This is a genomic window from Kribbella deserti (assembly GCF_042434725.1).
Lineage (GTDB): Bacteria > Actinomycetota > Actinomycetes > Propionibacteriales > Kribbellaceae > Kribbella > Kribbella deserti.
This window is the reverse complement of sequence record NZ_JBHLTC010000018.1, coordinates 796101-901584: the sequence shown is the minus strand read 5'-3', so window position 1 is coordinate 901584 and position 105484 is coordinate 796101. Positions and strand designations below refer to the sequence as shown.

95 protein-coding genes, 1 tRNA gene, 1 pseudogene and 1 riboswitch (1 of these 98 running past the window's edge) are annotated in these 105484 nt (G+C 67.7%); of the genes and pseudogenes, 60 read left to right on the top strand and 37 right to left on the bottom strand.

What is annotated here, in order from left to right; all coding sequences use genetic code 11:
- The first annotated feature begins 671 nt into the window (after positions 1–671).
- The 5 genes from ACFFGN_RS17505 (at position 672) to ACFFGN_RS17485 (ending at position 6680) form a co-directional block, all read left to right on the top strand.
- Positions 672–1667, top strand: coding sequence for an ABC transporter permease (locus tag ACFFGN_RS17505; RefSeq protein ID WP_380048724.1), 996 nt, complete (start codon positions 672–674; stop codon positions 1665–1667).
- Positions 1668–1721: 54 nt separating this feature from the next.
- The gene (locus ACFFGN_RS17500) at positions 1722–3479 is read left to right on the top strand and encodes an ABC transporter substrate-binding protein (RefSeq protein WP_380048722.1); all 1758 of its coding nucleotides are present in this window, start codon (positions 1722–1724) and stop codon (positions 3477–3479) included.
- A gap of 98 nt (positions 3480–3577) precedes the next feature.
- Positions 3578–4591, top strand: coding sequence for an ABC transporter permease (locus tag ACFFGN_RS17495; RefSeq protein ID WP_380048720.1), 1014 nt, complete (start codon positions 3578–3580; stop codon positions 4589–4591).
- Positions 4588–5616 (top strand): ABC transporter ATP-binding protein, encoded by a 1029-nt coding sequence (locus tag ACFFGN_RS17490; protein ID WP_380048718.1) that lies wholly within the window; start codon positions 4588–4590, stop codon positions 5614–5616. Before ACFFGN_RS17495 ends, ACFFGN_RS17490 begins: the two co-directional genes overlap by 4 nt.
- Positions 5617–5630: 14 nt before the next feature.
- A complete protein-coding gene (locus ACFFGN_RS17485; protein ID WP_380048716.1) occupies positions 5631–6680 on the top strand; it encodes an ABC transporter ATP-binding protein in 1050 nt (349 codons plus the stop codon).
- A 66-nt stretch (positions 6681–6746) separates the two neighbouring features.
- Here ACFFGN_RS17485 and ACFFGN_RS17480 read toward each other — a convergent pair whose 3' ends face one another.
- Positions 6747–7385, bottom strand: a complete 639-nt coding sequence (locus ACFFGN_RS17480; protein ID WP_380048714.1) for a hypothetical protein — start codon at positions 7383–7385, stop codon at positions 6747–6749.
- Between the two features lie 171 nt (positions 7386–7556).
- Here ACFFGN_RS17480 and ACFFGN_RS17475 point away from each other — a divergent pair, with 171 nt between their 5' ends.
- From ACFFGN_RS17475 to ACFFGN_RS17460, 4 genes are all read left to right on the top strand, one after another.
- Complete coding sequence (locus ACFFGN_RS17475) at positions 7557–8390, top strand: MIP/aquaporin family protein (protein WP_380048712.1); 834 nt, start codon at positions 7557–7559, stop codon at positions 8388–8390.
- 30 nt (positions 8391–8420) lie between these two features.
- Positions 8421–9938: a glycerol kinase GlpK gene (gene glpK / locus ACFFGN_RS17470; RefSeq protein ID WP_380048710.1), complete on the top strand. Its 1518-nt coding sequence runs from the start codon at positions 8421–8423 to the stop codon at positions 9936–9938.
- A gap of 52 nt (positions 9939–9990) precedes the next feature.
- Positions 9991–11703, top strand: coding sequence for a glycerol-3-phosphate dehydrogenase/oxidase (locus ACFFGN_RS17465; protein ID WP_380048708.1), 1713 nt, complete (start codon positions 9991–9993; stop codon positions 11701–11703).
- A 181-nt stretch (positions 11704–11884) separates the two neighbouring features.
- A complete protein-coding gene (locus ACFFGN_RS17460; protein ID WP_380048706.1) occupies positions 11885–12019 on the top strand; it encodes a hypothetical protein in 135 nt (44 codons plus the stop codon).
- Here the strand turns inward: ACFFGN_RS17460 and glpK (ACFFGN_RS17455) are convergent.
- The 4 genes from glpK (ACFFGN_RS17455) to ACFFGN_RS17440 are packed head-to-tail and all read right to left on the bottom strand — an operon-like array spanning position 12016 to position 17597.
- Positions 12016–13518, bottom strand: coding sequence for a glycerol kinase GlpK (gene glpK, locus ACFFGN_RS17455; RefSeq protein WP_446685201.1), 1503 nt, complete (start codon positions 13516–13518; stop codon positions 12016–12018). The genes ACFFGN_RS17460 and glpK (ACFFGN_RS17455) overlap by 4 nt on opposite strands.
- Positions 13518–14276, bottom strand: a complete 759-nt coding sequence (locus ACFFGN_RS17450; protein ID WP_380048704.1) for an IclR family transcriptional regulator — start codon at positions 14274–14276, stop codon at positions 13518–13520. Before ACFFGN_RS17450 ends, glpK (ACFFGN_RS17455) begins: the two co-directional genes overlap by 1 nt.
- A gap of 37 nt (positions 14277–14313) precedes the next feature.
- Positions 14314–16854, bottom strand: coding sequence for an ABC transporter permease (locus ACFFGN_RS17445; RefSeq protein ID WP_380048703.1), 2541 nt, complete (start codon positions 16852–16854; stop codon positions 14314–14316).
- Positions 16854–17597 (bottom strand): ABC transporter ATP-binding protein, encoded by a 744-nt coding sequence (locus ACFFGN_RS17440; protein ID WP_380048701.1) that lies wholly within the window; start codon positions 17595–17597, stop codon positions 16854–16856. Before ACFFGN_RS17440 ends, ACFFGN_RS17445 begins: the two co-directional genes overlap by 1 nt.
- A gap of 57 nt (positions 17598–17654) precedes the next feature.
- Here ACFFGN_RS17440 and ACFFGN_RS17435 point away from each other — a divergent pair, with 57 nt between their 5' ends.
- On the top strand, positions 17655–18467 hold the full coding sequence (locus ACFFGN_RS17435; protein WP_380048699.1) for a sugar nucleotide-binding protein: 813 nt from the start codon (positions 17655–17657) through the stop codon (positions 18465–18467).
- 14 nt (positions 18468–18481) lie between these two features.
- Here the strand turns inward: ACFFGN_RS17435 and ACFFGN_RS17430 are convergent, their stop codons facing one another.
- Positions 18482–19369, bottom strand: coding sequence for a RecB family exonuclease (locus ACFFGN_RS17430; protein WP_380048697.1), 888 nt, complete (start codon positions 19367–19369; stop codon positions 18482–18484).
- Between the two features lie 162 nt (positions 19370–19531).
- Here ACFFGN_RS17430 and ACFFGN_RS17425 point away from each other — a divergent pair, with 162 nt between their 5' ends.
- The 6 genes from ACFFGN_RS17425 to ACFFGN_RS17400 all read left to right on the top strand — a co-directional run bounded on the left by ACFFGN_RS17425 (position 19532) and on the right by ACFFGN_RS17400 (position 25466).
- Positions 19532–20335, top strand: coding sequence for an intradiol ring-cleavage dioxygenase (locus tag ACFFGN_RS17425; RefSeq protein WP_380048695.1), 804 nt, complete (start codon positions 19532–19534; stop codon positions 20333–20335).
- 45 nt (positions 20336–20380) lie between these two features.
- The gene (locus ACFFGN_RS17420) at positions 20381–21535 is read left to right on the top strand and encodes a site-2 protease family protein (protein WP_380048693.1); all 1155 of its coding nucleotides are present in this window, start codon (positions 20381–20383) and stop codon (positions 21533–21535) included.
- A 12-nt stretch (positions 21536–21547) separates the two neighbouring features.
- Positions 21548–22510 (top strand): tRNA (adenine-N1)-methyltransferase, encoded by a 963-nt coding sequence (locus ACFFGN_RS17415; RefSeq protein WP_380048691.1) that lies wholly within the window; start codon positions 21548–21550, stop codon positions 22508–22510.
- Positions 22511–22579: 69 nt separating this feature from the next.
- Positions 22580–24322 (top strand): proteasome ATPase, encoded by a 1743-nt coding sequence (gene arc / locus ACFFGN_RS17410; protein WP_380048689.1) that lies wholly within the window; start codon positions 22580–22582, stop codon positions 24320–24322.
- Between the two features lie 151 nt (positions 24323–24473).
- Entirely contained in the window at positions 24474–25010 is a 537-nt protein-coding gene (locus ACFFGN_RS17405; RefSeq protein WP_380048687.1) for a class I SAM-dependent methyltransferase, read from the top strand.
- A 117-nt stretch (positions 25011–25127) separates the two neighbouring features.
- On the top strand, positions 25128–25466 hold the full coding sequence (locus tag ACFFGN_RS17400) for a hypothetical protein (RefSeq protein WP_380048685.1): 339 nt from the start codon (positions 25128–25130) through the stop codon (positions 25464–25466).
- Between the two features lie 41 nt (positions 25467–25507).
- Here ACFFGN_RS17400 and ACFFGN_RS17395 read toward each other — a convergent pair whose 3' ends face one another.
- The 3 genes from ACFFGN_RS17395 to ACFFGN_RS17385 form a co-directional block, all read right to left on the bottom strand.
- The gene (locus ACFFGN_RS17395; RefSeq protein WP_380048683.1) at positions 25508–25801 is read right to left on the bottom strand and encodes an RNA polymerase sigma factor; all 294 of its coding nucleotides are present in this window, start codon (positions 25799–25801) and stop codon (positions 25508–25510) included.
- Positions 25802–25888: 87 nt separating this feature from the next.
- A complete protein-coding gene (locus ACFFGN_RS17390; RefSeq protein WP_380048681.1) occupies positions 25889–26626 on the bottom strand; it encodes a phosphotransferase in 738 nt (245 codons plus the stop codon).
- Between the two features lie 3 nt (positions 26627–26629).
- Entirely contained in the window at positions 26630–27130 is a 501-nt protein-coding gene (locus ACFFGN_RS17385; protein ID WP_380048679.1) for an NUDIX hydrolase, read from the bottom strand.
- Positions 27131–27203: 73 nt separating this feature from the next.
- Here ACFFGN_RS17385 and dop point away from each other — a divergent pair, with 73 nt between their 5' ends.
- The 12 genes from dop to ACFFGN_RS17325 all read left to right on the top strand — a co-directional run bounded on the left by dop (position 27204) and on the right by ACFFGN_RS17325 (position 36772).
- Positions 27204–28724: a depupylase/deamidase Dop gene (gene dop / locus ACFFGN_RS17380; RefSeq protein ID WP_380048677.1), complete on the top strand. Its 1521-nt coding sequence runs from the start codon at positions 27204–27206 to the stop codon at positions 28722–28724.
- Between the two features lie 55 nt (positions 28725–28779).
- Positions 28780–28989, top strand: a complete 210-nt coding sequence (locus ACFFGN_RS17375) for a ubiquitin-like protein Pup (protein ID WP_328993805.1) — start codon at positions 28780–28782, stop codon at positions 28987–28989.
- An 8-nt stretch (positions 28990–28997) separates the two neighbouring features.
- Positions 28998–29837: a proteasome subunit beta gene (gene prcB / locus ACFFGN_RS17370; RefSeq protein WP_380048674.1), complete on the top strand. Its 840-nt coding sequence runs from the start codon at positions 28998–29000 to the stop codon at positions 29835–29837.
- A gap of 70 nt (positions 29838–29907) precedes the next feature.
- Positions 29908–30759: a proteasome subunit alpha gene (gene prcA / locus ACFFGN_RS17365; protein WP_380048672.1), complete on the top strand. Its 852-nt coding sequence runs from the start codon at positions 29908–29910 to the stop codon at positions 30757–30759.
- Positions 30756–31307, top strand: a complete 552-nt coding sequence (locus ACFFGN_RS17360) for an NUDIX hydrolase (RefSeq protein WP_380048670.1) — start codon at positions 30756–30758, stop codon at positions 31305–31307. Before prcA ends, ACFFGN_RS17360 begins: the two co-directional genes overlap by 4 nt.
- A gap of 17 nt (positions 31308–31324) precedes the next feature.
- A riboswitch (ZMP/ZTP riboswitch) is annotated at positions 31325–31430 on the top strand.
- 28 nt (positions 31431–31458) lie between these two features.
- Complete coding sequence (locus ACFFGN_RS17355) at positions 31459–32349, top strand: bifunctional 5,10-methylenetetrahydrofolate dehydrogenase/5,10-methenyltetrahydrofolate cyclohydrolase (protein ID WP_380048668.1); 891 nt, start codon at positions 31459–31461, stop codon at positions 32347–32349.
- Positions 32350–32377: 28 nt separating this feature from the next.
- Positions 32378–32761 carry a chorismate mutase gene (gene aroH / locus ACFFGN_RS17350; RefSeq protein ID WP_380048666.1) on the top strand — a complete coding sequence of 128 codons (384 nt, stop codon included), beginning with the start codon at positions 32378–32380 and terminating at the stop codon, positions 32759–32761.
- A 34-nt stretch (positions 32762–32795) separates the two neighbouring features.
- A complete protein-coding gene (locus ACFFGN_RS17345; protein ID WP_380048664.1) occupies positions 32796–33863 on the top strand; it encodes a prephenate dehydrogenase in 1068 nt (355 codons plus the stop codon).
- Between the two features lie 19 nt (positions 33864–33882).
- Positions 33883–34572 (top strand): (d)CMP kinase, encoded by a 690-nt coding sequence (gene cmk / locus ACFFGN_RS17340; RefSeq protein WP_380048662.1) that lies wholly within the window; start codon positions 33883–33885, stop codon positions 34570–34572.
- The gene (locus ACFFGN_RS17335) at positions 34569–35288 is read left to right on the top strand and encodes a lysophospholipid acyltransferase family protein (RefSeq protein WP_380048660.1); all 720 of its coding nucleotides are present in this window, start codon (positions 34569–34571) and stop codon (positions 35286–35288) included. The genes cmk and ACFFGN_RS17335 overlap by 4 nt, the downstream gene beginning before the upstream one ends.
- Positions 35288–36658: a ribosome biogenesis GTPase Der gene (gene der, locus ACFFGN_RS17330; RefSeq protein WP_380048658.1), complete on the top strand. Its 1371-nt coding sequence runs from the start codon at positions 35288–35290 to the stop codon at positions 36656–36658. The genes ACFFGN_RS17335 and der overlap by 1 nt, the downstream gene beginning before the upstream one ends.
- Positions 36659–36698: 40 nt before the next feature.
- Positions 36699–36772 (top strand) — tRNA-Pro (locus ACFFGN_RS17325).
- A 187-nt stretch (positions 36773–36959) separates the two neighbouring features.
- Here ACFFGN_RS17325 and ACFFGN_RS17320 read toward each other — a convergent pair.
- Positions 36960–37142 (bottom strand): annotated as a pseudogene (locus ACFFGN_RS17320) (NAD(P)H-binding protein); the annotation flags it as partial.
- 373 nt (positions 37143–37515) lie between these two features.
- Positions 37516–38415, bottom strand: coding sequence for a KPN_02809 family neutral zinc metallopeptidase (gene ypfJ / locus ACFFGN_RS17315; RefSeq protein WP_380048656.1), 900 nt, complete (start codon positions 38413–38415; stop codon positions 37516–37518).
- 23 nt (positions 38416–38438) lie between these two features.
- Between ypfJ and ACFFGN_RS17310 the strand changes: the two genes are divergently transcribed.
- The 6 genes from ACFFGN_RS17310 to ACFFGN_RS17285 all read left to right on the top strand — a co-directional run bounded on the left by ACFFGN_RS17310 (position 38439) and on the right by ACFFGN_RS17285 (position 50786).
- Positions 38439–40037, top strand: a complete 1599-nt coding sequence (locus ACFFGN_RS17310) for an ABC-F family ATP-binding cassette domain-containing protein (protein WP_380048654.1) — start codon at positions 38439–38441, stop codon at positions 40035–40037.
- 143 nt (positions 40038–40180) lie between these two features.
- A complete protein-coding gene (locus ACFFGN_RS17305) occupies positions 40181–46381 on the top strand; it encodes an RHS repeat-associated core domain-containing protein (RefSeq protein WP_380048652.1) in 6201 nt (2066 codons plus the stop codon).
- 4 nt (positions 46382–46385) lie between these two features.
- Positions 46386–46865, top strand: a complete 480-nt coding sequence (locus ACFFGN_RS17300) for a hypothetical protein (protein WP_380048650.1) — start codon at positions 46386–46388, stop codon at positions 46863–46865.
- A gap of 39 nt (positions 46866–46904) precedes the next feature.
- Positions 46905–47675, top strand: coding sequence for an enoyl-CoA hydratase/isomerase family protein (locus ACFFGN_RS17295; RefSeq protein ID WP_380048648.1), 771 nt, complete (start codon positions 46905–46907; stop codon positions 47673–47675).
- A 21-nt stretch (positions 47676–47696) separates the two neighbouring features.
- Positions 47697–49577 carry an ABC transporter ATP-binding protein gene (locus ACFFGN_RS17290; protein WP_380048646.1) on the top strand — a complete coding sequence of 627 codons (1881 nt, stop codon included), beginning with the start codon at positions 47697–47699 and terminating at the stop codon, positions 49575–49577.
- Positions 49578–49823: 246 nt separating this feature from the next.
- Positions 49824–50786 carry a trypsin-like serine peptidase gene (locus ACFFGN_RS17285; protein ID WP_380048644.1) on the top strand — a complete coding sequence of 321 codons (963 nt, stop codon included), beginning with the start codon at positions 49824–49826 and terminating at the stop codon, positions 50784–50786.
- 51 nt (positions 50787–50837) lie between these two features.
- Here ACFFGN_RS17285 and ACFFGN_RS17280 read toward each other — a convergent pair whose 3' ends face one another.
- Positions 50838–51344 carry a hypothetical protein gene (locus tag ACFFGN_RS17280; RefSeq protein WP_380048642.1) on the bottom strand — a complete coding sequence of 169 codons (507 nt, stop codon included), beginning with the start codon at positions 51342–51344 and terminating at the stop codon, positions 50838–50840.
- 109 nt (positions 51345–51453) lie between these two features.
- Here ACFFGN_RS17280 and ACFFGN_RS17275 point away from each other — a divergent pair, with 109 nt between their 5' ends.
- Positions 51454–52530, top strand: a complete 1077-nt coding sequence (locus ACFFGN_RS17275; RefSeq protein ID WP_380048640.1) for an ATP-dependent DNA ligase — start codon at positions 51454–51456, stop codon at positions 52528–52530.
- On the opposite strand, the gene ACFFGN_RS17270 is transcribed toward ACFFGN_RS17275, so the two are convergent.
- Positions 52511–53527: an RNA polymerase subunit sigma-70 gene (locus ACFFGN_RS17270; protein WP_380048756.1), complete on the bottom strand. Its 1017-nt coding sequence runs from the start codon at positions 53525–53527 to the stop codon at positions 52511–52513. The two genes, ACFFGN_RS17275 and ACFFGN_RS17270, sit on opposite strands and share 20 nt — an antisense overlap.
- Positions 53528–53582: 55 nt before the next feature.
- On the opposite strand from ACFFGN_RS17270, the gene ACFFGN_RS17265 reads away from it, so the two are divergent.
- Complete coding sequence (locus ACFFGN_RS17265) at positions 53583–54371, top strand: ArsR/SmtB family transcription factor (RefSeq protein ID WP_380048638.1); 789 nt, start codon at positions 53583–53585, stop codon at positions 54369–54371.
- Here the strand turns inward: ACFFGN_RS17265 and ACFFGN_RS17260 are convergent.
- Positions 54368–55351 (bottom strand): zinc-binding dehydrogenase, encoded by a 984-nt coding sequence (locus ACFFGN_RS17260; protein ID WP_380048636.1) that lies wholly within the window; start codon positions 55349–55351, stop codon positions 54368–54370. The genes ACFFGN_RS17265 and ACFFGN_RS17260 overlap by 4 nt on opposite strands.
- 86 nt (positions 55352–55437) lie before the next feature.
- Here ACFFGN_RS17260 and zapE point away from each other — a divergent pair, with 86 nt between their 5' ends.
- Positions 55438–56484, top strand: a complete 1047-nt coding sequence (gene zapE / locus ACFFGN_RS17255; RefSeq protein WP_380048634.1) for a cell division protein ZapE — start codon at positions 55438–55440, stop codon at positions 56482–56484.
- Positions 56459–57325: a polyphosphate kinase 2 family protein gene (locus tag ACFFGN_RS17250; RefSeq protein ID WP_380048632.1), complete on the top strand. Its 867-nt coding sequence runs from the start codon at positions 56459–56461 to the stop codon at positions 57323–57325. Before zapE ends, ACFFGN_RS17250 begins: the two co-directional genes overlap by 26 nt.
- 38 nt (positions 57326–57363) lie before the next feature.
- On the opposite strand, the gene ACFFGN_RS17245 is transcribed toward ACFFGN_RS17250, so the two are convergent.
- Positions 57364–58329 carry a GlxA family transcriptional regulator gene (locus tag ACFFGN_RS17245; RefSeq protein ID WP_380048630.1) on the bottom strand — a complete coding sequence of 322 codons (966 nt, stop codon included), beginning with the start codon at positions 58327–58329 and terminating at the stop codon, positions 57364–57366.
- Between the two features lie 70 nt (positions 58330–58399).
- Between ACFFGN_RS17245 and ACFFGN_RS17240 the strand changes: the two genes are divergently transcribed.
- The 3 genes from ACFFGN_RS17240 (at position 58400) to ACFFGN_RS17230 (ending at position 62417) form a co-directional block, all read left to right on the top strand.
- Positions 58400–59674: an MFS transporter gene (locus ACFFGN_RS17240; protein ID WP_380048628.1), complete on the top strand. Its 1275-nt coding sequence runs from the start codon at positions 58400–58402 to the stop codon at positions 59672–59674.
- A gap of 86 nt (positions 59675–59760) precedes the next feature.
- Positions 59761–60207, top strand: a complete 447-nt coding sequence (soxR, locus tag ACFFGN_RS17235; protein ID WP_380048626.1) for a redox-sensitive transcriptional activator SoxR — start codon at positions 59761–59763, stop codon at positions 60205–60207.
- Positions 60208–60290: 83 nt separating this feature from the next.
- Positions 60291–62417, top strand: coding sequence for a RecQ family ATP-dependent DNA helicase (locus ACFFGN_RS17230; protein WP_380048624.1), 2127 nt, complete (start codon positions 60291–60293; stop codon positions 62415–62417).
- Here ACFFGN_RS17230 and ACFFGN_RS17225 read toward each other — a convergent pair.
- The 7 genes from ACFFGN_RS17225 to ACFFGN_RS17195 are packed head-to-tail and all read right to left on the bottom strand — an operon-like array spanning position 62388 to position 68979.
- Positions 62388–63677, bottom strand: coding sequence for an erythromycin esterase family protein (locus ACFFGN_RS17225; protein ID WP_380048622.1), 1290 nt, complete (start codon positions 63675–63677; stop codon positions 62388–62390). The genes ACFFGN_RS17230 and ACFFGN_RS17225 overlap by 30 nt on opposite strands.
- The gene (locus tag ACFFGN_RS17220; protein WP_380048620.1) at positions 63674–64336 is read right to left on the bottom strand and encodes a sigma-70 family RNA polymerase sigma factor; all 663 of its coding nucleotides are present in this window, start codon (positions 64334–64336) and stop codon (positions 63674–63676) included. The genes ACFFGN_RS17225 and ACFFGN_RS17220 overlap by 4 nt, the downstream gene beginning before the upstream one ends.
- Entirely contained in the window at positions 64333–65595 is a 1263-nt protein-coding gene (locus ACFFGN_RS17215; protein ID WP_380048618.1) for a sensor histidine kinase, read from the bottom strand. Before ACFFGN_RS17215 ends, ACFFGN_RS17220 begins: the two co-directional genes overlap by 4 nt.
- The gene (locus tag ACFFGN_RS17210; protein WP_380048616.1) at positions 65544–66110 is read right to left on the bottom strand and encodes a hypothetical protein; all 567 of its coding nucleotides are present in this window, start codon (positions 66108–66110) and stop codon (positions 65544–65546) included. Before ACFFGN_RS17210 ends, ACFFGN_RS17215 begins: the two co-directional genes overlap by 52 nt.
- 1 nt (position 66111) lies before the next feature.
- A complete protein-coding gene (locus ACFFGN_RS17205; RefSeq protein WP_380048614.1) occupies positions 66112–67170 on the bottom strand; it encodes a hypothetical protein in 1059 nt (352 codons plus the stop codon).
- Between the two features lie 10 nt (positions 67171–67180).
- Positions 67181–67618, bottom strand: a complete 438-nt coding sequence (locus ACFFGN_RS17200) for a hypothetical protein (protein ID WP_380048612.1) — start codon at positions 67616–67618, stop codon at positions 67181–67183.
- Positions 67615–68979, bottom strand: coding sequence for a DUF8832 domain-containing protein (locus ACFFGN_RS17195; protein WP_380048610.1), 1365 nt, complete (start codon positions 68977–68979; stop codon positions 67615–67617). The genes ACFFGN_RS17200 and ACFFGN_RS17195 overlap by 4 nt, the downstream gene beginning before the upstream one ends.
- Before the next feature lie 229 nt (positions 68980–69208).
- On the opposite strand from ACFFGN_RS17195, the gene ACFFGN_RS17190 reads away from it, so the two are divergent.
- The 3 genes from ACFFGN_RS17190 (at position 69209) to ACFFGN_RS17180 (ending at position 72848) form a co-directional block, all read left to right on the top strand.
- Entirely contained in the window at positions 69209–70696 is a 1488-nt protein-coding gene (locus ACFFGN_RS17190; RefSeq protein WP_380048608.1) for an SDR family oxidoreductase, read from the top strand.
- 105 nt (positions 70697–70801) lie between these two features.
- Complete coding sequence (locus tag ACFFGN_RS17185) at positions 70802–72214, top strand: APC family permease (protein WP_380048606.1); 1413 nt, start codon at positions 70802–70804, stop codon at positions 72212–72214.
- Between the two features lie 31 nt (positions 72215–72245).
- Positions 72246–72848: a rhomboid family intramembrane serine protease gene (locus ACFFGN_RS17180; RefSeq protein WP_380048604.1), complete on the top strand. Its 603-nt coding sequence runs from the start codon at positions 72246–72248 to the stop codon at positions 72846–72848.
- Here the strand turns inward: ACFFGN_RS17180 and ACFFGN_RS17175 are convergent.
- Positions 72845–73765 (bottom strand): threonine/serine dehydratase, encoded by a 921-nt coding sequence (locus ACFFGN_RS17175; protein ID WP_380048602.1) that lies wholly within the window; start codon positions 73763–73765, stop codon positions 72845–72847. The two genes, ACFFGN_RS17180 and ACFFGN_RS17175, sit on opposite strands and share 4 nt — an antisense overlap.
- A gap of 75 nt (positions 73766–73840) precedes the next feature.
- On the opposite strand from ACFFGN_RS17175, the gene ACFFGN_RS17170 reads away from it, so the two are divergent.
- The 4 genes from ACFFGN_RS17170 to ACFFGN_RS17155 are packed head-to-tail and all read left to right on the top strand — an operon-like array spanning position 73841 to position 77152.
- Positions 73841–75712: a propionyl-CoA synthetase gene (locus tag ACFFGN_RS17170; protein ID WP_380048600.1), complete on the top strand. Its 1872-nt coding sequence runs from the start codon at positions 73841–73843 to the stop codon at positions 75710–75712.
- Positions 75713–75757: 45 nt separating this feature from the next.
- Positions 75758–76408 carry an NAD(P)H-binding protein gene (locus tag ACFFGN_RS17165; RefSeq protein ID WP_380048598.1) on the top strand — a complete coding sequence of 217 codons (651 nt, stop codon included), beginning with the start codon at positions 75758–75760 and terminating at the stop codon, positions 76406–76408.
- Positions 76409–76448: 40 nt separating this feature from the next.
- Complete coding sequence (locus tag ACFFGN_RS17160; RefSeq protein WP_380048596.1) at positions 76449–76871, top strand: OsmC family protein; 423 nt, start codon at positions 76449–76451, stop codon at positions 76869–76871.
- Positions 76868–77152: a GNAT family N-acetyltransferase gene (locus ACFFGN_RS17155; RefSeq protein WP_380048594.1), complete on the top strand. Its 285-nt coding sequence runs from the start codon at positions 76868–76870 to the stop codon at positions 77150–77152. Before ACFFGN_RS17160 ends, ACFFGN_RS17155 begins: the two co-directional genes overlap by 4 nt.
- A 24-nt stretch (positions 77153–77176) precedes the next feature.
- Here ACFFGN_RS17155 and ACFFGN_RS17150 read toward each other — a convergent pair whose 3' ends face one another.
- Complete coding sequence (locus tag ACFFGN_RS17150; RefSeq protein WP_380048592.1) at positions 77177–79792, bottom strand: GNAT family N-acetyltransferase; 2616 nt, start codon at positions 79790–79792, stop codon at positions 77177–77179.
- 114 nt (positions 79793–79906) lie between these two features.
- Between ACFFGN_RS17150 and ACFFGN_RS17145 the strand changes: the two genes are divergently transcribed.
- Positions 79907–80626, top strand: a complete 720-nt coding sequence (locus ACFFGN_RS17145) for a siderophore-interacting protein (protein ID WP_380048590.1) — start codon at positions 79907–79909, stop codon at positions 80624–80626.
- 1 nt (position 80627) lies between these two features.
- On the opposite strand, the gene ACFFGN_RS17140 is transcribed toward ACFFGN_RS17145, so the two are convergent.
- The 3 genes from ACFFGN_RS17140 to ACFFGN_RS17130 all read right to left on the bottom strand — a co-directional run bounded on the left by ACFFGN_RS17140 (position 80628) and on the right by ACFFGN_RS17130 (position 82286).
- Entirely contained in the window at positions 80628–80789 is a 162-nt protein-coding gene (locus tag ACFFGN_RS17140; protein WP_380048588.1) for a hypothetical protein, read from the bottom strand.
- Positions 80790–80795: 6 nt separating this feature from the next.
- A complete protein-coding gene (locus tag ACFFGN_RS17135; protein WP_380048754.1) occupies positions 80796–81203 on the bottom strand; it encodes a YciI family protein in 408 nt (135 codons plus the stop codon).
- 96 nt (positions 81204–81299) lie between these two features.
- Positions 81300–82286, bottom strand: a complete 987-nt coding sequence (locus ACFFGN_RS17130; protein WP_380048586.1) for a helix-turn-helix transcriptional regulator — start codon at positions 82284–82286, stop codon at positions 81300–81302.
- A gap of 84 nt (positions 82287–82370) precedes the next feature.
- Between ACFFGN_RS17130 and ACFFGN_RS17125 the strand changes: the two genes are divergently transcribed.
- On the top strand, positions 82371–83000 hold the full coding sequence (locus tag ACFFGN_RS17125; protein WP_380048584.1) for a class I SAM-dependent methyltransferase: 630 nt from the start codon (positions 82371–82373) through the stop codon (positions 82998–83000).
- Between the two features lie 6 nt (positions 83001–83006).
- Here the strand turns inward: ACFFGN_RS17125 and ACFFGN_RS17120 are convergent, their stop codons facing one another.
- Positions 83007–83549: a P-loop nucleotide/nucleoside kinase family protein gene (locus ACFFGN_RS17120; protein ID WP_380048582.1), complete on the bottom strand. Its 543-nt coding sequence runs from the start codon at positions 83547–83549 to the stop codon at positions 83007–83009.
- A gap of 81 nt (positions 83550–83630) precedes the next feature.
- On the opposite strand from ACFFGN_RS17120, the gene ACFFGN_RS17115 reads away from it, so the two are divergent.
- Positions 83631–84128 carry an SRPBCC family protein gene (locus ACFFGN_RS17115; RefSeq protein ID WP_380048580.1) on the top strand — a complete coding sequence of 166 codons (498 nt, stop codon included), beginning with the start codon at positions 83631–83633 and terminating at the stop codon, positions 84126–84128.
- Positions 84125–84466, top strand: a complete 342-nt coding sequence (locus tag ACFFGN_RS17110) for an ArsR/SmtB family transcription factor (protein WP_380048578.1) — start codon at positions 84125–84127, stop codon at positions 84464–84466. Before ACFFGN_RS17115 ends, ACFFGN_RS17110 begins: the two co-directional genes overlap by 4 nt.
- Here the strand turns inward: ACFFGN_RS17110 and cpt are convergent.
- Positions 84459–84992 (bottom strand): chloramphenicol phosphotransferase CPT, encoded by a 534-nt coding sequence (gene cpt / locus ACFFGN_RS17105; protein ID WP_380048576.1) that lies wholly within the window; start codon positions 84990–84992, stop codon positions 84459–84461. The genes ACFFGN_RS17110 and cpt overlap by 8 nt on opposite strands.
- A gap of 12 nt (positions 84993–85004) precedes the next feature.
- Positions 85005–85901, bottom strand: a complete 897-nt coding sequence (locus ACFFGN_RS17100; protein WP_380048574.1) for an RNA polymerase sigma-70 factor — start codon at positions 85899–85901, stop codon at positions 85005–85007.
- Positions 85902–86081: 180 nt separating this feature from the next.
- Between ACFFGN_RS17100 and ACFFGN_RS17095 the strand changes: the two genes are divergently transcribed.
- Positions 86082–86471 (top strand): DoxX family protein, encoded by a 390-nt coding sequence (locus ACFFGN_RS17095; protein ID WP_380048572.1) that lies wholly within the window; start codon positions 86082–86084, stop codon positions 86469–86471.
- On the opposite strand, the gene ACFFGN_RS17090 is transcribed toward ACFFGN_RS17095, so the two are convergent.
- A complete protein-coding gene (locus ACFFGN_RS17090; protein ID WP_380048570.1) occupies positions 86408–88873 on the bottom strand; it encodes an ABC transporter permease in 2466 nt (821 codons plus the stop codon). The two genes, ACFFGN_RS17095 and ACFFGN_RS17090, sit on opposite strands and share 64 nt — an antisense overlap.
- 50 nt (positions 88874–88923) lie before the next feature.
- The gene (locus ACFFGN_RS17085) at positions 88924–89697 is read right to left on the bottom strand and encodes an ABC transporter ATP-binding protein (RefSeq protein ID WP_380048568.1); all 774 of its coding nucleotides are present in this window, start codon (positions 89695–89697) and stop codon (positions 88924–88926) included.
- Between the two features lie 131 nt (positions 89698–89828).
- On the opposite strand from ACFFGN_RS17085, the gene ACFFGN_RS17080 reads away from it, so the two are divergent.
- Positions 89829–91088, top strand: coding sequence for a sensor histidine kinase (locus ACFFGN_RS17080; RefSeq protein WP_380048566.1), 1260 nt, complete (start codon positions 89829–89831; stop codon positions 91086–91088).
- Positions 91076–91717 carry a response regulator transcription factor gene (locus ACFFGN_RS17075; RefSeq protein ID WP_380048564.1) on the top strand — a complete coding sequence of 214 codons (642 nt, stop codon included), beginning with the start codon at positions 91076–91078 and terminating at the stop codon, positions 91715–91717. The genes ACFFGN_RS17080 and ACFFGN_RS17075 overlap by 13 nt, the downstream gene beginning before the upstream one ends.
- 3 nt (positions 91718–91720) lie before the next feature.
- Here ACFFGN_RS17075 and ACFFGN_RS17070 read toward each other — a convergent pair whose 3' ends face one another.
- A complete protein-coding gene (locus ACFFGN_RS17070; RefSeq protein ID WP_380048562.1) occupies positions 91721–92707 on the bottom strand; it encodes a phosphotransferase enzyme family protein in 987 nt (328 codons plus the stop codon).
- A gap of 280 nt (positions 92708–92987) precedes the next feature.
- Here ACFFGN_RS17070 and ACFFGN_RS17065 point away from each other — a divergent pair, with 280 nt between their 5' ends.
- Together ACFFGN_RS17065 and ACFFGN_RS17060 are read left to right on the top strand one after the other, a co-directional pair.
- The gene (locus ACFFGN_RS17065; RefSeq protein ID WP_380048560.1) at positions 92988–93743 is read left to right on the top strand and encodes a class I SAM-dependent methyltransferase; all 756 of its coding nucleotides are present in this window, start codon (positions 92988–92990) and stop codon (positions 93741–93743) included.
- A gap of 849 nt (positions 93744–94592) precedes the next feature.
- A complete protein-coding gene (locus ACFFGN_RS17060; protein ID WP_380048558.1) occupies positions 94593–95561 on the top strand; it encodes a tyrosine-type recombinase/integrase in 969 nt (322 codons plus the stop codon).
- Between the two features lie 126 nt (positions 95562–95687).
- Here the strand turns inward: ACFFGN_RS17060 and ACFFGN_RS17055 are convergent, their stop codons facing one another.
- Positions 95688–96698 (bottom strand): quinone oxidoreductase family protein, encoded by a 1011-nt coding sequence (locus ACFFGN_RS17055; RefSeq protein ID WP_380048556.1) that lies wholly within the window; start codon positions 96696–96698, stop codon positions 95688–95690.
- Between the two features lie 258 nt (positions 96699–96956).
- On the opposite strand from ACFFGN_RS17055, the gene ACFFGN_RS17050 reads away from it, so the two are divergent.
- Together ACFFGN_RS17050 and helR are read left to right on the top strand one after the other, a co-directional pair.
- Positions 96957–98864, top strand: a complete 1908-nt coding sequence (locus tag ACFFGN_RS17050) for a protein-arginine deiminase family protein (RefSeq protein ID WP_380048554.1) — start codon at positions 96957–96959, stop codon at positions 98862–98864.
- A gap of 267 nt (positions 98865–99131) precedes the next feature.
- On the top strand, positions 99132–101312 hold the full coding sequence (helR, locus tag ACFFGN_RS17045) for an RNA polymerase recycling motor ATPase HelR (RefSeq protein WP_380048552.1): 2181 nt from the start codon (positions 99132–99134) through the stop codon (positions 101310–101312).
- Between the two features lie 18 nt (positions 101313–101330).
- Here the strand turns inward: helR and ACFFGN_RS17040 are convergent, their stop codons facing one another.
- Entirely contained in the window at positions 101331–102119 is a 789-nt protein-coding gene (locus ACFFGN_RS17040; protein ID WP_380048550.1) for a DUF899 family protein, read from the bottom strand.
- A gap of 106 nt (positions 102120–102225) precedes the next feature.
- Between ACFFGN_RS17040 and ACFFGN_RS17035 the strand changes: the two genes are divergently transcribed.
- Complete coding sequence (locus ACFFGN_RS17035; protein ID WP_380048548.1) at positions 102226–102597, top strand: HNH endonuclease; 372 nt, start codon at positions 102226–102228, stop codon at positions 102595–102597.
- On the opposite strand, the gene ACFFGN_RS17030 is transcribed toward ACFFGN_RS17035, so the two are convergent.
- Together ACFFGN_RS17030 and ACFFGN_RS17025 are read right to left on the bottom strand one after the other, a co-directional pair.
- The gene (locus tag ACFFGN_RS17030; RefSeq protein ID WP_380048546.1) at positions 102594–104984 is read right to left on the bottom strand and encodes an ATP-binding cassette domain-containing protein; all 2391 of its coding nucleotides are present in this window, start codon (positions 104982–104984) and stop codon (positions 102594–102596) included. The genes ACFFGN_RS17035 and ACFFGN_RS17030 overlap by 4 nt on opposite strands.
- A gap of 159 nt (positions 104985–105143) precedes the next feature.
- Positions 105144–105484: the 3' portion of a VOC family protein gene (locus ACFFGN_RS17025; RefSeq protein ID WP_380048544.1), read on the bottom strand. The gene runs 70 nt beyond the window's last position; only the last 341 of its 411 coding nucleotides appear in the window; the start codon falls outside the window, past its right edge — the gene reads right to left on this strand; its stop codon occupies positions 105144–105146.

Below are 105484 nucleotides of genomic sequence, written 5' to 3'. Positions count from 1 at the left end.
CACACCCAAAACGCAACAGGCTCTGCAACCGGGTAGCGGTCAAACAACTCGGCAGCGGGCCCACCACAAACCGCTAGCCGTGCGAAAACCCGGTACCGGGCCCACCACAAACCGCGAGCCGTGCGAAAACCCCGGCACGGGCCATGTGAAGCCGCCGAGTTGTCGGGTTGAGCGGTGGCTGGTCCCTCGAATGGCGGCCTCAGCGACACCTGTGCTGGTTGGCCTCCGGATGGCGGGTTGGAGCGGCCCTCTGGGAGTGGCTGGCCCTTCGGATGGTGGGTTACCACCTCGGAATCCCAGGTGGTAACCCACCGTCCGAGTGGCCAGCCACTCTCCCGCGCGGTCTTCGGGGGCCGTTGGCCAGGACCATGTCCGCTCGGGCCCGTTGGCCGCTCCCTGTTCGGCGTCGGTCGTGGGCGGCGCGGGGGTCGCCAGTCGGGCCCTCTCGGGGGTTTGGGCGGGGGTGGTGGGCGCGGCGTTGTTGCGGTGTGTGAAGGGGGTGCGACGCTGTGTGGAGGGGTTGATGGAGAAGCGATACCAGGAAGATTTCCCGCGTATCACGATCGGGCAACGCACTCTTCCGGCGTTTGACGCGGGCATCGTCGGGGCGGCAGGTTAAGGCGGCAGCAATCGGCGAGGTTCGATGACGAACAGGCAGGGGTGTCCATCGCGTGACCACACCACTCGAGGTCGAACCCGGGGCGGCAGCGGCAGATCCCGAAGCCGTCCTGAAGGGCGTCGGCAAGATCGAGGGCCGCTCACTCGGGCAGATCGCCTGGATCAGGCTGAAGCGGGACAAGATCGCGATCGCTGGAGCGGTCGTGGTGGTGCTGCTGATCCTGATGGCCGTGTTCGCGCCGTGGATCGTGAAGCTGCTGGGTTCGCCGCCGAACGAGTTCCACCAGGACTTGATCGACACCAAGGGTGGCACGCTCGCTCCGCTGGGCAAGTTCGGCGGCATGAGCAGCGAGCACCTGATGGGCATCGAGCCGCTGAACGGCCGTGACATCTTCAGCCGGGTGGTTTACGGCTCGCGGATCTCGCTGCTGATCGCGTTCTTCGCGACCCTGCTGTCGGTCGTGATCGGTACGACGATGGGCATCATCGCCGGGTTCTTCGGCGGCTGGGTGGACGCTTTCATCAGCCGCTTGATGGACGTCTTCCTTGCCTTCCCGCTGCTGGTCTTCGCGATCGCGCTGGCCGGCGTGGTTCCGGACGACGCCTTCGGGCTGGGCGGTGACACGCTGCGCATCTCCGTGCTGGTGTTCGTGATCGGGTTCTTCAACTGGCCGTATATCGGCCGGATCATTCGCGGTCAGACGCTGTCCCTGCGCGAACGCGAGTTCGTGGACGCGTCCCGCAGCCTCGGCGCGCGCAAGCCGTACATCCTGATCACCGAACTGCTGCCGAACCTGATGGGTCCGATCCTCGTCTACGCGACGCTGCTGATCCCGACCAACATCTTGTTCGAGGCGGCGCTGTCCTTCCTCGGTGTCGGCGTCCGGCCGCCGACCGCGACCTGGGGCGGCATGCTGTCCGACGCGGTGGCGTACTACACGATGCCGCACTTCATGTTCTGGCCCGGCATGGCGATTTTCATCACCGTGCTGGCGTTCAATCTGTTCGGCGACGGGCTGCGTGATGCGCTCGATCCCCGAGCTCGGTAGCTCGCACGCACTGCTGCTGTTGTAGCTCGTTACTAGAAGGGGTGTACCCGCACAATGACGAAGAAGCGATTGAGACTCGCGGTGGCTGCCAGCGCAGCTCTCGCGCTGGTCCTTTCGGCCTGTGGTGGCGGAACGGACACGAACAACAACGGAAGCGGTGGTGCGACCGAGGAGTTCAACGCGGCGCTCACCAAGGTGTTCAACCCTTCTGACAAGAAGGGGGGCATCATGAAGTTCGCCCACTCCGACCAGCTCGACACGGTCGACCCGGGTGAGACGTACTACGGCGTCTCGTGGAACTTCCTGCGCACCTACGGCCGCGCCCTGCTCATGTACAAGCCCGTACCGGGTGCCGAGGGCAACGAACTGACCGGTGACCTCGCCGAGGGCCTGGGCGTTCCGTCCGACGGTGGTAAGACCTGGACCTACAAGCTGCGCGCGGGCGTGAAGTTCGAGGACGGCACTCCGGTGACCTCCAAGGACGTCAAGTACGCCGTACTGCGGTCCACCGACAAGGAGACCTTCCCGAACGGTCCGGCGTACTTCGAGCAGTTCCTGAACCTGCCGGCCGGCTACAAGGGTGTCTACAAGTCCAAGGGCGTCAACACCGACTCGGCGATCAGCACGCCGGACGACCAGACCATCGTCTTCCACCTGAAGCAGGCCTTCGGTGGATTCGACTACATGGCCGCGCTGCCGCAGACCGTTCCGGTCCCGGCGGCCAAGGACACGGGCGCGAAGTACAAGGAGCACGTGGTCAGCTCCGGCCCGTACATGTTCGACAAGGTCGAAGAGGGCAAGGGCTACACGCTCAAGCGGAACCCGAACTGGGACCCGGCGACCGACCCGAACCGCAAGGCGCTGCCGGACGGTTACGACGTTCGCCTCAAGGTCGAGGGCAATGACCTCGACAACCGGCTGATCTCGGGCGACCTGCACATCGACCTGACCGGTACCGGCGTTCAGTCGGCCGCGCAGGGCAAGGTGCTGAGCGACCCGGAGCTGAAGAAGCGTTCGGACAACCCGACCGTCGCGCGGCTTTGGTACACCTCGATCAACCCGCAGGTGAAGCCGTTCGACAACATCGACTGCCGTAAGGCCGTCATGTACGCGATCGATCAGACCGGTTACCAGACCGCTTACGGCGGCGAGTTCGCCGGTGGCGAGATGGCCACCACGATCATGCCGCCGATGATCGCCGGCTACCAGAAGTTCGACCTGTACCCGAACGGCGACGACAGCAAGGGTGACACCGCCAAGGCCAAGGAGCACCTGGCCGCGTGCGGTCAGCCGAACGGCTTCACCGCGAACATGGTCTACCGTTCGGACCGGGTCAAGGAGAAGGCGGCCGCCGAGTCGATCCAGCAGTCGCTGCTGCGTGTCGGTATCAAGCTGACCCTGAAGGGTTACCCGTCGGGTGACTACTTCTCGCAGTACGCCGGCAACCCGCCGTTCATGCGCAAGAACAACATCGGCCTGGCCACCAACGGCTGGGGCGCGGACTGGAACTCCGGTTTCGGTTACCTGTCGCAGATCGTTGACAGCCGCGTGATCCGCGAGACCGGTGGATCCTCCAACATCAGCGTGCGGATCCCTGAGGTCGACAAGATGCTGGATGAGGCCGTCGCGGAGACCGACAAGGCCAAGGCCGAGGCGGCCTGGGGCGCGATCGACAAGCGCGTGATGGAAGAGGCCGTGATCTACCCGGGCGTTTACGCCAAGAGCCTGGTGCTGCGCGGTAAGGGCGTTACGAACGTCTTCTACAACGAGGCGTTCGGCCAGTACGACTTCATGGCCATGGGCCTGCAGTAGTTCGCAAACCCTTCCACCGCATCGATCCGTTAGGCAGGTGAAGGTGCACGGCGCCCGGTCCGGGATGATCCCCGGGCCGGGCGCCGACGCCAGCCATTGTGGTCACTTACATCTTGCGACGGTTGCTGGCCGCTGTCGGTCTGCTCTTCGTCATCAGCGTCATTACGTTCTCGATCTTCTACCTGGTGCCGCGTATCGCGGGGTCGACCCCCGAGACGATGGCGACCCGGTACGTCGGTCGTGCCGCCACTGAGGAGACCGTCAAGCTCACCGCGGAGAAGCTCGGCTTCTACGATCCGATCGCGGTCCAGTACTGGAACTGGGCGCAGGGCATCGTGGTGGGTAAGGACTACGACTACGGCGCCGGCATCGAGCGCTGCCCGGCGCCCTGTGTCGGGTACTCCTTCATCACCAAGCAGGCGGTCTGGCCCGAGTTGCTGGATCGAATACCGGTGACCTTGTCGCTGGCCGTCGGCGCCGCCGTGATCTGGGTCGTGTTCGGCGTCGCGATCGGGGTGCTGTCCGCGCTGAGACGCGGCAGCCTGTGGGACCGCGCGGCGATGACTGTGGCGCTGGCCGGCGTGTCTTTGCCGATCTTCTTCACCGGACTGATCTCGCTGGCCTTCTTCAGCTATCAGCTGGGCTGGACCAAACCCGGCGGCAGTTTCACGCCGTTCACCGAGAATCCGGTCATCTGGGCGCAATCGCTGACCCTGCCGTGGATCACGCTGGCCTTCCTGTTCTCCGCGCAGTACGCCCGGATGACGCGGGCCGGCATGCTCGAAACGATGAACGAGGACTACATCCGGACCGCGCGTGCCAAGGGTCTGCCCGAACGCACGGTGGTGGTGAGCCATGGACTGCGAGCCGCGCTCACGCCGATTTTGACCATCTTCGGTCTGGACGTCGGTCTGCTGCTCGGTGGTGCCGTGCTGACCGAGAAGACCTTCTCGCTGAACGGTCTGGGCAAGTACGCCGTGGACGCCATCATCGCCAACGACCTGCCGAAGATCCTGGGTGTCACCTTGGTGGCCGCCTGCTTCGTCGTCATCGCCAACCTGATCGTCGACCTGCTGTACGCCGTGGTCGACCCGAGAGTGCGGGCCTCATGAGCGAATCCTCAGCCTTTCTCGATGTTCGCGACCTGAAGGTCCACTTCAAGACCGACGACGGCATCGTCAAGTCGGTCGACGGGCTGTCGTTCCAGCTCGAGCGCGGCAAGACCCTCGGCATCGTGGGGGAGTCCGGCTCCGGCAAGAGTGTCACCAGCCTGTCGATCATGGGCCTGCACAAGGCCGGTTCCGCCCAGATCACCGGTGAAGTGCTGCTCGACGGCATGGATCTGATCAGCGCCAGCCCGGAAGAGGTCCGCCTGCTGCGCGGTAAGCGAATGGCGATGATCTTCCAGGACCCGCTGTCGGCGATGCACCCGTACTACACGGTCGGCCACCAGATCATCGAGGCCTACCGGGTGCACAACAAGGTGACCAAGCAGGTCGCCCGCAAGCACGCGATCGAGATGCTCGACCGGGTCGGTATCCCGCAGCCCGACAAGCGCGTGGACGCGTACCCGCACCAGTTCTCTGGTGGTATGCGGCAGCGCGCGATGATCGCGATGGCGCTGTCGTGTGACCCGGAGCTGCTGATCGCGGACGAGCCGACCACGGCGCTCGACGTCACCGTACAGGCGCAGATTCTGGACCTGATCCGGGACCTGCAGCAGGAGTTCAACTCGGCCGTCATCATCATCACCCACGACCTGGGCGTGGTGGCGGAGCTGGCCGACGACATCCAGGTGATGTACGCCGGCCGCGCGATCGAGTACGGCACGGCCGAGGACATCTTCGACCGGCCGCAGCATCCCTACACCTGGGGTCTGCTCGGTTCGATGCCGCGGATCGACCGGGAGCGGACCGAGCGGCTGATTCCGATCAAGGGCACGCCGCCGAGCCTGATCAACGTGCCGTCGGGTTGCGCGTTCAACCCGCGCTGCAACTATTCCGAGCTGAATGGCGGCGCGAGCGAGACGGACCGACCCGAACTGCTGGACATCGGCGCCGGGCACAAGGTGGCGTGCCACCTGAGCTCCGAGCAACGCCAGCAGATCTGGGAAACCGACATCCTGCCGAAGTTGTGAGCGACGGAGCCACTGTGACGACTGCCAACACCGAACCGGCCCCGGCGCCCACGCAGGATCGCGAAGACCTGCTGACGGTCAGCGGACTGGTCAAGCACTTCCCGATCCGCAAGGGCCTGCTGCAGCGCCAGACCGGCGCCGTCCAGGCCGTTGACGGACTCGACTTCAGCGTGGCCAAGGGCGAGACGCTGTCACTGGTGGGAGAGTCCGGCTGCGGTAAGACGACCACCGGCAGGTTGCTCACCCGCCTGCTGGAGCCGACGGCCGGCAAGATCGTGTTCGACGGCCGGGACATCTCGCACCTGTCCGACGGCAAGATGCGCCCGCTGCGCCGCGACATCCAGATGATCTTCCAGGACCCGTACGGTTCGCTGAATCCGCGGCACACCGTCGGCAAGATCGTCGGCGCACCGTACCGGCTGCAGAACGTGAAGACCGAGGGCGGTACGAAGAAGGCCGTCCAGGAACTGCTCGAGCTGGTCGGTCTGAGTCCGGAACACTACAACCGCTATCCGCATGAGTTCTCGGGTGGTCAGCGGCAGCGCATCGGTATCGCCCGCACGTTGGCGCTCCGGCCGAAGCTGATCGTGGCCGACGAGCCGGTATCGGCGCTGGACGTGTCGATCCAGGCGCAGGTGGTGAACCTGCTGGAGGACCTGCAGAACGAGTTCGATCTGACCTACGTGATGATCGCGCACGACCTGTCGGTGGTCCGGCACGTGTCGGACCGGGTGGCGGTGATGTACCTGGGCAAGATCGTGGAGATCGCCGACCGGGTCTCGCTGTACGAGAAGCCCATGCATCCGTACACCCTGGCGCTGCTGTCCGCCGTACCGATCCCGGACACCAAGCGCAAGGCCAAGCGGGAGCGCATCCGCCTCACCGGCGACGTGCCGAGCCCGATCAACCCGCCGCCCGCGTGCCGGTTCCACACCCGCTGCTGGAAGGCGCAGGACATCTGCAAAACGGTCGAGCCGCCGCTGCTGCAGCTTGCCCCGGGCCATCAGGCCGCGTGTCACTTCCCCGAGAACCAGCCCGGCGAAAAGCCCGTCGACGTAACCTGACAACGACAACGACAACGACAACGGCCCGCGGACAATCGTCCGCGGGCCGTCGTCGTCGGCGGGTTGTCAGCTCATCCGCTTGCCGGTGGGGAGCCGGAAACCGGTCTCGGCATCGGTTTTCGGGTAGGGCTGGACCTTCGGCAGGGTGACCTCGCATTTGAGGGTTGAGATCGAGCAGATCACCAGGTCGATCGGCTGCATGACGGGCTTGAGTTCGCTGTCACGAATGCCCACCGCGACGAACCGGTCGTTGTCGAGCCACTGGCTGATCACGATCAGCGGGTGATCGGCGTGCGCCAGCGGCAGCGGCGTGGTGGAGCCGGCCGCGTAGACCCGCGGGATATCGCCGCTCTCGGTGTACAGATGGCGGCCGTCCGGTGAGAGATCGGTGTGCCAGCCGTCGAACCGAGGCTTGTCGCTGCCGAAGTCAGGGCTGACGACGAGATGACCGCTCGGATTGTGTCGGGTGGTGGCGAAGACACCCGCGGCGACGTCCTGGAAGTTGTTGCCCAGCTGGATGTCGCGGTCACCGTAATGGATGACGTTCTCTTCGGCCGAGATGACCGTGCGGGTCACGAAGGGCGCGCCGGCGACCGGTGCCTCGTCGTTCGGCAGTGCGGTGAGAGCACCGGCGATCAGACCCGCCGCGAGCACCGCCACGCCGAGTCCACCGGCGGTACGGCGGCCGGCCGGATATGGCGTCACCCGCACAACGGGGCGGGTGCCGGCTGGGGTGGTCGGCCGGGGGAGTTCGACAATGTCGAACGGGGTGGATTGTGGGGGTGGCGGGGGCGGCTTAGGTTTTGCGCAGCCGTGGTCTCACGGCCCTCAGGACGTGACTGTGCAGAGGTGAGCACGTGGAAGGGAGACCAGTTCATGGCAACGACCGAAGCGGTCAAGGCGAAGACACTGCTGGGGGAGTGTTCCGCTGAGTTCGCGGGAACTTTCATCCTGATTCTGTTCGGCTGTGGTGTGGTGGCGCAGGTCGCCGCCGCGGGGATCGGGGATCACGACTCGATCGCGTGGGCGTGGGGTCTGGGCGTCACGCTCGGCATCTACACCGCCGGGCGGATGACCGGCGCACACCTGAACCCGGCGGTGACGATCGCCTTGGCGGCGTTCCGCGGGTTCTCCTGGAAGAAGGTGCTGCCGTACTCGGCGGCCCAGCTGCTCGGCGCGTTCATGGCGGCGCTCGTGGTTCGCTGGAACTACACCGAGGCGCTGCACAAGGCCGACCCGGGCCTGACCATCAAGACCCAGGGCGTGTTCTCCACCCTGCCCGGTAACGGCAGCATGGATCTCGGTGTCGACATGTGGGGCGGCTTCCGGGACCAGATCATCGGTACGGCGATCCTGATGTTCGTCATCTTGGCGATCACGGATCTGCGCAACACCTCGCCGGCGGCCAACCTGGCGCCGTTCCTCGTCGGCCTGCTGGTCGTCGCGATCGGCATGGCCTGGGGTACGAACGCCGGCTACGCGATCAACCCGGCGCGTGACTTCGGGCCGCGGCTCGCGTCGTTCTTCACGGGGTACGAAGGGGCCTTCAAGGATCAGTTCGGTGACCTGTATTTCTGGGTACCGATCGTGGCCCCGATCCTCGGCGCGCTTGTCGGTGCCTTCCTGTACGACTTGCTGGTCGGGCGGAACCTGCCGATCGCGGACGACGCGGAAGAGCCCGGCCGGATTCCCGAGGACAGCGCGGTATGACCACCGGTACTTCAGAAAGGACCAGCACACATGGCTGACTTCGTCGGCGCCGTCGACCAGGGCACCACCAGCACCCGGTTCATGATCTTCGACCACTCCGGTAACGAGGTGGGCAAGCACCAGCTCGAGCACCAGCAGATCCTGCCGCAGGCGGGCTGGGTCGAGCACAACCCGGTGGAGATCTGGGAGCGCACCAGCTCGGTCATCCGGACCGCGCTGAACAAGAACGGCCTGCACGCGAGCGACCTGGCGGCGCTCGGTATCACCAACCAGCGCGAGACGGCCGTGGTCTGGAACCGTAAGACCGGCCGGCCGTACTACAACGCGATCGTGTGGCAGGACACCCGTACGGACCGGATCGCCTCAGCGCTGGAGCGCGAGGGCAAGGGCGACATCATCCGGCAGAAGGCGGGCCTGCCGCCGGCGACGTACTTCTCGGCCGGCAAAGTGCAGTGGATCCTGGAAAACGTCGACGGGGTGCGGGAGGCCGCCGAGGCCGGTGACGCCATCTTCGGCAACACCGACACCTGGCTGCTGTGGAACCTCACCGGTGGTACGGACGGCGGCTCGCATGTCACCGACGTGACCAATGCCAGCCGGACCATGCTGATGAACCTGGAAACGCTGGACTGGGACGACGAGCTGATCTCGTTCTTCAACATCCCGCGCCAGATGCTGCCGGAGATCCGCCCGTCGTCGGACCCCAACACCTACGGCGAGACGCTGACCACCGGCCCGCTCGGTGGGCAGGTGCCGCTGACCGGTGACCTCGGCGACCAGCAGGCCGCCACGGTGGGACAGGTCTGCTTCAATCCCGGCGAGGCCAAGAACACCTACGGCACGGGCAACTTCATGCTGCTCAACACCGGTACCGAGCTGGTTCGCTCGAAGGCCGGTCTGCTCACCACGATGGCCTACAAGTTCGGCGATGACGCGCCGGTCTACGCGCTGGAGGGCTCGATCGCCGTCACCGGCTCGGCCGTGCAGTGGCTGCGCGACCAGCTCGGCATCATCTCGGGCGCGAGCGAGACCGAGACCCTGGCCCGCCAGGTCGCGGACAACGGCGGCGTGTACTTCGTACCGGCGTTCTCGGGTCTGTTCGCGCCGTACTGGCGGTCCGACGCCCGCGGCGCGATCGTCGGCTTGTCGCGCTTCAACACCAATGCCCACCTGGCGCGTGCGACCCTGGAAGCGATCTGTTACCAGAGCAAGGACGTGGCCGACGCGATGGAGAAGGACTCCGGCGTGAAGCTGGACGTGCTCAAGGTCGACGGTGGCGTGACGGCGAACGAGCTGTGCATGCAGATGCAGGCCGACATTCTCGGCGTACCGGTCAGCAAGCCGGTCGTCGCGGAGACCACGGCGCTCGGCGCGGCGTATGCGGCCGGTCTGGGCGTCGGTTTCTGGAACAGTACGGATGAGCTGCGGCAGAACTGGAACGAGGACAAGCGCTGGGAGCCGCAGTGGAACGATGAGCAGCGTGAGAAGGGGTATGCGGGTTGGCAGAAGGCCGTCCAGCGCACCCTCGATTGGGTAGACGTCGAGTAACCGCCCTCACCCGACGATCAGACGAGTAGCGAGTTCGGAAAGGAACATCACAGTGGGCGCAGTGGCTCTGTCACCACAAGCACGTGCGGAGGCCATCGACGCGATGGCCGATGGCCGCGAGTTGGACGTTCTGGTGATCGGCGGGGGAGTGGTCGGCACGGGCTCGGCCCTCGACGCCGCGACCCGGGGTCTGACCACCGGTCTGCTGGAGGCCCGCGATTTTGCCAGCGGTACCTCCAGCCGGTCCAGCAAGCTGGTGCACGGCGGGCTGCGTTACCTGGAGATGCTCGACTTCCGGCTGGTGCACGAGGCGTTGCAGGAGCGCGGTCTGCTGCTGCAACGCCTCGCACCCCATCTGGTCAAGCCGGTGCCGTTCCTCTACCCGCTGCAGCACCGCTGGTGGGAGCGCTTCTACGCCGGCGCCGGTGTCGCGCTGTACGACGCGATGGCGGTCAGCTCCGGCCTCGGCGCGGGCCTGCCGCTGCACAAGCACCTCACCCGGCGCGGCGCGATGCGGCTGGTGCCGAGCCTGAAGAAGTCGGCCCTGGTCGGCGCCTTGCAGTACTACGACGCCCAGGTCGACGACGCCCGCCACACGATGGAACTGGCCCGCACGGCCGCGTCGTACGGCGCGCACGTGGCGAACCGGGTGAAGGTGACCGGGTTCCTGCGCCAGGGCGAGCGGGTCACCGGGGTCCAGGCCAAGGACCTGGAGACCGGCCGCGAGTTCGAGGTGCGCGCGAAGCAGATCGTGAACGCGACCGGCGTGTGGACCGACGACACCCAGGCGATGGTCGGCGAGCGCGGCCAGTACCACGTGCGCGCCAGCAAGGGCATTCACCTGGTCGTGCCGAAGGACCGGATCCAGTCCACCAGCGGCATGATCCTGCGCACCGAGAAGTCCGTGCTGTTCGTGATTCCGTGGGGCCGGCACTGGCTGATCGGTACCACCGACACCGACTGGAACCTGGACAAGGCCCACCCGGCCGCGACCAGCAAGGACATCGACTACCTGCTGGACCACGTCAACGCCGTACTGAACACGCCGCTGACCCGCGAGGACGTCGAGGGGGTGTACGCCGGACTGCGGCCGCTGCTGGCGGGCGAGTCGGAGAGTACGTCGAAGTTGTCCCGCGAGCACGTTGTCGCCCACGCCGCGCCGGGTCTGGTGGTTGTTGCCGGCGGCAAGTACACGACGTACCGGGTGATGGCCAAGGACGCGATCGACGCGGTCGCGAACGCGCTCGACGGCCGGGTGCCGAAGTGCACCACCAAGAACATTCCGCTGGTCGGCGCCGACGGTTACCACGCCAAGTGGAACCAGCGGAAGCTGATTGCGGAGCAGTCCGGCCTGCACGTGGCCCGGATCGAGCACCTGCTCAACCGGTACGGCGCCCTGATCGACGAGGTGCTCGCACTGGTCATGGAGGACCCGTCGCTGGGCGAGCAACTGCCCGGTACGCAGGACTACCTCAAGGCCGAGGTGGTGTACGGCGCGACCCACGAGGGCGCGCGGCACCTGGACGACGTACTGGCCCGGCGGACCCGGATCTCGATCGAGGCCTGGGACCGTGGCGTCGAGGCAGCGGAAGCCGCGGCGCGGTTGATGGCGCCCGTGCTCGGCTGGTCCGACGACGAGATCAACCGGGAGATCAGCTTCTACCTGCGCCGGGTCGAGTCCGAGCGAGCCTCGCAGGATCAGCCCGACGACGAGTCCGCCGACAAGGTGCGCCTCGAGGCCCCGGACATCGTCTCCCCGGCCTGAGCCGTTTCCACGTCCGGAGAATCCTGTGCCCAGGGGTTCTCCGGACGCGGCGCTTCCGGCCGCAGTCGGTGTTGCCGTTGGCAACCAACGGGCCGTCCGGGGTTGCGGTTCCGTTGCGGCGGGCGCCGTTGTGAAACGTATTGGGTCTGGATTGCGATAGACCGGGTGTGAGGGGGTGGGCATGACGGCGGATATCGCGCGGCGGCTGGTCGTGCTGCTGCGCCTGCTCGAACGACCCAGCGGCGGCGTGGCCGAGGACGACGAGCTGCTGGACGCCTGGTTCGGCGCCGCCAGCGCCTTCTCCCAAGACGGCTAGTTGCGGATCCAGCCGAAGGTGCGTTGGACCGCGGCCTGCCAGTTCGCGTACTCGCTGGCTCGCCGTTCCGGGTCCATGTGCGGGATCCACTGGCCGGCGCGGTGCCAGTTGCTGCGCAGGCCTTCGAGGTCCGGCCAGTACCCGACGGCCAGACCCGCGGCGTAGGCACCACCCAGCGAAACGGTCTCGGACACCATCGGGCGGACCACCGGCACGTCGAGCAGATCCGCCAGGAACTGCATCAGCAGGTTGTTCGCGGTCATACCGCCGTCGACCTTGAGCGAGGTGAGGGCGATGCCCGAGTCCGCGTTCATCGCCTCGACCACCTCCAACGTCTGAAAGCCGGTCGCCTCCAGAACAGCCCGGGCCAGGTGCCCCTTGGTGATGTACGACGTCAGCCCGGCGATCACTCCGCGCGCCTCGCTTCGCCAGTGCGGCGCGAACAACCCGGAGAAGGCCGGCACGATGTAGGCGCCGCCGTTGTCCTGGACGGTCCGGGCCAGGGTCTCGATCTCGGCGGCGGTGTGGATCAGCCCGAGGCCGTCGCGAAACCACTGCACGAGTGATCCGGTGACGGCCATCGAGCCTTCCAGCGCGTACGCCGCGGGCTCGGTGCCGATCTGGTAGGCGACGGTGGTGAGCATGCCGTGGGTGGACCGGACGATCTCCTTGCCGGTGTGCAACAGCAGGAACGACCCGGTGCCATAGGTGCACTTGGCCTCACCCGGACTGAAACAGGTCTGCCCGAACAGCGCGGCCTGCTGGTCCCCGAGCGCGGCGCCGATCCGTACGCCGGGCAGCACCTCGGTCGCCGTACCGAAGACGCCGGACGACGGGCGGATCTCCGGCAGCACCTCGCGCGGTACGCCGAACGCGTCGAGCAGTACGTCGTCCCACTCGAGGGTCTCGATGTTCATCAGCATCGTCCGGCTGGCGTTGGTCACGTCGGTGGCGTGCAGGCCTCCCGCTGGGCCGCCAGTGAGGTTCCAGATCAGCCAGCTCTCCATCGTGCCGAAGAGCACCTCGCCACGTTCGGCCCGGGCCCGAAGCCCCGGCGTGTGGTCGAGCATCCACCGCAGGCGAGGTGCCGAGAAGTACGTCGTGAGCGGCAGGCCACATCGATCGACGAACCGGTCCGCGCCGCCGTCTTCCGCCAGCGAGGCGACCAGCCGATCGGTTCGGGTGTCCTGCCAGACGACGGCATGGCCGATCGGCTGGCCGGTCCGGCGATCCCACAACAGGCTGGTCTCGCGCTGGTTGGTGATACCGATCGCGACGATCTGCTCCGCGGTCGCGCCGATCTGCCGGATGGCGGCCGGTACCACCCGGGTGACGTTGCGCCAGATCTCGGCAGCGTCGTGTTCGACCCAGCCGGGCTTGGGGAAGTACTGCCGGTGTTCGCGCTGCGCCACCGACACGAGCCGCCCGCGCCGGTCGAACAGGATGCACCGGGTCGAGGTCGTGCCCTGGTCGATGGCGACAACGTACTGCTCGGCCATCAGGGCACCGCCTGTACGTCGCGGCCGATGGCCTCCGCGGTGGATCGCACCATCGTGACCAGGTCCGGGCGGAACCGGCCCCGGCTGTCGCAGATCCGCTCGATCCGGCCGGTCAGGCCTACCGATCCGACCACCAGTCCACCCAGACCACGGATCGGCGCAGCGATTCCGGCGAGCTCGATCGTGTGTTCCTCGAACTCCCCGGCCCAACCGGACGACCGGACGGCCGCGAGCGCTTCCGCCAGCTTGGCCGGATCCACGATGGTGCGGGTGGTGAAGGCTTCCAGCTTGCGGGGACGAGCCGCGCCGGTGGTGTCGTAGGCCAGCACAGCCTTGCCGAGAGCGCAGGCGTGCGCTGGCAGCGTCGTACCGACGTCGAGGTCCTGGTCGCTGTCGTCGGGGCGGAAGACGTGGTGCACGACGGTCACCTTGCCGGAGATGAGCCGGCCGACCCGGACCACCTCGCCGCTACGGGACGCCAGCGAGTCGGCCCAGTTGATCGCGCGGCCGCGCAACTCGTTCACGTCGAGATAGCTGTCGCCGAGGCGGGCCAGCGCGGTGCTCAGGTGATAGCGGCCGCCGGCGTGGTCCTGGGTGACGAAGCCGACCTGTTCGAGGGTGCGGACGATGCCGTGCACGGTCGCCTTCGCCAGGCCCAGAGCGTTGCCAAGATCGACCACGCCCAGTCCGTCCGGCGCGACCGCCAGTAGCCGCAGCACAGCCGCGGCCCGCTCGATCGACTGCACGCTGCCCGGCACACCGGCAGGCTACCCGCGCACGGTCCCAAAAAGGGCGCTATTCGGTGCCGATCGCCCGCAGGACGTCGAGCCGGGCCGCGCGCCGGGCCGGCCAGGCCGCCGCGAGCACACCAACAACCGCCGCGATCAGCACCGACGCGAGGATCTGCAACTCGGGAATGTCCCGGACCGCCATCCCGTCTTCGGACATCACCGTCTGGATCGCCGAGCCGAACAACACACCGAGACCCGCACCGAGCAACGCGCCCAGCAGCGCGATCGTCACCGACTCGATCTGCACCATCCGGCGAAGCTGGCCGCGTTCCATGCCGACCGCCCGCAGCAGGCCGATCTCGCGGGTGCGCTCGACCACGCTGAGGGCCAGCGTGTTCACGATGCCGAGCACCGCGATCAGAATGGCCAGCGCGAGCAGCATCAGTACCACGTTGCGCATCAGGTCGATCGGCCCGCGCTCGGCCTCGGCGTACGCGACCTGATCCCGGACCTGCACGCTCGGATAATCCGCGAGTGCCTGGAGCAACGGCTGCTGGACCTGTTCCATCGTCACGCCTTCGTCCAGGTCGACGTACAGCACCGAGTCGGTGCCGGCGCCGCCGATCCGGCCGAAGGTGTCGAGCGAAACGACCACGCCATTGAGCTGGCGGTTGGCCGCGATGACGGTGGCCACTTTGAGATTGTGGCGGCCGCTCTCGGTCACCACGGTGATCGTCTTGCCCGGAGTGAGGCTGAACTGGCGCGCCAGCGGGCGGGTCACCACGACCGACCCGCCGGCCAACCCATCGAGCGAGCCCTGCTCCACCTTGGTGACGATCGGTCCGTTGAGTACAGCCGGATCGACGCCGGTGACCCGTATCTGCTGTCCGTCCACCTGACCGGTCATGGCGCGGGCCCGGCCGACGCCGGCAACACCGTCGACGGCCGCGACGATGCCGGCCACCTTGCCGCTCATCGGCGCGCCCTCATCGCCGGAGACCAGCACATCCGAGGTCCCGATCGCTTCCCGCACCCCTTGGTCGACGGATGCCTCCGCCGACGCCGCGAGTACGCCGAGGCCACTGACCAGGGCCAGCGAGATCATCAGCGCCGAGGCGGTCGCCGCGGTCCGGCGCGGGTTGCGCTGCGCGTTGCGGGCGCCGAGCAGCGCCGGGGTGCTGCGCCCGAACGGCAACGTCAGCAGCTGGACGGCGTACCGGCCGATCAGCGGTCCGGCCAGTACGACGCCGGTCAGGCCCATCGCGCCGCCGAGGCCGATCAGAACCGCGGCGGGCAGTCCGCGTGCGGCGATGGTCGACGTGTACGACACCGCGGCCATGCCGATCAGCAGCAGGCCGAACACCACGCGGGTGCGGGCCGCCTTGGGCGGCAGGGCGATCTCCTGGCGCATCGCGGCGACCGGGGACATCCGGCCGGCCCGGCGCGCAGCGGGCCATGCGGCGGCACAGGTGACGCCGATACCGACGACGTAGCTGGTGATGATCGTGCCCGGGCCGATCTGCAGGCTGCCGGTCGGTACGTCGAGGTCCAGTTCGGCGAAGGTGGCCTGCAGGACTCCGGCCACGCCCGCACCGAACAGCAGGCCAAGCGTCGAGCCGATCAGCCCGATCACGATCGCTTCGGCCAGCACCGTACGGGTCACTTGGCGCCGCGAGGCACCGATCGCGCGAAGCAGCGCCAGCTCGCGCGAGCGCTGAGCGACCAGCATCGAGAACGTGTTGACGATCAGGAAGCTGCTGACGAACAAGGCGATCGCGGCGAACAGCAGCAGGACGGCGCTCATGCCGCCGAACGCCTGATCGAGGGCGGTCTCGCTGTCCTCGGTGACCTGGGCGCCGGTCCGGACGTGTACGCCGGGACCGCCCAGCTCGCGGATCCGCTGGATCACGGCATCCCGGTCCTGGTCCGGTTTCAGCGCGACGCCGATCGAGGTCCAGCCCTGTTCACCGAGCAGCAGCAATTGCGCAGAGGCGCCGTCGAACGCGATCAGCGGCGCCCCGGCCGCCAGCCCGGACGTGCCGGGGGTGATCGTGCCGCTGATCCGGGCGGTGATCGTGCCGGTCGGCGTGACCACCCGGACCTGGTCACCGACCTCGTAGCCGGTTCGTTTCGCCGTTCGGCTGTCCAGTGCGATCTGCTGGTTGCCCCACGGCGGAGCTCCGCTCACCAGCTGAAAGGTCGCGGTCTCGGCGTAGCGGGGCCAGCTCGCGCCAAACGTCGGTACGCCGTACGTGTCGATCGGCTTGCCGGCCTTGTCCAGCAGCTGGAGGCCACCGAGCAGCAGGCTCGGGTCCGTCGCGGCGACACCGGGCAGATTCTGGATCTGCGTCGCCAGGTCGGCGGTCAGCGTGGGCGGTTTGGCGTTGTTGTCGCCGAGGTTCGCCGCGCTGCCGCCCAGCCCGGAGACCGGCGTCACGACGACATCGGCGGTGGTCGCGGCGAAGTTGCGCCGGATCGCGGTGGAAAAGGTGTCGGCGAAGATCAGCGAACCGGCCACGAACGCGACGCCGAGCACCACCGCGGTCAGGCTCAGAGCGAATCGCAGCCGGTGGCTGAGCACCGTGCGCAGTCCCAGCTTGAACATCAGTCGAGCTGCTTCATCTGGTCGAGGACGGCGTCGGCCGTGGGGTCGAGCAGTTCCGCGCGCAGCCGTCCGTCGGCCAGGAACAGCACCCGGTCGGCGTACGCCGCGGCGGTCGGGTCATGCGTCACCATCACGACGGTCTGGCCGAACTCACGCACCGACTGGTGCAGGAAGCCGAGGATGTCGGCCGACGAGCGGGAGTCGAGGTTGCCGGTCGGCTCGTCCGCGAACACCACCTCCGGCCGGGAGACCAGCGCCCGCGCGCAGGCCACCCGTTGCTGCTGACCGCCGGACAACTCCGACGGGCGATGGGTGAGCCGGTCGCCGAGCGCCAAGGTGCTCACGACGGTGTCGAGCCAGGCCTGGTCGGGTTTCCGGCCGGCCAGATCGAGTGGCAGGGTGATGTTCTCCAGCGCGGTCAGCGTCGGAACCAGGTTGAACGCCTGGAAGACGAAACCGACTTTGTCCCGGCGCAACCGCGTCAAGGTGGTGTCGTCGAGGGCGGTGACATCAACGTCCCCGAGCAGCACCCGACCCGTCGACGGTCGATCGAGGCCTGCCAGGCAGTGCAGCAGCGTCGACTTACCCGAGCCGGACGGCCCCATGATCGCGGTGAACCGGCCACGGCCGAACTCCACCGTCAGCTCGGCCAGCGCGTCGATGCGGGTGGCCTCAGTGCCATAACTCTTGCCGACGGACTCGGTACGTACCGCGGCCCCGACCAGATCAACCGTGCCAGTCATGAGCCGAACGCTATCCGGCCGCCGGTCCGTACCCACCCAGCCGGGTACCGTGCGGGCGTGCGCATTCTCGTCGCCGGTGGCACCGGCTTCCTCGGCAACCAGCTCGTCACCACCGCCACCGCACAGGGGCATGACGTCAGCGGCACGTACTTCAGCGGCGCCGGACGCGACGGCTGGCACCAGCTGGACCTGTGCGACCGGCAGGCCGTCGACGAGGTGGTCGCCTCCGTACGGCCCGACGTGATCATCAATACGGCCTTCCGTCAAAGCGACTGGCGGACCACGGCCGATGGCGCGGCCCATGTCGCGCTTGCCGCAGCCCGGTACGGCGCACGCCTTGTGCAGGTGTCGAGTGATGCGCTGTTCTCCGGGCAGGACGTGCACTACGACGAGACAGCCGTGCCGGATCCGATCAGCCCGTACGGCGCGGCGAAGGCGGCGGCCGAGACCGCCGTACGCGCCATCGATCCAAGCGCTGTCATCGCGCGGACGTCGTTGATCATCGGGCCGGGTTCGACCACGGACGAGCTGGTCCGGCACCTGGCCACGGGTGGGGACGGCGTGCTCTTCGCGGACGACATCCGCTGCGCGGTTGCGGTCGACGACCTCGCGGCAGCCTTGCTCGAACTGGCCGAGTCGGATCGCTCGGGTATTCACCACGTTGGTGGGGCCGAGGCGATCGACCGGTACAGCCTGGGCCGGCTGATCGCTCAGCGGCTGGGGCTGGATCCGGCGAAGCTACGGTCTGGGACTCGCGCTGGTTCCGGTATCCGCGGGCCGCTCGACGTACGGCTCGACAGCACCGCTACGCAAGCGGTTCTGAAGACCAGGCTGCGCGGCGCTTCGGAGTTCCTCAGCCCGGCACGTTGATCCCGCGGTTCGGCTTATCCGTCGACGCCGACGAGGTCGACGCCCGCGGACTGCTCGACCACCTCCGCGACGGAGCGGTTCGGCAATGGCGGGGGAGTACCACCCCAGGCCGGGCACAGCGCCTTGTGATCGCACCACTCGCACAGCGGGCCTTTGTTCGGCCGCCAGTCGCCTGATTCCAGCGCGCGCGTGATGGCCTCCCACAACGCCGAGACCTTGCGTTCGCAGGCGAGCAGGTCCGCCTCGTCGGGCACGTAGCGCACGATCTCGCCGTTGCCGAGATAGACCAGCTGCAGCATCGCCGGAACCACGCCGCGCAGTCGCCAGAGCACGAGCGCGTAGAACTTCATCTGGAACAAGGCCTTGGCCTCGAAGAACTCCGAGGGGGAGCGGCCCGTCTTGTAGTCGACCACCCGGATCTCACCGGTCGGCGCGACGTCCAGACGGTCGACGTACCCCCTGAGGGTGAGGCCGGAGGCCAGCTCCGCCTCGACGTACAGCTCGCGCTCGGCGGGCTCGAGCAGGTTCGGATCCTCGAGGGTGAAGTACTTGCCGAGGAGCTGGTGGGCGCCGGTGAGCCAGCCGGCCAACTGCTCGCCGTCGGTGTCCTCGGCGAACAGCTCGGCGACCTCCGGCTCGGCCGCGAGCAGCTCTTTCCATTGCGGTTCGACCATCTCGATCGCGTGCTCCAGCGTGCGCTCACCGCGGGGCAGGTCGTACAGCCGCTCGAGCACGGAATGCACGACCGTGCCCCGGACGGCCGCGGAAGACGGCTTCTCCGGCAGGCGGTCGACCACCCGGAAGCGGTATTTGAGCGGGCAGCTCATGAAATCCGCCGCACGCGAAGGCGACAACGCCCCGCGCGGGTGGCCGTGCTCGTCGACAGCTGCTGTCACGCTCATGCCGCAAGGCTAGGGGAGCCCACCGACACATTCTGAATCCGGCACGGCCAGGCGCTGCCAGACAACTCCCAGGAAGCTGCCAGCCCGGTCACCGTCCGCTTTCGGCGAACCATCGGGGCGGCGTTCAAGGATGGGGTGAAGCAATCCTAAGGAGCCGAGCGAATGACCCACGAACACGACCGCGGCCTGGTCTACGACCTCGGCACGTTGATGCGGCGCCGCAACGCGCTGCGCCTCTTTGCCGGCGCTGGCCTGGCTGCCCTCGTCGGCTGTTCAGCGGACGAGAACCCCGCTACGTCCACAGCTGACAGCCCGATCGATCCCACGGTGCCGGCGAGCTGCGAGGAGATCCCGCAGGAGACGGTCGGCCCTTATCCGGGCGACGGCTCGAACGGGCCGAACGTGCTGACCGAGTCGGGCATCGTCCGCAGTGACCTCACCAAGAGTTTCGGCAGCGCGTCCGGAGCGGCCACTGGAGTTCCCCTAAAGGTCGAGTTGACCCTCAGGGATGCCAGAGGCTCATGTGGACCTTTAGCCGGCGCGGCGGTCTACCTGTGGCACTGCGACGCCGAAGGCCGGTACTCCCTCTACTCCAACGACATCCAGAACGAGAACTACCTGCGCGGCGTACAAGCCAGTGATGCCGACGGCAGGGTCACCTTCACCACGGTGTTCCCCGGCGCCTACTCCGGAAGATGGCCGCACATCCACTTCGAGATCTACGCGAGCCTCAACGAAGCCACGGCCGCCGGGAGGATCCGCTCGACCTCCCAGCTGGCTCTCCCGGAAGAGCCGTGCCTGGCGGTTTACGCCACCGATGGGTACGACGGGAGCTCCCGAAACATGGAGCGGACCGGCCTTGCCGACGACAATGTGTTCGGCGAGGACGACGGCGTACGGCAGCTCGCGACCGTTACCGGAAGCGTGCAGCAGGGATACGTCGCACATTTGCAGGTGCCGGTGTAGGAGTCCGTCACCATCGGCGACCACCGGCACAGTAGGTTTGCCCCGATGTCCAGCTCGCGTGAACCCTCGCCGCCCAGTCAGCCGACCGCCACCCCGCCGGGTACCTGGGTGCTGGGCCGTGTGCGCGGCATCCGCCTGACGATGCGGGTGACCTGGCTGCCGATCGCGTTCCTGCTCGCTTTCGGATTCTCCGGCATCATCGGCCGTCAGTTCCCGTACCTGGGCTCCGGGGCGCGTTATGTCGCTGCCTTCGCGTTCGTGGTCGCGTTCACGCTGTCGATCCTGCTGCACGAACTGGCGCACGCCCTGGTCGCGTTGCGCTTCAAGATCCCGGTGACCGAGATCAACCTCGGCTTCTTCGCCGCGGGCACGCATATCGAGGGTGAGCGTAAGTCGCCGTTCGAGGAGTTCGCGATCTCGGTGGTCGGCCCGGTCGCGTCGCTGCTGGTCGGCGGGCTGTCCCTGCTCGGGGCGCGATCGATGGAGCAGGGCGTCGCGGAGGTCGCGCTGTACGAGCTGGCCGTCGCGAACCTCATCGTCGGCGTCACCAACCTGCTGCCGGGCCTTCCGCTCGACGGCGGCTGGGTGCTGCGCGCGATCGTGTGGAAGGCCACCGGCAACATGCACACCGGCACGGTCGTCGCGGCCTGGTGTGGCCGGGTGCTCGCCCTCACCGTGATCGCGCTGCCCGTGCTCGCCGAGGTGGTGTTCGACCGGACGCCCGGCATCTTCGACTTCGTCATCGCCGGCGCCGTCGGGTTCTTCCTGTGGATGGGCTCGACCCAGTCGTTGCTGCAGGCCCGCGTACGGCGCAAGTTGCCCACGCTCCAGGTCCGTACGCTCGCCCGCCGCGCGATCGCCGTACACGCCGGTACGCCGATCTCGGAGGCCATCCGGCTCGCGGGCGTGGCCCAGGCCGGCGCGGTGGTGGTGCTGGACGGCGCGGGCAAACCGCATGCCCTGGTCAACGAACAGGCCGTCGCGTCGATCGCGCCGAACCAGTTGCCCTGGACGACGGTCAGCGAGGTGTCGACCCGGATCGGCGCCGGCCACATCCTCGGCGTGAACGACACCGGCGAGGAGATCCTCGGTTCGCTGCGCTCGAATCCCGCCTCGGAGTACCTGGTCCTGGACGCGCACGGCGACGTGTACGGCGTCCTGGCGACCTCCGATGTCGAACGGGCCTTCCGCAACCAATAAGCTTCGCCATCTATGTCCGAATCACAGACACATCCCTTTCCCGACGCTGCCTACTCCGGCGTGCACCAGGGGCCGTTGCAGCCGGGTGAGTGGATCACGCTTTCCGATACCAAGGGCCGGCGGCACTCGGTCAAGCTCGAGCGCGGCAAGATCTTCCACACCACCAAGGGCGGGATCAGCCACGACGAGCTGATCGACGGCCCGGACGCGGTCGTGGTGCGCTCGGTCGGCGGCGTGGAGTACCTCGCGCTGCGGCCGCTGATGGCCGACTACTCGGTGTCGATGCCGCGCGGTGCGGCCGTCATCTACCCCAAGGACACGGCCCAGATCGTCACCATGGCCGACATCTACCCAGGCGCGAAGGTGGTCGAGGCCGGCGCCGGGTCGGGCGCGCTCACCTGCGCGTTGCTGCGCGCCGTCGGCACCACCGGCTCAGTTACGTCGTTCGAGCGGCGCGAGGATTTCGCCGCTGTCGCGCGCAAGAACGTGACCGACTTCTTCGGCGGTGACCACCCGGCCTGGACCCTGCGCAACGAGGACCTGCTGGACGGTACGGATCTGGCCGACGTGGACCGCATCGTGCTGGACATGCTCGCGCCGTGGGAGTGCGTCGACCTGGTCGCCGACTCGCTGGTGCCGGGTGGCGTGATCTGCGCATATGTCGCCACCACCACTCAGTTGAGCCGCACGGTCGAGACGCTGCGGGCGCACGGCGGCTTCACCGAACCGCGCGCCTGGGAGTCTCTGGTACGCGACTGGCACGTCGAGGGACTGGCCGTTCGCCCGGGCCACCGGATGCAGGGTCACACCGCCTTCCTGGTCACCGCACGCCGGATGGCACCTGGTTTCGTAGCGCCGCGGAAGAAGTCCCGGCCGGCACCCGGGGCGTACGGCGAGGACTATTCGGGGCCCCGCCGGTCCGATACCCCTTCGGTTGTTGTCGAAGCAACGGAATCATCCGCAACCGACACGTGATGGGATTCGCCTTGCCCAGCCGTGTTTTCTGGGTAAGGTCCTATAGGTCGAGCCCCACATGGTGAGGTGATGATCGTGGCTGGAGACGAGAGCCCTACTGCGGCAGAGCTGCGCAATCAGGTGCGCTACCTGGAGGCGGAGGTCGCAGCGTTGCGACGCCGTCTGCTGGAGCACCCGGCGGAGAGCCGGTCACTTGAGAGCAGGCTGGCCGAAACCCAAGCGTCCTATGCGAGCGTGACCGCCCAGAACGAGCGGTTGGCGGAAACGCTGCGCGAGGCCCGAGAGAAGATCATCGCCCTCAAGGAAGAGGTCGACCGGCTGGCGCAACCGCCCTCCGGTTTCGGCACCTTCCTGGGTCGCAATGACGACGACACCTTGGACGTGTTCACCGGAGGACGCAAACTCCGGGTCGCGGCCAGCCCGTCGATCGACCTGGACACGTTGAAACTCGGTCAGGAACTGATGCTGAACGAGGCCCTCAACGTGGTGCAGGTGTGCGACTTCGAGGTCGTCGGTGAAGTGGTGATGTTGAAGGAGCTGCTCGCCGACGGCGAGCGTGCTCTCGTGATCGCCCAGGCGGACGAGGAACGGGTGGTGCGGCTGGCCGCGCCATTGCTGGACCAGGCGATCCGCGCGGGTGACTCGCTGCTGCTGGAGCCACGCTCCGGCTACGTCTACGAGAAGATCCCGAAATCCGAGGTCGAGGAGCTGATCCTCGAAGAGGTCCCGGACATCGACTACACGCAGATCGGTGGCCTCTTCGGTCAGATCGAGCAGATCCGCGACGCCGTGGAGATGCCGTATCTGCACAAGGAGCTGTTCCTCGAGCACGAGCTCAAGCCGCCGAAGGGCGTCCTGCTGTACGGTCCGCCGGGCTGTGGCAAGACGCTGATCGCGAAGGCGGTGGCGAACTCACTTGCCAAGAAGGTGGCCGAGAAGACCGGTGTCGAGGGCAGATCGTTCTTCCTCAACATCAAGGGTCCCGAGCTGCTGAACAAGTACGTCGGCGAGACCGAGCGGCACATCCGGCTGGTGTTCCAGCGCGCCCGCGAGAAGGCGTCCGAGGGCATGCCGGTGATCGTGTTCTTCGACGAGATGGACTCGCTGTTCCGCACCCGTGGTTCCGGGGTGTCCTCCGATGTGGAGAACACCATCGTGCCGCAGTTGCTGAGCGAGATCGACGGCGTTGAAGGCCTGGAGAACGTCATCGTGATCGGCGCCTCGAACCGCGAGGACATGATCGACCCGGCGATCCTGCGCCCGGGCCGGCTGGACGTGAAGATCAAGATCGAGCGTCCGGACGCCGAGTCCGCGCGCGACATCTTCTCCAAGTACCTGACGCCAACGCTGCCGCTGCACGCCGAGGACCTCAGCGAGTTCGGCGGCGACCGGACCTCGTGCGTGAACGGCATGATCCAGCGCACGGTCGAGCGGATGTACACCGAAACCGACGAGAACCGCTTCCTGGAGGTCACCTACGCCAACGGTGACAAGGAGGTCCTGTACTTCAAGGACTTCAACTCCGGCGCGATGATCCAGAACATCGTCGACCGCGCGAAGAAGATGGCGATCAAGGCCTTCCTGACCGACAACCAGAAGGGCCTGCGGGTGCAGCACCTGCTGCAGGCGTGTGTCGACGAGTTCAAGGAGAACGAGGACCTGCCGAACACGACCAACCCGGACGACTGGGCCCGGATCTCCGGCAAGAAGGGCGAGCGGATCGTCTTCATCCGTACGCTCATCTCCGGCAAGCAGGGCACCGAACCCGGCCGGTCGATCGACACCGCGACCAACACCGGTCAGTACCTGTAGTCCCCGTCATACCGGCGATCGCCGGACAGTACGCCGTGCAGGGGCGCACTGTCCGGCGGTTCGCTTTTCCGCTCAGGGTCATCCTTGATTTGCCCCCGGGCCGGCCGTGCGAGCCTCGACGGCGCAGGTGCAGGTGCGTGACGATCGAACCATGAGACCGCTGCTCTACGAGTTCACGGCGACGGTGTTCTCCTTCGGGCGCCGCAAGGCCGCCTACGACCGTCTGGCGGAGTTGTGCGAAGCCGAAACGGGGGAGAAGGTCCTTGATGTCGGTTGTGGCACCGGCTACCTCACCCGGCGCCTGAAGGCCGCGGTGGGGCCTGGCGGCGCGGTGACGGGGGTCGATCCGTCCCGGCCGATGCTTGAGTACGCCGTCCGGCATGTGCCGACGTGCTACTTCCAGGAGGCTTCGGCACAGGCCCTGCCGTTCGCGGAGGGTTCGTTCGACTTGGTGGCGTCGAGTCTGGCGATTCACCACGTGCCACCGGGCCAACAGCCCGAGGCTTTCCGCGAGCTGCGCCGGGTGCTGCGGCCTGGTGGGCGCGTGGTGATCATGGAACTGCACGGCTCGTCCCACGGGCACGCCGTTGACGATCTGCCGGGGCAGCTCGAGGCGGCCGGTTTCACGGTCACCGACGACGCCCCGATCCAGCGGCGCCTGCGGTGCGTACGAGCCCAGGCGGTCTGAGCCACCTGAGCGAGCTGACGGGTCTGGGCTCGTATCGGCCTGGCCGGGTGATGGGCGCGGGGTGGGCCGGGGTTTTCCCTGATGCCTGCGGTGGCGTTGACGGCGTACCTTCCTCGCATGGCGACGGATGAGGCGCGGAAGGATCTGCGGGCCGCGATGGCCGCACGGCAGGAGCTCGGGCCGGACTATGAGCCCGAGATCATCGACGCCTTCCTGGAACGGGTCGATGCCCGGATCGCCGAACGCGTCGCCGCCGTACCAGCCCAGCGCGAGCCGCTGCCGCCACCGAAGGACGACCCGGGTGGTCTCGCCCTCGCCATCGTCTCGGTGGTGGCCGGCATCCCGATCACCGCGATCGCCGCAGCGCAGGAGGGCGTGATCGCCATCATCATCTGCTGGGGCGGCATCGTCGGCGTCAACCTGGCGCGCTCCATCAGCCGCTTCATGGGCCGCTAACCCGGCTCCGCTCGACGCAGGCCTCCACCTGACGCGGGCCGCTACCCGAGTTTGATCGGCCGGCCGTTGGCGAGCGCCCGCCGGACCTCGGACATCCGGCGTTCGTCATCACGCTGGGTCAGCCGCTGCCACGTACTGACGAAGGTGGTCTGTACGACGTCCTCGGCGATGCTCCACGACGCCGTACGCCGAAACGCGAACGCGTGCACCTCGTCGGCGTACCGATCGAACAACTCACCAAGCGCCTGCTCATCACCGTCCCGAACCCGGTTCCATAACGCGTCGTCGGACACCGGCGGATCACCCGAACCACCAGGCTGGCCGAAATCTGTCATCAAGGTCCTCACACCAAGAAGTGTCCGAACCCCCACCCCAAGGTTGCACACCATAAGTCCGCCACCCACCGTGGTTTCGGTGGTGGGTTATAGGCGGGCGGTGACGCTGGCCAGAGGCTCGGCGGTGGGGTGGTTGTGGTCTAGGGCGTGGAGGACGGCGTACCAAGGGCCTAGGCGGTGCCAGGCCCGGGCTCGGTCGCGGAGGTACGGCGTGGGGGAGTAGGTCCGCGCGACTCCCTCGGCGATTACGCGGGGAGCGCCGTGGAGGAGCCAGGCGAGGTCGAGGGCGGGGTCGCCGATGTGGGCGTCGGTCCAGTCGATGACGCCCGTTACCTGGGTGTCCGTGACCAGGATGTGTTCGGGCCCGAGGTCCGCATGGATCAACCGGCCGTCGGACGGGACCTCAGCCACCTCGGCCAGCAGGTCCTCCCCACGCGCCCTATACGCCGCTGGGAGCCGCGGTAGTACCTCAGCCGCCATCCGAGCCTGCACGGCGCGCCTGTCCGCCTGAGCCGTCTCGTAGTCCTCAGCAGAGTGCTTCACCGCCTCAACCGGATCCACCCCATGCAACGCACAGAGGAACCTCCCGAGCGCTTCCCCCACGGGAGCGTCCTCAAGCGGTTGCCCCAACAGGAGCCGGTGCCGAACTCCCGAAGCGGTCAACTCCGGCACAGGGACTGGTAGCGGCAGGTGCGGCGCAAGCCAGGGGAGCAGGACCGCCTCGGCTTGAAGTCGCGGAGTCACCTCCGGCCGTCGTGGCTCCCGGTAGAGCCAATGCCCGTCGGTCCAGGCCCTGCTGTCCCAGCCGTTGTCGTCGATCGTCACCCGTCAGAGCATCGCCCGGACGTAGCCGGACAACAACGCATTTGTGTCGGGCATGAACTGCCACTCAGGGTCGTCCAGACGCGCGACGAGCTCGTCCGGGGACATCCATGTACCCCACTCGACTTCCTCCGGCTGGTGGCGCACAGGGCCGTCCCAGACGCAGGTGTAGAGGTAAGCCCAGTACGACGTGCAGTCGTCGGCATAGCCGTCCTCGGGCAGCTTCACCAGGTCCACCCCGGTGATGCCGAGCTCCTCGTCCAACTCGCGCACCACGGCGTCGTAAGGGTCCTCGCCGGCGGCAACGACTCCGCCCGCGGCGAAGTCGTAGTAGTGCGGGTAGAGGTCCTTGGTGGGGGTCCGCCGGTGCACGTAGATCTGGCCCGCGCTGTTGCTGACCAGCACGGCCGTCGCGCTGTGGCGCAGGTTCTCCCGGCGCATGACCGAGCGTGGCGCCGAACCGACAACTGTCCCGTTCTCGTCCACCAGGGCGACCAGTTCATCCATGCCGGCAGTGTTTCACCTGCCTGGTGGGCCGAATCACCAGCATGTGTCGGTCGTACCGCGTAGGCTCAATCGTATGAGTGTTCGGCGGATCATGGGGACCGAGACCGAGTTCGGCATCTCCGTTCCGGGGCAGCCCGGGGCCAACCCGATGCTGACCTCGAGCCAGGTGGTGAACGGCTATGCGCAGACGCAGCCTTTGGCGCGTAAAACGCGGTGGGACTTCGACGAGGAGCACCCACTGCGAGACGCGCGCGGCTTCGACCTGAGCCGGGAGGTGGCCGACTCCAGCCAGCTCACCGACGAGGAGACCGGCCTGGCCAACGTCATCCTCACCAACGGCGCCCGGTTGTACGTCGACCATGCTCACCCGGAGTACTCGGCCCCAGAGTGCACCAATCCGCGCGACGTGGTGGTGTGGGACAAGGCGGGTGAGCTCGTGATCATGGAGGGCGCGCGCCAGGCCCACCAGTTGCCCGGCTCCCCGCAGATCAACCTGTACAAGAACAACACCGATAACAAAGGCGCGTCGTACGGCGCCCATGAGAACTACCTGATGCGCCGGTCGACGCCGTTCGCGTCGATCGTGCGGCACCTGACGCCGTTTTTTGTCAGCCGCCAGGTGGTCACCGGCGCCGGCCGGGTCGGTATCGGCCAGGATGGCGCCACCCACGGCTTCCAGATCAGCCAGCGCGCGGACTACTTCGAGGTCGAGGTCGGCCTGGAGACCACGCTGAAGCGGCCGATCATCAACACCCGTGATGAGCCGCATGCCAATCCCGACCGGTATCGCCGGCTGCACGTGATCATCGGCGACGCGAACCTGTCCGAGATCTCGACCTATCTCAAGGTCGGCACCACCGCGCTGGTGCTGTCGATGATCGAGGACGGCTGGCTGACCGACGACCTGTCCGTCGACCGGCCGGTCACCGCGTTGCACGAGATCAGCCACGACCCGACCTGCACGCATCTGCTCACGCTGAAGGACGGCCGCAAACTCACCGCCGTCCAGCTCCAGATGGAGTACTACGAGCAGGCCCGCAAATACGTCGAGGACAAGTACGGCGACGACGCGGACCGCCAGACCCGGGACGTGCTGCAGCGCTGGGAGCAGGTGCTGGACCAGCTGGCGATCGACCCGATGAAGCTGTCGGACCAGCTCGACTGGGTGGCCAAGCTCAAACTTCTGCAGTCCTACCGGGACCGCGACGACCTCAACTGGGACGACTCCAAGCTGCACCTGGTCGACCTGCAGTATGCCGATCTCCGCCCGGACAAGGGCCTGTACTACCGCCTGGTCAAGGCCGGACGAATGCAGCGGCTGGTGTCCGACGAGGAGATCCGGATGGCCGTCACGCATCCGCCGACCGACACGCGCGCCTACTTCCGTGGCCGCTGCATGCAGAAGTACGCCGGCCAGGTCGCGGCCGCCTCGTGGGACTCGGTGATCTTCGATCTGCCCGGTCGCGAGTCGCTCCAGCGCATCCCGACGCTCGACCCGCTGCGCGGTACGAAGGCACATGTCGGCGCCTTGCTGGACCAGTGCGACACCGCGAGTGACCTGGTTCGCACCATTACTGGGGGTGCCGCCGGGTAGGGTCCTGTTAGGAGGCCATTTGAGGGGCCTCCAGGTGTGGGCCTAGGAGGTTGGCATGGCTAAAGACGGCGGTCAGCAGCACAAGCAGACCAAGCGATCGGGCACCGAGGAAGAGGTCGCCGAGGTCACCGCGTCGGAGGAGGTCGCTGAGCGCAAGGAGCGACTCGACGACGACGTGGATTCGATCCTCGACGAGATCGACGAGGTGCTGGAGGAGAACGCGGAGGAGTTCGTTCGCGGATTCGTCCAAAAGGGCGGGGAGTGAAGCACTAGATGACAACCGATGCCTTCGGCCGACTGCCGGAAGCCTTTCTGACCCCGGGCAACTCGTCGTTCGCGGATTTCCTGGCGGGGCATGCCCCCGACTTGTTGCCCGGGCGACGAAGTTTGCCCGCGGGCGATCTGTCCCAGCAGGTGCCACACGGCACCACGATCGTCGCCGCCACCTTCGAGGGTGGCGTGGTGATGGCGGGCGACCGTCGCGCCACCATGGGCAACATCATCGCCCAGCGCGATATCGAGAAGGTGTTCCCCGCCGATGAGTACTCGGCCGTGGGCATCGCCGGCTCGGCCGGTCTCGCGGTGGAGATGGTGCGGCTGTTCCAGGTCGAACTGGAGCACTACGAGAAGCTCGAGGGTGCCACCCTCAGCATCGACGGTAAGGCGAACCGGCTCAGCGCGCTGATCCGTGCCAACCTGCCGATGGCGATGCAGGGCCTGACCGTGGTGCCGCTGTTCGCGGGGTATGACCACGACCTCAAGGGCGGCCGGATCTTCTCCTACGACCCGACCGGCGGGCGGTATGAGGAGCAGTCGTTCTACAGCGTCGGCTCGGGCTCGCTGTTCGCCCGCGGCTCGCTGAAGAAGCTGTACCGCGAGGGCCTGTCGGCGAGCGACTGCGTGACGGCGACCATTCAGGCGCTGTACGACGCGGCCGACGACGACTCCGCGACCGGCGGTCCCGACCTGGCCCGGCGGATCTTCCCGGTGGTCGCCGTGGTCACCGCGGACGGTTTCCGGCGGATGCCCGACGAGGAGGTCGGCGGCATCGTCGACACCATCGTCAGCGCCCGCCTGCAACGTCCCGACGGCCCGGCCGCAGCCCTGACCTGATCCGTTCGTGGACTCGATCCCACCGGGCCGAGCCCACCGGCCGAGCCCGAATCACCGACAGAGGACCTGAATGAGCGTTCCGTTCTACGTCTCGCCCGAACAGCTGATGCGGGACCGGGCCGACTTCGCCCGGAAAGGCATCGCCAAGGGGCGCAGCGCGATCGCCCTGCAATATGCCGACGGCATCCTGTTCGTCGCGGAGAACCGTTCTCCCGCGCTGCACAAGGTCGCCGAGATCTACGACCGGATGGCCTTCGCGGCCGTCGGGCGGTACAACGAGTTCGAGAATCTGCGCATCGCCGGCGTGCGCCTGGCCGACATGCGCGGGTATTCGTACGACCGTCGCGACGTGACCGGCCGCGCCCTCGCTAACGCGTATGCCCAGACCCTCGGGGCGATCTTCTCCTCAGGTGGGGAGAAGCCGCTGGAGGTCGAGATCCTGGTGGCCGAGGTCGGTGACACCTCGGCGGGTGACCAGATCTACCGGCTGACCTATGACGGCTCGATCGCGGATGTGCGCGGTTACGCCGTCATGGGCGGTCCGGCCGAGCAGGTCGCGGAGTATGTCGGCGAGCACTACAGCGAGGGCATCTCGCTGGCCGGGGCGCTCCGGCTCGCGGTGGACGCTCTGGGCCACGACGGCACCGAGACCCGGCAGCTCACGCCGGACCAGATCGAGGTCGCCGTACTCGACCGGACCAGGACCCAGCAGCGCAAGTTCAAGCGCATCTCCGACGAGACGCTGGCCAGGATCCTGGCGGAGTCGACGCCCGATACCAGCGCGGCCACCGAGAGCAGCGAGCCGCACAAGCCCGAGGGCTACGAGAGCTCGCGAGGCGATGCCGACGCGCCGGTGGCGCCCCCGGTCGAGGACGACGACGCGCCGGTCGCACCGCCGGAGGACCCGGAACGACCAGCGTGAGCAACGATCCGATCGCCTGGGACCTCGTGGGCGAGCGGCTGGCGTACGACGGATTTCTGTCCGTCAAGGTGCGCCGGTACCGCTTGCCCGACGGTCGTGAGTGCGACTGGGACGTGTTCGGCCCGAAGGCCGGCGTCGGTACCGGGGTTTCGGTACTGCCGCTGACGCCGGACGGCCGGATCGTCACGGTCCGGATGTTCCGCGCCGGCCCGGATCAGGTGGTGACCAACCTGCCGGGCGGTCTCATCGATCTCGGTGAGGAACCGGCCGCCGCGGCTGTTCGTGAGCTCGAGGAAGAGACCGGCTACACCAGCGAGTCGATCGAGGTGGTCGGCTGGTGCCACGCCGCCGCGTCCTCAACCTTTCGCAAGTACGTCGCGATCGCCCGCGGCTGCCGACCCGACGGCAAGCAGTCGCTGGACGAGTTCGAGGACTGTGTCCCGGTGGAGCTGACCGTGGGCCAGTTCCGCGCCGAGCTGCGCACCCCTGGCGCCATGACCGGCACCGACGCCGCGTACCTGGCCCTCGATCACGCCGGCCTGCTCTGAGCGATCCGGTAGGTTCGACCCTGGACCGCGACTGGCGTTGAGGTGGAGCACCACCGGGGAGCGGCCCGGACCGAACCGGCGATTGGCCGGCGGTGCCAAGAGCCGCGCGCCTGGGCGAACGACTGTTGTCGACCAGCCCGGAGGCTCGCGTATGAACCAGACCACCGCCAAGCTGATGGACGGGACCGCCGTCGCGGCCCGGCTCTACGAGCAGACCGCCATCCGCGCGGCCGAACTTCGCGAGACCACCGGAGTCGAGGCCTGCCTGGCCACCGTCCTGGTCGGGGATGACCCGTCCTCGGCGACGTACGTCCGGATGAAGCAGAACCGCTGCCGCAAGGCCGGAATCGCCTCGCGCAGCATCGTTCTGCCCGCGAGTACGACGACCGCCGAGCTGGTTCAGGCGATCCGCGAGCTGTCCGATGACCCGGCGGTGCACGGCATCCTCGTGCAGCACCCGGTACCGGCGCACATCGACGAGCGGGCCGCGTTCGAGGCGATCGACCCGGCGAAGGACGTCGACGGCGTGACGATGCACTCGTTCGCCGCGATGGCCTTCGGCCTGCCGGGCTTCCAGTCCTGTACGCCGGGCGGCATCATCCGCCTGCTCGACGAGTACGACGTGAACCTGGCCGGACAGCACGCGGTCGTACTCGGGCGCAGTCCCATCCTCGGTAAGCCCGTCGGCATGCTCCTGCTCGAGCGCAACGCCACTGTCACCTACTGCCACTCACGCACCAAAGGCCTGCCCGAACTGGTGGCCCAGGCCGACGTGCTCGTGGCCGCAGTCGGCAAGCCCGACTTCGTGCAGGGGGAGTGGCTCAAACCGGGCGCGGTGGTCGTGGACGCCGGGTATCACGAGGGTGGCCGCGGCGACGTCGACCAGGAGGCCGCTGCGCGGGTGGCGAGCCTGCTCACGCCGGTGCCGGGTGGTGTCGGGCCGATGACGATCGCGCTGCTGCTGGCTCAGACCGTCGACGCGGCCGTTGCGTTATCTGGACCTGGTGTCCGGCATGCGGCGGAGGACACTAGGGTTCAGTAGGCGGGAAAGTAGCCAGACGAACCAGCGCATGGAGGCAGGCACAGTGGCGGTACGGGCGATCCGGGGCGCGACCCAACTCGACGTGGACGAGCGCGAGCACCTGCTCGAGCGGTCCGCCGAGCTGATCACCGCCGTACTGGAGGCCAACCAGCTGGCGTCGGATGATCTGATCAGCGTGCTGTTCACGGTCACGCCGGATCTGCACGCGGAGTTCCCGGCGGTGGCGGGCCGGCAGGTCGGCCTGGTCGACGTACCGCTGATCTGCGCGCAGGAGATCGCCGTACCGCACGCGCTGCCGCGGGTGGTCCGGATGATGGTGCACGCCGAAACGGCGACGGCGCGGGAGAAGATCCAGCACGTCTACCTGCACGGCGCGGTGAGCCTGCGTCCGGATCTGACCGGCGCCCAGTGATCGCCGTGAGTCCGGTGAGCCCAGTGAGCAGGGTATGAACAACCTCAAGGGACCGGTCCGGGTCGTCGGTACCGGCCTGATCGGCGCGTCGATCGGCCTGGCGCTCGGCCGGCTCGGCGTGACCGTGCACCTGGTGGATGCCGACGCCGAGTCCGCGTTGATGGCCGAGCGGATCGGCGCCGGCAGTCGCGACGTCGCGGGCGAGCCGCAGGTGGTGGTGGTCGCCGTACCGCCGGATCACGTCGGTGCGGTGATCGCGGCGCAGCTGGCCGCGACCACCTCGGCGATCGTTACCGACACCGGCAGCGTGAAGTCGAAACCCCTGGTGGACGCGGGCGCGCTGACCGATGACCTCAGCCGGTACGTCGGCAGCCACCCGATGGCCGGTTCGGAGCGCTCGGGCCCGTTGGCCGGCCGGGCGGACCTCTTCGACGGCGCAACCTGGGCGATTACCCCGCACGAGGGCAATCGGCCTGAAGCCGTTGAGCTGATCCGGGAACTCGCCGAGACCTGTGGCGCTCGTACGGTCGAGTTGTCGGTGCAAGACCATGACCTCGCGGTCGCCCGGGTCTCGCACTTGCCGCACCTGATGTCGGCCCTCGCCGCGGGCACGCTCGTGGACGCACCGGCTTCGCACCTGGAGTTGTCCGGCCAGGGCGTTCGCGACGTCACCCGGATCGCCGGGGGAGACCCGCGGCTGTGGACGCAGATCGTCGCGGCGAACGCGCCCGCGCTGACCACCCTGCTGGAGCGGATCCGAGGTGACCTCGACCGGATGCTGATCGCCCTTGGCAAGGACGACGGCTCCGGCGACATCACCAACCTGCTGATGAACGGCGTGACCGGCGCGGTCCGGGTCCCGGGCAAACATGGCGCGCCGCATACGGACGACGCGACCGTGCTGGTCAACATTCCCGACCGGCCGGGTCAGCTGGCCAAGTTGTTCGCGGACGCGGCCGCTTCCGGCGCGAACGTCGAGGACCTGCGCATCGATCACAGCCCGGGTCTGGCCATCGGTCAGGTCGAACTGGCGGTCAAACCGGCCTCGGTGGATCAGCTGGTGAAGGTACTGACCGAACGCGGCTGGGTCGTGCACCGTTGACAACCGGTAACCTCTGCGCATGATCATCGCGGTTGACGGCCCCAGCGGTTCCGGAAAGTCCAGCACGGCACGAGGTGTCGCGACCCGCCTGGGTCTGCGCTATCTAGACACCGGCGCGATGTACCGGGCGGTGACCTGGGCGGTGCTCGACTCCGGTATCGATCTCGGCGACGCCACGGCCGTCGCCGAGATCGCCCGCAACCTCGATCTGACGATCGCGACGGACCCGTCCGCGCCGACGTTCGCCGCGAACGGCACCGATGTCACCCTGCTGATCCGCGAACCCCGCATCAGCGAGAACGTCAGCAAGATCGCCACCAACCTCGACGTCCGGGCCGATCTGGTTCGGCGCCAGCAGGACCTCATCGCCGCGGCCCAGCCCGGCGGCGGCATTGTGGTCGAGGGCCGCGACATCGCGACGGTGGTGGCCCCCGAGGCCGAGCTGAAGGTGCTGCTGACGGCCGACCCCGAGGCCCGGATGGCCCGGCGTCAGGCCGAGCTGGCCGAGGGCGCGGTCACGGCCGCCGAGTTGCGCGACCAGATCGTGCGCCGCGACGCCGACGACTCGACCGTGGCCCAGTTCCAGGTCGCGTCCGACGGCGCGGTGGAAATCGATTCGACCTTTATGACGTTGGAGCAGGTTGTCGAAGCGATTTGTCAGCTGGCCAAGGAGGCGGCTGATGCCGTTCCTCAGGATCAGGAGTCATGACCAGCGGCGATCAACACCTGCAGCCACCCCGTACCGATGACCTCCCGCCGCTGCCGCACCGGCTGCACCTGGTGATGCGGCGAGGTGTCCGGGCCTATCTGAACCACAAGTACGACGTCGTCAGCCACGACACGCACCACGTTCCGCGCACCGGCGGCGTGATCCTCGCGCCGAACCACCTCGGCATTCTCGACGGGCCGCTGCTGGGCGCCTACTCGCCGCGAATGATCCACGCGGTCAGCAAGATCGAGGCCTTCACCGGGTTCCAGGGCTGGCTGCTGACCCGGGTCGGGCAGATCCCGATCGACCGGTTCAGCGTGGACACCCGCGCGGTGCGGCAGGCGATTCACACGCTGCGTGACGGGCGGGTGCTGAGCGTGTACCCCGAGGGCATTCGTGGTGCCGGCGACTTCCGCCGGGTCCGGACCGGCGTCGCCTACCTGGCCATGGTCACCGGCGTGCCGATCGTGCCCGTCGCGCTGCTCGGTACCCGCGCACCTGGCCAGGATGTCGACTCCAAACCGCCCAAGGGCACCCGCATCGACGTGGTATATGGCGAGCCGATTCACATCGAGCCCGTATCCTTTCCCCGGAGGCAGTTCGACGTACGCGCGGTTGCCGACGAGATCGGCGCCGTCCTGAGGACACATGTCCAGAAGGCCGTCGTTGCCACCGGCAACCCGCTCCCGGGTCTGCCAGGACACAAAGGAACGTGATGACTGACCTGCCCACCGGGTACGACGAGGCCTCCTTCGAAGCCGAAGACACCGGCCCGCTGCCCGTGCTGGCGATCGTCGGCCGGCCCAATGTCGGCAAGTCGACGCTGGTGAACCGCATCATCGGCCGCCGCGAGGCGGTCGTCGAGGACACCCCGGGTGTCACCCGTGACCGGGTGTCGTACGACGCCAACTGGGGTGGCCGCCAGTTCACGGTGGTGGACACCGGCGGCTGGGACCCCGACGCCGTCGGTATGGCCGCAAAGGTGGCCGCCCAGGCCGAGGTGGCGATCATGGCCGCGGACGCGGTGCTGTTCGTGGTGGACGCCACCGTGGGCATCACCGACGCCGACGAGGCCGTTGTCCGGGTGCTGCGCAAGTCCGGTAAGCCGGTCGTGCTCGCCGCGAACAAGGTGGACGACCAGCGCACCGAGGCCGAGGCGATGAATCTGTGGAGCCTCGGTATCGGCGAGCCGTATCCCGTCTCCGCGATGCACGGCCGCGGTTCGGGCGACCTGCTGGACGCCGTACTCGCGGCGCTGCCCGAGGCCCCGGCCGAGACCGACCCGCAGACCGGTGGACCGCGCCGCGTCGCGATCGTCGGCAAGCCGAACGTCGGCAAGTCCTCGCTGCTGAACAAGGTCGCCAAGGAGGACCGGGTCGTCGTGCACGACATGGCCGGTACCACCGTCGACCCGGTCGACGAGTTGATCAACCTCGGTGGCCAGGTCTGGCGATTCATCGACACCGCCGGTATCCGCCGCCGCGTCCGGACGGCGTCCGGCCACGAGTACTACGCCAGCCTCCGTACCCACGGCGCGATCGAGCGCGCCGAGGTTGTGGTCGTGGTGGTGGACGCGTCCGAGCCGATGACCGAGCAGGATCTGCGCATCATGACCGCGGTCGAGGAGGCCGGTAAGGCCCTCGTCATCGCGTTCAACAAGTGGGACCTGGTCGACGAGGACCGGCGCTACTACCTGGAGCGCGAGATCGACCGCGACCTGATCCAGTTCCGCTGGGCGCCGCGCGTCAACATCAGCGCGTTCACCGGCCGGCACATGGAAAAGCTCGTACCGGCCATCGAGGCCGCGCTGGAAGGCTGGCAGACCCGGATCCCGACCGGACAGCTGAACGCGTTCCTCGGCCGTCTTGTCGCCGCCCACCCGCACCCGGTGCGCAGCGGCAAGCAGCCGAAACTGCTGTTCGGTACGCAGGCTTCGACCATGCCGCCGACCTTCGTCATCTTCACCTCGGGCGCGATCGAACCGTCGTACCAGCGGTTCATCGAGCGCCGGCTGCGCGAGGACTTCGGCTTTGTCGGAAGTCCCGTGCATGTCGCGGTGCGCCCCCGTAAAAAGAAGCCCCGTTGATGAGGTATGGTTTACCCGCTCGCTCCTCGGAGTGAGTGCTCGGGCTGTGGCCTAGTTTGGTAGGGCGCTTCGCTGGGGGTGAAGAGATCGCAGGTTCAAATCCTGTCAGCCCGACAGAGTGACGAGAGGCACCGGTTAACTCCGGTGCCTCTCGTTTTTTGTTGCCCACAACGTCTTTCAGCGGAAGTCGTCTTTGTGGTCCCGCGCCCACTCGGCGAACGTGCGCCCCGGTTTGCCAGTGGCCTCGCGCAGACAGCACCACGATCCGCCGTACGCCTGCCGCCTTGGCAAGCGCTACAACCTCCTCGGCCGTCTCCGGTACCGGGAAGAGGTAGAGGCGGTCCACGCCCGCCAGGGCCGGCTCAACGCTCGCAGGGTCCGTCAGATCGCCCTGAACGACCTCAACCTCTTCGGGGAGGTCTGCCTTCGCTGGATCGCGGGTGAGCGCCCGGATGGCGACGCCTGCCTCGATCAGCCGCGCCACCACCTCGCGGCCGACCAGGCCGGTCGCGTCCGTCACCAAGACCTTCGTCGGTGGTCACCCGTCCCCCTGATAGGCGGCCGGGCGAGGTATGGTCGTTCGCCTAAGTGGTCCCGCACGGGTTAGGCGGCAAGGCAAATTCTTGCCCACGCTCGGACGCAAAATGCGGTGCCGTGACAGCCGGTACCGACTTTTCGTAGGACTACCTGGCTGCAACCGCGTAGCGGCCCACGAACCCGGCAGCGGCCGCGCAAAAAGCCGGCATCCGCGCAACAACCCGGCACCCCCGGACGACAAACCGGCATTCAGCCCAGCACTCAAGGGCATTTTCACTTCACCGCGCGCTCAACCCCGCCACCTTGTCGGTGGATCCGGATCAGAGGTCGTCGGTGGCCCAGGTGTCGCAGGTGGTCATGTCGCCGGTCTCCATGCCGGTGCGGAACCACTTCATGCGCTGCTCGGACGATCCGTGGCTGAAGTTCTCCGGGTCGACGCGGCCCTGTGTCTTCTGCTGGATCCGGTCGTCGCCCACCGTCGCGGCGGCGTCGAGGCTACGGGCGATGTCGTCGTCGGTGAGCTCGGTGATCAAGGCCTTACCGCTCTTGCCCGTGACCGTCTTGGCGTGGTTGGTCCAGACGCCCGCGAGGCAGTCCGCCTGCAGCTCCGAGCGGACCGAGTCGGACTTGGGGCCGGTCCGGGTCTTGATCTTGCCGAGGATGCCGTACAGGTTCTGGACGTGGTGCCCGTACTCGTGAGCGACCACGTAGGCCTCGGCGAAGTCACCGCCCTGCGCGCCGAGTTGCTTCTGCAGTACCTGGAAGAACGAGATGTCCAGGTAGACCTTCATGTCCGACGGGCAGTAGAACGGCCCGACGTCGCTGGAGGCGGCACCGCAGCCGGTGCTCACGCCGCCGTCGAAGATCTCCATCCGGGCGCGGGTGTACTTCTTGCCACGCCGAGGCAGCTCGCCGGCCCAGAAACCCTCGATAGAGTTCTGGTATATGACGAACCGGCAGTCGCGATTCTGCTGCAGATCGGCACCGCGCTTACACGCGCCGAGATTGCCCGCGGCGGTGTTCGGTGCGGACGGCTCCCCGCCGTCGCCGCCCGGCAAGCCGCCGTTCAGCAGCAAAATGATGACCAGCACGATGATGCCGCCGATGCCGCCACCCATCGGCAAGGCGACCCGGCCACCCGGGAAACCGCCTCCGCCACCGCTGCCACGGACGTCGGAGACGCCACTGGTGTCCAAGTCGGCGTCAGGATTGAATTTCACAGTACGTACACTAGTGCGGGCCCATGATCACTGTTACCAATCTTGAGGTCCGTGTCGGGGCCAGACAGCTGCTTGCACCCGCGTCTTTTCGTGTCGGACCGGGTGACAAGGTCGGTCTGGTCGGCCGTAACGGAGCAGGCAAGACAACTCTGACCAAAATCCTCGCCGGCGAAGCACTGCCGGCCTCCGGATCCGTTTCGTCGTCCGGTTCGATCGGGTACCTGCCTCAGGACCCGCGCACCGGCGACCTCGATATGCTCGCGCGGGACCGGATCCTGTCCGCCCGCGGCCTGGACGACGTCGTACGGCGGCTGAGGTCGGCCGAGAAGTCCATGGCCAGCGGGGACGACCGTACCCGCGACAAGGCCATGCGCCGGTACGAACGTGCCGAGGCCGATCTGCACGCCGCCGGGGGATACGCGGCCGAGTCCGAGGCGGCCCGCATCTCGGCCAACCTCGGTCTGCCGGACCGGGTTCTCGGCCAGCCACTGGGCACGTTGTCCGGTGGTCAGCGAAGGCGTGTCGAGCTGGCCCGGATCCTGTTCGCCCAGGCGGAGACGCTGCTGCTGGACGAGCCGACGAACCACCTGGACGCCGACTCGATCGTGTGGCTGCGGGACTTCCTCAAGCAGTATCCCGGTGGCGTCATCATGATCAGCCACGACGTGAACCTGCTCGAGGAGACCGTCAACCGGGTCTTCCACCTGGACGCCAACCGGGCCGAGATCGACGTGTACAACGTCGGCTGGAAGGTCTATCTGACGCAGCGCGAGACCGACGAGCGGCGCCGTAAGCGCGAGCGTGGCAACGCCGAGAAGAAGGCCAGCCAGCTGATCGACCAGGCCAACAAGATGCGCGCGAAGGCGAGCAAGGCCACGGCCGCCCAGCAGATGCTGAAGCGGGCCGAGAAGCTGATGTCCGAACTCGAGGACGAGCGCGCTTCCGATCGCGTCGCGAAGATCTCGTTCCCGACCCCGGCTCCGTGTGGCAAGACGCCGCTGATGGCCAAGGAGCTCTCGAAGTCCTACGGGTCGCTGGAGATCTTCACCGACGTCGATCTGGCCATCGACCGCGGCAGCCGTGTCGTGGTGCTGGGGCTCAACGGCGCCGGTAAGACCACCCTGCTGCGGGTGCTGTCCGGCATCGAGAAGTCCGACACCGGTGAGGTGATCGACGGTCACGGTCTCAAGCTCGGGTACTACGCCCAGGAGCACGAGACCCTGGACGTCAACCGGACCGTGCTGGAGAACATGAAGTCGGCGGCGCCCGATCTGAACGAGACCCAGGCGCGGAGTGTGCTCGGCTCGTTCCTGTTCAGCGGTGACGACGCGGACAAACCGGCCAAGGTGCTCTCGGGTGGCGAGAAGACCCGGCTGGCGCTGGCCACCCTGGTCGTCTCGGCGGCAAACGTGCTGCTGCTCGACGAGCCGACCAACAACCTGGACCCGGCGTCCCGTACCGAGGTGCTGAACGCGATCCGCTCGTACACAGGCGCGATCGTGCTGGTGACCCACGACGAGGGCGCGGTCGAGGCCCTCGAACCGGAGCGTGTGCTGCTGCTTCCCGACGGTGTCGAGGACCTCTGGTCGCCCGACTACGCCGACCTGGTCTCGCTGGCCTGAGCCCGGCCGAACGGCCCTCCTTTCGATGTGGTTCGAAAGGGGGGCCGTTCGCTTTTGCAGCACGGTGGAAACCGTTGCCCGGACTTGCCGCTCCCGGTGTGCTTGGTGGGCCGTTCTCCAGTTCGAGCATGAAGGGCCCGCCCATGCCTGTGATCCGGCCGAGAAAGTCCCGAGCGTCCCGACAACGTCTAGTGGCCGGTGTTGTCGGCCTCGCCTTGATCAGTACCTGCTGGGGTACGGCGGCCAGGGCCACGCCCGTTCGCGCCGCCGACGACGAACCATGGCAGCCACGCAAGGAACGTTCCGTTCCCGGCACGGTGGCCAAGGTCAAGCCGCGCGGAGTGGACCCCACCGGCGCGGCGGCGGTCACGAAGGTCCCGTCGGTCACCTGGCCTGGAACCGTCTCCGGTACGGCGACGATGCCCGCGCCGGACTGGAGCCTCACGCCCGAGTCGGGCCGGCCACGCGTCGTGGGCGCGGACAGCACGGATCGCGGCCGGGCCGGCACGCTGCCGGTCTGGATCGATCGGCCGGCCCGAAGCGTGAAGGCGGCGGAGCTACCGGCCAAGGTGTCGATCGATTCGCTCGGCCGGGTCGGCGACGCGCTGTGGTTGCGTGCCCGCCGGGCCGACGGCGTACAGAAGAGCGGCACGGTCAAGCTGCGGGTGGGATACGAGCAGTTCCGGCACGCCTTCGGTGGTGACTGGGCGCTGCGGCTACGGCTGGTCGCCATGCCTGAGTGCGCGCTCAACGCCGCGCGGAGCGGTAAGTCGGCGGGCGCTGATTGCGTAGGCCGGCCGGTTCCGACGGCGAACGACGGCTCGGGCTCGCTCACCGCCGAGGTACCGGTCACCGGGTCCGCGCCGACCCTGTTCGCCGTCGAGGCCGCGGCGGCCAGCCCGGCTGGTGACTTCAAGGCCTCGGCCTTGGCGCCGTCGGCGACGTGGCAGGTGGGTGGCGCCTCGGGTGACTTCACGTGGCGCTACCCGATGAACGTGCCGCCCAGTCTTGGCACCGGGCCGAAGGCGCAAATGTCGCTGGAGTATTCCTCTGGCGGTGTTGACGGCCGGACCACCGCGACCAACAACCAGCCGTCCTGGGTGGGTGAGGGGTTCGAGTTCGCGCCGGGTGGTGCGATCGAGCGCAAGTACGCCGCCTGCGGGTCCAAGCCGGAGCAGACCGGCAACAACGGAACCAAGCTCACGGGTGATCTGTGCTTCGCGACCGACAACGCGACGTTCACGCTCAACGGCAAGGGCGGCGAACTGGTCCGCGACGACGCCACGGGCGCGTGGCGGCCGCGTACCGACGACGGCTCGAAGGTCGAGCGGCTGCACGGCGCGGCCAACGGTGACGAGGGCCGTACGCCGGAAACGACCGGCGAGTACTGGCGGCTGACCACCAAGGACGGCACGCAGTACTACTTCGGCCTGAACAAGCTGCCGGGATTCGTCGAAGGCAGCAGCGAGACCACCAAGTCGAGCTGGACCGTGCCGGTGTTCGGCAACCACGCGAACGAGCAGTGCAACGCCGCCACCTTCGCGGCCTCGTGGTGCCAGCAGGCCTACCGCTGGAACCTGGACTACGTCGTGGACCGGCACGGCAACACGATGAGCTTCTTCTACGACACCGAGACCAACAACTACGCCCGCAACGGCACCGCGACCACGGTCAGTTCGTACGTCCGGGCCGGTAACCTCAAGCGGATCGAGTACGGCCAGCGCGCTGGTGCCGTGTTCAGCTCGCCCGCGGTCGCTCGCGTCCTCTTCAGCACGGCTGAGCGCTGCATTCCGGGCAGCGCGTGCACGACGAGCCAGCCGGCCACGTATCCCGACACGCCGCTCGACCAGGCGTGCAACAGCACCACCGACTGCGGCAACAAGTTCAACCCGACCTTCTGGACCGCCAAGCGGCTCGCGAAGGTGACCACCCAGGTCTGGCGCGGCAGCGCGTTCGGCGATGTGAGCAGCTGGACGCTGCGGCACACCTTCCCCGACCCCGGCGACGGCACTCGCCCCGGCCTGTGGCTGGAGGCCGTGACGAACGCGGGCCACGTCCAGGGCGCTGTCGCGACCCCCGAGGTCAACTTCGACGGTGTGCAGCGGGCGAACCGGGTGGACGGCATCGCCGGTATCCCGGCCATGAACTGGTGGCGGATCTCGGCCGTGCACTACGGCACCGGCGGTGAACTCGCCGTCGTCTACTCGGACAAGGAATGCGCCTCGCCGGGCAACCTGCCGGCCGCGGCGGACACGAATACCAAGCGGTGCCATCCGGTGAAGTGGACGCCGGAGGGCCAGGCCGAGCGCCAGGACTGGTTCCACAAGTACGTCGTCACGCAGGTCACCGAGTCCGACCGGGTGAGTGCCACCGAGCCGGTGGTGACCTCGATCGAGTATCCGGGACCGCCGGCCTGGCGCCAGGACGAGGAGGACGGCCTGGTCGAGATCGGCCGCAAGACCTGGTCCAACTGGCGCGGCTACCAGCTGATCGTGACCCGGAAGGGCGCCTCGACCGGGCCGCAAACGGTCACCGAGCATCGCTACTACACCGGGATGGACGGCGACAAGCTGGCCAACGGCGGCACCAAGACGGTGAAGCTGACCGACTCGACCGGCGCCGAGGTGGTGGACGCGAACGCGCTGTCGGGCCAGCTTCGCGAGCAGCGCACCCTGAACGGCGCCACCGTGATCAACCGGACGATCACCGATCACCGGCTGTTCGGCCCGACTGCGACCCGGGTGCGCAGCTGGGCGACCACGAAGTCGTACCAGGTCGAGGAGGCCGGGAACCAGCAGAGCGAGTCGCTGGAAGGCGGCGCGCTGCGCAGCACCGCGGCGCGGCACACCTACTCCGACACCGGGGTGCTGCTGACCGCGAGCAACCTCAACGACGTCGCGAAGACCGACGACGACACCTGCACGCGGTACGAGTACGCGAGCAATCCCAGCGCGGGCATCGCCGAGCTGCCGGCCCGCAAGCAGACCGTGGCCAAGGCGTGCGACCAGGCGTGGACCAACACCGACGTGATCGCGGACACGCGCACCTACTACGACGGCTCGACCGTGCCCGGCGGCACGCCGACCCGCGGTGACGTGACCAAGACCGAGCGGCTGTCGGGCTTCACGGCCACCGGTCAGCCGACCTACCAGACGGTGGCGACCGCCGAGTACGACGCGATCGGGCGGGCGACGTCGATCACCGACGCCAAGAACGGAACGACGCAGGTCGACTTCGTGCCGGCGTCGGGCGGACCGCTGACGAAGACCGAGGTGACCAAGCCGAACGGTCACACCACCAGTACGGTGCTCGAGCCGGCGTGGGGCGAGGCCAAGTCGGTCGTCGACCCGGCCGGCCGGGAGACGACTGCCGAGTACGACGCCCTCGGCCGCACCACCAAGGTGTGGCTGCCGGGCCGGGCAGGGGCCGCCGTTCCCGACATCGAGTACACCTACACCGTCAATGCCGACAGCCCCAGCGTCACCACGACCAGGCGGCTGCAGACCGACGGCAGCATCCAGACCAGCTACGAGATCGCGGACGGTCTGCTCCGGCCCCGGCAGCTCCAGCAGCCCGCGGCCGGGGGCGGCCGGGTTGTCACCGACCGGATCTACGACTCGCGTGGTCTGGAGGTGAAGAACAACCAGCCGTACTACAACGACGCACCGCCCGGTGCGGAGGTGCTGTTGCCGGACGAGGCGGCTTTGCCGGGACAGACGCTCACCACGTTCGACGCCGGCGAACGCCCGGCGATGGAGATCTTCAAGTCCGACGGCGCTGAGAAGTGGCGCACGGTGCACACCAACTACGCCGACCGCCAGACGGTGGACCCGCCCAAGGGTGAGCAGGCCGTCACGAAGGTTCGCGACACCCAGGGCCGGCTGATCGAGAACAGGCAGTACCTCGGCACGTCGCCGACCGGCGCCTACGACAAGACGGCCTACGCCTACAACGAGGCCGGACAGCTGACCTCGGTCGTCGATCCCGCGGGCAACAGCTGGTCCTTCGAGTACGACATCCGCGGCCGCAAGATCAAGGACGTCGATCCGGACAAGGGCATCACGACCTACACCTACGACGACCTCGACCAGCTGACCAGCAGTACCGACGCCCGCGGTACGAAGCTGTTCTTCTTCTACGACAACATCGGGCGCAAGACCGCGGTCCGGGAGGGCTCGCCGACCGGCACGCTGCGCTCGGAGTGGACCTACGACACCTTGGCGAAGGGTTCGCCGTCGACGGCCACCCGGTGGATCGACGGCAAGGCCTACGTCACTCGCGTGACCGGGTACGACGCCGGCGGCCGCACGCTCGGCTCCGAGGTGACCGTCCCGGCGAGCGAAAACCAGCTGGCGGGCACCTACGCCATCGCGAACACCTATCGCGCTGACGGCCAGCTGGACACCACCACGCTGCCGGAAGTCGGTGGCCTACCGGCGGAGACGCTGAAGTACGGGTACAACGAGCAGAACCTGCCGACGACGTTGACCGGTGCCTCGACGTACGTGACCGCGACCGGGTACACCCCGTTCGGCGAGCGGGAGAGCGTCACGCTGCAACAGGCCGGCGGGAAGTGGGTCAAGCAGAGCTACGAGTACCAGGCGGGCAGTCGGCGGCTATCCCGGGTGGTGACCGACCGGGAGCTCTCGCCCCGGCGGGTCTCCAGCGTCGACTACGAGTACGACCACGGCGGCAACGTCACCAAGATCACCGACACTCCGTCATCGGTCAGCGGCGAGCCGATCGACACCCAGTGCTTCGGCTATGACGAACTGAAGCGGATGACCTCCGCCTGGACACCGGGCAACGGCGACTGCACGGCCGCACCCACCGCCGGAGGCCTTGGCGGGCCGGCGCCGTACTGGCAGCAGTGGACGTTCGACAAGACCGGTAACCGCAAGACCGAGACGCAGAAGTCCGCGACCGGCACGGTCACGAGTACGTACGAATATGCCGCGGCTGGTGCAGCCAAGCCGCACGCGCTGCAGAAGGTCACCACGACCGGCACGGGTGTTCCTGGTGGCACGAAGGTCGACACCTTCGGCTACGACGAGTCCGGCAACCAGACGGCGCGCACGCTCGCCGGTACCGGTGAGACGCTCAAGTGGGACGCCGAGGGCAAACTCGAGTCGGTCACGAAGGGCACTCAGCAGACCTCATTCGTGTACGACGCGGACGGCAACCGGCTGCTGCGTAAGGACACCTCGGGCACGACGCTGTTCCTCGGCGACACCGAGCTGCTGCTGAAGCCGTCCGGCCAGTTGGATGGCACTCGCTACTACCGTCACGGCAACCAGACGGTGGCCGTCCGGCACGGCGGTGACGTGGTCTGGATCGGTACGGACCACCAGGGCACGCCAACGCTCGGGATCAACGCCGCCAGCCAGCAGGTGACCCGCCAGCGCACCACGCCGTACGGCCTGACGCGGGGCGCCGGGGGACCGGTCGCCGGCAGTCGGGGGTTCGTGGGTGGCACCGCGGACGCGAGCACGGGCCTGGTCCATCTGGGGGCCCGGGAGTACGACCCGGCCACCGGGCGGTTCATCTCGGTCGACCCGATCGCCGACTACTCCGATCCGCAGCAGATCAACGGCTACGCGTACGCGAACAACAGCCCGGTGACCGGCAGCGACCCGGACGGCAAGTGGGCCATCTTCCGCAGCGTGGTCAAGGTGGTGTCCTACGTCGTCACCTCCAAGCCGGTGGTGAACGTGGTCCGCTGGACGGTCAAAACGGTGACCCCGGTGGTGGACTGGGTGAAGAGCAAACTGGGCGCGATTCTGCAGGCGATCCAGAACTTCATCGTGCAGATCCGTGAATTCGTCAAGAAGGTGATCACCTGGGTGAAACAGGTGATCAAGAAGATCAGCACGTTCATTCGCACCGTGATTACCAAGGTCCACGACCTGGTGAAGAAAGTCGGCGACGCGGTCAAGAAACTGGCCGACAAGATCAAGAACGCGATCAAGAAGGCGGAGCCGCCACAACATACGCCGACGGACCTGCATTCCTTCGGCAATACCACCCACCCCGGCAAGGTGCGGGTGCCGGCGGACATCGAAGTGGACAAGGACGGCAACGTCCATCCATCCAGCCCGCCGAAGGGAAAGTCGACCTACAGTGATCCATTCCATCCGGACGTGAAATTGACCGGCCATTACTGGCGATTGCCGGCCGGTACGCAATTGCCCGACGGCCTGCGGGTCATCGCCGATGGCACGGACGTCGGTGGCGATCAGCCGCACGGTCACCACACCCTCTATCCCACCCGCTCGATGAAGTACGATGAATTCGTCAGCCTGTACGTGTCGCTGCCGTGGGAATACGTCGGAAAGAAGAAGTGAATCGGTGAGTATTGATCGGGCGGCCCGCAAGACGTGGGAATCCTTGCGGGCCGCGGAGCTGGAACTCGCGGACCGGCGGCGGGACTTCCTGGCCCTGCCCGTCGAAACCCGGCACGAGCTGCTCGCGGCGGGGCTGGAAAGCCCCGCCCAGCGCGGGACGGCGCTGCGGATGATCGAGTTCCTGGAGATCGTGCACCGGCTGGAGTATTTCCCCCAGCTGGTCCGGCTGGCGTCCTCCGCGCACGCCGACACGATGCTGGTGCGGCAGGTCATCGCGGGCCTGCCGCGTCCGTGGGTGCACTCGTTCCTGAAAGACGAGATGTGGCCGATCCTGGCGCAGGGCGACGACGAGGAGTTCCGGCGGTTCGCGGAGCTGCTCACCGAGATCGGCCCGGAAGACCTGCTGCTGGACTTGGTCGACCTCGCCCGGGCCAGTTCCGACGCGGACATCCGTGAGGTCGCGGAGGACTTCGGCAAGAACTGACCCGGGCAGGTTGTTACTGGTTGGTATATCGTCGTCGCCATGACGGATGGCGGCGTGCGGTTCTCGGTGGACGGGCCTGTTGCCCGAGTGGTGCTGGACCGGCCGGAGGTGCGCAACGCGCAGACTCCGGCCACCTGGCGGGCGCTGGCCGAGTTCGGCGCGTCGCTGCCGGCCGAGGTGCGGGTGGTGGTCGTGTCGGGGGAGGGCCCGTCGTTCTCGGCGGGCCTCGACCGGCGGCTGATCATGGGCGAGCCGATCGACGGCGAACCGCCCCTGCTGTCGCTCGGTACGAAGGCGCAGGCGGAGATCCACCAGGAGATCGCCGGGTTTCAAGCGGGATTCTGCTGGCTGCGCGATCCGTCGTTCGTGAGCATTGCAGCCGTCCAGGGCCATGCGGTCGGCGCGGGCTTCCAGCTCGCTCTGGCCTGCGACCTGCGGGTGATCACCCCGGACGCCAAGTTCAGCATGCGCGAACCGGCCCTCGGGCTGGTGCCGGACCTGGGTGGTACGCATCCCCTGGTCGAGCTGATCGGTTTCTCCCGGGCGCTGGAGATCTGCGCGACCACCCGCTGGGTCGAGGCCGACGAAGCTCTGCGATGGGGTCTGGCCAACATCGTCGTACCGGCTGAGGAACTCGCGGGCACCGTCAGCGACCTCAGCGCCGCGCTGCTGGCACCGCTCGCGGGCGCCGTCCGCGAGACCAAGGCGCTGCTGATTCAGGCCCAGCGCCGGTCGTACGACGAGCAGCTCCAGGCCGAGCGCGAGGCGCAGGCCCGTCGCCTGGCCGAGCTGACGGGAAGTATCAGCTGAGTCTGGGTGTTGACTAGGGACATGTCATCACCGATGGGCATGGGCGGTAGCCCGATGAGCTGGCGACGGCAGGATTCGTCGGTCGTGAACCAGAAGCTCACTCCCGGCACGCTCAAGCGCATCCTGGCCTTCGCCAAGCCTTACACCGTCCAGATCACGGTCTTCCTGCTGCTGGTGGTCGTGTCGGCCGTGCTGGTGATCGCGTCGCCGCTGCTGTTCAAAAAGATCGTCGACGACGGCATCATCAAGGGCGACTCCGGCCTGGTCACGCTGCTCGCGCTGATCGTGGCTGTACTGGCCGTGGTCGAAGCCGGCCTCGGGCTGGTGCAGCGCTGGTACTCCGCCCGCATCGGCGAGGGCCTGATCTTCGATCTGCGTACCAAGGTCTTCGCGCACGTGCAGCGGATGCCGATCGCGTTCTTCACCCGGACCCAGACCGGCGCGCTGGTGTCTCGGCTCAACACCGACGTGATCGGCGCCCAGCAGGCGTTCACCTCGACGTTGTCCGGCGTGGTGTCGAACGTGATCAGCCTGGTGCTGGTCATCGGCGCCATGCTGGTGCTGTCGTGGCAGCTGACGCTGATCGCGATCCTGCTGCTGCCGGTCTTCCTGCTGCCCGCGCGCTATCTCGGCCGCCGGCTGGCCGCGATGACCCGCGAGCAGATGCAACTGAACGCGGACATGTCGACCGCGATGACCGAGCGGTTCAGCGTCGGCGGCGCGTTGCTGGTGAGCCTGTTCGGCCGCCCCGAGGCGGAGAACGCGCAGTTCGCCGAGCGGTCCGGCCGGGTGCGCGATCTCGGTATTCGCATCGCCATGCTCGGCCGGGTCTTCTTCACCGCGCTCACGCTGGTGGCCGCGCTCGCGACGGCCCTGGTGTACGGCGTAGGCGGCAACCTCGCCGTGCGGAACTCCCTCACCGTCGGGACCTTGCTCGCCCTGGTGGCCCTGCTCGGCCGGTTGTACGGCCCGCTGACCGCCTTGTCGAACGTCCGGGTCGATGTGATGACCGCGCTGGTCTCGTTCGAGCGGGTCTTCGAGGTACTCGACCTCAAGCCGATGATCGCCGACGCACCGGATGCCGTCGCCTTGCCCGACGAGGCGGTCACGGTCGAGTTCGAGCACGTCGAGTTCTCGTATCCGTCTGCCGACGAGGTCTCACTCGCATCACTGGAATCCGTTGCCGTGCTGGACAAACGCACCTCCGCGGACGTGCTTCGCGACGTCGGTTTCACCGTTGCCCCCGGCAACATGGTGGCCCTGGTCGGGCCGTCCGGCGCAGGCAAGACCACCATCACGAACCTGGTCGCCCGGCTGTACGACGTCACCGCCGGCGCGGTCCGGATCGGCGGTCACGACGTACGTGAGGTGACGCTGCGATCCCTGCACGACGCCATCGGTTACGTCACGCAGGACGCGCACATGTTCCACGACACCATCCGCGCCAACCTCGCCTACGCCCGGCCGGACGCCACCGACGCCGAGATGGCCGACGCGTTGCGGGCCGCCCAGGTGTGGGAGCTGGTGGAGGCGCTTCCGGACGGGCTCGACACCGTGGTGGGGGATCGCGGCCACCGGCTGTCGGGTGGCGAGCGCCAACGGCTCGCGATCGCCCGGCTGCTGCTGAAGGCCCCGCGCATCGTCGTACTGGACGAGGCGACCGCGCACCTCGACTCCGAGTCCGAGGCCGCGGTTCAGCGGGCGCTCGACACCGCCCTCGAAGGCCGGACCTCGCTCGTTATCGCGCACCGCCTCTCGACCGTGCGCAACGCCGACCAGATCCTCGTGGTCGACGGCGGCACCATCGTCGAACGCGGCACCCACGACGAACTCCTCGCCCGCGACGGCCTGTACGCCGACCTCTACCGCACCCAGTTCGCCCCGCAGCCCAACCCCGTCTGAGGCCCCTTGCGCGGGCTCACGTGCCACCGAAGATGAGCAATCTTTGGGCGGTGTTGACGAAGGGTGTGCGAGCCATTGCGTTGTGCGACGGGTTGTTCTAGCCTCCCCGTTCAGCGCGCTGAGTACTACCCGGTAACCGCGGCACCACCGCGGCGACCCGGGCTGTAAGTCCATGGGCAGATACCGCCAGATCCCCGTCGACTTGCGGCCGGCGTCACCTCGCCGGTCCGGAAAGTGTGGCACCAGATGAAGCGTTCCACCTTGCGTCTGAGCTTGCTGGCCGCCGCCAGCGCCCTCCTCGTCGCCACCCCGCTCACCAGCGTCGCCGGAACCGCGCCGGTCGCTGACAAACCGCAGCCGGTCAGTGTGCCGGCCGCGATCACCTCCGCCCAGCAGGCCGGTGTAGCCGCCTTCTGGACGCCCGAGCGGATGCGCTCGGCTACTCCGATGGACCAGCTTGTACGACGTGCGAAGCTGCCCGAGTCGATCGACGTACCCCAAGGCGCGGCGACCTCCTTCGCGCCTACAGCCTTTCCCAACGGCGGTAGCGCCTGGACCGGCGGGGGAGCGATCGTGCGGACCGAGGGCCGGGTCTTCTTCACCTACGGCGGCCGAACCGCGTCGTGCAGTGGTACGGCTGTAACGAGTACGAACAAGAGCACGGTCGTCACGGCTGGGCACTGCGTCAAACTCGAAGGGGCCTTCCACACCAACTGGGCGTTCGTCCCGGCGTACAACAACGGCGCCACGCCCTACGGCACCTGGACCGCCCGCAAGTTGCTCGCCACGCCGCAGTGGGTCGCCAGCGAGGACATCAACTACGACATGGGCGCGGCGGTGGTGAATCCGCTGAACGGTGCGGCGCTCACGGACGTCGTCGGCGGCCAGGGCATCGCGTTCAACCAGCCGCGCGGCCAGCGCATGTACGCCTTCGGCTACCCGGCGGCAGCGCCGTACGACGGCTCGAAGCTGATCTACTGCAGTGGCACGGTCTTCAACGCCTTCATCAGCAACGGCCTCGGCATGACCTGCAACATGACCGGTGGTTCCAGCGGTGGCGGCTGGTTCCTCAACTTCAACGAGGCCACCGGGACCGGCACGGTGAACTCGGTCAACAGCTACAAGATCAACTTCTTCCCGAACTGGATGTTCGGGCCGTACTTCGGTACTGACGCCCAGAACGTCTACGACTCGGCCCAGGCCTCCTAGCCGAACAGCCGTTGGGCGGGCCCGGTCTCGGGGCCGGGCCCGCCCAACGGTCTACCGCCGCTTGGCCGGCCTCTCCTTGTCGTGTTCCAGCAGGTGCAGGACCGGTACGCCGAGATGGCGGCGGGCCTGCGCGGCCCAGTCCACGTGGAAGAACTCCGCCACCACGTGCGGCCGGGTGAGAATGATGACCTCGCGGCCGTCGACCTTGCGCACGGTCTCGGTCAGCGCGTCGATGGCACGCTCGTGACTGATACCACCCTCGGCCTGTTGCCCCAGGGCCTGGAGTCGTTCGACGCTTCGGCCGCTGCAGCCCTTCGCCTCGTCGTCGATGGCCCGCTGGGCGGCGGCGAGGTCGTTGCGCTGATCGGCGATGCCCGCGCCGTACAGATCGGCCGTGCCGAGGGCGGCCAGGGAGGCCTCCACCCCCGCCTCGGCGTTGTGGCAGGGAATGACCACGTGATACTTGACCGGGTCGGGCAGGTCCTCGTGCAGTGCGACAACCTGCTTGGCGTCTTCTTCCGTCAGCTCTTGCTCGACGAGTAGCACTACGTCGTACATCTGAGCCACCTCCGCTGATGCCGAATGGCGTTCTGCTGCCATCATGCCGCGATTCGGCCCAGTTGCGTCATACCTCCGCCTGACACGGTTTGTGCGGTAAGAAGGGACCATGCGACTTCCCGTGATGCCGCCGGTCGCGCCGATGCTGGCGAAGGCGGTCAAGCAGATCCCCGACGGTGAGCTGAGTTTCGAGCCGAAGTGGGACGGTTTCCGCTCGATCATCTTCCGCGACGGTGACGAGGTGGAGATCGGCAGCCGCAACGAGAAGCCGATGACGCGGTACTTCCCGGAGCTGGTCGAGGCCTTCCGGGCCGAACTGCCCGAACGCTGCGTGATCGACGGCGAGATCATCGTGGTCGGTGCCGACGGCAACAGACTCGACTTCGAGATGTTGCAGCAGCGGATCCACCCCGCCGCGAGCCGGGTGAAGATGCTGTCGGAGACGACGCCGGCGCGGTTCGTGGCGTTCGATCTGCTCGCGCTGGGTGATACCGATTACACCGAGCGGCCGTTCGCCGAGCGGCGCGCCGCCTTGGAGAAGGCGCTGGCCGACGTACAGGCGCCCGTGCACGTGACTCCGGCGACCGCGGACAAGGCCGTCGCGCAGAACTGGTTCGAGCAGTTCGAGGGCGCCGGGCTCGACGGCGTGATCGCGAAACCGCTCGACGGGCCGTATCTGCCGGACAAGCGGACCATGTTCAAGATCAAGCACGAGCGCACGGCGGACTGCGTGGTGGCGGGTTATCGCCTGCACAAGAGCGGGCCCGAGCGGATCGGCTCGTTGCTGCTCGGGCTGTACAACGCCGAGGGCGTGCTCGCCAGTGTCGGCGTGATCGGCGCGTTCCCGATGGCCCGGCGCGAGGAGCTGTTCACCGAGCTACAGCCCTGGGTGACAGATTTCGACAACCACCCGTGGGCCTGGGCCAAGCAGGAGGAGGGCAATCGCACTCCCCGCAACGCCGAAGGCAGTCGCTGGCAGGCCGGCAAGGACCTCAGCTTCATTCCGCTACGCCCCGAGCGCGTGGTCGAGGTTCGGTACGACCACATGGAGGGCGTGCGATTCCGGCACACGGCCCAGTTCGTGCGCTGGCGCGAGGACCGTACGCCGGAATCGTGCACCTACGAACAGCTCGAGGAGCCGGTGAACTTCAACCTCGAGGACGTGCTCACGCCGCGCTCGGACTGAAGCTGGTGACCAGGTCGGACCCGGCGAAAACGGCGATGCCTTTGAGGCCGTCGACCCGGATGTCCAATACGGCCAGGCCGAACGGCTCGCCGCGGTAGTACGACACCACCGCGGGTTGTCCGTTCGCCCGGGTCGGGACCATCCGCCAGTCGCCTGGTTGGCCGATGACGTTCGCCAGGTACGGCACGCAGGTCTTGCGGCCGTCGAACCAGGTCGTCGTACCGACCATTTCCAGGCTCGCGTCTTGGCGGAGGGCCTGTTCAAGTACGGCCAGGTCGGCGTTCTCGAAGCCGTAGATGTACTGCTCGAGCAGGCGCCTTTCGTCGAGATCGCCGGCCAGGTCAGTGGGCTGAGGGTCGCCGAGGTTGGCCCGGGCGCGTTGCAGGCTGCTCTTGACCGCCGTATGGGTGGTGCCGAGCATGACGGCCACCTCGTTCGCGCTGAAGGCGAGCACCTCGCGCAGGATCAGTACGGCCCGTTGCTTGGGTGGTAGCCGTTGCAGGCTCGCGACCAGGGCCAGCCGCAGGCCGTCGCGGGTGGCCGCCACCATCGCGGGATCCTGGTCGGCCGGAGTGACCAGGGCGTCCGGGATCGGCTGCAGCCATTCGATGTCGGGTCCGGCCGCGGCCGGCTCGCCGTACGGGTCGTTGCTGGGGGCACCGAGTCCGGAGGGCAACGGTCTGCGCTTGCGGTTGTCCAGCGCGGTGAGGCAGGCGTTGGTGGCGATCCGGTACAGCCAGACCCGGACCGACGAGCGGCCCTCGAACGTGCCGAACGAGCGCCAGGCCCGCAGGTACGTCTCCTGGACGAGGTCCTCGGCCTCGTCGTACGACGCGAGCATGCGGTAGCAGTGCGCCAGTAGTTCCTTGCGGAAGGGCTCGGTCAGCCGGGTGAAGTCGCTCTCGTCGCGCATCGGGTTCCTTTCGGTTCCAGGGTCATTGTCGGTGTAGACCCCGGCGCTACCCGAAAGGAATCGGTCTGCTTGACAGGCAACCAAACGGCTGCCTATTGTCAACGGGCAACCTAACAGTTGCCTATTGACGAGGTGATCCGTGGACGACGCGTTCAAAGCGCTGGCCGATCCGACCCGGCGCGCGCTGCTCGACAGCCTGAACGAGCGCAACGGGCAGACGCTGCGCGAGTTGTGCGCGTCCCTGGATCTGACTCGCCAGGCGGTGAGCAAGCACCTCGCGATCCTGGAGGCGGCCGGGCTCATCGCAACGGTTCGCCGCGGCCGGGAGAAGTTCCACCACCTGAACGCCGAGCCGATCAACGCCATCGCCGATCGCTGGATCAACCGCTACGACAAGCAGCGGGTTCAGGCGCTCGCAGACCTCAAGACCGCTTTGGAGCAACCGATGACCGCACCGGAATTCGTGTACGTCAGCTACATCCACACCACCGCCGACAAACTGTGGCAAGCCCTGACCGCGCCGGCCTTCACCGAGCAGTACTGGGGCGCCACGCTGGAGTCCGACTGGAAGCCTGGTTCCACCGTCACCTGGCACCAGTCGGGCATCGCGATCCAAGACCCCGAGCAGGTGGTTCTCGAAGCGGAGCCAGGCAAGCGCCTGTCGTACACCTGGCACACCTTCACGCCCGAGTTCGGCAAGACCTTCGAGCTGGGCGACGAGTGGATGGCGAAGGCCTCGGCCGAACCGCGCTCGAAGGTCACCTTCGACCTCGAAACCGTGGGCGACCTGGTCAAACTCACCGTCACCCACGACGGTTTCCCCGAAGGCAGCATCGTGCACGAGGCCGTCTCGGGCGGCTGGCCGCACATCCTCAGCTCCCTCAAGTCCCTGCTCGAAACCGGCCACCCCCTGCCCGAGCCCGCCTAGGGGATGAGGACGACCTTGCCGGTGGTTTCTCGGTTTTCGAGGGCCTGGTGGGCGTCGGCGGCCTTGGCCAGTGGGAAGCGGGTGGTGAGCGGCTTCCAGCGGCCTTCGATCGCCTCGGTGAGCGCGGCGGTTTCGAAGGCGCGGAGGCCGCCTGGGCGCTGGAACATCTTCGGCCCGATCGCCCAGGAGACGGTGAGGCCGCGGGCGATGATGTCGGAGGTGGTCACCGTGGGCGGTTCGCCATCGGACCAGCCGAACCACACGATGCGTCCGCCGACGCCGAGCAGGTCCAGGGCCGCTTTACCCGGCTCGCCACCGACCCCGTCGAGGATGACCGTCACGGACCGGCCGTCGAGTTCCGCCTTGACCTGCTCGGGCCAGTCCGGATCGCGGTAGTCGATCACGATCTGCGCGCCGAGCGAGCGAACCTGCTCGACCTTGGCCGGACCACCCGCGAGACCTACGACGGTGGCGCCGACATTGCGGGCGGTTTGCACCAGCAGGCTGCCGATACCGCCCGCGGCCGCGGTGATCAGGACGACGTCGTCGGGCCCGAGGTGCGCGTCGGCCAGCACCGCCATCGTCGTACGGCCCGTGCCGATGATCGCGACGGCCTCAGCGGCGTCGAGGTGCTCGGGGATCGGGTGGAGGGCCTCGGCCGCGGCGACCGCCAGTTCGGCGTACCCACCGGGGACCTGACCGAGGTGTACGACGACCCGGCGGCCGAGCCAGGACTCGTCGGTGCCGGGACCGAGGGCGTCCACCGTGCCGGCGACCTCCCGGCCCGGGATGGTCGGCAGGTCCGGTACGGCGATCGGTGCGCCACCAGCGTTTCCGGCGCGGAGGACCGTGTCGACCAGATGCACCCCCGCGGCCTCGACCTTGATCCGGACCTGGCCCGCCGCAGGCACCGGATCGGCCGCCTCCTCGTAGCGCAGATTGCCGGCCGGACCGAACTCGTGCAGGCGAATGGCGTGCATCGCGAAGCCTCCTGTTGTTGTGGTGTCGACCACGCTAGGAGTTCGAGTGGACTTGAGGTCAAGCCAACCTCGGTAGGCTGTGCGGCATGCCGATCCGCCTCATCGAACGCCGGCCTGACGTCAGCCCGGACCGGCTGTTGTCGGAGTGCGTGCCGCCTCCGCGGTTCGAGCCCGTGCGGTTCGGCACCTACCGCCCCGACCCGGCCGAGCCCAGCCAGGCAACGGCCCTCGCCGTACTACGCGAGCGCGGTACGACGCTCGCGAAGCCACGCCAGGAGCGGACCTGGTGGCGCCGGAAAGCGGCGGAACAACCTGGCAAGGCGGGCGTCTACCTCGACGGCGGATTCGGCGTGGGCAAAACGCATTTGCTCGCGTCGCTGTGGCACGAGGCCTCTGGCCCGAAGATGTACTGCACCTTCGTCGAGCTCACGAACCTGGTCGGCGCCCTCGGTATGCGCCGCGCGGTCGAGGCGCTCACGCCGTACCGGTTGATCTGCATCGACGAGTTCGAGCTGGACGACCCGGGCGACACCGTACTGATCTCGCGACTGCTCGGGCAGTTGGTCGAGGCCGGGGTTCAGTTGGCCGCCACTTCGAACACGCTGCCGGATCGGCTGGGGGAGGGCCGGTTCCAGGCGACGGATTTCCTCCGCGAGATCCAGGGTCTGGCCGCGCGATTCGACGTACTGCGGATCGATGGGCAGGACTACCGCCACCGGGGTCTGCCGAACGCGCCGACGCCGTTGACCGACGCCGAGGTGGAGCGACTGGCGGCCGGGCGGGATGGCGCGTCGTGCGACCACTTCGTTGATCTGCATCGGCATCTGGCGGAGTTGCACCCGAGCAAGTTCGGCGCGTTGCTCGACGGGGTCACGGCCGTTGGACTGCAGGACATCCGCGAGATCGACGACGAGAACGTCGCGCTTCGTCTGGTGGTGCTGGCCGACCGGATGTACGACCGGGACATTCCGCTGCTGGCCAGTGGGGTGCCGCTGGACCGGATGTTCGACGAACGCATGCTCAAGGGTGGTTACCGGAAGAAGTACCTGCGCGCGTTGTCGCGGTTGATCGCGTTGGCCCGGGCCGGGATGGGGCAGGATGGCCGGCATGGCGACGAAGAAGAGCGCGAATAGAACTGCACCCGGGTTGTCCAGCTCGCTGCGGGTCCCGCCGGGGCCGGTCGACCTGAGCTCGTACGACCCGCGGGCGACGACCGGTTTTGGCGGTACCAAGGAGCAAGGCCGGGAGGCGTTGGCCGCCCTGGCCCCCGAGGTGTCGGACTGGCAGGAACGGCTGTTCGCCGAAGGCCGCAAGGGCGGCTCGCGCAGCGTCTTGCTGGTGCTGCAGGGCATGGATACCTCGGGCAAGGGTGGCGTGATCCGGCACGGCGCCGGGCTGATGGACCCGCAGGGCTTGCGGATCACCTCGTTCAAGGCACCGACCGCGGCCGAGAAGCGGCGCGGGTTCCTGTGGCGGATCCGCCAGGCGTTGCCGGAACCCGGAAAGATCGGGATCTTCGACCGGTCGCACTACGAGGACGTGCTGATCGCCCGGGTCCGGAGCCTGGTGGCGCCGCCGGTGTGGAACCGCCGCTACGAGCAGATCAACGAGTTCGAAGAGGAACTGGCCGCCTCCGGGGTCACCGTGGTGAAGTGCTTCCTGCACATCTCACCTGAGATGCAGAAGGAACGCCTGCAGGCCCGTCTGGACGACCCGACCAAGCACTGGAAGTACAACCCGGGCGACGTGGACGAACGCCAGCAGTGGCCGGCGTACACCGAGGCGTACGAAGCGGCCTTGGAGAAGTGCAATCCGGACCACGCGCCTTGGCATGTGATTCCGAGCGACCGTAAGTGGTATCGCAACTGGGCCGTCACCACTCTGCTGCTGGAAACTCTCAAGGACCTCAATCCGGAGTGGCCCAAGGCCGACTTCGATGTCGTGGTCGAGAAGGCCCGCGTCGAGGCGAGCTGAGACAGGGCTTCACCTGGCGCGGTGCTCAGCTCATGGGCTTAGCCGGCGCGGAAGGTTTTGCGGTAGGCGAGCGGGGATACGCCGAGTTCGGTGCGTAGATGATGCCTCAGTGACCCCGCGGTTCCGAGGCCGGCCTCCTGCGCGACGCGGTCGACCGGCAGGTCGGTGGTCTCCAGCAGGTGGCACGCGTGCCGGACGCGCTGCTGCAATAGCCACGCGCCCGGGGACAGGCCGGTCTCGGCCTTGAATCGGCGGCTGAACGTCCGCACGCTCATGCGCGCGTGTCCGGCCAGCGTGGCCAGGTCGAGTTCCTCGCCGAGGTGTTCGTTCGCCCAGGCGCGCGTCGGCGCCGTACCGGCTGAGCCTTCGTCGGGCACGTTCCGGTCGATGAACTGCGACTGGCCGCCGTCCCGCCACGGCGGTACCACGCAGTGCCGGGCGGCGCGGTTGGCCACCTCGCTGCCGTAGTCGACGCGGGCCAGGTGCAGGCACAGGTCGACGCCAGCGGACAGCCCGGCCGAGGTGATGATGTCGCCGTCGTCGACGAACAGCAGGTTCTCGTTGAGTAGGACCTTGGGGTAGAGCGCGCGAAACTGGTCGGCGTACCGCCAGTGCGTGGTGACCGGCCGCCCGTCCAGCAGTCCGGCCGCGGCGAGTACGAAGGCCCCAGTGCAGATCGAGGCGATGCGCGCGCCGGGGCGGATCTTCGCCAGGGCGGCCCCGAGTTCGTCGGGCAGGGTGCCTTCGTGGCGCGGCTCGTGGATCCGCGTGCCCGGGATGATGACGGTGTCGGCCTCCGCGAGGATCTCGGCGCCAAAGTCCGGTACGACGGTGAAACCGGCGCTCGCCCGGATCGGGCTCTGATCGATCCCACAGACGCGTACGTCGTACAAGGCGGTGCCGTCGGCGCGGGTGGCGGCGCCGAGCACGGTCGGTGGAATCGTCATGTCGTAACCGACGACGGGCGGCAGTGCCAGCACGACCACTTGATGCGGTTTGGGCATGGCCACATCTTGACACATGTTGGCATTCTGGCCACTCGTGCGGGAATTCGCCAGGCTTCACACTCGCCTGGTGACCGAGATCCTGGAGCAGAAGAAGACGGCCGGGCTACATCGCGCCTGGATCGTCGCCGGTATCGCGTTCGTGACGCTGATCGGTGCGGCGGGCTTCCGCTCGGTGCCGAGTGTGCTGATGGATCCGCTGCACGAGGAGTTCGGCTGGTCGCACGCGACGATCGGTCTCGCGGTCTCGATCAACCTGATGCTGTTCGGCCTGATCTCGCCGTTCGCTGCCGCGCTCATGGACACTCTCGGCATCCGCAAGGTGGTCGGCGGCGCCTTGGTGCTCGTGGCCGCCGGTAGCGGGTTGACCGTCTTCATGACGTCCAGCTGGCAGCTTCTGCTGTGCTGGGGCCTGCTGGTGGGCTTGGGAACCGGCGCGATGTCGATGAGCTTCGTCGCGACTGTGACCGGCCGGTGGTTCGTGGCCCGCCGGGGACTGGTGACGGGAATCCTGACCGCTGGTGCAGCCACCGGGCAGCTGATCTTCCTTCCGCTGGTCGCAAAGCTCGCAGGCGACTACGGATGGCGCCTGCCGGCTCTGGTGGTTGCCGCCTGCGCGTTGGCCGTCGTACCGCTGGTGCTGATCTTCATGCGGGACTACCCGAGCGACGTGGGCTTGCGGGCGTACGGCGCTCCTGAGGGCAGTACGGTCGGCTTGCGGGTCACTGCGACCGGGAACAGCGCGATGCGGGCGCTGGCGTCTCTACGGACTGCGGCCCGCCAACCGACGTTCTGGCTTCTCGCGGGTGGGTTTGCCATCTGTGGCGCGTCTACGAACGGCCTGGTCGGTACGCACTTTGTGACGGCCGCACACGATCATGGGATGCCGTCCACGACTGCGGCGTCTCTGCTCGCGCTTGTCGGGATCTTCGACATCGCCGGGACTATCGCGTCCGGATGGCTTACAGACCGTTGGGACCCGCGGTACTTGTTGATCGGGTACTACTCGTTGCGAGGCGCTTCACTGCTCGTACTGCCGTCGCTGTTCTCCCCGCACGCGGAACCGAGCATGTGGGTGTTCATCATCTTCTACGGGCTCGACTGGGTCGCGACCGTTCCGCCGACTGTGGCGTTGTGCCGGCAGTGGTTCGGGATGGACGCGCCAATCGTGTTCGGCTGGGTTTTCGCGTCGCACCAGATCGGGGCGGCCGTGGCCGCCACTGGCGCCGGTGCGATCCGCGACGCCCTCGGCACGTATGACCTCGCGTGGTACCTAGCGGGTGGCTTGTGCATGGTCGCGGCGTTGATGTCGCAGCGGATCCGGCGGCTGCCGGTCGCGCTTTGAGCTGGCTGCGGGGGATGTGGCCTTCGGTCGGTAGCCTCGACGTTAGTTGAGGTCCGACCGGAGGGAATCAGATGGACCAGGGTGAGATGACTGTCGGCGAGGTCGCGGAGCGCAGCGGGGTAGCGGTTTCGGCCCTGCACTTCTACGAACGGCAGAACCTCATCATCAGCCGCCGTACGTCGGGCAACCAGCGCCGGTACAAGCGCGACACCCTGCGCCGGGTGGCGATGATCCGGATCGCGCAGCGCGTCGGTATCCCGCTGGCGAACGTCGCCGCGATCCTGGCGTTGCTACCCGACAACCGGACGCCGACGCGGCAGGACTGGGCCCGGATCTCGGAGTGCTGGCAGCAGGAGCTCGACGCCCGGATCGCCCATCTGCTGCAACTGCGCGACGACTTCAAGGAGTGCGTCGGCTGCGGTTGCCTCTCGCTCGACCGCTGCGCGCTGGCCAATCCGTACGACGCTTTGGCGGCGGGTGGCCCCGGACCTCAACGTCTGGTGGATGCCCAGGGCCTGCCGCGATCGCGCTGACCACCCTCAACCTCTACCTCAGCCTTCGGCGGTTATCCACAGGCGTCCGCGGAATGGGGGTGGCAACGTCTAGGGTTTCGGGCATGGCTGATTCGCAGACGTTGGCGCTGTCGGACACAAGGTCCGCCACCGCCGCACAGGTGATCCAGGCGATCGCGGGGGAGTCCGCGCGATTGCGGGCGGACCAGGAGACCGCTGTCGCCGCGCTGTGCGAGCCGAGAGCCCGGGTGCTTGTCGTGCAGGCCACCGGCTGGGGCAAGTCCGCGGTGTACTGGGCCGCGACCGCGATCCGCCGTTCGGAGGGCGCCGGACCGACCCTGGTGGTGTCCCCGTTGTTGTCGCTGATGCGGGACCAGGTGGGCGCGGCCGCCCGGGCCGGGTTGCGCGCGGCGACGCTCAACTCCTCGAACTTCGACGCCTGGGACGGTATCGAAGCCGACCTGCGATCAGGTGCGATCGACGTGCTGCTGGTATCACCCGAGCGGCTGGCCAATCCCGGCTTCGGCCGTCGAGTGCTCGATGGTCTCGCGGGCCAGATCGGCTTGCTGGTGATCGACGAGGCGCATGCGGTCTCGGACTGGGGTCACGACTTCCGGCCGGACTACCGCCGCGTGTCCGACGTGCTGCAAAAGCTCAACCCCGACACGCCCGTGCTGGCCACTACCGCGACGGCGAACGCCCGCGTCACCGAGGACGTCGCCCACCAACTCGGCGAATCCACCCTGGTCCTGCGTGGTCCGTTGGCTCGGTCGAGCCTTCAGCTTGCGGTGGTGAATGCCTTGTCCCCGCTGGACCGGTTCGCGTGGGTGGTGGACCACCTGCCGAAGCTGCCCGGCTCCGGCATCGTCTATACGCTCACCGTTTCCGACGCGCAGCGGTTGGCCGCCGCCGTGCAGGAGGTGCACGGGCCGTCCCTGCCCGTCGCCGCGTACACGGGCGGTCTTGAGGTCGCCGAGCGGGAGCAACTCGAGGACGCTCTGCGAGACAACCGGCTCAAGGCGCTGATCGCGACGTCCGCGCTGGGGATGGGCTACGACAAACCCGATCTCGGTTTTGTGGTGCATGTCGGTTCGCCGCCGTCACCGGTGTCGTACTACCAGCAGGTCGGTCGTGCGGGCCGCGGCATCGATCACGCGATCGTCGCGCTGCTGCCGTCCGACGCCGATGCCGGCGTGTGGGACTACTTCGCGACGGCGACGATTCCCGATCCGGACCAGGTCAGCCGGTTGCTGAGCGGGCTCGAGGCCTACACCGGTGATGAGCCGGCCACGGTTCCGGCGCTGGAGGCCGAAACCGGGCTGCGCCGCGGCCGGGTCGAGCTGATGCTGAAACAGCTCGCGGTCGACGGCGCGGTCGAGCGGGTCGACAAGGGCTGGGTCCGAACCAGTACGCCCTGGTCGTTCGACGCCGCGCACTACGACGGCATCATCTCGGTACGGCGCCGCGAGGCCGACATCATGCGCGCCTACACCCGCGGCGAAAGTTGCCTCATGCAACTGTTGCAGGAGTCGCTCGATGATCCCTCGGCGGTGCCGTGCGGGCGCTGCTCGGTCTGCCTCGGCTTGTTGCCCGATCCGTTGACGGCGGCGCCCGATCCCGAGACCGTCAAGGCGATCACGCGGTTGCTGCGCGGCGAGACGCATGTGCTGGAGCCCCGCAAGATGTGGCCGGGTGGCTCGTTCGGCGCCAAGGGCCGGATCCCACCGGCGCTGAGCGCGGAGCCGGGCCGTTCGATCGTGTTCGCCGACGCGCCGGAGTGGCGTGAGGTGATCCGTTCGGTGTTCGGCGACTCCGGCGGTGATCCGGCGCAGCTGGAGGCACTGAAGGCCGGTTGCGTCAGCGCGATGTCGAAATGGAAGAACGCGTGGTCGCGTCGGCCCGAGGTGGTCGTCGGGCTGCCGGCCGCGGGATACCGCCGGCTGGTGACCGAGGTGGCCGACTATCTGGCGGAGCTGGGCCGGATGGAGCGGGCGGACCTGACGGTTGATGGCGGTGCCTTCACCGATGGCATGTCGTCGGCGGAGGAGGCGAAGGTCTGGCGCGACGGCATCTCGATCGACGCCGAGACCGCGCAGGCGTTCGCGGGTCGCTCGGTGCTGCTGGTGGTCGACGCGTCGTCCTCGCAATGGCCGATCACCGTGGCGGCGGCCAAAGTCCGCGAGGCCGGGGCTGCCGCGGTGCTACCTCTGCTCATCCACCGTCGGCCCTGACTCGGCAATGGCCCGGCTCGGGGTCGAGTGGGCGATGTACGCGAGTCCGTCGAAGTCGTCGGCCAGCACGGTGGCAGTGAAGTAGAACGTTGAGCCCACGCGTGGCACCACCGCGCCATAGCTACGCATCCACTGGGACGCCTGCAGCCAGTCCCGTACCTCTGCGGGCAGCTTCGCCGCGCGGAGGTTGACGAGGTGGTCGTGGGGGTTGGCCTTCGCGAGGATGTGTTCGAGGTTCATGGTGGCCGGCGGTATCGACACGACCCCGAGATTGCGGCCGACGAACCAGCGGTGCGGCAGCGGCCAAGGCGCCGAACGCTTGGCGCGGAAGGTGCCTCCGCCGAAGACCAGGCCGAGTACGTAGTAGGCCTGGCCGAGGCGTTCGCGGAGGTGGCTGCCCATCGCGGGCATACCGTTGGCGTTGGGCGTGAGGTGGCCGTTGTGCGCCCACAGGACGACCTTCGCTGCAAGATCCGCGTCCAGTAGTTCGGTCACGGCGTCGGCCATATAGCGATCCCGCGCCGCGAACGCCGTACGCGTCGCGTCTTCGGCTTGCGGGGGACGGCTCGCGACATCGGCGTTCTCGCGCAGAATACGGACGTGCTTGTGCACCACCGTCAGATCCACCTGGTCGAGTGCCTGCGAAGACAAGAACCGAGTCAGTTCTTCCGTCACGGTGAACAGCTCGCGATCGGGCAGCGTGCCTGGTTGTACGTCGGCGAGCGGCGCGATCGCCGACGCGTAGCGCGCGGCCTCGCTGCGCTGAGCCTCATCGAGCCAACGTGCCGACAAGAGGAAGTCCGTCACGTACCGGACCGAAGGCGCGCATCGTTGCGGATCGATACCGGCGAACCGCAGCTTCTCGGCGTCCGGCCGATCCCTGTTGTAAGCGCGCATCCACTCGACCATGGCGACGATCTCCTCGGTGCGCCAGGTCCAAAAGCCGAGGCCGGACACCACCTCGGCGGCGGTGCCGACGCCGTCGCGGATATACGCGTCAACGGCCGGCGCCGCCGACGTACTGGCTTCCATCGCGAAAGTCGTAAAGCCTTCGCGGACCAGCATCGCGAGCAGGTGGTGCTTGAGCTGGAAGAACTCGCGCGTCCCGTGCGTGGCCTCGCCGAGGCCGACCACCCGTACGCCGTTCAGGGCCGGTAGCCAGCGCACAACCTCTCCGGGCCATGCGCCGGCACCGTCCAGCGGTGGCAGCGGGATCGCCTCGGACTTGAGCCACTCCTGGACGGCTGCTGGAGTCTTCATAGCTGGCCCCGGAGGCGAGAGCGGACCAGGACGGCGTGGATCCGGTCGGGCAGGCCGAGCTTGGCCAGCACGTTGGAGACGTGGACCTTGACGGTGTAGCGGCTGATGACCAGGCGTTCGGCGATCTCCTGGTTCGAGAGACCTTCGGCGACCAGGTCGAACACCTCGCGTTCGCGTTCGGTCAAGTGGTCGAGCGCGCGCAGCAGTACCTGGTCGGTCTCGTCGGGCAGTTCGGGCCGCAGCGCCTCGATCATCCGGCTGGTGGCCTCGGGCGCGAGTACGGAGTTGCCGCTGGCAACGATCCGGATCCCGTCGCGAAGGCGTTCACTCGGCGCGTCCTTGAGCAGGAAACCACTCGCGCCCGCCTGGAGCGCGGCGTACACGTAGCTGTCCAGGTCGTACGTCGTCAGGATCAGCACGCGGGTTACCGGGGTGGCCCGGACGATCTGCCGGGTGGCCTCGATGCCGTCGAGCCGGGGCATTCGGATGTCCATCAAGACAACGTCGGGTTTGTGCAGCGCGACCGCCTCCACCGCTTGGCGTCCGTCGGCGGCGGCGGCGACAACTTCTAGGTCGGGTGCGACGTCCACGAGTCGGCTGAGGGCCTCGCGCAACAGTTCCTCGTCGTCGCAGACCACTACCCGGATGAGGTCCGTCATGCCGGTTCTCCTGATCGAACGGGTTGCCGCAGTGGCAACGTCGCGTAGACGGCAAAGCCGCCGTCGTGGGTTCCGGCGTGCACGGTGCCGCCGAGGAGTTCTACCCGCTCACGCATACCAACGAGCCCAGTGCCGCGTACGGCGTCGGTGGGTGCGGGAGGGTCGGGAAGTTGGTTGCTGACCTCGATCTCCAGACTGCCCGGCAGGTACGTCAGGCGCACGATGGTCGGTACGCCGCCCGCGTGCTTCGCGACGTTCGTCAGTGACTCCTGCACCACGCGATACGCCGCCAGCTCGATACTGGTGTCGGCCGTCCGGACCGGTCCATGCCGTTCGATCGTCACCTGCGGGCCCCCCGCCGGTATGCGGGCCACCAACTCGTCCAGCTCGGCAAGCGTCGGCGGCGGCCGTAGCTCGTCGGGCCCGTCAGTGCGCAGTACGCCGAGCAGACGGCGCAACTCCGCAAGCGAATCCCGGCCGGTGTCGGCCACCCGCCGCAGCGTTTGCCGGGCGGCGGCCTCGTCACCGGTCTCGGCTCCTGCCTCGGCGTCGAGCACCATCCGGGTGACGGAGTGGTTGAGGATGTCGTGCAGTTCGCGAGCCAGCAGAGCCCGTTCGCGATCGGCCGCCCGCTGCTCGGCGACGGCCCGTTCCTCGACGAGCCGGGTCGAGGTCTCGCGTAGTTCGGTGATGCGCTGCCGTTGTGACGCCTCGAACCGTCCGCTGAAGGTGAAGCCGGCCAGGCCGATCACGGTCAGCGCGATCAACGGCAACCCGCCCTGCTCGTCGATCGCCAGCACCGTGAGCACCGTCAGGTACGTGGCGGCGGCCGCCAGCGCCATCCGAAGCCCGCGCCGGTCGGCCCAGCACGCCGCGTAGTACACGCCGATCACCACGCCGAACGCGAGCACGTAACCACCGAGGGCGGTCAGCACGAGATCGACGAGCCCGACCACGATGACAACGGCCAGTGGATAGCGCCGGCCGAACATCAACGCGGTGCTCTGCAGCAGTCCGGACACCAGCACGAGCCAGCCGTGAGGGCTGTCGTGCCGGAACGACGTCCACGCGATCGCCACCGGGAAGCACGCCGTGACCAGGTGATTCGCCCGTTGCGCCGCGTCCGGCCCCATCCACCACCCGCGAGTGGTCGCGTATGTACGCGTCCACTCGCGGCAGGTAGCCGCAGCCCGCGCGGCCTTTGGGCTCAGCGCCACGTCCAGGCCTCGCGCCGACGGCCGGTTCTGGTCCTCAGCCACAGCAAGCTCCCCAGCGGTATGACGGCCGCCAGTGGCAGCAGGCCGAGCGACCAGGCTAGTGCGGCGGGCGGTCCAGGACGGTTGCCGACGGGGATCTCCAAGACGCCGGTGCCGCGTCCCTTCGGCCCATCGATCTCGTACTCGAACCGCCAGGTTCCTGGGCTGGTCAGCGCGACGATGTCGAAGCCCCACTTGTCCAGTGCCCGGGGATGGCGGGCCAGTTTGGTGCCGTCGGGAGTGGATTGGGCCTGCGCGAGCAGCACGCTGCCCTTGGGGGAGATCGGCCGGACCTCGGCCTTGAGCCCCTGGATTCCGCCTTCGGGTTCGAAGAGGAAGTCCAGCGACTTCTCCGCCCGCAACGGCCACTGGCTGAACGACGTCTTCAGCTTGTACGGACCCACTTGGGTGATCTCGGTGTGAACCACGTCGACCGGTTCGGTGGCGGCGTACGCGGTCGGGGTGGTGAGCATGCCGAGCGCCGCGACCGCTGCTGCCAACTTGATCAACCTCCGCATGTCAGACCTCCACCAGGGTTTTGCGCGCGGGCGTCGATACCGGCGCGCTCGCGAGCCGGCCGGCCGTACCGAGGTGCCAGCCGAACCAGCCGGACAGCACTCCCACCGGGACAGCGGCGACGATCGTCAAGGCCGGTGGAGTGAAGACGGGTACATAGCCCAGGGCAACGATCAGCCCGGTCAGCCCACCGAGAACCAGCACGACCGGGCGTAGTGCCCAGTTCCGGCGGCGGCCCAGTGCGAGTCCACCCGCGAGGACCAGCACCGCGATCGGCAGGGCGAACGGGAACGTCACCGGCATCGCCGGAACTCCGCTCGCGTAATCGCGCATCCCGAGGCCGAGCGAGTCGGCGTACACCTTGGTGGCGGGAATCGGTACGACCCAGAACAGCGCGTGCATCGCGGCGTAGGCGGCGGCGATGACCACGATCGACCGGGTCTCGCGCAGAGCGGCGGCGGCCGCGGTGACGACGAGCACGCTGATCGCGCAGATGGCCAGGAGGATCGAGTCCACTCCGGGCAGCCGAGGCGTGGAGTAGCAGAGGAAGACCAGGCCTGGGATTCCGGCGACGGCCGCCACGGCCAGGCCGACGCGTCCCGTCGAGGTGGATCGCAGCATGATGAACGCGAAGATCAGCCCGGCGGTATCGAACAACGTCATCAGCGACATCGCCACGTGAGGTGGCGAGGTCGGCGTGACGTCGAACCCGTAGACCGTGTGCCACCACAGATCGGTCAGGCCGTAGAGCAGGCCGGCCGCGGCCGCCGTACCGCAGATCAGGAACGGCAGCGGTGTGCGGAACACCCGCATTACGGTGACCGCGGGCATGGCCGCGGTGTCACGCGCGGCCCGGGTGGTGAGCAGGACGACGATCAGTGAGGTGAGGCCGGTGATGGCCGAACCGAGGTACATCACCAGGTGTGGCGCGGTGAAGAACGTGTCGGGCCCGACGTCGGCATGCCACTGCACGTCCCACGTCAGGCCGATGCCTGCCGTGAGCGTGCCGAGTAGCAACAGCCAGGCGCCGGCTCGCTCCCGCAGGGGGAGTTGGCTGGTCATAGTGGTCCTTTCAGTTCTGGACGGAGACGGTGACAGTGGCGGCGTCCGGGCCGTCCGCAGTGTCGAGCCGGACGGTGACCTCCCAGACGCCGCTCATCGGAAACAGCTCGCCGCGCGCCCCGAAAGCCCCCGTGTTCTCGCCTTCGGGAAGCGCCTGCACCACCGCGGTGGCATGGCCCATGCTCGGCATCGCCGACTCCAGCGAGACGGCACGTACGGCGGCCGGTCCGCCGTTGAGGTCTTTGACCACGACCCGGCTGTCGATCTCCCCGACGCGGTGATCGGGTAGCCAAAGCTGGACCGCGTACCGGCTGGACTTCGCTTCGGCGGCCGCGCCCAGGGCAGTCTCGGCGGAACCGAGCTGGCGGACCACCACATAACCGGCCACGGCGAGGATCACCGCCGCGCAGATCAAGACGAGCGTGCTACGGCGGGTGGTCGCGCTCATGGTCGTTCTCCCTTCGCGACGGTGATGACAAACGGCACGGTGTGGATCCGGTAGTTCCGGGCGTATTGCAGCCACGCGAGATACCGACCGGGTCTGGGGAAGGTGTAGGTGAAGCGCAATGCCGGTCCGAGCGTCGCGACGGTCTCGTCAGGCGCAGCCGCCCGGACCGTCTTTGCCTGCGCAGCCATCGAGGTCAGTTCGTGCGCGTGACCGAAGAACGTGCCGGACTGGTCGCGCAGGACGAGATGGCCGGCCATACCCAGCCACGGCTGCAGGTCGTTCGCGCCGGTCACCTCCGCCTCGACCGTGACGGGCCGCCCCGCTATCGCCGCACCAACGTCGATGCGGACGTTCCCGGCCTGCCGCTCGACGGGACGGGCTACGGGTGAGCCGCCGACCTCGAAGTCGGCGCTGACGAGTTGGGCGCCGCTGTCGGTCCGTTCGAACTCGGCGTGCAGGTAGTACCTGCCAGGCTCGTAGGCCGCCATGCGCAGCGTGTAGACGCCCGGACTGGTCCGTACGGGGTGGGCGTGGCGGAAGTCGTTGCCGGTCTGACTCGTCACCACGGCATGCAGAAGTGCCGCATGATGCGCGACAACGTCGTCGACGGCACGACCGGTGTTGCCGTCGTACAGCCGGAGTTGCAGGTCGAACGGCTTGCCAGCGCTCGGACGGGCTGGAACGGTCGCGAGGCCGAGGTTCACGTATGGCCGGCCGTTCGGGGCTGAGCCGTCCGCAGGGTCCGTACCACTTGTCGCGGTTGGAGGCGCTCCGTCCGGGATGGCCGGCGGCAGGTCCTTGGAGAGCACGGCCGTCGTACTGGCGACGACTAGAACCACGACCACACCAACGGCCTGCGGAACGGCAAGAACCCGAACCAGCGGACGTCGTACGCCCAGGACGGCTGTGCCGAGACTGCCGAGGATCAACAAGCCCGCCAGCGTGAAGCCGCCGTACGTGACCACCTCCCAGCTCGCGAGGTTGTCGACCAGTACGCGAAAGGGCAGAACGGCTTGCTCGTCTCCAGCGGTCAGAACCAGTTCATACTGCCCTGGCGACTCCACCCGCAATGTGGCTCGATGAGGTCCTGCGGCAACGAGATCCAACCTCACCGGGCTAGAGCCACCTGCGACGGCTAGGCCGAGCTGTAGCGGGTTGACCGGGTCGTGGGCGATCACCTCGACGTGAAGCGGCCCGGGTACTTCGGGCGTTCTACGCAGGATGACGGTGAGTTCGTTGCCTGCGAAGGTCTGGGCGATCTGCAGGTCTGCCGTCGGGCTCACGCCGTGCGCCTGGGCCGATCCGGCTGGCAGCCAAACGAGGGCCAGGACGGCGGCTAGGAGTAGCAGAGATCGCTTCACCCTTCGAACCTAGGGAGAACGACCTGCGTCTACTTAAGGCAAGCGGACTGACTTGTCTAATACCGAAGAACTACACGGTGAACCTCGGGCAGCACGCTGAGCAGCCGGTCGCTGAAATCACCGCGGACCTGGTACGCCGCGCTGGCACCGGAGAAGTTCGATAAGGCGGTCTAGCCGACAGGCCGCGCTCTAGCGGGACTGACGGCCGCGGCAGGTGGAGACTGCCGGTATGAGTAGCGAACCGCTTGTCCTGGTCACGGGGGTTACCGGCTACATAGGAGGCCGCCTCGTCCCCGAGCTGCTGGAACGCGGTTATCGCGTCCGGGCCATGGCCAGGAACCCCAGGCGGCTGCGGGACCGGCCGTGGTTCGACCAGATCGAAGTGGTTGAGGCCGACGCCTCGGACCGCCAGCAGGTAGACCAGGCCCTAGAGGGCGTGGATGTCGCGTACTACCTCATCCACGCCCTAGGAACTGGTCGCCGCTTCGAGTCGCGCGACCGGCAGACCGCGCTGACGTTCGGTACGTCGGCCCGCGAACACGGTGTCGGCCGGGTGATCTACCTCGGCGGGCTTTACCCCGAGGGCGAGGAACTGTCGCCACACCTGGACTCGCGCCGGGAGGTGGGGGAGATCCTGCTGGCCTCCGGCGTACCGACGACGGTGTTGCGGGCGGCGGTCATTCTCGGTTCGGGCTCGGCGTCGTTCGAGATGCTGCGCTATCTGACCGACCGCCTGCCCGTGATGCTCACCCCGCGCTGGCTGGACACCCGGATCCAGCCGATCGCCGTCCGGGACGTACTGCACTACCTGATCGGATCGGCGACGATGCCCGACGAGGTCAACCGCGGTTTCGACATCGGCGGACCCGACGTCCTCACCTATCGGGAGATGATGCAGCGGTACGCCGCCGTGGCCGGCCTCGTGCCCCGGCGGATCGTGACCCTGCCGCTGCTGACCCCGTCGCTGTCGAGCCACTGGGTCGGTCTGGTCACGCCCGTGCCCAGCAGTATCGCGCGGCCGCTGGTGGACAGCCTGGTACACGAGGTGATCTGCAAGGAACACGACATCGAGCACCACGTGCCCGACCCCGAGCCCGGTCTCACCGGCTTCGACCGGGCCGTCGAACTGGCCTTGACCAAGGTACGCAACCTCGACGTCACCACCAGCTGGGCCTCCGCCAGTACGCCCGGCGCCCCGACAACGCCGTTGCCGAGCGATCCGTTGCCGGGCGATCCCCAATGGGCCGGCGGTTCGCTGTACGTCGACGAGCGGCAAAGCGTGGTCGAGGCCTCGCCCGAGCGGCTGTGGTCGGTGGTCGAAGGCATCGGCGGCGGCAACGGCTGGTACTCCTGGCGCCTGGGCTGGTGGGCCCGCGGCGTACTGGATCGGCTCTTCGGCGGCCCAGGGCTGCGCCGCGGCCGGCGAAATCCGCACGACCTGTCGGTCGGTGATCCGCTCGACTGGTGGCGAGTCGAAGAGATCGAGGAGCCCAACCTGCTCCGCCTGCGCGCCGAGATGCGCCTGCCCGGCATGGCCTGGCTCGAGCTGATCGTCGACACCGACGAGCAGGGCCGGACCGTCTTCCGCCAGCGCGCCCTCTTTCATCCGGTAGGCCTGCCCGGCCACCTGTACTGGTGGGCCATCAAACCGTTCCACGGCATCGTCTTCGGCGGCATGCAGAAGAACATCGCAAAAACCGCCGCACCCAAGCCTTAACGTATGGGGCAGGCCTGCTACGGCCTTTACCGGCCACGCCGCACAGGTGCACCCGTGGGATGCGACTGTGGTGCACTTCATGGACCAGGGACTGAGGAGGACAGCATGAGCGTTACGCCGCAGGCGGCTGGCACCGATACCGGACGGCCGGAGCTGAAACGGGTAATGGGCCCCGGCCTGTTGCTGTTGTTCGTTGTCGGGGACATTCTCGGCACCGGCGTCTACGCGCTGACCGGTAAGGTCGCGGGCCAGGTCGGCGGTGCCGTGTGGCTGCCCTTCCTGTGCGCGTTCATCGTCGCGCTGCTGACGGCGACCAGCTATCTGGAACTGGTCACGAAGTACCCGAAGGCCGGTGGTGCGGCGGTTTACACGCATCGGGCGTTCGGTGTGCACTTCCTGACGTTCCTGCTCACCTTCGCGGTGATGTCGTCGGGTCTGACCTCGGCGTCCAGCGCCTCCAAGGCGTTCGCGTCGAACTTCTTCGCGGCCGTCGATATCGACCCCGACCGCGGCTCGGTACTGATGATCACCTCGCTGGCGTTCATGGCGTTGATTGCCATCGTCAACCTTCGTGGTGTCGGCGAGAGCGTCAAGGCCAACGTGGTGCTGACCGTCATCGAGCTGTCCGGTCTGCTGATCGTGATCGCGATCGGCGTGTGGGCGATCGCGGGCGGCGACGGCGACACCTCCCGGCTGAACGACTTCCACGTGCCCGAGGGCAAGACGGCGTTCGGCTCGGTCACCGCCGCGACGGCGCTGGCGTTCTTCGCAATGGTCGGCTTCGAGGACTCGGTCAACATGGCCGAGGAGACCAAGGACCCGGTCCGGATCTTTCCCAAGATGATGCTGATCGGATTGGTCGTCACCGGCGCCATCTACGTCATGGTCGCGATCTCGGCCGTCACGCTGGTCTCGCCGGAGAAGCTGAACGAGGGCAATACCCCGCTGCTGCAGGTGGTCACCGCCGGCGCGCCCGGGTTCCCGATCGAGATCTTCGCCTGGATCACGATGTTCGCGGTGGCGAACTCGGCCCTGATCAACATGCTGATGGCCAGCCGCCTGCTGTACGGCATGTCGCACGAGAAGGTGCTGCCGGGCCCGCTCGGCCGGGTCCTGCACAAGCGGCGCACGCCGTGGGTGGCGATCATCTTCACGACCCTGCTGGCCTTCGCGCTGATCGGCTTCGCCGACCTCACCGCCCTGGGCGGTACGACGGCGTTCCTGCTGCTGTGCGTGTTCGCGGTCGTCAACGTCGCGGTGCTGGTGCTGCGTAAGGACAAGGTCGAGCACAAGCACTTCCACGCGCCGACCTTGCTGCCGATCCTCGGTGGCATCCTGTGCGTCTACCTGGCCAGCCCGCTGTCCGGCCGGGCGACCAAGGACTACGAGATCGCCGGCTGGCTGCTGCTGGTCGGAGTCGGCCTGTGGGCGCTGACCTGGGTCCTGAACAAGTACGTGTTCCACCGCACCGCGGACTTCGACCCGAGCAAGATCGACCCGAGTGGGCCGGTCAACTGAGGCATTTGTCCCGGTAAGGCATCTTGGTTCCATGAGTTCGACGTCGCCCGCCCCGATCCGCCGCCCGCGCACCCCTGGGTCCCGGATCGGCGGCGGGCTGCGGTTTCTCGCGCTGCTGATCGGCCTGATGTGGCTCAGCGAGGCGATCGACACCGCGCTGAACAACTCCCTCGATCAGTACGGCATCATCGCCCGCACGGCCGATGGCCTGGCCGGCATCCTGACCGCGCCGTTCCTGCATCTCGGGTTCGGCCACCTGATCTCGAACACCCTGCCGCTGGTCACCCTCGGCGCGCTGATCGCGGTCGGCGGCGCGCTGCGGCTGTTCTCGGTGACGGCGATCGTCGCCGTGCTCGGCGGGTTCGGGACCTGGCTGATCTCGCCGCCGAACACCATCACCATCGGTGCCAGCGGCCTGGTCTTCGGCTATGCCGCGTATCTGGTCGCCCGTGGCCTGTTCAACCGGCGAATCGGCCAGGTGCTGATCGGCGTTCTTGTCATCGTCGTCTGGGGCGGCGCGCTGCTCGGTGGGCTACTCCCGCAGGACGGCATCTCCTGGCAGGGGCACTTGTTCGGCGCGATCGCCGGTGTGCTGGCCGCCTGGTTCCTCGCCGAGGAGCGCACTAGGAACTAGGCGACGGTGGTCGCGTCGGTGTTGGCGCCGCAGCTGATCAGTACGACGCGCTCGCCGTCGGCCGGCCGGTATACCCCGGTGGTCAGCGCGGCGTACGCAACGGCCGTACCGTGTTCGACCACCAGGCGGAACTCCTGCCACAGCTCGTTGCGCGCCGCCACGATCGCGTCCTCGCTCACCAGCAACGACCCCACGTCGTACGTCGTCGCGGCCTCGAACGCCAACGCCCCGAGCCGCCGCGCGCCCAGCGAATCGGCCGCGTAACCACCCACCTGTACGTCGACCGGTTCGCCCGCGTCGAGCGCCCGGTTCAGCGTCGGGCACAGCTCGGGCTCCACCCCGATCACGCGAGCGCTGTCGCCCAGCGCGACGGCGATACCCGCCATCAGACCGCCGCCGCCAACCGAGACCAGCACGGTGTCGAAGGCGCCGATCTGTTCGAGCAGCTCCAGGCCGATCGTGCCCTGGCCCGCGACGATCTCGGGCTGATCGAAGGCGTGCACGAACAACGCCCCGGTCTGCTCCCCGTCGACCTCGGCCGCGGCGAAGGCCTCGGCGTACTCACGCCCGACCTGTACGACGTCGGCGCTGAGCCCACGCAACTTCGCCAGCTTCGGCGCGGGAGCGGTCTGCGGTACGAACACCCGGGCCGGGACACCCAGTTCGCGAGCGGCGTACGCGATCGCCATGCCGGCATTACCGCCGGAGGCCGTGACCACGCCTTGTCCGGTGAGCTCGCCAAGTTCCTTCGCCGCGAGCATCCGGTTGAACGCGCCCCGGGGTTTGAACGACCCGGCGTGCTGGTGGTGTTCCAGTTTGATGCTGAGGTTCGCGCTGACCGGCAACACCGGGGTACGTCGTACCCGTCCTGCGATTCGTTCGGCCGCCAGTTCCACATCCGTGCGAGTGACACCCATACCTTCAACCCTAGTACTCGTGCCACCGGCCGATCTGGGGAAGACTGCGATCCGGGACGAGCGAGGAGGCTGGTTGTGGCCGGTTACGACGAGACCTACCGCCGGAGCCTGGCGGATCCGGGGGGCTTCTGGCTGAACGCGGCCCGGGCGATCGACTGGGTGCGCGAGCCGATGCGGGCGCTGGACGACTCGCGGGCGCCGTTGTATCGGTGGTTCGCGGATGGCGAGCTGAACACGGCGTACAACGCGCTGGACCGTCATGTTGCCGCGGGCAACGGGGACCGGCCGGCGCTGATCCATGACTCACCTGTCACCGGGACCCAGCAGACCCTGACGTATCAGGAATTGCGTGACCAGGTGGCAACGTTCGCCGGCGCGCTGCGGAATCTCGGTGTGGGCAAGGGCGATCGGGTGATCGTGTACATGCCGATGATCCCGGCCGCGGTCGTGGCGATGCTGGCCTGCGCGCGGCTCGGGGCGGTGCATTCGGTGGTGTTCGGCGGGTTCGCGCCCAAGGAACTGGCCGCCCGGATCGACGACGCCACGCCGACCGTGATCGTGGCCGCCTCGTGCGGAATCGAGCCAAGCCGCACGATCGAGTACAAACCGATCATCGACGCCGCCCTCGAAACCGCCCGGCATCAACCGGATCACGTGGTCGTCTTCCAGCGGGAGATCGCCCCGGCCGCGCTGGGACCAGGCGAGCATGACTGGACGGACCTGATGGCCAGGGCGCGACCGGCCGAGCCCGTCCCCGTGCAGGCGACCGACCCGCTCTACATCCTCTACACCTCAGGCACGACCGGAAAACCCAAGGGCGTCGTGCGGGACAACGGCGGCCACGCGGTGGCCCTCGCCTGGTCGATGGGCGCGATCTACGGCATCGGCGCGGGCGATGTCTGGTGGACCGCCTCCGACGTCGGCTGGGTGGTCGGCCACTCGTACATCGTTTATGGGCCACTTCTTGTTGGTGCGACCACGATCCTCTACGAGGGCAAACCGGTCGGTACGCCGGATGCGGGCGCGTTCTGGCGGGTGATCGCCGAGCACGGCGCGAAGGCCCTTTTCACCGCGCCGACGGCGTTGCGCGCGATCAAGAAGGTCGACCCGCAGGCGGCGCTGGCGACGTACGACCGGTCTTCGTTCGAGACGCTGTACCTGGCGGGGGAGCGGCTGGACCCGGAGACGTACTCCTGGGCGAGCGGCCATCTCGGCGTACCGGTGATCGACCACTGGTGGCAGACCGAAACCGGCTGGCCGATCGCGGCGAACCCGCGCGGGCTGGAGCTGTTGCCGGCCAAACCTGGATCGGCGACCGTACCGATGCCCGGGTGGGACGTGCGGATCCTCGACCAATCCGGTGCGCGGATGCCTCCCGGCAAGGAAGGCGCGATCGCGATCAAACTGCCGCTGCCGCCCGGGGCGTTGCCTACGCTGTGGGGTGACGACGAGCGATACGTCGAGTCGTACCTGAGCCGGTACGAGGGCTACTACCTCACGGGCGACTCCGGGTATTTCGATGCCGACGGCTACTTGTTCGTGATGGGCCGCACCGACGACGTGATCAACGTGGCGGGTCATCGGTTGTCCACCGGCAGCATGGAGGCGGTGCTGGCCGCGCACCCCGCCGTGGCCGAGTGTGCCGTGATCGGGGTGTACGACGCGCTCAAGGGCCAACTCCCACGCGGGCTCGTCGTACTGAAGGCCGGCGCGGAGATCGACCCCGACGTACTGGCGGATGAGCTGATCGAGGCGGTACGGCGCGATATCGGCCCGGTGGCGGCGTTTCGCCAGGTGTCGGTGGTGAACGCGTTGCCGAAGACGCGATCGGGCAAGATCCTGCGCAGAACCATGCGCGGTATCGCCGACGGCCGCGACGAGCCGGTGCCGTCGACCATTGAGGACCCGGCGGTCCTGGAGGCGCTGCGGCCGATCCTGCGGCAGTAGTTGAGGCCGCCGGGGCCTGTCGGAGCGCGGGGTAGGCTCGCTTTCATGCGAGTCGTCATTGCGGGTGGACATGGTCAGATCGCGCTGCGCCTCACGAAGGTGCTGGCCGACCAGGGTGACGAGGTGATCGGCCTCGTGCGCAATCCGGACCACGTCGCCGATATCGCCGCCGCCGGTGGCACGGGTGTGGTGATCGACCTTGAGCAGGCCGACGAACAAGCCGTGGTCGACGTCCTCGCGGGTGCCGACGCGGCGGTTTTCGCGGCGGGCGCAGGACCGGGCAGCGGGAACGCGCGCAAGGACACGGTCGACCGGGGCGCGGCCGCGCTGTTCGCCTCGGCCGCGGAACGTTCACGCGTACGACGGCATGTGCAGGTTGGTTCGATGGGCGCGGACAAGGCCGACGAACCGGGCCTCGACGAGACGTTCGCGATCTACCTGCGGGCCAAGAAGGCGGCTGAGGACGATCTGCGCAGCCGTGATCTGGACTGGACGATCCTGCGTCCGGGCGCTCTGGTCAACACGCCGGGTACGGGCATGATCCAGCTGGCCGACAAGACCCCGCGCGGCGAGATCAGCCGAGACGACGTCGCCCTCGTACTGGCCGCGCTGATCCCGGCGAAGACCTCTATCGGCCGCACGCTCGAACTCATCTCCGGCGAGACTCCGCTGGTTGCCGCCGTTGCCGCTCTCTGATCTAGTTTGAGCTTCCGACTTCTGAATGGATTGGTGATACATGGCTGACACCGAGCGCTCGGTCAGCATCCAGCGAACCGAGAACAGCCGCTACGAGGCAACCAACGTTCGCGGCGGCAAACTCTCGATCGGCAGCGGCAAGGACGACGACTTCACCCCGGTCGAACTTCTGCTCGCCGCGATCGGGGCTTGTTCGGCGATCGACGTGGACGTGGTGACCAGCCGCCGCGCCGAACCGGACGAGTTCACGGTGACGGTTCGCGGCGACAAGATCCGCGACGAGGCCGGTAACCGGATGGAGAATCTCGCCGTGGCGTACACGGTTCGCTTCCCCGAAGGGCCGGAAGGTGACGAGGCCCGCGAAGCACTGCCGCGCGCCGCGAAGATGTCGCACGAGCGTCTTTGCACGGTCAGCCGGACCGTCGAGGTCGGCACGCCGGTCACGATCACCGTCAACCCTTGAGCCTTCCGTTGGTGGTCGAGGCGGACGGTCTGATGCTGCGCCCGTGGCGGCCGGACGATGTGCCGGTGATGGTGTCGCTGTTCAACACCGAGGAGATCGACCGGTGGACGCCGTTGGCGCATCCGTTCGACCAGGCGGCGGCTGAGGCATATCTGGAGCGCGCGCTGGACGGTGTTGCCTCAGGCACCTACCAGCTGGCGATCACTGAGGCTGGCGTCGAGCCGGTGGGTGAGGTGCTGCTCTTTCCGCGCGGGGTCAAGGTTCAGCTCACCGTGAGATAGGCGAGCTGAACCTCAGGTTGACGGTCAGGCGCTAACCCGCGCGGCGGCGACGTACGTTTCGCGGGTGAGGAACGCGAGCTGGGCGCGTTTGTCCGGCAGCTCGATCTCCGGTCCCAGAACGAATCCGGTGCGTTCCAGCCGCGCGACCACCTTCGCATTGCGCGCGTCCGGCTCGGCCACGATCCGCTGGTTGGCCGGATCGCAGAACAGAAACGCCAGGAACACCTTCATCAGTGCGCCGGTGAACCCGGGCTCGTAGGCCTCGGCGGGCCCGAGCAGCAGGTGGGCGCCGATATCGCCCGGCTGCACGTCGTAGCACTCGCCGACCGGATCGGCCTCCGGCTGGTACGTCTGGAGCAACGCGACCGGCACGCCGTCGCGGCGGACGAGGTAAGTGTGGTGCGTCGCAAGCGAGTCCAGGTGCTGGTAGATCTCCAGCACGAACTCGCGGCTGTGCTCGGTCATGCCCCAAAAGCGCGCCCGTTCGGCCGTCACCCAGCTGTAGATCAGGTCGAGGTCGCGCTCGGGATCGACCGGCACGATCGACACCTCGCCGAAGCCGTCAACCACCTGGGTAAACGCGGCCGGTGCGAAGCTGGCGTACATCGAATCCTCCTCTGTCAGCAAAGACCAGTCGGTCACGACCGGTACCAGCTCGCCGCGCTGCCACAGCGCCAACTGGTCCTGGGAATGGGGATGGCCCGGGATGCCGGACGCCCCGAGCGGCACGATCCACCGGCTCGCCGAGCGATCGGCCAGATCCCACACGTACCGGGCGACCGAACCGCGCACGCAGATGTCGCTCACGCCCGGCACACTCGTCGTCGACCAGACGCAATCGTTGTCCCCGGCAAGCACCACCGCCGGCGCCTGGTAGTCCGCGCCCTCGCTCGTCCCCGCAAACGCGTGCAACGCGAACAACCGATGCGTCGCCCCCCACGGCTCGGCCGCCACCTTCGTCTCCGCGAGCGCGGCCCTAACGACGGCCCCCAGATCGATGCCCGGTACGCCGCGAACGAGAATGTTCTCCAGGGCGTACGCGATCCGCGTACCGAGACCGGTCCACAGATCGAAGATCTGCGGGTACGCCGCGGGGTCATCGAGGCGAGCCATCACCGGATGTGCCGCGAGGTGCCGCGCGACGGCCGACCGGAGGTTCGCGAAGGTGGCGGCCTCGATGCTGTCGGCGTCCATCCGCCGGTCCCACGCCAGCAGCAGATCGCGTACGCCGTTCGCGTCCGGTTTCAGCCGGGCCAGGTGGTCCAGCAGCACCCGGGCGGCGCCGTTGAACGTGTCGGTGTGTATCGCTGCCATCTCCGAGGGGCTCCAGCGGTCCCGTTCGGCCAGCAGCGCGGTGATGCGGTCGGCCCGATGCGGGGGAGCGAAGTCGTATCCGAGCGGTCCGGCCAGACCACGCTCGTTCGCCATCACCGCGACACCCTCGACTGTTGCCCGAGGCATCGGCTTCCAGCCTTGCCACTCAAACCGGGCATCGGTCGCGGGTACGGTCTGCTCGCTGTTGCGCTCGGGCCGCTCGGGTACGCGGCCGGCGGCCCGGTGCAGGGTGCCGCCCGCGGTGTCGGCGGCGAGTACGACGTTCACCGGCTCGACCCATTGCTCGAAGGCGGCGTCGACGTCGTGGACCGTCTTGGCCCGGAGCAGCGCCGGCAACGCGTCGAATCCGATCGATTCGAGAACCCGGGGCGGTAGCCGCAGGCTCAGGCCTTCGCCTTCGTCGGCGCCACCCGCGACGATCGGGCCGCGCTGGGTTTCGATGACCTCGAACTCGACCGGATCACCTCCGGCCACTTCGATGAACTCGGCGTGCGCCGGTACGACGTACCAGCCGTCCGGGCCTTCCGCCTCGATCTGGCCGTTCCGGCGGCGAAGGCGTTCGCGGTAGAGGTCCTGGCTGTCCGCGACGGCGTTGGTGATCGCCCATGCCACGTGACCGGTGTGCCCGAAGTGCGCGATGCCCGGTACGCCTGGAATGGCCAGGCCCACCACGTCGTAGTCCGGGCAGACCAGGTGGATCTGCTGGTAGACGCCCGGGCTTTCGATCAGTCGGTGCGGGTCGCCCGCGACGATGGGCTTGCCCGTGGTGGAGCGGTTGCTGTCGACGAGCCAGCCGTTGCTGCCGGCGGTGCCCGGGCCTTCGATCGCGAAGAGGTCGGCGGCTTCGGGTCCCAGCTGGCGGCTGACCTGTTCGCGCCACAGCTTGGTCGGGTAGCCAGCGAACAACACGTGGGTGGTGAGCCAGATCGCGATCGGCGACCACGGCTGCCACCGGCCAGGAATCAGCCCGGTCGCCGCGAACTCGGGGGCGTCTGCCGACGGCAGGGCGGCGTTCACCCCGTCGACATACGCCGTGAGCCAGGACTTCGTCTCGTCCTGGAGGCTCGCGAAACAGCGTTGCGCGGTGTCGTCGATGCGGACTTGGCGCGCGAACCGGTCCCACGCGATCGCGGCCGGGCCGAGCACGGCGGCGCTGCTACCGAGGCTGCGCCGGCGCTCCAGCTCGATCTGCCAGGCACGATCTCGCGCCGCGTTGACGCCCTGGAGGTGGGCAAGCTCCCGCGCACCGGTATCGCTGCGCAGGTGCGGGATCCCCCAGGCGTCCCGTGAGACCTTGACGGCCACAGACGTCCTCGATTCATTAGGTTAGGCTTCGCTAACTTACAAGTCAGAAACCGCTCCGGCAATCGGATCGGCAAACGATCGCCGCGCGTGGCCGGACGGCAACAGGAGGTAGTCGTGGGGCATGGTTGGGAAGGAGTCGTCCTCAAGCTTTTCCGGGGCAAGGACTTCGTGTTCACGGTCACCGGCGCCGAGCAAGTGGTGACGGACCGGTACCGGCGGATCGACTTCACCGACGGCGGCATGCTGGCCCAGACGGGTGCGCATCCGACCATGTGGGTGCGGCTGTGGTTCACGAACGCGGGCAAACCGCATCAGCGCGCGTACACGCTGGTCGACCCGGATCTTGAGGCCGGCACCTTCAGCATCGAGTTCGCGCTGCACGAGGGGCTCGCCAGCGACTGGGCCCGCCAGGTCCAGCCGGGCGAATCGATCGACGCCACGCTGCAGGGCACCGGCTTCGCGGTCCCCGAACCGTTGCCGTCGCGTCTGCTCGTCGTGGGCGACGCGGCCTCGTTGCCGGCGATCAATTCTCTGCTCGACTCGATGCCCGGCGTGCCCACCACGATCTGGTTCGAGACCGCGCACGACGACGACCAGCAGTTGCCGATGCGGCGCGACCCGGCGCTGCACGATGTTCGATACGTCGAGCGCCGCGGCGACGCCCTGGAGCAGCAAATCCGCAAGGGACTGCCCGAATACGTCACCGACCCGGGGGCGTTCGTATGGATCGCTTGCGACACGGTGACCACCCGGACCCTCACGACGTATGTCGGCAAGGAACTCGGCGTACCGAAGCAACGCGTGAAATCCCTCGGCTACTGGCGCGAGTCCTGACTTAGAGCCGGGAGGCGCGGGCGTGTAGGTAGCGCTGCTGCGGGAGGCTGGTCGTACGGTCGGCCGCCTCCCGGTACGCGGCGCGCGCAGCCTCGGGATCGCCCGCCATCTCCAGGAGATGGGCACGTACGGCGTACCAGCGGTGGTCCGTTGGATCAGTCATGACGGGTTAGAGCGCCATATCGTCCTGGGACTCGGCAATCGGTCGTACGTCGACGTAGTAGCTGTCGACGGCTCCAGCCGGCCCGGGGCAGTCGTTGAGCCGGGAGGCGATCTCGGTGGCTCGGTCGAAGCTGTCGCACTCAAGGATCCAGTAGCCGGCCAGGACCTCCTGGGTCTCGGCATACGGCCCGTCCGTGACCACGGGAACGCCGTCGCGTTGCCGAATCCGCCGGCTGTGCACGGGTGCCACGAGTCCGCGGGTCTCCACCAGTTCCCCGGACGCGGCCAGTTCCTCGTTGAACTTCGTCATGTATTCGCCGAGCGCCTGCATGTCCTCCGGCGTCCAGGTCGACGACTTGCCCGGCTTACCGGCCATACCGTCGTAGTCCTGCTGCGAGGCGAAGGTCAGGATCATGTACTTCACGATTGCTCCTCTCGGTCGGCGCCGGTTTGGCGCCTTACACCGGAGACGTCGAGGCCAGCGGATCCAGACCGGACATCCACGTCCAGACTAATTTCCCGCAGTCGGTGGCTTTCCCTCGGCTTGACGTGCGGACGGCCCGTAGGCGGCGACGAGTTCCGCGCCCAGCCGGGCCAGCTCCGCCTGGACCGACGGCGGCCCGAGCACCTCGATGATCGAACCCCAGCCGGCGAGCTGCTGCGCGATCATGAGCGGCGTCGGCGCGGCGACCCGCACCCGCGACCGGCCATCCTCGAACGTCTCCTCAACTTCGCAATGGCGCCCGTAGTGCGTGTACAACACCCGCACGAACCGATCCGGGATCAGGACCCAGGCCGACAACAACGACCTGTTCTTCTCCATCTCGGTGACAACTTGATCCCAGGCTTCGGACAGCTCGAAGTCGTCGGGACGCTCGGCCCGTTCGCCGGTGACCTCGGCGTCGACGATGCGATCCACCCGGAACGTGCGTTGACCCTTGTTGGTCCCGGCGATGAGGTACCAGATGTCGTCCTTGTCGACGAGCCCCCACGGATCTACCAGCCGTTCGGACTGCTCCCGGTTGCGGCCGCCGTACACGAGCCGCACCTTCTTACGACGTACGACGGCGGTCTGCAGGCGGTCCACCATCGTTGGACGCTCCTTGAGCCGATCACCCCAGCGAGTCGGGTCAATCACCACAGCCTCCGCAGCGGCCTCCGCGTCCTCCCGGAACGTCCCGGGCAGTGCACGGACCAGCTTGCGCAGCGCCGACTTGGCTTCGCCGGAGACGCCTGCGGCCGGCCCAACCAGCAGGAAGAGCGCCTGCGCCTCGTTGGCGGTCAAACCGGTCAGATCGGTACGAGCGCCGCCCACGAGCGACCAGCCGCCACCACGACCCGGTTGCGGATACACCGGGATACCCGCGGCCGAGAGTGCCTCCAGGTCGCGGCGGGCCGTGGCCACCGATACCTCGAGCTCCTCGGCGACGTCGGCCGCCGTGACCCGTCCCTTGGACTGCATTAGCAGCAGGGTGGCCACCAACCGATCAGCTCGCATGCCCATCAGTCTGCCAGGCAAAGTGCTCAGAAAGCTGACCACTTTGCCGGTCGGCATGAGCCGCATCCAAGGCAAGGTATCGGCATGACCGACGACGCCCGCCGCCAGCGCGAAGCCGACCTGATCACCTACTACGACAACGAGACCACCGACCGGGTAGACCGCGAACTCCCCGAATGGCGGGTGGCCAAACGAGACGACTTCCTCGAACTACTCCGCCGCGAACAACGTAAGGCCGTGCTGGAGGTCGGCACCGGCCCCGGCCGCGACGCGCAGGCCTTTGTTGATGCCGGCCTCGACTTCCGCGGCGTCGACCTGGCTCCGGGCAGTGTCGAGATCTGCCGCGAGCTTGGTCTCGACGTACAGGTCGGATCGGTGCTGGACCTGCCGTTCGAGACCGAGGCCTTCGACGCCGGGTGGACGATGAGCACGCTGCTGCACGTTAGCGACGCCGATCTGCCGAACGCGCTCGCGGAGCTCGCTCGCGTGCTCAAGCCGGGCGCGCCACTAGCGCTCGGCCTGTGGGGACACCCGGACTGGACCGAAGGCCCGAGCGGCGATTCCGACTACGGCCCACCGCGCTTCTTCAGCTTCCGCAGCGACGAAACCCTCCACCACCAGCTGTCGACGATCGGCCAGGTGGAACAAACCGACCGCCGCGAAATCGAAGGCCCGTTCCACTACCAATGGGCAGTCGTCCGCGTCGGCAAATAACCGGCGTCAGATACCCCCGGCCAGCGCGGTACGGAGGTGGGTAACGGTGGTGGCGGGAGAGTCGTTGGCGTCGATGACGGTGCAGGTGGGCCGGAGGATGACGAGGTTATTAATGGCGGTGACCAGGTTAAGGGCGTCGTCGGGGCCGACCAAGGTCGAGTTGATGACGTGCTCGGAGCGTTCTGGGTGGAGGGCCCGATGTGCGAGGCGTGTGCGCAGGATGGGTTCGTCCACGCGCAGGACCAGTTCCACGAAGTCGGCGCCGAGTGACTTGGCCAGCGCCTCCAGCTCTTCGATGAACTCCGTCCGCGCCAGGAACTGACCCACGATGACGTCGTAACCGTTGCCGAGGTGGTCGGTGATCATCGCCACCGCGAGGCGCCGCGCGACCAGACCCGACGCTGGCAGGGCGGTTTCCCATTGGCCGAGTGAGTGCTTGATGACGTCGATGTCGAGCGCGAGCGTCAGTGGTTCGTCCTGCGCCAGCAACTGCGCGAGCGTCGACTTGCCCGAGCCGGGAGCGCCGTTGATCAGTACGAGCTTGGCCACGCAGCGACCCTACCCACGCCCGCGGCCACCGACCTGTCGAGCAACCGATCGTTGCCCGGGCGGAGACCCTGGACTACGGTGATGTGCAACCGGACGTTGCAGGAAGGGCTGGTCATGGAATACGGCAGCATCGAGCGCGAGATCCACGTCGAGGCGGCGCCCGAGATCGTCTACGAGGTCATCAGCAGTCCCGCGCACATGCGCGAGTGGTGGCCGGACGAGGCGCACTTCGAGCCGGTTCCGGGCGGTACGGGCGATATCACCTTCATCGACAAGGCCGGCGCCGGCCGGACCACCGTGCCGTTCACGGTCGTGGCGACCGAGCCGCCGCGGTTCTTCTCGTTCCGCTGGACACATCCGGCCGACGAGTCGGCCAACCAGGGCAACTCGCTGCTGGTGACGTTCGAGCTCACCCCGGTAGGGGAGGGCACCCGAGTCCGGTTCACCGAGACGGGTTTCCGCGAGCGGGGCTGGGAGATCGCGGCTCTCGAGGAGCAGTACAACGAACACGTCAAGGGCTGGGATTACTTCATTCCCCGTCTCAACGAGTACGTCGAGCGGTTGGTCTCGTCCCGATGAGCACGGTCATCGACGACGACCTGTGGTCGGCGATTGGCGATCCGACCCGGCGGCGCATGCTCGATCTGCTGCTGAGCGCAGGCGACGGTACGGCGACCACCCTGAGCGAGCAACTACCCGTCACCCGCCAGGCCGTCGCCAAGCACCTCGGCGTGCTGGACCGGGTCGGCCTGGTCCGCGGGGCGCCCGCCGGCCGGGAGGTCCGCTACCGGGTGGACGACGAACAACTCGCCCGCGCGGTCGCGCAACTCTCCTCGGTCGGGGCCACCTGGGACGCCCGGCTGCGCCGCATCAAGCGCATCTCGGAGGCGATTCAGCGCCGGCAATCGGCTAAGTGAGGTGGCGCGCGATGGCGCGAGCGCAGTCGATCGACTCGGTGTCGGTGGTGTCCACCTCGACGTCGTACTTCACGCCTTCGTGAACGATCCCGGCCTGCGACGCGGCCATCCCGCCGACCCGGTCACCGCGGGCGATCTCGCGCCCCGCGGCCACCTCCGGCGCACAGCGCACGCCCACCCACAACACCTCCAGGTCACCGATGGCGTCCTGCCAGCGACGTTGCGAGGCCGCGCCGCCCAGGAAGACGTCGTCGATGATGACGTTGGCCCCGGCCCGGCACGTCGCCAGAATCCCGCTCATCCAGGCCGCCTCCAGCTGCCGGAACACTGGACCGACGACGACCTCGCCGTCCGGGCCGAACTCGATCCCGGCGTCTGAGGCCTGCAACGCCGCGGGGAGCGCATCCACGAACCCGTCGACGCCGAACGCGAGCCACGGCTCCGGCAGCACCGCCTGCAAGCACCGCACGATTCCCGACTTGCCCGAACTGGAGCCGCCGTTGAGAACGATCAATCGCGTAGTCACGGCCCTACGGTATTACCGGCTGACCGAAGTCTCCTCATGCACGTGCGACAGCTTGTGGGGATTGCGCACGGTGTAGATGCCGCTGACCAGCCCGTTGTCGATACGCACCGCCAGCACGCTGTCGAGCTCCCCGTGGAGACGCAGGAACAGCGAGGGCGATCCGTTGACCTCGGCCGGCTCAATCGTCAGCTCCGGTCCGAACCTGCTCATGCCGCCAAGCAACAGCCGAGCGACCTTGTCGGCTCCAACGACCGGACGCGGCATCGCCTGCTTGATCCCGCCACCATCGCCTAGAGCAACTACATCCGGGGCAAGGATGTCGAGCAGCCCTTGCAGGTCCCCGGTCTGTACTGCGCGCTGGAACGCCTCAAGGGCCGCCCGCGTCTCCGCAGGCGACGCGACCTCCCGCGGCCGCCGTGCCGCGACATGTTGCCTGGCCCGGTGGGCGATCTGCCGTACGGCGGCCGGGGTCTTGTCGACGGCCTCCGCGATCTCGTCGTACTCCAGGTCGAACACCTCGCGCAGCACGAACACCGCCCGCTCAGTTGGACCGAGCGTTTCCAGCACCAGCAGCACCGCCATCGAAAGACTGTCAGCGAGTACGACGTCCTCAGCCACATCCGGCGCCGTCAGGAGCGGTTCGGGCAACCACGGGCCGACGTACGACTCCTTGCGCCGTCCAAGCGTTCGCAAGCGGGTGAGCGCCTGACGGGTGGTAATCCGGACAAGGTACGCACGGTGGTCCCGGACGGTCTCAAGGTCTACCGCCGCCCACTTGAGCCACGTCTCCTGCAGAACGTCCTCAGCGTCGGCAGCCGAGCCGAGCATCTCGTAGGCGACGGTGAAGAGCAGGTTGCGGTGGGCTACGAAAACCTCGGTAGCGGGTCCCGGCCGGCCGTCCTCGCTCATACGTGACTCCTGTTCCTTCGGAAATCTGTACCGCCCACAAGACGCCGACCGACCTCAACCTGTGACACCCACCAACCATGACGACCGTCACACTGCCGCGGCTGTCACAGATCCGCACCGACCGGCGTCTTTTGTTCGCTACGCCCGCTGCAAGGCCTTAGCCCCTCCCAGGAGAAGTTGATGAACACAACCCTATGGATAGTCGCCGGAGTACTCGCCACCGTGTACGTGCTCAGTGGCAGCCTCAAGATCATCTTGCCGAAGGAGAAGATAGCCAAGACGTCTGAGACAGCAGCTGCCTGGACGGAGGACTTCAGCCCCGGCAGCATCAAGGCGATCGGCGTCTTCGAACTACTAGGCGGCTTAGGACTCATCCTCCCGGCCGTCTTCGACATCGCGCCGGTCCTGATACCGCTGGCCGCAGTGGGCCTCGCACTCATCATGGTCGGCGCGGCGCTCACTAGATTCCGACGCCACGAGTACAAGCTCATGGCGCTGGACCTCATCTACTTCGCCCTGATCTGTTTCGTCGCCTGGGGCCGCTTCGGCCCTGAATCTTTCACCGCCTGACCTTGTCTGAGCGATCGAGCCGATAGCTCGCCGGCGCCGAAGACGAGCGCGGACGTCAAGACGATCACGACGAGCAGCCCACCTACGGCTATTGCCGGGACGGCGCGATCCCCGTTGCTCAGTGCGTAGACCAGCCCGGAGGCGCCGGGGAAGGCTGCCGCGACACCAACGACACACGCCGTCGCCGCGATGAACGCCGCCTCCCACCGGCCGACCCGCTGCCGCTGCCCGGGCGTGGCTCCGACCGCGTGCAGCAGGGCGAGTTCCGCCCGGCGCGCGAGGTTGCCCACCACGAGTGAACTCACCAGCGCGATCGCGATGTACCCCCACAAGATCACCAGCAGAACCACCTGGAACGACGCCGGATCACCAACGGTTGCCTCGGCGTCGGAGACGACTGGAGACCGTACGACCTCCACGCCCGGCTGATCCTGAAGGCGCTCGGCGATACGGTTTGCGCCCTGCTCGGTCGTCGTACCCGGTGACAAGGTGACGACCAAGGCGTTCACCCGTCCGGACGGCGTAGCGCCTCGGACATCCTCGAGCGGGAGCACGACCTCACCGAAGCCCAATCCGCGCCGGTAAATGGCCGCTACCCGGCGTTGGATCGTACGGCCGTTCGCCAGTACTACGGTGACCTGATCGCCGACCCTGGCGTAGATCGTGTCGGCGCCTTGAACGCCCAGGGCGACCTCATCAGCGCCTAGGTCGATCTGGCCGCTGTCGCGCGCGTCTAGATCGGCATAGCGCGCAAGGCCATCACGGTCTGCTCCGAGAACCTGCAGCGGCTGCCACGAGCTGTCGGCGGATGGGCCTCGTACGACAACAGTGCCGGCCGCAACGTGGTCAACCGAGCCAACCCCGGGAGTCCCTGCGACCTTCTCCACGGTCGTCTTGTCGATCCCGCTGGGGCCGGCTGTCACAACTAGATCGGCGCGCTGGCCAGCCTCAACCTGGTCACTCGCAACGGCGCCCATCGATGCCCCGGCGAAGAGTTGGGTGCAGCTGAGGGTGACGCCAAGAACCGCCGGAGCTAGTACACCGCCCACCCGCGCCGCTCGCAGCCGTACGTTGCTCAGCGCCAGGTACCGCGTCACATCCCGCATCGCCGATCCCTGCACGATCCGAGCGGCCAAACGCACGATCCAGGGACTGAGCGGTCCGATCGACAGTGCGATCACCAGGCTCGACAGGCCACTCAACCCGGTAGCCCCGTCACCCGAGAACATCCAGGGCGCGGCCGCCATAGCCAGGCCGAGAGCCAGGACCGCCAAACCGATGGTCAACCGAGTCGGACTGGTCGACGGAGCCGAGGCCTCGTCACCACCCCGCAGACCCGATAGCGGGCTGCCGCGTCCGACGACCCTACGGGCGGCCATTCGTACTGACACCTCGGCGGCCAGCACAGCCACTACAACCGGGATAACGAGCGGAAAGAAGCCCAGAACCGGATCGAGCCCCTCAGGCAAGGTTCCGCTCCAGCGACCGAGGGCGACCATCGCAGCGCCCAGAAGCGGTCCACCGACACTGCCGATGATCCCGGCGATGATGGCGGTACGGCGTACCTCACCGAGTAGTAGTTGCCGGACCTGCTTAGAGGTTGCTCCGACCACGCGAAGCATCGCAAGCTCCCGAGCCCGTTCGCGTACCTGCAGGGACGTCAACGCCATCACGGTGAAGAGCGTGACGATGACCGTTAGCCCGCCGAACGCGCCACCCGCCGAGGTAAGCGTCGCCTTGGCCTGCCCTTGGCGCACGACCTCCAGCTCGCCCCGGTTCTCCTTGTCCCAAACCAGGGCCCCACGACTCACCGCCAGGTCCCGAAGGCCGCGATCGCCCGAACTGCCGGGCCACACCCCGATCGCCGCCACCTGGTCGTCGCGGGCGCTACCGCGCCTGACGTCCGCATCGGTGAAGTAGATGTCGGGGACGTCGACGCCGCTGTCGTCCGCCGAGGTCAACCCCACGACCTTGAACTGACGGGCCGCACCTCCGAACGCGATGTCGACCGTGCTGCCCAGGTCCGCCAAACCGTGGGGGAGTGCGACCTCACCGGGCGATCGTGGTGCCGCGCCGGTGACGATCCGGCGGTCACCAAGAGCCAACGCCTCGATCGGATGAGCCGTGACTGGCTCCTGCAGCATGGCCGGCACGACCTCGTCGACGACAACTCGCGCGTCCGGCGCCGTACGGACGATCTCATCGGCCAGTGACCGGGGGAGCAACGCACGCCCTGGTACGGCGAGGTCGACGTCGTCGTCCACGGGAACCGACTGGGAGGCCCCGAGCAGGATCGGCGCCGCGGCGTACTCACCCGTACTGACCTGGCCACGCGCGCCAGTTTCGAAAAGCAGCCCGAGAGCACCCAGCAAAGTCGCCGAGAACAAGATGGTCGTGAACACGGCGGCGATCTGCCCACGCCGCCCTCGCCGCGTGAGCCGTGCAAGGTCTTTCACGCCCGCTGCCCCAGCCGTGCCAGCCGCGCCGCGATGTCACTCGCGGACCCGCCGGACACCTCGTCCTGCCAACGACCGTCCGCCAGGAAGATGACTCGATCGGCCACCGCGGCAGCCTTTGGATCATGGGTCACCAGCAATACCTGCTGACCGCGTTCGTCCACGATCGAGCGCAACAACGCCAGCACCGCCTCGGCCGACGCGCTGTCGAGCGAACCCGTCGGCTCGTCGGCGACCACCAGCTCAGGACGCGTGATGAGCGCCCGCGCGATCGCGACGCGCTGTTGCTGACCGCCCGAAAGTTCTGCCGGACGACGCGCGAGAGTTTCGCGAACGCCGACCGCCATCGCGAGCTCCTCGACAAGCTGGTGGTCGATCGAATCTCCGGCTAGCCGCAGCGGCAACGAGATGTTGTCGGCCGCGGACAACGCCGGCATCAGGTTGAAGGCCTGGAACACGACGCCGATCCGCGAACGACGCAACACCGCCAGCTCGGTCTCACCGAGGCCGCTGATCTCCTGGCCACCGAGGTGAATCGTGCCGGCGTCGGGCCGTTCGAGTCCGAGCAGGCAGTTCAGCAGCGTCGACTTGCCCGAACCGGACGGACCCATGATCGCCGTGAACGTTCCCGGTTCCACCGTCAGGTCGATCCCGCTCAGCGCTTTTACGCTCGCTGCGCCACGGCCGTACGTCTTGCTCAAACCGCGAACGACAACGGGGCGAGGGGGCACGCCCGCGAGCGCCGTGGCCTGTTGCCTTGCACGTTTCATGACAACAACTCTCGACCGGCGCCGCGGCCCACACCATCCCGCGACCACTCCGTCGGAAGGTAGCGCTGCCACTACCTTCGGAGGCAGCGCACGTCCACGGCGGACGGTCCGCGAGACCGTACGATGGCGGCGTGAGCACGGGCGATAGCAGCCGCGGCAAGGGGATACGCCGCCAGACCCGCGCAATCCGGTACTTGGCCGCGGACGCCCTGAGCAGTCTCACCGCCCTTGTCACGCTAGTGATCGTCGTAGCAACCGCCCTGCTCTCGATCGTCGGAATCGGCCTAGTCCTCGCCGGACCAGCTTTGTCGGCCGTACGACGCTGGGCTGACCACGAACGCTCCCGCGCCGGCAAGCTCCTCGGACGGCCGGTGGCGTCGCCGTACCCTCCGGCCGGTTCTACGGGACGATCCGCCGTACGGGCTCATGCGGACGGGGGAGTGCTGGTGCGCGATCTACTCGCGCTGGCGCTTCGGGCGATCTCAGGGCTTCCACTTGCCGTATTCGCGGTGATCCTGCCTCTAGTCGCCTTGAACTCGGCACTGCTCGCGTTCTTCTGGTGGGCGTTCCCGGCGGACCAGCCCGCGGAGTCGTTCTTCGTCGTCACGTCCTGGTGGAGTGCTCTGGCCTCGCTCGCCATCGCCTTGTTCGGCCTACGGATCTGGCTGCTGGCGCCCTTCCTGGCACACGCCGACGCCGCCACAACGGCCCACCTCCTAGCCCCGAACCGCCAACAGGAACTGGCACTACGCGCACAACTGGAGCAGGTACGCCGCCGCTCGGCCGTCTCGGCCCACACCGCGGAACTGCGCCGGATCGAGCGCGACCTGCACGACGCCGCCCAGAACCGCCTCGTCGCCGTCACGATGTACGTCGGCATGGCGCAGCGCCAGGTGGAAACCGGCCGCGGTGATCCCGCCCCAGCCTTGGCGAAGGCCCAATCCGCCGCGTCGGACGCCCTCAACGAGATGCGCCGGGTGATCCGCGGCATCTATCCGCCGGTGCTTGCCGAGGAAGGACTCGTCCCGGCCATCGGTGCACTCGCGGACCTCTCGTCGGTTCCAACCCGCCTGCACGTGGATCGCCCTGCGCCGACGGCTGCCGCGGTTGACGCCGCGCTGTACTTCTCGATCGCTGAGGCCCTGACGAACGTCGCGAAACACAGCGGCGCGACGCAGGCCGACGTACGACTCAGCTGGCAAGACGGCGAGCGCGGCCCCGAAGTGCTCGCCGTGGTGACCGACGACGGCCGGGGCGGCGCCGAACCATCCAGCGGAAGCGGCCTGTCCGGGATGGCCGCCCGGCTCGAAGCACTAGGTGGTTGGCTGGACCTGTCGAGCCCGTCGGGTGGCCCGACGACGATACGGATGGGATTGCCATGCGAGCCGTGATCGCCGAGGACGACACGCTATTGCGCGAGGGCCTGGTCGCTCTGCTCAGCGCCGAGGGGATCGACGTCGTCGCGACGAGCGGTGACACCGAGGGTTTCGCCGCGACGGTGCTCGAACACCGGGCGGAGGTGGCGATCGTGGACGTACGGATGCCACCGTCCTGGACCAACGAAGGCATCCAGGCCGCGATCGACCTTCGCCGGCATCGGCCGGGATTCCCGGTCGTCGTACTCTCCGCGCACGTGGAGACCCGGTTCGTCGGTGATCTGCTCGCGGACGACGCCGGCGGTATCGGCTATCTGCTGAAGGAACGAGTCGGCGCGGTGGCGGATTTCGTCGAGAGCCTGCGACGGGTTGCCGCAGGCGGGACCGTGCTCGACCCGGACGTGGTGACGGCGCTGCTTCGCCGACGGAAAAGCCCGCTGGAGGCGTTGACGGAACGCGAGCGGGAGGTGCTCGAGCTGATCGCGCGTGGCGACGGGAACCGCGAGATCGCTACGGCGTTGCGGGTGAGCGAGGCCGCGGTGCACAAGCACGTACGGAACATCTTCCAGAAGCTCGGTCTGCTCGCGGACGACACCCGTCATCGCCGGGTTGTTGCGGCGCTCACCTATCTCAATCAGCAGTAGGCCCTAGATCGCGGCGGCCCAGCCGGCGGGGTCGTCGCCGGGTGGGATGGCGCCGATGCCGTACCAGAGCACGACGGCCTGGAGCCATTTGTGCTCGAGCTGCGTGAGTGGTCGCACCGACTGATAGCCGTCAAGCAGGGCTTCGCGGACGTACGCCGGGGTGGGCGCCCAGCTCCTGAAGCGCGTTCCGATGTACACGAAGGCGAACGCGAGGTCGTTGATGCAGTAACCGGTCACGACGCCGTCGAAGTCGATGATCGCGAGGACCTCTGAACCGGCCGTGAGGATGTTGGACGACCGGTAGTCGCGGTGGATGAACTGCGTCTCGCGGTCGATCGGTGGTAGCGACGCGATCTGGTCTCGCAGTCGGGCTGAGGCGTCCGGGGCTCTGCCCGCATCCTCTCGTTCCAGCCAGGTCTGGATCTGCTGACCGAGGTCGTCTGTGGGCTTCGGGTCGGCCAGCCGCGGGTCCGCATGGTCGGCCAGGGCGTTGTGCAAGGTGGCCAGGCAGGCGCCGGCTTGGCGAACCACCGCCTCATCAGTGATGTCCAGCAACTCGCCGTCGATCTGGGGCTGGACCGTCATGGACAAAGGCGTTTGGCCGGAATGGAGGATCAACCGGTGGCGGCCGTCGAGCCGTTTGTCCTCGAGCTGATTGGCGCTGAGTGAAGCCAGGGGAGGGGCGACCGGCATGCCCTGGTCGTGCAGGGCCTTGAGCAGATCCGCGATGGCTTCGAGTCGTTCGAACTGGTCCTGGGCGCGAGACCACTTCGCGATCAGTGCGCCCCGGTCCGTACCCACCCACGCGATGGCGTTGGTGTCGCTGATGATGATCCGGTCGCAGGTCTCGACGTTGATACCCCAGGCCTCGGCGAGTCCCTTGCTCATCCAGGCGACCGCGTCGTCGAAGTCGTCGAGACTGAACCGCTCCCGCAACGCCTCCCGCGGATCGGCCGATTCCCAGAGCATCGAGAGTCCCGTTGGAAACATCCCGCGGAGTTTACGTCACACGTCTGAACGACCTCGGCCTGTTAAATGGTCCAGGCGGGCGCACAGGTCACCGCCTTCGACTCGAGCCGTTGCAAGCGATGACAGACGCGTTCGCCAAGGCGGGCTTCGCGATCTCGGTCATCAGCGAAATTCCTCTGCTTCCTCTTCTTCAGCCTCACCGACGTCCGGGTTGTCCTTGCGAAAATCATTGGTGCCCGGCTCGCTCCGCTGATGGACTGACGTCCCACGGTGAGTCTGCCGCGTGACGGAGGTGCTGGTTGTGACGGAGTATGACGTGCTCGCCGAGGTGTACGAATGGCTCATCTCAGATGCGAAGTTGCCTCCAGCCGAGTTCGCTGCGTCGTTCGATGACGTCCTCGGTCTCCTGCCTTCGAACGCTCACGTCCTCGACTGTTCGTGCGGAACCGGACAATTGGCGGTTGGCCTCGCCGGCCGTGGCATGCAGGTTGTCGCAACTGACGCCAGCGAAGCGATGGTTCGTCGAACTGCAGAGTTGTCCGAGGAGTTCGGGGCAGCCGTCCGGGCCGTGCGGGCGAACTGGGAAGAGTTGCCCGACCATTTCGAGGACGACACGTTCGACATGGTGTTCTGCGTCGGCAACTCGCTTCACCATGCCGCGGGCGCGGCAGGCAGGGGAGCTGCTCTGGAGTCGATGTCACGCCTTCTGCGCCCTGGCGGGCGCCTGGTACTCACATCCCGCACTTGGGAACTCGTGAGGTCCAGAGGTTCCCGGCTCGACATCAGAGACCGACTCGTCCGCCGGAACGGTCGCGATGCCGTCGTGATCTACCGCTGGGAGATTGCGCCGCATTGGGAGGACGAGCACCACATCGAGATTGCGATCGCGCAAGTTGATGCGACTGGTTCGGTTCTTGTCCGCTCGGAACTGCTGTCCTGCTGGCCTTACCGGTACGAGGAACTCAAAGGCGAGCTGCACCGGGTCGGGCTCCGGACAGAAGTGAGCACGTTCGATCTAGAGGCCGAGAACTACATGGTGGTCGCGAGCAAGGTATAGCCGCCGGACTCACAGCCCTGGCCGGACCTCGCGCCATTTCAGCGGCGGGGTAGTGGGTCAGCCGCAGCCGCCGTGATTCATCTGATGCAGTACGCAGGAGCTAGTTGACATAATGTCGCTTATCGGACATCCAGCTAGAGCCTGGATCAACCCTGGGAAGGGGTGATTTAAGCGTGAACAGCCTGCTGAACAAGGCCAATCGTCCTGACGGCCTGACACGTCGGCGTTTAGGCCGGCCCGTCGGTACTGGTCGGCTCGATCTGCTGTCGTTCCAGGTCGGTAGCCTGCGGTCCGCCTTCGCCGAGAGCTCTGCCAGATGCAAAACACCGTCCGTGACGAATGTTGCGCTTCGTGGTTGCGTGAGCGGCTTTGTGCTGGCTCCCCGACCTGACGAGTTGAACGCGGGCGGCTTAGGATCGCGCTGAGAGAATCCGGCCGCTCGGAATCCTCCAGCAACTCGCCAGCCCAACCATCTGCGAATCAGTGTGGCCACACGGCTAAGCGGTTCAATACGGCGGGCATTTGACTGGCCACACCCACCTCACGTGCATTGTCGAAGACAGTTCAGAGTTCCGTACTCGCAGGCCCGAATTCCCAGTCCCCTAAGACGTATCGCACCCCACCCGGACACTTTCTATCATGCATAATCACTATTATGCAGCAAACATGATGGGATTCGGGGGAGTCACATGCAATGACATGAAATGGCACCCGGGGATGGTCTCCAGCGCTGGCCGATTGTGGACGCTCCGGCGCCGGACAACCAGGCTCCCCCGGCCCGACCGGACTCCCTTCGCCGGCGATGGAGCGATCGGTAAAAATGTCGGTGGCGTCGGATAGAACTCCCCCATGAAGGTTCTCGCAGCACAATCGGCCTTCTTCGCCGCCCGTCGGCCGAGGAAGGACTCTCCTCATACCACCGACGCGTACCGTCGCGACCTCGCTGGGATCACCATCCTGCTCAGCGATTCACCTGAAGAGCTTGAGGTTGAAGACCTCACGGCTCAAGTTCTCCGGTCGGCCTTCGGTGCGTTCGCGGACAACCACGCCAAGAGTTCGGTGCTTCGCGCTTGGTCGACGTGGAACCAGTTCCTCACGTTCTGCGTGTCCGAAGGGCTGCTGGCCGGCAATCCGATGGGCGCGGTCGCCAGACCGAAGGCCCCTCCCCTGTCCCCCAAGCCTCTGCGCGGTGAAGATACGCCGGAGAAGCTGCTCACGGCCGCCGCCGAAGGTGCGCGCCAAGCGAGAGACCCCTGGCCTGAGCGCGACGTACTCGTTATCGCCCTCGGGTTGGTGGCCGGCCTCCGCTCCGCGGAAATGCGGAACCTCACCGCACAATCACTCGCCGGGCGTCCCGGAGAAATGCGGCTCCACGTTCGCGGGAAAGGCAGTCGCGATAGATCAATTCCGGTCCAGCCAGTGATGGAAAGAATCATCGACGCCTACGTCGAATCGTGCCGTCGGCGCTTTCCGAACAAACGTCTAGGTCGGTCCGCGCCACTTTTGCTGAACCGCGCGGGTGAGCCGATAGGCCGAGGCGGTCTGGAATACCTGGTGAAATCCTGTTACCGATGGGCTGGGTTGCACGATCGCGTCCCGGTGGGCGCCAACCTCCACGCCTTGCGGCACACATTCGCGACGAGATTGGCAGAAGACGGCGCGACGGCGTCCGAGATCATGAACCTGCTCGGTCACGCCAGCCTCGCCACCAGCCAGAACTACATCGAGGCCACCGGTCGCGAACAACGCGCCGCCGCGGCCAGCAACCGCACCTACCGCTCACTCGACAAGGTCCTCGACCCCCCCGAGCTCCCCTGAGCCCACGAACGAGAACGCCGCCGCGCCACAGCAGATCGACTCGCCGCCCTGACCATGCATCCGCCGCCACGACGAGGCGGCTAGGATGAGGCGGCCTGCCGGAGCGCCTGACGCTGTCGCCCGTGATCAGCTCTGCGTCTCCTCGCGGCGTCCAATAGCGGCCGCATTGGGTTTGACGAGCAGCTTGCCGGTGGTACGTCGAGCCTCCAGATCGCTGTGGGCCTGGGCTGCCTCGGACAACGCGTAGCGGCCCGTTACGGTGACCTCAAGCGCCTTGGAGCGCACCCACTCGAACACATCGGTGGCCCGTCGGAGCAGTTCGGACCGATCGGCGATGAAGTGCCCGAGGCTTGGCCGGATCAGGGTCAGCGAACCGCCGTGGGCGAGCCGAATCGGATCAAACGGCGGCACGGCACCACTTGCCGCGCCGAAGAGTACAAGATGGCCGCGGGTTCGCAGGCTGGCGAGGCTCGCATCGAAGGTGTGCGCGCCGACGCCGTCGAAGACAACCGGCAGTCCCTGACCGCCGTTGAGCCGCCTCACCTCGGCTGCGAGATCGTCGACTGCGGAGGAAAGGATCACCTCAGCGGCCCCGGCACGCAACGCCTGCTCGGCCTTCGCCGTGGTCGACGTCGTGCCGATCACCCTGCCACCGAGATGCGTGATGAGCTGGGTCAAAAGCAGCCCCACGCCACCAGCAGCCGCATGCACGAGCACCGTGTCGCCGGCCTGAACCGGGTAGGCGTCCTTGACGAGATAGTGGGCGGTCATGCCTTGGAGGAGTACGGCGGCGGCTGTCTCGAAGCCGATATCGTCGGGCAGCGGCACCAGCCGGGCGGAGTCCACGACGGCCCGCTCGGCATACGAGCCGGGTATCTCCACCCAACCGACCCGGTCCCCGACTGCGACGTCCGCGACGCCGGGTCCAACTTCGACGACCGTGCCGGCGCCCTCAGAGCCCGGGGTGAAGGGCAGCGGGAGGCTGTACCGGCCTTCGCGGTGGTAGACGTCGAGGAAGTTGACCCCGGATGCGGCGACCTCCACGATCGCCTCGCCCGGACCCGGCCGCGGCTGGTCCACCTCGGCCTCCTGCAGCACCTCGGGACCGCCCACTTCGTACACCTGAATCGCTCGCATAGCCCCACCAACCCCGTTGATGGCGAACCTATTCCCGGGATCACCCACAAACGAACCTGGCCCACGCAGCCGCCGCCACGACGAGGCGGCTAGTGTCCTGAGTCGGGACACTAGGGCGAGGTGGTTAGAGCGGCTTCTTGATGTGGTTGCAATAACCATGCGTCAACCCGGGTCTGGCGCGTCGCGTCGAGTGGGTGGGGAAACAACGATTCCCGCCCGAATTCGATTGCCCTCGGCAACTAAGCGAATGGTGACCAGATGATGATCCCGAACCAGTACGGTGCCTCCCGCCATACCCGCGCGATGATCGCGATAGCCCTGGCCGTCACGGTCGCGAGCGGTTCCACCACTGCCGCGTCGGCACCACCCGGGCCGCCCGGTGTACAGCTGAAAGCGGACTCGACGACGTTCCTTGCGAATATTGACGATGACGCGGGTGTCTGTAAGTCGCGGGCAGTTGAGATTCTCAAGGCGGCTAAGCCTCGTGAGGAAGCCAGCGAAAAGGCGTTCGACAAGCGCGGCCAGGAGATCCTCGACGGGCCCGGAACGAACGAGGAGCGCCAGCAGAAGTACTTCGAGCTCCAGCGGGACCACCGCCGCGACCAGTACCAGACCGAGCGCGAACTGGCTGCCTGCAACGACGCCGCCGATACCGTCGTGAATGGCGCTCGCGATGAGGCCGATCTGACTCGCTTGCGTACGACGCCATGGCCGAACGTCCCCGCGGGTGTCACCGGCACGATCACGGCCAACACCACCAAGGTGCGCCTGTTCGTGAAGCGCAACGGCTGGGAGCTCGTCAGCCCAGCGACGCGCTTGACCGCCGCAGAGCTACGCAAAGGAGTCGAGTTCGGCCTCGAAGGTCTAGACGTGGTTCGCGATCGGGCGGTCTGGGACGGGCGAGCGACCATCACTCTCGCCGCCGGAGGGCAGACCTCCAGTGTCGAGTTGAAGGTCGCGCCGGTGCTGACGCAGGACAACACCCAGCCGGTGCAGGACGTGCTGCTCGCGCAAGGGCAGTACGCGAGTGCCCCGTTCATCGCCGCGATGGAGAAGGCGGTGAACGGTGGTGTCAAGCGTCCGATCCGCAAGCTGAAGGTCGATGACGAGTGGGTCCAGGACATCCTCGAACCGGCCTACGCGACCACAACCGACAAGTTCGGCAAGACGCGGGGTATGCGGGTGCTGATCCCCTCGGTCAACGCCGGGCGCCAGGAAGCGGGCCGTCTCGCGTTCACCGAGCTGGCCGGCCCGGACGTCGCTGCCATCCATATCGCCCACGAACTGCGCCGCAACGAGGATGACAGCCTCAACTCGATGGGCAACCTGGAGACGCTGCCACCTCGCCCCGGCTTTCCCGCCGGTCAGATCGTCCTAGGCGGCGACACCGCGAATCCGCTCAAGCAGCCCGCTCCCGAGATGCTCAACTTCCTCCGCGCGCAGGGCGTTCAGGATCCTCTCCTGCTCGACGTGTCCTGGTTGGAAATCGGCCATGTCGACGAGTTCCTCCAGGTCGTCCCGGCGCCGGGTAGTCCGCGGGGCTGGCGTGTGCTGATCGCCGACCCGCAGGCCGGTTTGCAGATGCTGAAGGACGCCGACCGCGATGGGCATGGTGATCTACCCTTACACGGCGATCTGCCCAAGCTCGAGTGGCCGTACGAGGACAAGATCGAATCCCGCACCATCAAGCAGATGCTGGCGGACAAGCAGTTCGTGAAGTCCAACACGAACGGTGCCGAGAAGGTCGCCGCCATGCTCGGCGTACTGCGGGCCAAGACCGGGCTCACGGACGCGGACATCATCCGGGTGCCGGTGCTGCCGACGTACAAGCACCTGAACTACTGGGTGGCGAAGAGCACGGTCGACACCATGCCGCCCGGTCCGGAGAAGGAGGCCGCGCAGGCCGAGCTCGAGACGTTCATCGATGCCGGCTGGGAGGTTCCGGACGCGGTCAATGGGCTGGTCCTGAACAACGGCGTGTACGTCGCCCCGAAGCAGTACGGGCCGATCATCGGCGGCAAGGCAATCTTCGCCGAGTCGACCCGGAAGGCCCTGCGCAGGGCGGGATTCAAGGTCCGCTTCGTCAACAACCTGGTGGACTCGCACGTCTCGGGCGGCGAAATCCACTGCGTCACCAACACACTGCGAAAGATCCCCGGCCTCTGACAGGTCCCATCCCGGCGCCCTCCGAACATCCACCGGGCGCCGGGATGCCGAGGCAACAAAAAAGGGAAAGGAGAGACCGACTCCTTTCCACTCTTAACTTATAACGCATGGGGGGACTTGCCGCAAGGCCCCGTTTCTGCCGGACAATCATCGGCCGTAGCCCGAAACCTACGGAAATGAGAGTCCCGAATGCGGTTGTTGCCGGCACGATCCGCACTGACGGAGCGACGGTGGCCGCGAATCTCCTGCTCGATCGGAGCTGATGACTTGAATCCCCTGACCACCAGCGCGTTTGACCTGCCCGACCACCTCTCCCCCAAGGCCGATCCGGCGCTGATCGGCGCCGACGACAAGCACTTCGCGGCGATCGCGGAGACCCTCCAGCAGTCCATCGCCGAACTGTCCAGCCGTCTTGAGCAGGTCCGGAAGGCGCCGGGCGGTTCGGGCCAGGAGGCCCTGGACCGTGACCTGGAGGTGCACCGGCTCACGGCTCGCCTCCGCACGCTGCGCCGGTTCGGGCTCGACCTTTGCCTTGGGCACATGGTGAGCGCGGAGGGTGCCGAGCCGGTGTACGTCGGACGCCTCGGTCTTACCGACAGCTCGGGTCGTCGGTTGCTGATCGACTGGCGCTCCCCCGCGGCCGAGCCGTTCTTCGGAGCCACGCACGCCAATCCGATGGACCTGGTATTCCGGCGCCGGTACCGCTGGACCGGTGGCCGGATCACCGACTACTGGGACGAGGTGTTCACCGCGGACGGGTTCGAGGGGCACGCCGCCGCCCTCGACGACCAGTCGGCGTTCATCGCGAGCCTCGGCGGCAACCGGTCCGACCGGATGCGCGACGTACTCGGCACGATCCAGGCCGACCAGGACGCCATCATCCGCGCCGGTTCCCGCGGCGCGCTGGTGGTCGACGGCGGTCCGGGTACGGGCAAGACCGTGGTCGCGCTGCACCGGACGGCTTACTTGCTGTATTCAGAGCCGCGGCTGGACAGCAGCCGGGGTGGCGTGTTGTTCGTCGGCCCGCATCAGCCGTACCTCGCGTACGTCGCGGACGTTCTTCCCAGCCTCGGCGAGGAAGGCGTGCAGACCTGCACCCTGCGGGACCTCCTGCCCGAGGGCACCACCGCCGCGGTCGAGGCGGATCCCGAGGTCGCGCGGTTGAAGTCGTCCGCGGACATGGTGAAGGCGATCGAGCCGGCCGTCAGGCTCTACGAGGAGCCGCCGACGAAGCCGATGACCGTGGAGACGTACTGGTCCGATATCCGGCTGAGTACGGCGGATTGGGCCGAGGCGTTCGGTTCGGCTGACGGCAGTACGCCGCACAACGAGGCGCGCGATCAGGTGCTGGCGGAACTGCTCACGATCCTGATGGACAAGCACGAGGAGGCGTACGACGACGATGACGTCTCGCCGGAGATGCTGCGCAAGTCGCTGCTGCAGAACGAAGATCTGATGGACGCGTTCAACCGGGCGTGGCCGCTGATCGAGCCGACGGACCTCGTCGGCGATCTCTGGTCGGTGCCGGCCTACCTGCGGATGTGCGCGCCTTGGCTCAGTCCGGAGCAGGTCAAGCTGCTCCAGCGCAAGGACCCGCAGGCCTGGACGGCTTCCGACCTGCCGTTGCTGGATGCGGCGCGGCAGCGGCTCGGCGATCCGGAGGCGTCGCGGCGGAAGCGCCGGCAACAGGCCGCCGCGGAGGTCGAACGGCAGCGGATGGACGATGTCATCGACCACATCCTCGAGGCTGATGACGACAACGAGGGCTGGGTGCCGATGCTGCGCGGGCAGGACATTCGGAACTCGCTGGTGGACCAGACGGCGCTGCCGACCGTGGATCCGGATCTGCTCGCGGGCCCGTTCGCGCACATCGTCATCGATGAGGCGCAAGAGTTGACCGACGCGGAGTGGCAGATGTTGCTGCTGCGCTGCCCGTCGCGCAGTTTCACCATCGTCGGGGATCGGGCGCAGGCCAGGCACGGGTTCACCGAGTCGTGGCAGGAACGGCTGGAGCGGGTCGGTCTCGACCGGGTCAAGCTGGCCGGCCTCAGCATCAACTATCGGACGCCGGCGGAGATCATGGCAGCGGCCGAGCCGGTCATCCGTGCCGTACTGCCCGACGCCAACGTGCCCACCTCGATCCGCAGCAGCGACGTTCCGGTCGTCCACGGGTCTACACCGGAGCTCGGGACGATCCTCGACAAGTGGCTCGCCGAGCACACCGACGGCATTGCCTGCGTCATCAGCGCGAACGGCGTTCCCGGCGGCACGCTTCCGTCGACGCCACGAGTGCGAACGCTGACTCCGCAGCTATCGAAGGGCCTTGAGTTCGACCTGGTCGTGCTCATCGATCCCGACGAGTTCGGCGAAGGCATCGAGGGCGCGGTCGACCACTACGTCGCCATGACCCGCGCAACTCAGCAACTCGTCATCCTCACCACGCCCTGAGCGCCGGATGGCCGCCGGCTAATGGCACTGGGAGGTGGTTGTTGGGGGTTCGGTGGTGCCTAGGTCGTCGGAGCGGCCGGCGTTGAGGCGGGACCACTGGGCGATAGGGCGGCCGTTGAGGCGGGTGACCTGGCCGCCGTTGGTTCCCCAGTGCTGGGGCCACCCGGGTGGCGAGTCCTCGTGCGGTTCCTGGCGGCCGTACACGGTGAGGTCCATCAGGGCGTAGCTGAAGTCCATCGTCTCCACGCCGCGCTGGGTCGTCCAGTAGGTCTCGTAGACGCGGTCGCCGTCACGCACGTAGCAGACCAGGTGCATCATGCCGATGACGCGCTCGACCAGCAGGGTGTCGAGGGAGGCTTCGGCCGAGTACCACGGCATGTCCCAGCTCATGAACTCGCGGTAGCGCGCGCTTTCGTCGTACGGGCCCTGGCAGAAGACGGCGAAGGTGATGTCGCGCGAGTGCAGGTAGGACAGTTCCTCGACCTGGCTCGTGCACCAGGTACAGCCTTCGCACTGGTCGGCCGCTGGGTGGCCGGGATGCCACATGAAGTAGTAGGCGATGAGTTGGCGGCGGCCTTCGAACGCGTCGAGCAGAGTCACCGGGCCGCCGGGTCCGATCAACTCGGTGCGGGCGTCTACCTCGACCATGGGCAACCGGCGCCTGGCCGCGGCGATCGCGTCGCCTTCCCGGGTGTGGGCCTTCTCCCGGGCGCGGAGTTGCGACAGCTCGGCCTCAAGCGTGGCCCGGTCCGCGATCCGGGGTAGCGGGCTGGAGCTGATGGGTTCAGGTGATCGTATGTCGGTCATACCTGAAACATCGTAGACCGCTGGGCCTTCTCGACATTTTGTTTTGCAGTGCGCCTGACCGGAGTTGCCGGCGCGTCGCCGTACGCTGCTCGGCATGGCGGTGAGCATGAGTCGCAGGGCCCGGGCGGCCCGGCGCCGGAAGCGGCGGCTGGACGGCGTCGAGCACGACCTGACCGAGCCGCAGTGGGTCGCGATGCAGCAGGCGTGGGACGGCTGCGCGTACTGCGGAAACCCGGACGAGGCCCTCCAGCGCGACTGCGTGCTACCGATCTCGCGAGGCGGCCGCTACACCCTGGAGAACGTCGTACCGGCCTGCCGTTCCTGCAATACGAGTAAGTGCAACGACGAGGTCACCGCCTGGCTCCGGCGCAAGAGGCTGGACGAGAAGGCCTTCCTCTTGCGCCAGTTCCAGGTACGTACCGAGCTCAGGCTGCGCTTCCCCGTCGACGAGCAGGAAACGCCCGCGGCGGACGGCTAGGCGCCGACGTACGTCGCGAGGTGCTCGCCGGTGAGGGTCGAATGCTTCGCCACGAGATCCGCCGGGGTGCCTTCGAACACGATCTGGCCGCCGTCGTGACCGGCGCCGGGACCGAGGTCGATGATCCAGTCGGCGTGCGCCATGACCGCCTGGTGGTGCTCGATGACGATGACGGACTTGCCGGAGTCGACGAGGCGGTCAAGCAGGCCGAGCAACTGCTCGACGTCCGCGAGGTGGAGACCGGTGGTCGGCTCGTCGAGTACGTAGACGCCGCCCTTCTCCCCCATGTGGGTGGCGAGCTTGAGCCGCTGGCGCTCGCCGCCGGACAGCGTCGTCAGCGGCTGGCCGATACCGAGGTACCCGAGTCCGACGTCGGCGAGCCGCTCCAGGATGGCGTGGGCCGCCGGGATGCGCGCTTCGCCCTCGCGGAAGAACTCCTCGGCCTCGGTCACGGACATCGCGAGCACCTCGCTGATGTCGCGGCCACCGAGGTGATAGTCGAGTACGGCGGCCTGGAACCGCTTGCCCTCGCACTCCTCGCAGGTGGTGGCGACACCGGCCATCATGCCCAGGTCGGTGTAGATGACGCCGGCGCCGTTACAGGTCGGGCAGGCGCCTTCGGAGTTCGCGCTGAACAGGGCGGGCTTGACGCCGTTGGCCTTCGCGAACGCCTTGCGGATCGGCTCGAGCAGGCCCGTGTACGTCGCGGGGTTGCTGCGGCGTGAACCGCGAATGGGCGCCTGGTCGATCGACACCACGTTCGCGCCGGGCGGGATCGAGCCGTGGATCAGCGAGCTCTTACCCGAACCTGCGACTCCGGTGACGGCACACAACACCCCGAGCGGTACGTCGACATCCACGTCGCGCAGGTTGTTCGCGCTCGCGCCGCGGATCTCCAGCTTGCCGGACGGCTCCCGGACCGCCTGCTTGAGCTCGGCGCGATCGTCGAAGTGCTTGCCGGTGACGGTGCCACTCTTGCGGAGGCCGTCCACGCTGCCCTCGAAGCAGACCGTGCCACCCGCCGTACCGGCGCCGGGGCCGAGATCGACGACGTGATCGGCGATGACGATCGTCTCCGGCTTGTGCTCCACGACGAGCACGGTGTTGCCCTTGTCGCGCAGGCGCAGCAGGAGGTCGTTCATGCGCTGGATGTCGTGCGGGTGCAGCCCGGCGGTGGGCTCATCGAACACGTAGGTCACGTCGGTGAGCGCGGAACCCAGGTGACGGATCATCTTGACGCGCTGCGCCTCACCACCCGACAACGTGCCGGCGGGACGGGCGAGCGAAAGGTAGCCGAGGCCGATCTCCACGAACGACTCGAGGCTGTGCTGCAGGGTGGCCAGCAACGGCGCCACCGAGGGCTCGTCCAGGTCACGGACCCACTCGGCCAGGTCGCTGATCTGCATCGCGCACACATCCGCGATGCTGACGCCCTTGATCTTCGAGGACCGGGCCGCCGCGCTGAGGCGGGTGCCGTCGCACTCGGGGCAGACCGTGAACGTGACCGCCCGGTCCACGAAGGCGCGGATGTGCGGCTGCATCGCCTCGCGGTCCTTGGCCAGGAACGACTTCTGGATCCGCGGGATCAACCCCTCGTACGTGAGGTTGATGTTGTCGACCTTGATCTTGGTCGGCTCCTTGTACAGGAGGTCCTGCAGCTGCTTCTTGGTGAACTTGCGGATCGGCTTGTCCGGGTCGAAGAACCCGCAGCCGGCGAAGATCCGCCCGTACCAGCCGTCGACGCTGTAGCCGGGGATCGTGAGGGCGCCCTCGTTGAGCGACTTGCTGTCGTCGTACAGCGCGGTGAGATCGAAGTCGGTGACATTGCCGCGGCCTTCGCAGCGCGGGCACATACCGCCGGTGATGCTGAAGCTGCGGCGTTCCTTCGTGGTCTTGCCGGCGCGCTCGATCTGGACCGCGCCGGCGCCGCTGATCGAGGCGACGTTGAAGGAGAACGCCTGGGGCGAGCCGATGTGCGGTTTGCCGAGCCGGCTGAACAGGATGCGCAGCATCGCGTACGCGTCGGTGGCCGTGCCGACCGTGGAGCGCGGGTCGGCGCCCATGCGCTGCTGGTCGACCAGGATCGCGGTGGTCAGACCCTCGAGTACGTCGACCTCGGGCCGGGCCAGCGACGGCATGAACCCCTGCACGAACGCGCTGTAGGTCTCGTTGATCAGCCGCTGCGACTCCGCGGCGATCGTGCCGAACACCAGCGAGCTCTTACCTGAACCGGAGACACCGGTGAACACCGTCAGCCGCCGTTTCGGGATCTCGATGCTGACGTCCTTGAGGTTGTTCACGCGCGCGCCGAGCACGCGGATCAGGTCGTGGCTGTCGGCAACTTCCTGCCTGGTCGACTGCTTGCCCGTCCGCTTGGCACTGCTCATCGTTGGTGTCTCCATCCATCAGGCGGAGCCGTTGGCGCGGTCTCCGTCGGTGTCGCCCGTGCCGGCCTCACACAGCCGGTTTGCCAGCTTCGCACAATCTGCGAGGCGTTAGCCGGATCAAAGGGTATTCGCTTCTCCCGGTTCGCCGCCTGTGGAGGCTCAGGGCAGTTGGTTGATGCGGATGTGGTTGCCGGCGGGGTCGCGGAAGGCGCAGTCGCGGATGCCGTACGGCTGGTCGGTGGGCTCCTGAACGACCTCGGCGTTGGTGGCCTGCAGGCGCTCGAAGGTGGCGTCGAGATCCTTGGTGGCCAGCACGAGCGTGGCGTACGTGCCCTTGGCCATCATCTCGGCGATGACGCGCTGCTCGTCCTCGGTGATACCGGGGTCGGCGGTCGGCGGGTGCAGTACGACGGAGGTGGACGGCTGGTCCTTGGGTCCGACCGTGATCCAGCGCATGCCGCCGTACCCGACGTCTTTGCGGACCTCGAAGCCGAGCACGT

What these genes read in the sequence shown, in the direction of transcription:
- ACFFGN_RS17500 (WP_380048722.1), top strand. Translation starts at nt 1,722, where the DNA reads ATGACGAAGAAGCGATTGAGACTCGCGGTGGCTGCCAGCGCAGCTCTC.
- ACFFGN_RS17490 (WP_380048718.1), top strand. Translation starts at nt 4,588, where the DNA reads ATGAGCGAATCCTCAGCCTTTCTCGATGTTCGCGACCTGAAGGTCCAC.
- ACFFGN_RS17475 (WP_380048712.1), top strand. Translation starts at nt 7,557, where the DNA reads ATGGCAACGACCGAAGCGGTCAAGGCGAAGACACTGCTGGGGGAGTGT.
- glpK (WP_380048710.1), top strand. Translation starts at nt 8,421, where the DNA reads ATGGCTGACTTCGTCGGCGCCGTCGACCAGGGCACCACCAGCACCCGG.
- ACFFGN_RS17460 (WP_380048706.1), top strand. Translation starts at nt 11,885, where the DNA reads ATGACGGCGGATATCGCGCGGCGGCTGGTCGTGCTGCTGCGCCTGCTC.
- glpK (WP_446685201.1), bottom strand. Translation starts at nt 13,518, where the DNA reads ATGGCCGAGCAGTACGTTGTCGCCATCGACCAGGGCACGACCTCGACC.
- ACFFGN_RS17445 (WP_380048703.1), bottom strand. Translation starts at nt 16,854, where the DNA reads ATGTTCAAGCTGGGACTGCGCACGGTGCTCAGCCACCGGCTGCGATTC.
- ACFFGN_RS17440 (WP_380048701.1), bottom strand. Translation starts at nt 17,597, where the DNA reads ATGACTGGCACGGTTGATCTGGTCGGGGCCGCGGTACGTACCGAGTCC.
- ACFFGN_RS17430 (WP_380048697.1), bottom strand. Translation starts at nt 19,369, where the DNA reads ATGAGCGTGACAGCAGCTGTCGACGAGCACGGCCACCCGCGCGGGGCG.
- ACFFGN_RS17425 (WP_380048695.1), top strand. Translation starts at nt 19,532, where the DNA reads ATGACCCACGAACACGACCGCGGCCTGGTCTACGACCTCGGCACGTTG.
- ACFFGN_RS17420 (WP_380048693.1), top strand. Translation starts at nt 20,381, where the DNA reads ATGTCCAGCTCGCGTGAACCCTCGCCGCCCAGTCAGCCGACCGCCACC.
- ACFFGN_RS17415 (WP_380048691.1), top strand. Translation starts at nt 21,548, where the DNA reads ATGTCCGAATCACAGACACATCCCTTTCCCGACGCTGCCTACTCCGGC.
- arc (WP_380048689.1), top strand. Translation starts at nt 22,580, where the DNA reads ATGATCGTGGCTGGAGACGAGAGCCCTACTGCGGCAGAGCTGCGCAAT.
- ACFFGN_RS17405 (WP_380048687.1), top strand. Translation starts at nt 24,474, where the DNA reads ATGAGACCGCTGCTCTACGAGTTCACGGCGACGGTGTTCTCCTTCGGG.
- ACFFGN_RS17400 (WP_380048685.1), top strand. Translation starts at nt 25,128, where the DNA reads ATGGCGACGGATGAGGCGCGGAAGGATCTGCGGGCCGCGATGGCCGCA.
- ACFFGN_RS17395 (WP_380048683.1), bottom strand. Translation starts at nt 25,801, where the DNA reads ATGACAGATTTCGGCCAGCCTGGTGGTTCGGGTGATCCGCCGGTGTCC.
- ACFFGN_RS17385 (WP_380048679.1), bottom strand. Translation starts at nt 27,130, where the DNA reads ATGGATGAACTGGTCGCCCTGGTGGACGAGAACGGGACAGTTGTCGGT.
- dop (WP_380048677.1), top strand. Translation starts at nt 27,204, where the DNA reads ATGAGTGTTCGGCGGATCATGGGGACCGAGACCGAGTTCGGCATCTCC.
- ACFFGN_RS17375 (WP_328993805.1), top strand. Translation starts at nt 28,780, where the DNA reads ATGGCTAAAGACGGCGGTCAGCAGCACAAGCAGACCAAGCGATCGGGC.
- prcB (WP_380048674.1), top strand. Translation starts at nt 28,998, where the DNA reads ATGACAACCGATGCCTTCGGCCGACTGCCGGAAGCCTTTCTGACCCCG.
- prcA (WP_380048672.1), top strand. Translation starts at nt 29,908, where the DNA reads ATGAGCGTTCCGTTCTACGTCTCGCCCGAACAGCTGATGCGGGACCGG.
- ACFFGN_RS17355 (WP_380048668.1), top strand. Translation starts at nt 31,459, where the DNA reads ATGAACCAGACCACCGCCAAGCTGATGGACGGGACCGCCGTCGCGGCC.
- aroH (WP_380048666.1), top strand. Translation starts at nt 32,378, where the DNA reads ATGGAGGCAGGCACAGTGGCGGTACGGGCGATCCGGGGCGCGACCCAA.
- ACFFGN_RS17345 (WP_380048664.1), top strand. Translation starts at nt 32,796, where the DNA reads ATGAACAACCTCAAGGGACCGGTCCGGGTCGTCGGTACCGGCCTGATC.
- cmk (WP_380048662.1), top strand. Translation starts at nt 33,883, where the DNA reads ATGATCATCGCGGTTGACGGCCCCAGCGGTTCCGGAAAGTCCAGCACG.
- ACFFGN_RS17335 (WP_380048660.1), top strand. Translation starts at nt 34,569, where the DNA reads ATGACCAGCGGCGATCAACACCTGCAGCCACCCCGTACCGATGACCTC.
- der (WP_380048658.1), top strand. Translation starts at nt 35,288, where the DNA reads ATGACTGACCTGCCCACCGGGTACGACGAGGCCTCCTTCGAAGCCGAA.
- ACFFGN_RS17310 (WP_380048654.1), top strand. Translation starts at nt 38,439, where the DNA reads ATGATCACTGTTACCAATCTTGAGGTCCGTGTCGGGGCCAGACAGCTG.
- ACFFGN_RS17305 (WP_380048652.1), top strand. Translation starts at nt 40,181, where the DNA reads ATGCCTGTGATCCGGCCGAGAAAGTCCCGAGCGTCCCGACAACGTCTA.
- ACFFGN_RS17295 (WP_380048648.1), top strand. Translation starts at nt 46,905, where the DNA reads ATGACGGATGGCGGCGTGCGGTTCTCGGTGGACGGGCCTGTTGCCCGA.
- ACFFGN_RS17290 (WP_380048646.1), top strand. Translation starts at nt 47,697, where the DNA reads ATGTCATCACCGATGGGCATGGGCGGTAGCCCGATGAGCTGGCGACGG.
- ACFFGN_RS17285 (WP_380048644.1), top strand. Translation starts at nt 49,824, where the DNA reads ATGAAGCGTTCCACCTTGCGTCTGAGCTTGCTGGCCGCCGCCAGCGCC.
- ACFFGN_RS17280 (WP_380048642.1), bottom strand. Translation starts at nt 51,344, where the DNA reads ATGTACGACGTAGTGCTACTCGTCGAGCAAGAGCTGACGGAAGAAGAC.
- ACFFGN_RS17275 (WP_380048640.1), top strand. Translation starts at nt 51,454, where the DNA reads ATGCGACTTCCCGTGATGCCGCCGGTCGCGCCGATGCTGGCGAAGGCG.
- ACFFGN_RS17260 (WP_380048636.1), bottom strand. Translation starts at nt 55,351, where the DNA reads ATGCACGCCATTCGCCTGCACGAGTTCGGTCCGGCCGGCAATCTGCGC.
- zapE (WP_380048634.1), top strand. Translation starts at nt 55,438, where the DNA reads ATGCCGATCCGCCTCATCGAACGCCGGCCTGACGTCAGCCCGGACCGG.
- ACFFGN_RS17250 (WP_380048632.1), top strand. Translation starts at nt 56,459, where the DNA reads ATGGCGACGAAGAAGAGCGCGAATAGAACTGCACCCGGGTTGTCCAGC.
- ACFFGN_RS17245 (WP_380048630.1), bottom strand. Translation starts at nt 58,329, where the DNA reads ATGCCCAAACCGCATCAAGTGGTCGTGCTGGCACTGCCGCCCGTCGTC.
- soxR (WP_380048626.1), top strand. Translation starts at nt 59,761, where the DNA reads ATGACTGTCGGCGAGGTCGCGGAGCGCAGCGGGGTAGCGGTTTCGGCC.
- ACFFGN_RS17230 (WP_380048624.1), top strand. Translation starts at nt 60,291, where the DNA reads ATGGCTGATTCGCAGACGTTGGCGCTGTCGGACACAAGGTCCGCCACC.
- ACFFGN_RS17225 (WP_380048622.1), bottom strand. Translation starts at nt 63,677, where the DNA reads ATGAAGACTCCAGCAGCCGTCCAGGAGTGGCTCAAGTCCGAGGCGATC.
- ACFFGN_RS17220 (WP_380048620.1), bottom strand. Translation starts at nt 64,336, where the DNA reads ATGACGGACCTCATCCGGGTAGTGGTCTGCGACGACGAGGAACTGTTG.
- ACFFGN_RS17210 (WP_380048616.1), bottom strand. Translation starts at nt 66,110, where the DNA reads ATGCGGAGGTTGATCAAGTTGGCAGCAGCGGTCGCGGCGCTCGGCATG.
- ACFFGN_RS17205 (WP_380048614.1), bottom strand. Translation starts at nt 67,170, where the DNA reads ATGACCAGCCAACTCCCCCTGCGGGAGCGAGCCGGCGCCTGGCTGTTG.
- ACFFGN_RS17200 (WP_380048612.1), bottom strand. Translation starts at nt 67,618, where the DNA reads ATGAGCGCGACCACCCGCCGTAGCACGCTCGTCTTGATCTGCGCGGCG.
- ACFFGN_RS17190 (WP_380048608.1), top strand. Translation starts at nt 69,209, where the DNA reads ATGAGTAGCGAACCGCTTGTCCTGGTCACGGGGGTTACCGGCTACATA.
- ACFFGN_RS17185 (WP_380048606.1), top strand. Translation starts at nt 70,802, where the DNA reads ATGAGCGTTACGCCGCAGGCGGCTGGCACCGATACCGGACGGCCGGAG.
- ACFFGN_RS17180 (WP_380048604.1), top strand. Translation starts at nt 72,246, where the DNA reads ATGAGTTCGACGTCGCCCGCCCCGATCCGCCGCCCGCGCACCCCTGGG.
- ACFFGN_RS17175 (WP_380048602.1), bottom strand. Translation starts at nt 73,765, where the DNA reads ATGGGTGTCACTCGCACGGATGTGGAACTGGCGGCCGAACGAATCGCA.
- ACFFGN_RS17165 (WP_380048598.1), top strand. Translation starts at nt 75,758, where the DNA reads ATGCGAGTCGTCATTGCGGGTGGACATGGTCAGATCGCGCTGCGCCTC.
- ACFFGN_RS17160 (WP_380048596.1), top strand. Translation starts at nt 76,449, where the DNA reads ATGGCTGACACCGAGCGCTCGGTCAGCATCCAGCGAACCGAGAACAGC.
- ACFFGN_RS17140 (WP_380048588.1), bottom strand. Translation starts at nt 80,789, where the DNA reads ATGACTGATCCAACGGACCACCGCTGGTACGCCGTACGTGCCCATCTC.
- ACFFGN_RS17135 (WP_380048754.1), bottom strand. Translation starts at nt 81,203, where the DNA reads ATGATCCTGACCTTCGCCTCGCAGCAGGACTACGACGGTATGGCCGGT.
- ACFFGN_RS17130 (WP_380048586.1), bottom strand. Translation starts at nt 82,286, where the DNA reads ATGCGAGCTGATCGGTTGGTGGCCACCCTGCTGCTAATGCAGTCCAAG.
- ACFFGN_RS17125 (WP_380048584.1), top strand. Translation starts at nt 82,371, where the DNA reads ATGACCGACGACGCCCGCCGCCAGCGCGAAGCCGACCTGATCACCTAC.
- ACFFGN_RS17115 (WP_380048580.1), top strand. Translation starts at nt 83,631, where the DNA reads ATGTGCAACCGGACGTTGCAGGAAGGGCTGGTCATGGAATACGGCAGC.
- ACFFGN_RS17110 (WP_380048578.1), top strand. Translation starts at nt 84,125, where the DNA reads ATGAGCACGGTCATCGACGACGACCTGTGGTCGGCGATTGGCGATCCG.
- ACFFGN_RS17100 (WP_380048574.1), bottom strand. Translation starts at nt 85,901, where the DNA reads ATGAGCGAGGACGGCCGGCCGGGACCCGCTACCGAGGTTTTCGTAGCC.
- ACFFGN_RS17095 (WP_380048572.1), top strand. Translation starts at nt 86,082, where the DNA reads ATGAACACAACCCTATGGATAGTCGCCGGAGTACTCGCCACCGTGTAC.
- ACFFGN_RS17085 (WP_380048568.1), bottom strand. Translation starts at nt 89,697, where the DNA reads ATGAAACGTGCAAGGCAACAGGCCACGGCGCTCGCGGGCGTGCCCCCT.
- ACFFGN_RS17075 (WP_380048564.1), top strand. Translation starts at nt 91,076, where the DNA reads ATGCGAGCCGTGATCGCCGAGGACGACACGCTATTGCGCGAGGGCCTG.
- ACFFGN_RS17070 (WP_380048562.1), bottom strand. Translation starts at nt 92,707, where the DNA reads ATGTTTCCAACGGGACTCTCGATGCTCTGGGAATCGGCCGATCCGCGG.
- ACFFGN_RS17060 (WP_380048558.1), top strand. Translation starts at nt 94,593, where the DNA reads ATGAAGGTTCTCGCAGCACAATCGGCCTTCTTCGCCGCCCGTCGGCCG.
- ACFFGN_RS17055 (WP_380048556.1), bottom strand. Translation starts at nt 96,698, where the DNA reads ATGCGAGCGATTCAGGTGTACGAAGTGGGCGGTCCCGAGGTGCTGCAG.
- ACFFGN_RS17050 (WP_380048554.1), top strand. Translation starts at nt 96,957, where the DNA reads ATGATGATCCCGAACCAGTACGGTGCCTCCCGCCATACCCGCGCGATG.
- ACFFGN_RS17040 (WP_380048550.1), bottom strand. Translation starts at nt 102,119, where the DNA reads ATGACCGACATACGATCACCTGAACCCATCAGCTCCAGCCCGCTACCC.
- ACFFGN_RS17035 (WP_380048548.1), top strand. Translation starts at nt 102,226, where the DNA reads ATGAGTCGCAGGGCCCGGGCGGCCCGGCGCCGGAAGCGGCGGCTGGAC.
- ACFFGN_RS17030 (WP_380048546.1), bottom strand. Translation starts at nt 104,984, where the DNA reads ATGAGCAGTGCCAAGCGGACGGGCAAGCAGTCGACCAGGCAGGAAGTT.